Origin of the sequence: Mesorhizobium sp. M0243 (assembly GCF_040321775.1) — a bacterium.
Lineage (GTDB): Bacteria > Pseudomonadota > Alphaproteobacteria > Rhizobiales > Rhizobiaceae > Mesorhizobium.
Genome location: NZ_JAMYSF010000005.1, coordinates 53,827 through 167,898, shown reverse-complemented (window position 1 = coordinate 167,898; position 114,072 = coordinate 53,827). Strand labels below are relative to the sequence as shown.

The window sequence follows — 114,072 nt, the reverse complement described above, 5'->3', positions numbered from 1 at the left end:
CAATCTGACGCTGAGGACCTTTCCCTCGGTGCTGTGGGCGACCTTCTGGTTCCGCGGCAACGAGCCCTTTGCCAATTTCACCGTCGCCGAAGACAAGATGCAGCCGCCGAAGGTCGATTTCGGCACGAAGCAGGGCGGGTGAAGGACGCATGGTGAGCTTGGTCATTGTCGACCTTGTGTTCCTTCACACCCCCCTCTGTCCTGCCGGACATCTCCCCCGCAAGGGGGGAGATCGGCTGCTTTGGCGGATTGGCCAATTTTCAACATCACAGGAAAAGAGCCGTCAGTGAAGACAGCCAATCTCCCCCCTTGCGGGGGAGATGTCCGGCAGGACAGAGGGGGGTGCCAAGAAACGCCAGCCTGACATTCTTGGCTGTCATTCTCAGCTTCCTCTTCCTGCCACTCGCCATCGCCGCCGATCTCCCCGTCCTGACCGGCCGTGTCGTCGACAATGCCGGCATCCTCGATGCCGCGACCAAGGCGGCGCTGACGCGGAAGCTCGCCGACTTCGAGACAAAAGGCTCCGACCAGATCGTCGTCGCGACGATCCCGAGCCTCGACGGCGAGGAGATCGAGCCTTACGCCAACCGGCTGTTCCGCTTCTGGAAGCTCGGCCAGGCGAAGGAAAACAACGGCGTGCTGCTGCTGGTGGCCCCGAACGACCGCAAGATGCGCATCGAAGTCGGTTATGGGCTGGAAGGTACGCTGACCGACCTGCATACCAAGCTGATCATCGAAAACGACATGGTGCCGGCCTTCCGCGCCGGCGATTTCTCCGGCGGTATCAGCAAGGCCGTCGATGATATGGTTATGGTGCTGGAAGGCAATCCGGAGGAGTTGGAGGCGCGCGGCGAACGCAACCAGCAGGCGCCTTTCGAGTCCGACGACCTGTTCTTCGCCGTCTTCATCAGCATCTGGGCGATCATCTTCTTCGGCAGCATCGCGGTTTCCGTGCTGCCGCCGATCTTCGGCCAGAAGCTCGGTCCTGGCCGCTACCGCTGGCTCGGCATGACCTTCGAGCCAAGCCGGCGATCCTCCCGTGGTGGCTGGTCGTCGGGAAGTTCCAGCGGCGGCTGGTCTTCGGGGTCAAGCAGCGGTGGAGGCTTTTCCGGCGGCGGCGGTTCGTCCGGCGGCGGCGGCTCGTCGGGAAGCTGGTGATGGCATGACGATACCCAGCATCAGCCTGTCGAAACGCGACCGCCTCGCCTCGGCCGTCCTGATTGCCGCGGTCGTGCTGTTCTCCTGCGTCATGGCCTACGCGGCCGACCTGCCGGCGCTGACCGGCCGTGTCGTCGACAATGCCGGCATCATCGATGCCGCGACCAGGGCGGCGCTGACCCAAAAACTCGCCGACTTCGAGACAAAAGGTTCCGATCAGATCGTCGTCGCGACGATCCCCAACCTTGATGGCGAGGAGATCGAGCCCTACGCCAACCGCCTGTTCCGCTTCTGGAAACTTGGCCAGGCGGGCGAGAACAATGGCGTGCTGCTGCTGGTTGCCCCGAACGACCGCAAGATGCGCATCGAGGTCGGTTATGGGCTGGAAGGTACGCTGACCGACCTGCACACCAAGTTGATCATCGAAAACGACATGGCGCCGGCCTTCCGCGCCGGGGACTTCTCCGGCGGTATCAGCAAAGCCGTCGATGACATGGTCATGGTCCTGGAGGGCAATCCCGAAGAACTGGAAGCGCGAGGCAAGCGCAATCCCGCCGATGACGGCACGTCCATCGATCCGATCGTTGCCGTGTTCCTGATCCTGTGGGCGACGATGTTTTTCGGCGGGTTGGCGATGGCGTTCCTGCCGCCGATGTTCGGCACGAAGCTGTCGCCGGGCGTGTACAGATGGCTGGGCATGACGTTTCGTTACGGCCGTGGGCCGAGCGGGTACTCGGGCAGCAGCGGCTGGACAACGGGTTCGTCTTCGGGCGGCTGGTCGTCGGGGAGCTCCGGTGGTGGTTGGTCTTCGGGATCAAGCGGCGGTGGCGGGTTTTCCGGTGGCGGCGGCTCATCGGGTGGTGGCGGTTCTTCAGGAAGCTGGTGAGACATATCATGGCAACACGACCAATCAGCCCGCAGGATCATGAGCGCATCGCAACCGCGATCCGCGGCGCCGAGGAGAAAACCGACGGCGAGATCTACTGCGTCGTGGCCCATGCCAGCGACGGCTATTTCTTCCCGGCCGCCTTCATGGCGACCGTGTGCATGCTGATCGTCAGCCTGGCGGTCGGCTACGGTCTGGAGGCCTGGTGGCTGTCGATCCGGCTGCCGCATTTCGTACTCGCCCAGCTCCTGGCGCTTGCCTGCGTGCTGGCCTTGTTGTGGGCGCTGCCCGGCCTGCGCATCCATCTGGTGCCGAGGCGGCTGCGCTACCAGGCGGCGCACGCGAACGCGGTCAAGCAGTTCCTTGCCCGCAACGTCCACCGCACCACGGCGCGCACCGGCGTGCTGGTCTTCGTCTCGATCGCCGAGCGCTATGCCGAAGTGGTTGCCGATTCGGGCATCGACGCCAAGGTCGGCCAGCATGTCTGGGATGGTGTCGTGCGCGACCTTACCGCGCATGCCGGCGACGACCGGCTTGCCGACGGCTTCATCAAGGCGATCGAGCAGGTGGGCGCGGTACTGGCCGAGCATTTCCCGGTCACAGTGGGCGACAGCAACGAACTCGACGACCATTTGGTCGAAATCTGAGTCCTTCCAGTGAAGCTTCGAGGGCCCTGTCTTAGGTGGTGACCGCCTGTGAGAAAGCAGCCGGCGGGCCGCCCGGACTCTTGCAATCGGGCGATGCGGGTTTATGGTTAACAAATCATGAATACGCTGACCATCGACATCCGGAAAGCCGACCCGCGCGATGCCAGTGCCATCGCCGAGGTGCATCTGGAGGCCTGGCGCGGCGCCTATTCCGGCATCATTCCGCACCGTACCCTGACATCGATGATCAACCGCCGCGGCACCGACTGGTGGGCGAATGCGATTCGCCGCGCCGCCACCGTCCTGGTGGTCGAGATCGGCGGCAAGATCGCCGGCTATGCGACGATCGGCAAGAACCGCGCTCGCGAACTGCGCCAGCAAGGCGAAATCTACGAATTGTACCTGCGTCCGGAATATCAGGGCATCGGGCTCGGCAGCCGGCTATTCGCGGCGGCCAGGGCGCGTCTGGCCGATCACGGGCTGAAAGGCATGGTCGTGTGGGCGCTGGAAGACAACCAGAACGCGCTTGCCTTCTATGCCGGCGCCGGCGGCCGCGATGTAGCCGAAGGCGTCGAGATCTTCGAGCAGAAGGCGCTCAAGAAGGTCGCTTTCGTCTGGGAATGACAGCCCGGCCTTTCGGCCATTGCGTCTCCCGATTTCAGCCAGAACCATTCGCCGCATTGCACCATGACGCGCCGCCCGCTATCGATCGTCCATCGAGAGAGGGATTTAAGCCATGCGCATCGAAGCCATAGCCAGCGGAAAGAACCCGCCTGAGGACGTCAACGTCATCATCGAGGTGCCGATCGGCGGCGAGCCGATCAAGTATGAGATGGACAAGGAAGCCGGCACGCTGTTCGTCGACCGCTTCCTGCACACCTCGATGCGCTACCCCGGCAATTACGGCTTCGTGCCGCACACGCTGTCGGGCGACGGCGATCCGATCGACGTGCTGGTCTGCAACACGCGCGCCCTGGTGCCGGGCTGCGTCATCAACGTCAGGCCTATCGGCGTGCTGATCATGGAAGACAATGCCGGCCAGGATGAGAAGATCATCGCCGTGCCGTCGCCGAAACTGACGCTGCGCTACGAGAACGTTACCGAATACACCCAGCTGCCCGACATCACGCGCCAGCAGGTGCAGCACTTCTTCGAGCACTACAAGGATCTCGAGCCCGGCAAATGGGTCAAGATCGAAGGCTGGCACGATTCCAAATATGCCAAGAAGATGATCGTCGACGCGATCGAGCGGGCCAAGGCGAGCAAGTAGCTGGGCTCAGGCTCTGCGGAGCATCAACCTCGCAGGGCCTAGGCCTCGCGAGGCCCCTCGACTTCGTCATACCAGGGCGGAGCAGCCGCGAAGCGGCGTCGCGGAGACCCTGGTATCCATGCCGTGGCGCTCGGTGACGTGAGCGGCGGGACAAAATTCTGCGCCGCTGCGGCGGTGTTGATGTCGCGGCATGGATCCTCGGGTCTGCGCTGCGTCGCTACGCTCCTTGCTGCGCCCGTGGATGACGAAGTCAAAGGCGTTTCGGTCAATCCCAACGTGTGCGACCTGCATGTGGCAGGAGTTCCGTGCTAAGCAACTGATCTAGTTATCCACCCGGCCGAAAGCCGGCACATTGCCGATGACGGTGCGCCTGTCCTTGCCGCAGGCGAAGGTCCGTGCCTTGCCGTCGGCAAGCTTGCGCGCCTGATCGTTGGCGGCGGGATTGCCGGTGGCCAGCACCAGGCCGACGGTGCAGCCGTCGCGGGCGTCCATCTGCCCGACCTTGGCGACGAGTAGCACCTCGGTCGGCTTTTTCTCGTCCTCGGGATTGCTGATCGAGCGGCGATGGATGGCTGCATAGGGCACTGCCGTGTCGCCCTTGGTCTCGATGCGCCATTCGATCTTGGCTCCGGACGAATTGAAGCCGGAAAAGCTTTCCCAGACCGTCGTCATGTCGCCGCCGGGGGGAAAGCCGTAGAACAGCGATTCACGGGCATCGTCATAGGCTATCAGCACGGGAAAGCCGCGATAGCCCGAACAGGCGAGATCGGCCCAGTCGCCGTCGCCTTCCTCGGCCTGCGCGTAGGTCACGCAATCCTTTTTCGAATCCAGATCGGTGTAGGCGCTGGAAATGCCGTCGGCTTGCGCAGCCTGACCGAGACCGACCAGAACAAGCGGGATCAGAATGGCACGCATGGCGGTCAATCTCCGTTGCAAGCTGCCGCAGCGTAGCGCCAAACGTTATTTCTTCAAGCTCGCTTCAATCAGCAGGTCGGCGTTGCGGGCGACCGCTTGCGCCGGGCCGCCAAGCCCGAACAGCTGGCCACTGATATAGGCGCCTTCGATCAGCAGCAGCAGGCCGTCGCCGAGCGTGTCAGGGTCTTGCGCGCCCATCGCAACCGCCATGGCGCGCAGGCGGCGGCGCAATTCCTGCTTGTTGGCCTCGCTGACCACGCGGGCCGGATGGCTGTGGTCGGGATATTCGACCGCCGCGTTGGTCATGCCGCAGCCGCGATAGTCCGCCACTTGCGTGCGCTTGCCGATGCGGGTCAGAAAAGCCTTGATCTGTGCGCGCGGGTCACCGGGATGAGCGGCTACCGCCTCGTCGAAACGCTCCCAATATTCAAGATCGTACTGCCTGAGATAGGAGGCGGCCAGTTCATCCTTGGACGGAAAGCTGCGATAGAGGCTGGGCTTGGTGACGCCGGCACGTTTGACGATCTCGTCGACGCCGATCGCCCTGATACCGCGCCGGTAGAACAGGTCATACGCCACATCGAGGATCTTCTTGGCTGCTTTCGGCGGCGCCGATTCATGACCGTCGCTGATGGTCAGATCAATATTTTTGTCCGTTGGCATCGTGTGGCTCGATTGACAATGTTACCGATCGGTACGTATACATGCTCCACCTGCAACGTACCGGTCAGTAACATGATAGCTCAATCCCGCCCCTTTGGCCAGCGCTACGCTTTCGTCGTGGTCGGCGTGATCTTCCTTAGCCTGCTGGTCGCGGCTGGCCTGCGGTCCGCACCCTCTGTCATGATGCTGCCGCTGGAGAACAGTTTCGGCTGGCGGCGCGACATCATCTCGCTGGCCGCCGGTGTCGGCATCCTGCTTTACGGCCTGACGGGGCCATTTGCCGCAGCCCTGATGGAGCGCATCGGGCTGCGCCGCACGCTGCTGGCCTCGCTGGTGGTGATGTCGGGCTCGACCGCGCTCAGCCTGCTGATGACCAAGCCGTGGCATCTGTTCATCACCTGGGGCGTGTTCTCGGGCATTGGTTCCGGCGCTGTCGCCAGCGTGCTCGGCGCGACCATCGTCAACCGGTGGTTCAAGACCAATCGCGGCCTTGTCATGGGATTGATGTCGGCCTCCAGCGCCTCGGGCATGCTGGTGTTCCTGCCGCTGATCGCCGCGCTGGCGCAGTCGGGCGGCTGGCAGCCGGTTGTCATTGCGGTCGCGATCGCGACCGCTGCCCTGATACCGCTGGTCTGGCTGCTGGTGCCGGAGCGACCGGCATCGATCGGCATGGTGCGCTACGGCGCCGAGGCTGACGACGTGCCGCCCACTCCGCCTGCGTCACAGGGCAATTTTCTTGCGCATACGTTCTCGACGCTGCGCCGTGCCGCCGGCACGCGGGTGTTCTGGTATCTGTTCGCCACCTTCTTCGTCTGCGGCTTCACCACCAACGGGCTGGTCGGCACGCATCTTATCGCGTTCTGCGGCGACATGGGCATCGGCGAAGTGCAGGCCGCCGGTCTGCTGTCGATGATGGGCATTTTCGACCTGATCGGCACGACGTTGTCGGGCTGGCTCACCGACCGCTTCGATCCGCGTAAGCTGCTCGGCGTCTATTATGGCATTCGTGGCCTGTCGCTGATCTATCTGCCCTATTCCGGCTTCTCGGCGACCAGCTTGATCATCTTCGCTGTGCTCTATGGTCTCGACTGGATCGCCACCGTGCCGCCGACGCTGCGGCTCGCCAACGAGGCGTTCGGCGACCGCAGCGGGCCGATCGTGTTCGGCTGGATCGTCGCCGGGCACCAGATCGGTGCGGCCGCTGCCGCCGCCTTTGGCGGCACCATGCGCGAGTTGCAGGGCAATTACGAACTGGCGTTCCTGATCGCCGGCATGACGGCAATCGCCGCCGCCTGTATCTCGCTGCTGATCAACACCAGCAAGCCGGCCTTCGAGCCGGAGCCGCAGGCGGCGTAGGGAGAGGCGCTACCGGCCAAGCTGCAATCTCCCCCCTCGTGGGGGAGATCGGCAGCTTTGCCGGTAGCGCAAACGCCCACCCGCCTGTTGATCGTCAGAAAAACTTCATCATTTCGAGATGTCCCTGAAACATTGACGCTGGATTTTGGTGGCACCGTTCAAGCCATCCAGGAGACAGCCATGAACAAGCTTTCGATGACCCGCCGCGCTTTCGTCACTTCCGCCGGCGCCGTTGGCCTGGCCGGCGTTTCGGGTCTGGCGCTGCCCTACTATTCGCGCGCCAATCAGCGGCCGGCGTTCACCCATGGCGTCCAGTCCGGCGATGTCGACGCAACCAGCGGCATGGTGTGGACACGCACCGATCGCCCGTCGCGCGTCATGTTCGAGGTGTCGTCGACGGAAAGTTTCGCCAATGCGACCCGCCTGGCGCCGCTCGATACGTCGCCGGCCAGCGATTACACGGTCAAGCGGCTGCTCACCGACCTCGCTTCCGACCAGGATATCTTCTATCGAATGACGGCAGCCGATCTCGCCGACATCAACGCCGTTTCCGAGCCGATCACCGGGCGCTTCGGGACGGCGCCGGCCTCGAAGCGCGACATTCGCTTTGCCTGGTCGGGCGATACCGCCGGCCAGGGCTGGGGCATCGACGAGACCGGGATGAAGACCTACGCCACGATCGGCAAGCACACGCCCGACTTCTTCCTGCATTCGGGCGACACCATCTATGCCGACGGCGCCATGAAGGACGAGGTCGACCTGCCCGGCGGCGGCAAGTGGAAGAACGTCGTGCTGATCGACGGCAAGCGCAAGGTCGCCGAGACGCTGGACGAATACCGGGACCAGTGGAAATACAACATGATGGACAGGAATGTGCTCGGCCTGAGCGCCATCTGCCCGACCTTCTATCAGTGGGACGACCATGAAGTGCTGAACAACTGGTCGGATTCCAAGGATCTCAGCGCCGACAACCGCTACATGGAAAAATCCATCCACGTGCTGGCGGCCCGCGCGGCGCGGGCTTTCCACGAGATGACGACGATCCGCTACGAACCTTCCGAGCCCGGCCGCGTCTATCGCAAGATCGCTTACGGGCCGTTGCTCGACGTGTTCTTCCTCGATATGCGTTCCTATCGCGGCCCCAATGGTCCGGACATGCAGGATGAGATGACGCCGCAATCGCGCATGCTCGGCGAACAGCAGACGAAATGGCTGAAGCGCGAACTGGCGAATTCGAAGGCCACCTGGAAAATCATCGCCGCCGACATGCCGCTCGGCCTCGTCGTCTGGGACGACGGCACCAAGAAGGTTGGCGCCGAAGCGGTCAGCAATGGCGACAATGGCTTGCCAAAAGGGCGCGAGCTCGAGATCGCCGACCTGCTGCGCTTCATAAAGAATGCCGGCATCAGCAACACCGTCTGGCTGACCGCCGACGTGCATTACACGGCCGCGCACTACTACAACCCGGACAAGGCGCAGTTCCAGGAGTTCAATCCGTTCTGGGAATTCGTCTCGGGTCCGATCCATGCCGGCACGTTCGGGCCGAACGATTTCGACATGACGTTCGGTCCGGAGCTGAAGTTCATCAAGGCGCCGACCGCCGAACAGGGACAGAATCTGCCGCCCTCGGCCGGGCTGCAATTCTTCGGGCTGGTCGATATTTCAGGCGCCAGCGAGCAGATGACGGTGCGGCTGATGGATCGCGACGACAATGAACTCTACAAGGTGACGCTCGACCCGGTGCGGTCGGCATAAGCGCGCGCTGATGGAAAGGTGTCGCGCACGTCTAGAGCGCGCGGTGTCTCAGTCCGGGTAGCAGACCATGGGGATATTCGGCCAGACGGCGCTGTCGCAGTTGGCGGCGTCCTGCCGCTGCTTGAAGGCGGCGCTGACCGGGCCGGTCACCATCGGGTCGACGCCGTCTGGTGCGTCGGCGAAAATCTGCTCGGCCGACTGGGCCTCTGACGGCAAGGCAGGCCGTGATTCCTTCATCGTGGCGGCCGACTGCGCGGCGTTGGCCGCCAGCAGGACGGCGAAGGCAACGGAGGCGATGAGCGGCCAAAATCGGTTGAGTTTATCGGTCATGACGTTCGAACTGTCTGGGCCCCGAAGGGTTCCCGCCTTGGTTAACAAAATCATCTCACACGCAGATGCTTAAGATTTGATGAGTATTTGGTGACGCGCCTCCTCTTTCGCAACTGCGAAAAACCCTGTATGAGCCGCGCAACCGAAAGAGGCAGCGCCTTTTGGCCTGCTGCCTGCAACGCTTCCGAGACCAGAACATGAAAATTCGTAATATCGCGATCATCGCGCACGTCGACCATGGAAAGACCACCCTGGTCGACCAGCTTTTGAAGCAGTCCGGCTCCTTCCGAGACAATCAGCGCGTCGCCGAGCGCGCCATGGATTCCAACGACCTCGAAAAGGAACGCGGCATCACCATCCTGGCCAAGGCGACCTCGGTCGACTGGAAGGATACCCGCATCAACATCGTCGACACGCCCGGCCACGCCGATTTTGGCGGCGAGGTCGAACGCATCCTGTCGATGGTGGACTCAGCCATCGTGCTGGTCGATGCCGCCGAAGGGCCGATGCCGCAGACCAAGTTCGTCGTCGGCAAGGCGCTCAAGGTCGGCCTGAAGCCGATCGTCGTCATCAACAAGATCGACCGTCCGGACGCCCGTCATGTCGAGGTGGTCAACGAGGTGTTCGACCTTTTCGCCGCGCTCGACGCCACCGACGAGCAGCTCGACTTCCCGATTCTGTACGGTTCAGGCCGCGATGGCTGGGTTTCGGAAAATCCGGAAGGACCCAAGGACCAGCAACTGGCGCCGCTGTTCGACCTCGTCATCAAGCATGTGCCGGAGCCGACCGTTCATCCCGGCCCGTTCCGCATGATCGGCACCATCCTGGAAGCCAATCCGTTCCTCGGCCGCATCATCACCGGCCGCATCGAGAGCGGCACGCTGAAGGCCAACCAGCCGGTCAAGGTGCTGCACCATGACGGTACCCAGATCGAAACCGGCCGTATTTCGAAGATCCTGGCCTTCCGCGGCCTCGAGCGCCAGCCGATCGAAGAAGCGCAGGCGGGCGACATCGTCGCCATTGCCGGCCTGTCGAAGGGCACCGTCGCCGACACGTTCTGCGACCTGAGCGTGAGCGAACCGCTGCATGCGCAGCCGATCGATCCGCCGACCGTGACCATGTCGTTTCTGGTCAACGACAGCCCGCTGGCCGGCACCGAAGGCGACAAGGTGACCAGCCGCGTCATCCGCGACCGCCTGCTGCGCGAAGCCGAAGGCAATGTCGCGCTGAAGATCGAGGAATCGCCCGACAAGGATTCGTTCTTCGTCTCCGGCCGCGGCGAATTGCAGCTGGCCGTGCTGATCGAGACGATGCGCCGCGAAGGCTTTGAAATCGCCGTGTCGCGTCCGCGCGTCGTCATGCAGAAGGGCGAGAACGGCGAATTGCTGGAGCCGGTCGAAGAAGTCGTCATCGACGTCGATGAGGAGCATGCCGGCGTCGTCGTGCAGAAGATGTCCGAGCGCAAGGCCGAGATGGTCGAACTGCGCCCATCCGGCGGTAACCGCCAGCGCATCGTCTTCCACGCGCCGACCCGTGGCCTGATCGGCTACCAGTCGGAGCTTTTGACCGACACGCGCGGCACCGCCGTGATGAACCGGCTTTTCCATGCCTATGAGCCCTACAAGGGCGAGTTGCCGGGCCGCACCAATGGCGTGCTGATTTCCAACGAACAGGGCGAATCGGTCGCCTACGCGATGTGGAACCTGGAAGATCGCGGCCCGATGGTCATCGATCCGGGCGTCAAGGTGTATCAGGGCATGATCATCGGCATCCATAGCCGCGACAATGACCTTGAAGTGAACGTGCTCAAGGGCAAGAAGCTGACCAACATCCGTGCCGCCGGCAAGGACGAAGCGGTCAAGCTGACCCCGCCGATCCGCATGACGCTGGAGAAGGCTCTGGCCTGGATCCAGGACGACGAGCTGGTCGAGGTGACGCCGAAGACGATCCGTCTGCGCAAGCTCTATCTCGATCCGAACGAGCGCAAGCGCTTCGAGAAGTCGGCCAAGGCGGTCGGCGCGGCGTAAGCTCTCTACATTTTCCAACAATCGAGAGGGGCGGAGCAACCAGTGTTCCGCCCCTTCTTCGTTCACTCACCGGCAGCCGCGATGATGGCCTGCCGATCGGTCTCGCCGGCCAGATCGATGCGGATCGCGATTCCCGCGCGGGCCGGCTTGCGCAGGGCCTTTGCTCCATCCGGGTCAACGATGAGCAGCCGCTTCTCCTCCAGTGCCTGAAGCCGTGATCGCGAGATGCCAAGTTCGCCGGCGAGCAGCCGGTCGAGTCGCAGCGATGTCGGCATTTCGAGCCCAAGCTGGATTTCCAACACGGTCGCGGCTTCCCTGGTGTCGCCGAGCCTGCGCTTGTGAACGCTGACATCGGAGAACTCCTCGACGCGCCCGATCCGGTTGCGCAACGCGATTACATCGAAGGCATGACGATGAGCGAGTGCAGGATCGTTGCTTTCGAGTGCCGCCAGCAGCGCCGGGTCGATGTCGCGGCGGTTGCAGCGCTCGAAAATGCCGAAATTCCAGGAGTTGTCGCAGTCGATGCAGCGATAGATCAGCCACACGTCGATGCGTTTGCCATTGGCGTTGACGCGGAATTTCCCGCTGCTGCAATAGGCCTTCACAGTGCCGCAGCGATTGCAGTTGATGAGCGGCCGAGGTGGGGTTTTGGGTGCGATCGTCCAATGGATACGCAGTGGTCCAGACATGCCGATAAGCCCTTCCCGTCGGGAAGTTCATCAGGCCGGCGATGTCGAGATGCCCATGCGGGCACGGCGTGGCGAGAAGCTGCGGTTTTTGGAAATCGGGTGTCACGGGCAAAAGCCGCGCGACGCGGTTCAGCAGTGCCAAACCGGTCTCGAACCGCCGCCCAGAAGAACACATGGAAAACGAAAACAGACACCGCGAACGCGGTGTCATGCTTGTGTCGGGGGAGTTGGCGAGACCGGCGGTTACGTAGGCAAAGTGAAGCTCGAAATTGTTTCGCGGCGGCCTTTCTAGCCGCGAGATGCTGGACCGACAAGGGTCTTTTGTCGGTGCTACCGCAGCCGAGCCACTTGCGCTAATATCCGAAATCGAAGGTTTTCAACCAGAGACCCGGTTATGCACCTCACCTCGCTGCTCATCTTCGCCGCCGCTCTGTTCGTTGCCGCGGGCTCGCCCGGGCCATCGATCGCGGCGCTTGTCGCCCGCGTCATCTCGAAAGGATTTCGCGACGTGTTCCCGTTCCTGCTCGCCATGTGGATCGGCGAGGGCATCTGGCTGTCGCTGGCGGTGTTCGGCCTGGCTGTCGTGGCGCAGACCTTCCATTTCGCCTTCGTCGTGGTGAAATGGGTCGGCGTTGCCTATCTCGCTTATCTCGCCTGGAAGATGTGGACCGCCCCTGTCGACGCGAAAGAGGGCGAGATGCCGCGCGAGGATTCTCCGGCAAAGCTGTTCTTTGCCGGCATGGCGGTGACGCTCGGCAATCCCAAGATCATGATGTTCTACCTGGCGCTGCTGCCGACCATCATCGACCTCGCTTCGGTCAGCATTGTCGGCTGGGTCGAGCTGACGGCGACCATGGCCGTGGTGCTGGTCGCCATCGATCTCGCCTGGGTGCTCGCTGCATCACAGGCGCGCAAGCTTTTGAAAAGCAAGCGCGCCATGAAGATCGCCAACCGTGTCAGCGCGACGACGATGGCCGGCGCGGCGGTCGCGATCGCGGCGCGGTCCTAACCCGTCACATCATTTCAATGATCGGCGCGATTTCGACGCTGAAACCCGGATCCATCAGGATCGGGCAATCCTTGGCCTTGGCGACGGCTTCGTCGATGTCTTTCGCTTCGACGATCGTGTAGCCCGCGGTCGGATTGCTGCCGCCATTGTTCTCGACCTTGCCGCCGGGCAGCACCATCTTCGACATGCCGACCGGATTGCCGCCGTCGACCACGGCCGAGCCGAGCTTGCCGTACCAGCCGTTCCAGGCGTCCATTGCGGCTTTCCGCTCGGCCTCGTCGGTCGGCATCTTGCCCGAGCCATGATAGACGTAGAGATACTTCGCCATGTTCTCCTCCCTTGGTGAGCGGCATCGAACCGGCATGCGGTCATGCCGCCTGCCGATCATCGGACCAAACCGGCAAACAAGCAACGAGAATGCGAAACTGCTAATATAACGCTCGACCTGGCCCAGCTGCCGCGCCTCACCGTGCCATGGCGTGGTATTCGTCGTTCGGCCGCATATCGATTGCCGCAGCCACCCGGTTCGACATGTTGAAGAAGGCTGATGTCGAGGCGATGTCCCAGATGTCACGGTCGGTGAAGCCGGCCTTGCGAAGGGTGGCCCGATCGGCCTCGACGATCTTAGCCGGTTCTTCCGTCAGCTTGACGGCGAATTCGAGCATTGCGGTCTGCTTGGGCGAAAGATCGGCGGCGCGGGAATTCATCACCATCATTTCGCCGAGCGCCGGGTCGCCGGACAGCTGACGTACCGCCGCGCCATGCGCGGTCAGGCAATAGTAGCAATGATTGATCGAGGAGACGACGACCGCGATCATCTCGCGCTCCAGCTTCGAGAGGCCGGAATCACCCAGCATCAAATCGTTGTACATGTCGGTGAAAGCGCGCAGCTTCTTGTCGTCGAAGGCGTAGGCCTTGAGCACGTTGGGGACGAGGCCGAGCTTCTCCTCGCATTTGGCGAAATAGGCTTTTGTCGCGTCGCTCAGCTCTGCCTGGCCAAGGTCAAGCGCGGTGATTTTGCCGGTCATGGGTCATTTCTCCTCGTTGCGCGGCATCTTGTCGCCAAATTCCGATAATTCTTGGCAAGCCGTCAAACCTTTGTCGCCAAACAGCGGTCATCTGCTACCATAGTCGTAAAAGCATTGACGGGAGGGAATTGCGTCATGGCCAGCGTGAAATCCGCGAGCAAGCCGAAGAAAAAAGCCACGGCAGCGATTAGAGCGGAGGAAATGCCAGCCAGGCTTGCGGACTATCTGCTCGCCCGCGCGCCGGCTGAAGACATTGCTCCCTACGATGTGGCCGACCTGGAACGTGCCGCCGATCTCGCCGGCCAGGCAGTCGCCACTCACAGGAAAGGCGAGTGCGTCGTCGCCGTCGATGCCGATTCGGGCGTTGTGCGAGACGGCCGCCCGATGACGGTTGTCACAGTCGTCAACGACAACATGCCGTTCCTGTTCGATTCCATCCTCGGCGAGATCACCGAGACATCGGGCGAACCGACCCTGGTCACTCATCCGGTTATCGTGGTGCGCCACGGCAAGGGCGGCGTGGAAGAAATCCTCGGCGACGGCAATTTCGCCAAGGACGATGGCAGCCACGACCGGCTGAGCGTCATCCATGTCCACATCCCGCGGCTGACATCCGAGCAGGCGAGCGGATTGAGCGAGCGGCTTCGCAAGATCCTTGGCCAGGTTCATGCCGCCGTTCACGACTGGAGGCCGATGCTGGCCCGCCTCGATCAGGCGATCTCGGAATTCCGCTATACGGCCGTGCCGCTCGACAAGAAGAGCGTTGCCGAGGCCCTCGCCTTCCTGGAGTGGCTGCGCGACGACAATTTCACCTTCCTTGGCATGCGCGAGTTCAAATACACCGGCGGCGAGGAAAGCGGCACGCTGGAGCGCGCTGAAAAGCCTGGCCTCGGCATCCTGTCCGACCCCGACGTGCTGGTGCTCAGGCGCGGCACCGAAGCGGTGACGACGACGCCGGAGATCCGCGCCTTCCTGCATGGGCCGGAGCCCTTGATCGTCACCAAGGCCAATGCCAAGTCTTCCGTGCACCGCCGCATCTATCTCGACTATATCGGCGTCAAGACCTACACCGCCAAGGGCACACTCGCGGGCGAATTGCGCATCGTCGGCCTGTTCACCTCGACCGCCTACACGCGCTCGGTGATGAAGATCCCGTATCTCAGGTCCAAGGCCGAAACCATCATCGCCAAGTCCGGCTTCGACCGGCACGATCACTCCGGCAAGGCGCTGATCAATGTTCTGGAAAGCTATCCGCGCGACGAATTGTTCCAGGTGCCGGTGCCGGTGCTGAGGAAGCACGCCGCAGCCATTCTTGGCCTGGTCGAGCGGCCGCGCGTGCGGGCGCTGGTACGCGCCGACCAGTTCGACCGTTTCGTCTCGATCCTCGTCTTCGTGCCGCGCGACCGTTACGACAGCGTCGTGCGCGAGAAGATCGGCTCGTATCTGAAAACCGTATTCGAAGGCCGGCTGTCGGCCTATTACCCGGCCTTCCCCGAGGGCGGGCTGGCGCGCGTGCACTTCATCATCGGCCGCTCCGGCGGCAAGACGCCGAAGGTCGAACAAGCGACGATTGAGGCGGCGATCCGCGACATCGTGCGTACCTGGGAGGACGCCCTTTCCGATGCGGCCGAGGCCAGTGGCGGCGACCAGGCTTTGAAGGCGATCGCCGCGCGGCTGCCGGAAAGCTACCGCGATTCGTTTAGCGCGGCGGTGGCGCTGGCCGATGCTCGGCGCATTGCCAAAATCAGCGCCGATAATCCGATCGCCATCGACTATTATCGCCACGCCGAGCAGAAGCCGCACCAGGCGGCGCTGAAGATCTATCACCACGGCAGTCCCGTGGCGCTGTCGCGCCGGGTGCCGGTGCTGGAAAACATCGGCTTCCGCGTCATCAGCGAACGCACCTTCGAGGTCGGCGATGACCAGTCCAGCTTGGTCTTCATTCATGACATGGAACTGGAGAACAGCTACGGCAAGCCGATCGACCTGACCGATGGCGGCGCGCTGTTCGAGGACGCATTCCTCTCCGTCTGGCGCGGCGACGTCGACAATGACGGCTATAACGGCCTCGCCCAGACCGCCGGCCTGTGGTCTGGCGAGATCACCATCCTGCGCGCCTATGGCCGCTATCTGCAACAGGTGGGCATTCCGCAAAGCCAGGATTTCATCGCCGCTGCGCTCAACCGCTATCCCGACATCGCGCGCGGCCTGCATGCGCTGTTCATCGCCCGGCTTGGCCCAACGGCCGAGACAGAAGGCGTGGTGGCGGCAAAGCACCTCAAGGCCAAGATCAAGGATGCGCTGGAAGACGTTCCCAACATCGACGACGACACCATCATTCGGCGCTATCTCAATCTGATCGAAGCCTCGCTGCGCACCAATCATTTCGTTGCCGATACGAAAGAAAAGGGCCAGTCGCTGGCGATCAAGCTCGATTCGCACGCGGTCGAGGGCTTGCCGGCGCCGCGACCGTGGCGGGAGATCTTCGTCTACGGTTCCGAGGTCGAAGGTCTGCATCTGCGCTTCGGTCCGGTGGCGCGCGGCGGTCTGCGCTGGTCGGACCGCGCCCAGGACTATCGCACCGAGGTGCTTGGCCTGGTCAAGGCACAGCAGGTCAAGAATGCCGTCATCGTGCCGGTCGGCGCCAAGGGCGGCTTCTATCCCAAGAAGCTGCCGATGAGCGCCGGCCGCGACGCCATCTTTGCGGCCGGCACCTCGGCCTACAAGAACTTCGTCTCCAGCCTGCTGTCGATCACCGACAATATCGGCCTCGACGGTGTCATCCCGCCGGCCGGCGTCATCAGACGCGACCCGGACGATCCGTATTTCGTCGTTGCCGCCGACAAGGGCACGGCGACCTTCTCCGACACCGCCAACGCGATCTCGGAGAAGCACGGCTTCTGGCTCGACGACGCCTTCGCCAGCGGCGGCTCGGCCGGCTACGACCACAAGAAGATGGGCATCACCGCCAAGGGCGCCTGGGAAGCGGTCAAGCGGCATTTCCGCGAGATCAACCGCGATATCCAGACCTCGTCCTTCACCGTCGTCGGGGTCGGCGACATGTCGGGCGACGTGTTCGGCAACGGCATGCTTTTGTCGCCGAAAACCCGGCTGATCGCCGCCTTCGACCATCGCGACATCTTCATCGACCCCGATCCCGATATGGCAGCCTCGATGGCCGAGCGCGAGCGCATGTTCGCGCTGCCGCGTTCGAGCTGGCAGGACTATGACAAGACGAAACTGTCGGAAGGCGGCATCATCGTCTCGCGCAACCAGAAATCGATCACCTTGCCGGCGGCGGCGGCGGCGGCGATCGGCCTGACCAAGACCATTGCCACGCCGGTCGAGATCATGACCGCCATCCTCAAGGCCCCTGTCGATCTCCTGTGGTTCGGCGGCATCGGCACGTATTTGCGGGCATCGACCGAAACCAATGCCGAAGTCGGCGATCGCGCCAACGATGCCATTCGCATCACCGCGCTCGACGTGCGCGCCAAAGTGATCGGCGAGGGCGCCAATCTCGGCGTCACGCAGCGGGCGCGCATCGAGTTCGGCCTAAATGGCGGCCGCTGCAATTCCGACGCCATCGACAATTCGGGCGGCGTCAACTGTTCCGACGTCGAGGTCAACATCAAGATCGCGCTGGCGTCCGCCATGCGCAAGGGGTCGTTGACGCGCCCGGCACGCAACAAGCTGCTGGCCGAGATGACCGACGAGGTCGGCTCGCTGGTGCTGTCCAACAACTACCAGCAGACGCTGGCGCTTTCGATCGCCCGCAAGCGCGGCCTCGCCGACATCGCGCATCAGAGCCGTTTCATGACGGCGCTGGAGGCGCGTGGCCTGCTCGACCGCGCTGTGGAGACGCTGCCGTCGCCGTCAGCGCTCGCCGAGCGCGAAGCACGTGGCGAACCGCTGACCAGGGCCGAACTTGGCGTGCTGCTCGCCTATGCCAAGATCGTGCTGTTTTCCGACATCGTCGCCAGCGACGTGCCTGATGACGCGCATTTCGATCGCGACCTGATGGGCTACTTCCCGGACCGGATGGCGAAGAAATACGCCACTGAGATCCATGGCCACCGGCTGCGCCGCGAGATCATCACGCGCGTCGTCGCCAACGATCTGGTCAATCGCGGCGGCCCATCCTTCGTCAACCGGCTGCAGGAAGCCACGGGGCGCACCGCCGCCGATGTCGTGCGCACTTTCGCCGTGGTGCGCGACGGTTTTGCGCTGCCGGGGCTCTATCGCGAGATCGACGCGCTCGACAACCAGATCGACGGCCAGGTGCAGCTCGATCTCTATCAGATGGTTAGCCGGCTGATCTACGTGACCAGCGGCTGGTATCTGAAGAACGATGCCGGCACGGCACCGCTTGGCCAGCGCATCGCCGCGCTGCAGGACGCACGCAAGGCGCTGGAACCCAAGCTTGTTTCACTGCTGCCGGCTTTCTCGCGCGAGCGCATCGAGGAGAAGCGGCACGGGCTGTTCAAGAGCGGCGCGCCGGAAGGGCTGGCCGGGCAACTGGCGCTCAGCGAGGTGGCGGAACTTATCCCCGACATCGCGCTGACGGCGCGCACCGCCGGCGCCGATATCGTCGCCGCGGCCAAGGCGTTCTTCGCCGTCAGCGATGCCTTCCGCATCCCGCGTGTCGAGGACGCCGCACGCTCGATCACGCCTTCGGACTACTATGATCAACTGGCGCTGTCGCGCGCCACCGACACGATCGGCGCGGCACGGCGCGGCATCGCGGTGGCGGCACTCACCGGCCACGCCAAGACGGCCGATCCGGTGGTTGCCTGGCTGGACGCCGGCGGCGAGCGGGTGGCGCGCATCCGCGAGCGGCTGCAGGCACTGACCGAGGGCGGCGACATCACCGTGTCGCGGCTGTCGGTGGCGTCGGGGCTGATGAGCGATCTGACGGGGATGTGAACCGCCGACGATCACCACACGCATCACCGGATGCGTGTGGCTCTTTTCGAATGCCATCCGCTTCGAAACCTGCGTTCAAAAAGCTCACCAGGAATGTTTGAGCGTGCCGACGATTTTCAGCCGGTCGCCGTAAAATTCGGTTCCGTAATAGCTGGTTGTCAAATACTTCCGGTCGAACAGGTTCGTTGCGTTCAGGGCCAACGTCACGTCCTTGGTCATCTTGTAGCTGATCGCCGCATCCACCAGTGCGTAGCCGCCAATCGAAGTCGTGTTCGCGTCATCCCCGTAGGTTTGCCCGATATAGCGCACGCCACCGCCGATGGTCAGGTCGCCACGCCGTCCTTCCTCGGGAAGCGTATAATCAACCCAGGCCGACGCCAGGTGGCGAGGAACACGCTGCGGCCGATTGCCGGCATTACCGCCAATGCCGTCTTCCAGGATCTCGGCATCCCAGTAGGAATAGGCAAGCGTCAGGTTCAGGTTTTCCGCGATGGTAGCCTTGCCCTCGAGTTCGATGCCGCGGACGCCGACCTTGCCGATCTGCTGCTGGACAACAGGCGTGACATAGGTTGGAACATTGGTTTGGGTAAGGTCGAAGACCGCGGCCGTGAACAGGCCGTCGAAGCCGTCGGGCTTGTACTTGATGCCTGCCTCATACTGCTTGCCCTCTTGAGGCTTCAGCGAACCCGAGACCGCATATCCGTTGGCGCTTGGCGCCACGAGCGGCTGGAAGCTTTCCGAATAGTTGGCGTAGACCGCGAGATTCGGGGTGAATTTGTAGGTCAGGCCGGCGCGCTTGGTGAAGGCGGATGCCGTGTCGTCGTCCTGCGTTCCCGAGTCGAGATAGTCCGCCGTCGTATGCACGCGGTCCCAGCGCCCGCCCAGGGTGACGATCCAGCGGTCGTCAAACGTCAATTGCTCCTGGGCATAGACACCGACCGCCTGTTGCTTGACCCGCCAGTTCACGTAGGGGCCGAGATTGATGCAGGACAGACCGCAATAGGTCGGATTGTTGATGTCGATGGGACCGGCGGTACCGAAGAGGATGTTTTCGCGGGTGTTGTCATTGGCGTAGTCGACGCCGACAAGCGTCTTGCTGTCGATCCCGTGCCAGCCCGTATCGTATTGCAACTGATTGTCGAAGGCATAGCGGTTGGACACGCCATCGACGGAAAATGCCGTGCGATCCGCCGTGGGGTCAAGCGACGCGCCGTAGACCTCGGCGTAGTCGAGGCTCAAATGCGTGTAGCGGGCATTGGAGCGGAAGGTGAGGTTCTCGTTGAACTCGTGCTCGAACTGGTAGCCGATATCGACCTGCTCCGTGTTGAAGCGGTTGAAATCCGGCTCGCCCAGGAATGTGCCGACGTCGATATTGCCGCCAGCCGGGGTGCCGCGTGCTCCTGTCCCGTCTCGCTTGTAATAGTCAGTCAGGATGGTGAGCGACGTTCCTTCCTCGGGCTTGATAGTCAACGCGGGCGCGATGTAAAGCCGATCGTCGTTGGAATAGTCCCATCCTTGATCGCCATCCTTGGCCAGCCCGGTGAGCCGATAGGTCCACACGCCATCGGGGTCGATCGGTCCGCCAAAATCAACGCCAACCTCCTTGGTACCGTCGCCATAGGACGTGTAAATCTCCCCCTGCTTCTGGTCCAGCGGCCGCTTGGTGATGGCATTGACCAGTCCGCCAGGGCCGTTGAGACCAAAAAGCGTCGATGTCGATCCCTTCAGGACCTCCACGCGCTGAAGTCCGTAAGGCTCGAGACGGCTGGCCGTGAACCAAGCGGGGATGCGCGCCGTGAGGCCATCGCGATAAGTACCGAGCGATGTCTGGTCGAAACCGCGGATACGAATATAGTCGTATCGGTCATCGTTGCCGAACTCGTCGGTGAGGACGCTGGATGTGTAGGCCACGGCCTGCTGGAGGCTTTCGACATGGCGTGCCTCCAGTTCCTTCTGGGTTACAACTGAAACCGAGGCGGGAACGTCGACGATGGGCGTATCGGTCTTGGTGCCGGTCGCCGTATCCTCGGCGACGATCGTTTGATCGGGCCCGACAACGCGGTCCGACTTGCCGGTAACGACGATCGTTTCCAGTTGAGTTGCATCGTCCGGCGAAACCTCCTGGGCCCGGCCGGCTCCCATCGCTCCAAAAGATGCCGCTATCAAGGCACTGCTCGCAATCAATCGCCTTGCCTGAGTGCGCAACAACGCCTGTCGACCAATCGTCATCTCTTATTCCCTGTCAGACCAATATCGAGCCGTTCGACCGGTGACTTTCCGGCCCTGCGCGAGCGCAATTAGTCAAACTGGACAAAAAGAGTCAACTTAATAATCAAGAAATTCGCGCCGGCGGCAATCGCTGCGAAGCAGGGGGTGGAGGACGGTGCCGGACCTTCGGGCCGACTTCCCCCACGAGAAAAAATAAGGGCTTGGCCCGCGCCGCGGACGAAAGCCAATTGCTGGGTTTTCGAACAATGAACCCCCGGCAGGGGCAAGGGACGGCGCCAAGCTTCGTTCATTGCATGAGCGCATGAAACATGCAGACATGGCGCCCGACACGGAACCGGTGCCGGGGGGATCATCATGACGGTAGAGACAGTGCAGCGTGCGTCCGGGCGCGGCATCTGGGGATGGATGTTGTTCGACTGGGCGGCGCAGCCGTTCTTCACCGTCGTCACCACCTTCATCTTCGGGCCTTATTTCGTGTCGCGGATGGCGAGCGATCCGGAAACCGGGCAAGCGGCCTGGGGCTACGGCATTGCCGCGGCCGGCCTTGTCATTGCAGTGCTGTCGCCCATCCTCGGCTCGATCGCCGACCAGACCGGACCGCGCAAGCCTTGGATCGCATTCTTTGCCGCGGTCAAGGTCACCTGCCTTTGCATGCTTTGGTTCGCGGCCCCCGGTTCGAACCTTTTCCTGGTCGTGCTGTTCTTTTCGCTGGCGTCGGTGGCGGCGGAGTTTTCGACCGTGTTCAACGATTCGATGATGCCGCGCCTGGTGCCGAAGAGCGAGATCGGCAGGATCTCCAACATGGCCTGGGGCCTTGGCTATCTCGGCGGCATGATCGCGCTGATCTTCGTCGTCGCCTGCCTGGCCGGTTCGCCGGAGACCGGCAAGACGATCATCGGCATCGACCCGCTGTTCGGGCTCGACCCGAAGCTCGGCGAGGACGCGCGCGCAACCGGGCCTTTGTCAGCCGGCTGGTACTTCCTGTTCATCCTGCCGATGTTCTTTTTCACCCCCGACGCCATCAAGGGCCTGCCGATCGGTCCGGCTGTCCGAGAGGGGTTGGCGGAGCTGAAAGTGACATTGGGCGAGGTGCGCAAGCGCAGCGGTATCTTCCGCTTCCTGGTCGCCCGCATGATCTATCAGGACGGCGTCAACGCGTTGCTGGCGTTGGGTGGCACTTTCGCCGCTGCGATGTTCCACTGGTCGATCACGGAGATCGGTATTTTCGGCATCATTCTCAACGTCGTCGCCATCTTCGGCTGCCTGGTCGCAGCCCGTCTCGACACGGCGCTTGGCTCAAAAACCATCGTCATGATCTCGCTGGTCCTGCTCAGCATCGCCACGATCGGCATCGTCTCGACTGGGCCGGGCTATACGTTGTTCGGCCTCTGGATGATGCCTGGACCGGACAGCGGCGGCCTGTTCGGCACGGCAGCGGAAAAAGCCTACATCTTCTTCGGCCTGTTGATCGGCGTGGCTTTCGGGCCGGTGCAGGCGTCGTCGCGGTCCTACATGGCGCGCAGCGTCACCGCGGCAGAATCCGGCCGCTATTTCGGCATTTACGCGCTGGCCGGGCGGGCGACCAGTTTCCTGGCGCCGTTCATGGTCGCGTCGGTCACCCTGGCCAGCGGCTCGGCGCGGCTCGGCATGGCGGTGATCGTGCTGTTCCTGGGCATCGGCATGGCGATCCTGGTCAAGACGCCCTATCCGGCGGACCGGCCGGTGGAATGAGTGGTTCGAAATATGGAGGTTGAAAGCCAACGGTTTATGGCCCTCGAAGGGACGCGTACGTGGGCGTCGGGTACGGTACACTTCGCTGCGGAATGCGACCGATTTCTAGTCGATCTATCGGTCTCTTCAAAAGATTTTAGGACCTGGCGACGAGCGTTTGAGGTAAGTCGTCACTGTTTTCTGATTGCCGCATTTAAGCTCTTGGAACATGCCGAATGGGCGGTCCAAGTCGATGCGTTTGACGCAGTTCTTACGGTGGAACTCAACGCCCACGCGAAGAATATTAAGCGCCTTCGTGACCTCAACGAACATAAATTGGAATATTTTATGGGAGGTGGTCGGCGGCGAGCCCTTTGGAATCACGAAGAAGATGGGGGCACTGCGGACGCGAGTTCGACGGTTGATACCCGCATTGGAAATCTCCTAGATTGGCGGGAGGTTTCGCGGATTGCCGCAAAGCTGAATGAGGCTCTTCCCTAAATTGCTGTGGAGTTGCGAGCCCTGACGGCACGCCCAAATCAGTGCCGGAAATGCCTAACCCCCGTAAACACCATGGCGATGCCGTGTTCGTCGGCAGCGGCGATGACCTCCTTGTCGTTCATCGAGCCGCCCGGCTGGATGACGGCGGTGGCGCCGGCGGCGATCGCGGCCAGCAACCCGTCGGCGAAGGGGAAGAAGGCGTCGGAGGCAACGACCGAGCCCTTGGTCAGCGGTTCGGCAAGGCCCGCGGCCTCGGCTGCGTCGAGCGCCTTGCTGGCGGCGATGCGTGAGGAATCGACCCGGCTCATCTGGCCGGCGCCAATGCCGACGGTGGCGCCATCCCTAACGTAGACGATGGCGTTCGACTTGACGTGCTTGGCGATGCGGAAGGCGAATTTGAGGTCGGCCATTTCGGCCGGGGTCGGCGTGCGCTTCGTCACCACTTTCAGCTCGAGGTCATCGACGACGGCGTTGTCCCGGCCCTGGATGAGCAGGCCGCCGGCGACGGATTTGACCGTCGTGCCAGGCGTGCGCGGGTCCGGCAGGCCGCCGGTGACCAGCAGGCGCAAATTCTTCTTCCCCGCGACGATTGCCGCTGCCTCATCGGTCGCGCCGGGCGCGATAATCACCTCGGTGAAGGTTTTTACGATCTCTTCCGCCGCCTCGGCGTCGAGGGTGCGGTTGACGGCGATGATGCCGCCGAAGGCCGAGACCGGGTCGCAGGCCAGCGCCTTGGCGTAGGCGGCTTTCAGCGAGGCGCCTTCGGCAACGCCGCACGGATTGGCGTGCTTGATGATGGCGACGGCGGCGGAAAGGTCGGGGTCGAACTCGCCGACCAATTCGAAGGCGGCGTCGGTGTCGTTAATGTTGTTGTAGGATAGCTGCTTGCCCTGCAGCTGGCGCGCCGTGGCGACGCCCGGGCGCTTGTCGCCGTTGACGTAGAAGCCGGCGCTCTGATGCGGGTTCTCGCCATAGCGCATCACCTCGACCAGCCTGCCGCCAAAGGCGCGCCATGTCGGATGTTCGATCTCGAGCGCCTCGGCGAACCAGCCGGAGATCGCCGCGTCATAGCTGGCGGTGCGGGCAAAGGCCTTGGCCGCCAGCTTCTTGCGGAAATCCAGCGACAGCGAGCCGATGTTCATCTCCAGCGCATTCAGCACCGAAGCGTAATCGCCGGGATCGGTGACGATCGCGACATAGGCGTGGTTCTTGGCCGAGGCGCGGATCATCGCCGGGCCGCCAATGTCGATGTTTTCGACGATCGACGCGTAGTCGGCGCCGGAGCGGCGAACCTCCTCGAACGGATAGAGATTGGAGACGACGAGATCGATCGGCTCGATGCCGTATTTGCGCATTGCCGCGGAATGCTCCGGATCGTCGCGCACGCCAAGCAGCGCGCCATGCACGCCGGGATGCAAGGTCTTGACGCGGCCGTCCATGATCTCGGGGAAACCGGTGAGCTCAGAGACGTCGCGCACCGCCAGGCCCGCCTCGGTGATCGCCTTTGCCGTGCCGCCGGTCGAGACCAGTTCGACACCGGCCGCTGCCAGCGCTTTGGCGAAATCGATGAGGCCCGTCTTGTCGAAAACGGAGAGCAGGGCGCGACGCACGGGAACAAGGTCTGGTGCGGGAATGTTCTTGGCGGCGACGGCCATGGGCTGGCGGCCTTTCACGACTGGTGTGGTGGATGCCCGCGCCCGTAGCACATGCCGCCCGGAAATCAAACCGGCGGTCAGGTGGGGGCAAGGCAACGAATCCGGGGTTAACGGGTTTCTTCGGAGACTTCGCAGGCGCGTTGGCTGACGGAGCACCAACGAAAAAACCCGCCTATGCGGCGGGCCACTGGCGCAAATCGCCACCATAGGCAAAAATGTACCATAGCTGAGGGCACGGAGTCAAGAAAAAATTCCTATCGTGGGAAAGCTGCCGGCACAAAAGCTGCCGATGCCCCCGAACTGGTTGTCGTCAGGCCTTTTGTTAACCTGAGTTCGAAGCCCTGTCAGGAGGGTCAGTTGTTTTCCGGGTAGCCGGCGATGCTGGTGCGGGTCAGCTGCCAGTGGATTTCGGCGATTTCCGAAGCCTTGAAGGCAAGCACGATCTGGCGGCTGCGGCGCGGGCCGCCAAGGCCGGCGAAATAGATCGATTCCTCGACCTCCGGCACCACTTCGGCTGCTGTGAACACCCAGGAGTCGGCCTGATCGGCGGCCAGCACCAGGCGGTCATGCTCGTCCTGCAAAAGGTTGACGTCGGGATGAACGTGGAAGCGGACGGTGACGAAGTCGCGCCCATTGTTGCGGATCGCCGTATTGCCGGGGCGCTGGAAGCGGTCCCGGCCAGCCAGCACATTGCCGTTCGACGACAGTTTCAGCTCGCGCTCATGCAGGAAGCCGAAGCGCGGGACATAGCCGTCATGGCGGGCGATGAAGCCCTGAACGCCCTTCTGGTCGGTGCGCTTGCACTGCACATGCTGCGGGCCGCCGATCAGCGGCGAACCGAGCAGGTCGTTGACGCGCAACGAATGGCTGAAGCGCGCCGACGAGGTGTCGTTGATGGTGGCGGTCGAGTGCGCGGCGGTGGCGCGCGCCAGCGGCCGGAATTCAGCCGCGCCATAGGTGTCAATGCCGGCATTGACGATGTAGTGCTGGCGGCCGGACGACAGTTCGAAGGCGAGGCAGCTGGCGTGTGCGGCGTTGGACACATCGACCGGCGGCGGCGGGCCGGTGTCGGCGATGACCGTGATGCCGCCCATCGACAGGCGCTCATAGCCGGAATGCGGCGCATGCAGCAGCGGCGCGCCAGCGGTGTCGTCGTGGCGCAGAATGGTGGCGATGCGGTCGTGGATGGTGGCGCCCATGCCGTTGAAGCGGGCGAGGCTGCCATCCTGATGGCGAAAGAAGCGCAGCGCCGGCAGCATGCGGTCGATGGCGCCGATCAGCGCCTGCGGCGGCGTTTCCGCCTGGTTGGCATAAGTCTGGCGCAGCGGCAGAAGGTCGGCGAGGATTTCCAGGACGACCATCGGATTGCGCGAAATGTGCCCGCCATCGGCGAGGATCTGGCGGTCGAGTTCCTCGGCAAGATTGCGGGTCGCGCCCCGCAGGGCCGATGCCGGTGCCGGCAGGGACAAGGCAGCGAAGGCGAGCGCGATGCGGGCCCGCAGCCTGTCCTTGCCGTCGGGCATTTCGCGCGCCATCGACCTGAGGTAGCGGATCTGGATGGCAACCGATTTCAGGAAGGCGCGGTAGAAAGGGAACTCGGCGCCCTGCAATACGACCGAGGAGTGCTGCAACCAGGCGATGATGCGCTTGGCCGTCGTGCCCGGCTCCCAGGCGATGCCGGAGATATGGCTGCCATGCATGGTGATCCAGTCGGAGACCAGGGCGCGGGCATTGGCGGCGGCAAGCTCGGTGCCGGCGGCGCGCATATGGCGCAGCCAGCGAAAGCCGTGCAGCGTCTTCTGCCAGCCGTGATTGGGCACGTGGATCTGGAAAGGCGACTTGCCGCCGGTCTCGACCACGTGCCCCGACAGGGGATAGCGGCCGTAATAGATCTCGAGTGCGATCTGCGGGTCGGCGAGGCGCAGGTCCGGCGGTGCGATCAGCACACGTTCCGGCGTGCGGCCGGAATATCGCCAGCGATAGACAGGCCCGGCGCGCAGGCGCCGGCGCGTTTTGCGCCAGAACTCCTTCGCGACAAGCGTCCACAGACGCGTCGTGCTGCTGGCAGCAAGTGCCAAAACCCCTCCTGATCGTCCTCTACCCCGGCGCCGAGTCTACATGATTGCACGATTCGTGCGAAGGCGAATTCCACGAGCCCACGCCGGTTCACCTGGTTTTGCCCCCGATCCTACCCAAAAAAGTCAGTAAATCCGGGCAGTTCAATTCCTAGCCGGCTCGCCGCATGCGAGCGGCGAAGAAACCATCGAGGCCGGAGCGTTCCGGCGCGCCGAGCTCCAGGTCGGCGGGCGTGGTGCGCAGCGTGCCTTGCTGCGTCGTCAGGAACGGATCGATGCCGGCGATCTCGCCTTGCCGCAGCGGATCGTTGGCGACTTCAGGCGTGCCGGCCAGAAAGGCGCGATAGAGATCCTCGCCCTCGAGCGGGTCGAGCGAACAGTTGGAAAAGACGATCGTGCCGCCGGGCTTCACCAGGGTGACGGCGCGGGCGAGCAGCCTGCGTTGCAGGTCGGCCAGTTTTTCGACATCGGCCGAAGTCTTGGTCCATGGCACGTCGGGATGCCGCCGCACCGTGCCGGTCGACGAGCAGGGCGCGTCGAGGAGGATCGCGTCGAAGAGTTCTTCCGGCTCATATTTGAGCAGGTCGGCCTGGACGATTTCGGCCGACAGGCCGAGACGGTCGAGATTCTGCGTCAGCCGCACGAGCCGGTTTTTTGACGTGTCGACGGCGGTGACCTTCGCGCCGGCAACGATCAGCTGCGCGGTCTTGCCGCCGGGCGCGGCGCAGAGATCGGCAACCCGCAATCCCGTGACATCGCCGAACAGCCGGGCGGGCAGGCTGGCCGCGGCGTCCTGGACCCACCAGGCGCCCTCGGCAAAGCCAGGCAATTCAGTGACAGGACCGACAAGATTCTCGACACGCACCGTGCCTGTCTGCAGGACGATGCCGCCGAGTTTTTCGGCCCAGAGTCCGGGATCGGCCTTGACCGAGAAGTCGACCGGCGCCTCAACGCGATGCGCTTCGAGGATCTGTCTGGCCTTCTCGTTGCCGTAGGTGGTCTTCAGCCTGTCGGAAAACCATTTGGGCGCCTCGTCGGTGGCGGCAAGGGCGGCAGGCAGTTCCGTTTCCTTGGCCCGTGCCAGTGTGCGCAGCACGCCATTGACGAGGCCGGAGAAGCGCACCGTGCGCGGATCGGACTTGGCATGGGTCACCGCAATGTCGACGGCGGCGCTGTCGGGAATATCGAGGAACAGGATCTGTGCTGCGGCCACATGCAATATGTGCGACAAAGCGGTGGCATTGGGCGGCAGCGGTTTTTCCAGGCGCCTCGCCAGCAGCCCTGATATGGTCATGCGATAGCGCAGCGCGGTGACCAGGATGGCGCGGACCAGGCCGCGATCGCGCAAGTCGAGCGCCTTGTATTGCGGGTGGCCATTCTCGTGATCGGTCAGCCCGTCAAGCGGCGTCCTGGCGTCGATGACGGCGGCAAGCAGGCGCGCCGCCGCCTTGCGGGCGGCGAGGCCGGCAACGAAGTCGCCGCCGTCCCTGTGTTCCTGATCGCCTGAAACCGTGCGTCGAGGCCCTCTGTCCGCCACGCTCACGACCACCGGCCCTTGGGCCCGGTCGGATTGCGACCCCATGGGTTGGATTTGGGCTTGGCGGGCTCTGCCGGCTGCTCGGGCCGCGCTGCCTGATCCCATGGGCCGGATGGCCGCGGTTCGTCCGCCTGGCGTGACGTTGGGGCCTGGCGCGGTGCAGCCCGGGTTTCGCTGCCGGCCATGTCGCGCGCCATCGCCTGCAAGGCTGCGATGCGGTTCTCAGTGGCGGGGTGGGTGGAGAACAGGCTGTCCATGCGCTCGCCGTGAAGAGGATTGATGATGAAGAGATGCGCGGTCGCGGGATTGCGCTCGGCATCGGGGTTGCGGATGCGTTCGGCGCCGCGGGCGATCTTGTCAAGCGCCGATGCCAGCCAGAGCGGGTCTCCACAGATTTCGGCGCCACGCCGGTCGGCCTCGTATTCGCGGGTCCGGCTGACCGCCATCTGCACGACCATCGCTGCAAACGGAGCCACGATCATCGCAACCAGCACGCCGACAAAGCCGAACGGGTTGTTGTCGCGGTTGCCGCTGAAAAAGAAGGCAAAATTGCCGAGCATTGAAATGGCGCCGGCAAAGGTGGCGACGATCGTCATGGTGAGCGTGTCGCGATGCTGCACATGGGCGAGCTCGTGCGCCATGACCGCTGCGACCTCTTCAGGCGTCAGCGCCTGCAACAGGCCGGTGGAGGCAGCCACCGCCGCATTCTGCGGATTGCGGCCGGTGGCAAAGGCGTTCGGCTGCGGGTTGTCGATCAGATAGGTCTTCGGCATCGGCAGGCCGGCCTGTTTGGCCATTGCCTGGACGATGGCGTAATATTCGGGCGCGTTCCTTTCGTCGACCTCGACGGCACGGTTCATCGACAGCACCATCTTGTCGGCATTCCAGTAGCTGAACAGGTTGGTGCCGGCGGCGATCAGCAGCGCGATCATCATGCCGCCGGTTCCGCCGATCAAAAAGCCGACGCCCATGAACAGCGCGGTCATCGCGGCAAGAAGCATGGCGGTGCGGATGGTGTTCATCGTCTGCTCCTGTCCGGGGGATAGCGAAAAGGGGTCGATCGTCGTGGGTTCATGGCTATATGATGGGAAACGCCAGTTCCTGTTTCAATTGACTGGACTCAATCTGCTGACTGGACTCAATCTACCGAGATTATCGCATGACCGACGAAATCAGTAAAACAGGCGCCGCTCCTGCCGAAGCGGCATCGCAAAGAGAGCTAGCGCCGGCCGCACGCCGTGCGTTGGCCGAGGCCGCAGCGCGGCGGGAAGACTACCGCGAAAAGGAGGCCGCGCTGCCGAAGGAGATCGGCGGCCGCGGCGGCAAGGAGCCAGGGCGCTACGGCGACTGGGAAGTAAAGGGCCTGACCAGCGACTTCTAGATGCCTCCCTACGCAGCGTTGCGCTGCGGCTCGAGCGCGATCCAGCCACGCTCGTCGACCGTGATGCCGACCATGTCATAGCCTGCGATCGCGGCATGTTGCGTTGGCAGGGGATGCTTGTGCGTGGCGCTGATGACCATGACCGCCGCGCCCGCCGCTTCGGCTGCCGCGATGCCAGCTGGAGCATCCTCGAAGACGAGGCAATCGCGCGCGTCGACGCCGAGTCGTTCCGCGCCAAGCCGGAAGCAATCGGGCGCCGGCTTGCCGCGGGAGACATCTTCCGCCGCGACGATGACGCCCGGCACGGGGATGCCGGCGGCCTTCATGCGCAACAGCGCCAGCTCACGTGGGGCGGAGGTTACGATCGCCCAGCGTTCGGGCGGCAGCGAATCGAGAAATGCCACGGCGCCGGCGATCTGGAGAATGCCATCGAGATCGGCCGCCTCGGCCTTCAGCAGCAGATCAGCCTCGTGTGCCGGATCGACGCCCGGCAGCGCCAGGCCGGTGATGGTCTCGATCGCGCGCACGCCATGGATCGTCGGCAGGAAGGCGGCGACGTCGAGGCCCTGGCGGCGTGCCCAATCGCTCCACACCCGTTCCGCCGAGGCGATGGAATTGATGAGCGTGCCGTCCATGTCGAAGAGGAAGGCCGCGAAGTTTCTGCCTGAATACATGATTTTCCTTGAGTTCGGGGAGCGCTGGTGGGGTTGCCGAACCTAACCCCTCGACCGCGGCAGGGGAAGACACGGGGTGGGCTTTTCGATCGGCCCAGGGAACCGCGGTATCCTCCGGGCGTTTGGGAAGGACTGCTTCTCACAACAACGATCGAAGGGGGACCAACGATGCTGATCCGGCTCGGCTACGAAATCGCCATCGAATGCGTAGCCGCCACGCCGGTGATTTCAGTGCTCGAGATCCATCGGGACAGGCAGGCCGACATCAAGCGGCAGACGCGGGTGCTGACCTCGCCCGCGGTGCCGACAAGGCTGTACCATGACCTGCATGGCAATGCCTGCCGGCGCTTCACAGCACCCGCCGGTGGTTTTCGCATCCTGTATGATGCGGTCGTCGAGGACAGCGGCGAGACGGACGAGGTCAACACGCTGGCCAGGGAAGTGCCGGTGGCGGACCTGCCCGACGAAGTTCTCGGTTATCTCCTGGGCAGCCGCTATTGCGAGACGGATCATCTGAGCAGCCTGGCCTGGGAGCTCTTCGGCGACATCCCGTCCGGCTGGGCGCGCGTGCAGGCGATCGTCGATTATGTCCACAACCGGCTGTCGTTCGGCTATGGCTATGCGCGCTCGACCCGCACCGCGGCGCAGGCGCATGAGGAGCGCGTCGGGGTCTGCCGTGACTTCGCCCATCTGGCGATCACGCTTTGCCGCTGCATGAACATTCCGGCACGCTACGTGAACGGCTATCTCGGCGATATCGGCGTGCCAGCCGATCCGGCGCCGATGGACTTCTCGGCGTGGCTGGAAGTGTTCCTCGACGGCAAATGGTACACGTTCGATCCTCGCCACAACACGCCGAGAACCGGCCGTATCGTCATCGCCCGCGGCCGCGACGCCACCGACGTGCCGCTGCTGCACAGTTTCGGCCCCCACCGGCTCAGCCTGTTCAAGGTGTGGACCTACGAACAGGAAGGCAATCTGTTCAACCCGCCCTACCACGGCATCGACAGGACCGTCAGCGCACAGATGCTGGCGTAGTCGCGAGGCCTACCGTTGCAACTGCTCCAGGGTGGTCAGGAGGTTTTCTCCGGGCCGCAACTTTCGGGACACATGGTCCGCTTCGGCACAGTGAGCTTGTGCCGCAACAGGACGCCGTCGACGGCGTCGCGGTGCCTCGGGCCAGATCATGGTAAGCGGCTGGTAAACGCCAGCGCCATGGTGCGTTCCCGTTTACCAGCCGTTCACCTTTGTTGGTTCCAAAGTTTAACAAAAACAGCGACTTGCTACTGGAAAGCCAGCTCTCCGCCCAGCTAGGGCGTCATCCGGCGGGAATCCTGCATTGCCCTTTCCGCGGCGACGAGGCCGAGGCGAGTGGAGGCTGTAGGATGCGAAATTACGGGGGTCTTGTTCACGCGGTTGGCGGGTTCGCCAGGGATCGCGGTGGAAATTTCGCAGTCCTGTTCGGCCTTAGCGCCTCGGTCTTGGCGCTGGCCGTGGGCTTTTCAGTCAACGTATCGCAGCTCTACAATGCGAAAACGAGCCTTCAGGGCGTGGTCGACGCCGCGGTCACGTCGACGGCACGCGACCTGACGACCGGTGTCATCAAGGAAGCCGATGCCAACAAATCGGTGCAGGCCTTTCTCGACGCCAACAGCCAGGCAGGCATTCTGCAGGCCGACCAGATCGTACTCGACAAGCTGATCGTCAACAGGACTGCCAAGACGGTCCAGGCCGACGCCCATGTCGATGTCGGGCTGTATTTCCCGATTTTTGGCACGGGCGACATGAAACGCGTCGCCGCCTCCACGACGGCGCTCTATTCGGACAAGACCATCGAAGTGGCGATGATGCTCGATGTGACCGGGTCGATGAGGAAGCGCGGCAAGGTCGACAAAATCGGCGATCTGAAAGCTGCTGCAAAATGCCGTCCGGACGATGCTGCAGAACCAGGATCCGAAGAACCCCCGCATCCGCGTCGCGATTGTGCCTTACGCATCAGGTGTGAACGCCGGCAAGCTGGCGGAAAACGTCTATGCCGAGAAGCAAGGGAGCTCTGAACTGCCACCCGTCGCCGGCAGTCCGCTTCTCGTCGCCAAGACGGGCAAAAATCTGCTGCCCTCCTTCAGCGAGTACATCTCCATCGTCGGCGCGGCGATGCCACATCCCGACAACTGCGCCACGGAGCGCAAGGACAAGAACGGCAACGCGGATATGAGCGCCGACGGCCCAGACACGGTTCGCACCGACAAGGAAGGCAAGAAATATTATGCCCTGGTCAATCGGGACGATCATCTCGGCGGGGACATGAACAGGTGCCCTGATGCGGAAGTGATCCCGCTGACCGCCGATTCCGATGCATTGCTTGAATCGATCGAGGACTTCCAGGCCGATGGCTACACGGCCGGCGCGATCGCCATTCAGTGGACCTACTATATGCTGTCGCCGCAATGGCGCACTGCGATCAGAAATGCCGGTCTCGGCAAAGGCGCCTCGGACGCCGATCCGAAGAAGATCGCCAAGGTCGCGATCCTGATGACCGATGGCCAATTCAATACCGCCTTCGCCGGTGCTGGGGACAGCTACAACAGCCAGGGCAACCTTGCGCGCGGCAACGCCGGAACGCTGTGCGGCAACATGAAAAATGACGGCATCGAGATTTTCACCATCGGCTTCGATCTGAACAACAAGGACATGTCGGCAACCGAGCGGGACCAGGCAAAGGCGGTGCTGAAGGACTGTTCATCGAAGGACGCCTCCGCCGCCAAGAGGCATTTCTTCGACGTGTCCACCGGAGCCGAATTGGACGACGCCTTTCAGGAAATCATCCGCAACACCGAAAAGGTCGCATTGACCCAGTAGTCTAGTCCGCAAACGGAAAAGGCCGCCGCTTCTTTCGAAGCCGGCGGCCTTCCGTGTTTCCGTCCGTGGCGCGGCCCTATGGCGATGACCTATGAGGTCACCCGCCGCGCATTTCGCGCCTTAACGGGAAGACTGCTTCCCGAAAGTGCAATCCGCTGAGGCCACGTTCTGGAAAACGAAATCACTCGACATCGGATCACCTCCTTTCGATTTGTTGAACACATACTCATGATGGGGTGCGTTGCAGCAAAAGACAAGGCGCAGGTTTGAAAAAGTGGGAAGGTGCTTTTGGCACGACACTGGGTTGCGGGCTGTCGGCCGGGCAGGCAAGATCATGGCATAGAGCCGAGCCGGCAATCCGGGTCGGCCCCTGTGGGAGGGATGCATGGAGGCAGCCGAGAGAGCGGCGCGGATCGTGCGGACGGTTGTCGAGACGCTGAAACCGGGCTTTGCCGTCAGGCTGTGGACCGGGGAGCGGATCGGCCCCGCCACGGGTCCAGTGCTCACCATCAACGACCAGGACATCGTCTGGCAGGTGGTGAAGCGACCATCCCTGTCGACGCTGATCGAAATGTGGATTTCCAAGACGATCGATATCGAAGACGGGACGTTTTTCGACTTCTACGCCCTGCCGTCGCAAGGCAAGCTCAGAACCAAGCTCAAATCGCTGCCGAAAATGGCGATCCTGCGCGACCTGCCTTCCGTGCTTTTGGCACGCAGGCAGATGACGGCGCGGACCGATCTGTCGGGGCGCAACCCCTATGTCAGCGGTTCGAGCCAGGAGGCGATCCAGCATCACTATGACATTTCGAACGCCTTCTACCGGCTCTTCCTTGACGAGCGCATGGTCTACAGTTGCGGCTACTTCAAGGATTTCGCCAACAGCATCGATCAAGCGCAGATCGACAAGCTCGACCATATCTGCCGCAAGCTCCGGCTGAAGCCTGGCGAACGACTGCTCGACATCGGCTGTGGCTGGGGAGCGATGCTCATCCATGCCGCGAAGAACTATGGCGTCATCGGCCACGGTGTCTCGCTGTCGCAGGCCCAGACCAATCTTGCCCGTGAACGCATCCGCGCCGAGGGTCTGGAGGACCGCATCACCATCGAGATCAAATCCTATGCCGAACTCACCGGCTCGTTCGACAAGATCTCGTCGATCGGCATGTTCGAGCATCTCGGGCTCGCCAACCACGCGACCTATTTCTCAACTGTCCACCGCCTGCTGAAGCCCGGCGGCATCTATCTGCATCACGCCATCACCAGGCGCAGCAAGGGCGACATGAAGAAGACCCTGCGCAAGGGGCCGGAGTTCAAGGCGCTGATCAAATACATTTTCCCCGGCGGCGAACTCGACACGATCGGCATGACAACAGGCAATCTCGAGGCGCACGGCTTCCTGGTCTACGACGTCGAGAATCTGCGCGAGCATTACGCCCGCACCTGTCGCCTGTGGGCCGAGCGCCTGCACGCGCGTTTCGACGAGGCTACCGCCGAGGTGGGCGAGGCCAGGGCGCGGCTATGGCTGCTCTACCTGACCGGCTGTTCGATCACCTTCGAACGTGCCTCGGCACAGATTTTCCAGACCGTCGTCACCAAGCGCGCGCGCGGCCCAAGCGGCCTGCCGCCGACGCGGGCAGATCTGTATCGATAGCTTACACGAAGCGCATCGCGTCGCCGACTTCGACGCGCGCCGGCCGGTCGATCGTGCAGTAGACGCCGAGATTGTGGGCGTTGTGGCGGACCAGGTTGCGCAGGATCGCCGGATCATGGTCGAAGCCATCCTGGGCGACGATGGTGAAACCGCAGCGGCGGCAGGGTTCGGAGACAGTCAGCAGGAGATCGCCGATGGCAAGCTTGCGGCCGATCCATTCCGTTTCCGGAAACGACCCTTCGATTGCCGTCATGTCGACGACGATGTTGGGGCGGAAGCGGCGTGGGTCGGCGACCCCTTCCGGATGCAACGCTTTGAGCCGTGCCAGCGAGGCGGTGGTCAACAGATGGATGGGCGCCTTGCGGTAGCGCTCCGCGGTCAGCGGGCCGGAATAGCTGGGTGCGGCATTCTCGCGGCGAAACGGCCGGATCGAGGCCTCGAAGCCGAGATAGGCCGACACCGCGCGGTCGCTCTCGATACTTGGCGCAGCCAGCCAGTTGTCCCCGGGAACGGCAATCTCGAGTTCCAGGGTCGGCGACAGCCGGGTGCGGATGCGCGGCACCTTGTGCCATTTCGGGTCGCGGTCCGGTCGCGCGATCTCATTGTCGGACGCGTCGACGAGGCCGAACATGCGGTCGCCCTCGATGCTCTCGATATCGACCGAGATTGTTTCCCGACGCTCGCCGGCAAGCGAACTCGCCGGATAGCGCCAGAGTTCACTGACAGTGCCGAGCGCGGCCTGCATTATCAGCTCTTCTTGTTTTGCCGGTTGGCGACCAAATCATCGACGACGGCCGGATCCGCGAGCGTCGAGGTATCGCCGAGCGCTGAAAAATCGTCCTCGGCAATCTTGCGCAGGATGCGGCGCATGATCTTGCCGGAGCGCGTCTTCGGCAGGCCGGGCGCGAACTGGAGCTTGTCGGGCGAAGCGATGGCCCCGATCTCCTTGCGGACATGGGCGATCAGCTCCTTGCGCAGATCCTCGCTCGGCTGCTCGCCGGCCATCAGCGTGACGTAGCAGTAGATGCCCTGGCCCTTGATGTCGTGCGGATAGCCGACGACGGCGGCTTCCGAAACCTTGTCGTGGCTGACCAGTGCGGATTCGACCTCGGCCGTGCCCATACGATGGCCGGAGACGTTGATGACGTCGTCGACGCGGCCGGTGATCCAGTAATAGCCATCGGCGTCGCGGCGGCAGCCGTCGCCGGTGAAGTACTTGCCCTTGTAGGTCGAGAAATAGGTCTGGATGAAACGATCATGATCGCCATAGACGGTGCGCATCTGGCCGGGCCAGGAATCGGTGATGCACAGATTGCCGTCGGCGGCACCTTCCAGCACCTTGCCCTCGCCGTCGACCAGCTGCGGCTTGACGCCGAAGAAGGGCCGTGTCGCCGAACCCGCCTTGAGGTCGGTGGCGCCGGGCAGCGGCGTGATCAGGATGCCGCCGGTCTCGGTCTGCCACCATGTGTCGACGATCGGAACCTTGCCGTTGCCGACGATGTTGAAATACCACTCCCAGGCTTCCGGATTGATAGGCTCGCCGACCGAACCCAGCACGCGCAGCGACTTGCGCGACGTCTTGGTGACATGCGCATCGCCGGCGCCCATCAGCGCGCGCAGGGCCGTCGGCGCGGTGTAGAAGATGTTGACCTTGTGCTTGTCGATGACTTCCCAGAAGCGCGACTGCGACGGATAGTTCGGCACGCCTTCGAACATCAGCGTGGTGGCGCCGTTGGCGAGCGGGCCATAGACGATGTAGCTGTGGCCGGTGACCCAGCCAACATCGGCGGTGCACCAGTAGATGTCGCCGTCATGGTAGTCGAAGACATATTGGTGCGTCATCGAGACGTAGACGAGATAGCCGGCGGTGGTGTGCAGCACGCCCTTCGGCTTGCCGGTCGAGCCCGATGTGTAAAGGATGAACAGCGGGTCCTCGGCCTTCATCTTCTCGGGCTTGCATTCGGCTTTCACCGTCGCGATCTCGTCGTGGTACCAGACGTCGCGGCCGGGAACCCAGCCGGTCTTGCCGCCGGTGCGGCGCACGACCACCACCTTTTCGACTTTCGTTCCGGCTTTCGCGGCGATCTCGATCGCCTTGTCGGTGTTTTCCTTCAAAGGGATCGGCTTGCCGCCGCGCAGGCCTTCATCTGATGTGATGACGAAGGTCGACTTGCAGTCGTCGATGCGGCCGGCCAGCGCATCCGGCGAGAAACCGCCGAAGACGATCGAATGGACGGCGCCGATGCGCGTGCAGGCCAGCATCGCATAGGCCGCTTCCGGAATCATCGGCATGTAGATGGTGACGCGGTCGCCTTTCTTGACGCCGTGCTTCTTCATCACATTGGCGAGCCGGCAGACATGCTCGTAGAGCTCGTTGTAGGTGACCTTCTTGTCGTCGTAGGGATTGTCGCCTTCCCAGATGATGGCGGTCTGGTCGCCGCGCTTCTTCAGGTGCCGGTCGATGCAGTTGTAGGAGACATTGGTCAGTCCGTCCTCGAACCATTTGATCGAGACCTTGCCGTCGAAGGAGGTGTTCTTGACCTTGCTGTAGGGCTTGAACCAGTCGATGCGCTTGCCGTGCTTGCCCCAGAATTTGTCCGGGTTCTTGACGCTGTCGGCATACCATTTCAGGTAGGTGTCATTGTCGATCAGCGCGTTTTTCTTCCACGCCGGCTGGACGCGATGGACATGAACCTCGGACATTCCTGACTTTCCTCCCGAACCAATCGCCGGCTTGAAATGTCGGCGGGATCGCAGCGGCACGGCCGCGAATTCGGCGGCATTATTACCAGTTCCGCCGTTACGGCAACATTAGACGTTGGATTCGCGCGGCGGGATGCCGCAGGTGTTTTTCCCGCCGCTGTCAGCACTCGATCAGCGTCGCTGCTAACTGCATGTTTTCGCGCGGAAAACCCGTTTTCGATCAGGAAAAATCAATAGACAGTTAAGCAACGGCGCGCACACTCTGACATTGGGAGGAAAGGAGACTCAACCAGGACCGCCCAAGGGGGACTGCCATGCGCGACCATTCCGAAATGGACCTGATGCTCAAAGGCTATGGCCTGACCACGGCCAAGATTCTCTATCACTTTCCCGATCATCCGCATCTGTTGCAGAGCTTCATCTGGCAGGACTACGATCTGGCGCCACAATTTCCGGTACTGATCAAGTTCATCGAGTTCTGGAAGGCCAAGCTGGACGGGCCGCTGCATTCGATCAGCTACACCCACCAGAAGCTGATCGCGCCGAATGAATGGCGCAAGGTGGATGGTGAGTTCGTGCTGCACTGAACGCGGTACAACCGATCTCCCCCGCAAGGGGGGAGATTGGCAGCTTCAACGCCAGTGCTCACACCACCGGCGAATTGAGCCGGGCAAAGCCTTCCTGCCGCCGATACGGGAAGTACGGGTAGGGCGCGGTGACTTCGCTTGCCGCGTCGAGTTTCCTGATCTGCTCCGGCGTCAAATTCCAGCCGACGGCGCCGAGGTTCTGGCGCAGCTGTTCTTCGTTGCGGGCGCCGATGATGACGGAGGAAACAGTCGGACGCTGCAGCAGCCAGTTGATGGCGATCTGCGGCACGGTCTTGCCGGTTTCCAGCGCCACCGCATCGAGCGCATCCATCACCCGATAGAGATGCTCGTCCTCGACCGGCGGTCCGAAGCTTGCCGTGTCGTGCAGCCGGCTCTTTTCCGGCAAGGACTGGCCACGGCGGATCTTGCCGGTCAGGCGGCCCCAGCCAAGCGGGCTCCACACCAGCGCGCCGACGCCCTGGTCGAGGCCGAGCGGCATCAGCTCCCATTCATAGTCGCGCCCGACCAGCGAATAGTAGACCTGATGCGCGACATAGCGTGGATAGCCTTGGCTGTCGGCTTGCGCCAACGACTTCATCACCTGCCAGCCGGAGAAATTGGAGACGCCGACATAGCGCAGCTTGCCGGCGCGCACGAGTTCGTCCAGCGTCGACAAGACCTCCTCGATCGGCGTCCCGGCGTCGAAAGCGTGCAGTTGCAACAGGTCGATGTAATCGGTGCCGAGGCGCCTCAGCGCATCATCCACGGATCTGATCAGCCGCGACCGAGACGAGCCATAGTCGGCCGGCCCATCGCCCATCGGCAGCGCGGTCTTGGTCGAGATCAGCACGGCATCGCGGCGGCCTTTTATCGCTTCGCCAAGCACCTCTTCCGAGGCGCCGTTCGAATAGACGTCGGCAGTATCGAACAGATTGACGCCGGCCTCCAGGCAGATGTCGATCAGCCGCCGCGCTTCCCTGGCGTCGCTGTTGCCCCAGGCGCCGAACAGCGGGCCGGAACCGCCAAAGGTTCCCGCGCCAAATGAGAGTGCGGGCACTTTCAGGCCCGATGCACCGAGACGTCGGTAGTCCATCTTTTTGCTCCTGTGGAATGAAGGGTGTGGAAAGCGGGTTTGCAGAGGACGGTCACGACCGGATGGAGGCAGGCTCGCCGAGCGTGGCGGTGCGATCGAGACGCAGCGCCAGCCCCGCCACACCGAGTGCCGCGAGCGGCAGCAGGGCGGCGACCCAGGTGAGTGAGCCCAGGCCAAGGCCATGGGCAATCACCGCACCACCAAGCCAGGCACCTGCCGCATTGCCGAGATTGAAGGCGGCGATGTTGAAGGACGAGGCGAGGCTCTGGCCGGCACCTTGTGCCTTTTCCAGCACCCACATTTGCAGCGGCGCCACGGTGGCGAAGGCGGCGGCCCCGAGCAGACCGACATAGATGACGGCCATCACCTGGCTGTGGATGGCGAAGGTCATGGTGGCGAGCACCAGGGCCAGCACCACGAGACTGCCCAGCACGGCCGGCACCAGCCAGCGGTCGGCGACCTTGCCGCCAAGCAAGTTGCCGGCAATGAGGCCGCCACCGAAGACGAGCAGGATCGGCGACACGGCCGCTTCCTTGAAGCCGCTGATCTCGGTCAGCAGCGGCGCGATATAGGTGAAGACGGCGAAGACACCGGCATAGCCGAGCACGGTGGTGGCAAGACCGAGCAGGACAGGCGTGCGGCGCAAAACGGCGAGATCGGCGCGCAGATCGCTCTTTTCGGGCGCTGTTCGGCTGCGCGGCACCAGAGCCAGGATGACGGCGAAGGCCGCCAGACCGACCAGTGTCACCGCCCAGAAGGTCGCCCGCCAGCCGAAGGCCTGGCCGAGCCAGGTGCCGAAGGGTACGCCGAGGATGTTGGCGATGGTGAGCCCAGTGAACATCAGCGCGATCGCCGAGGCTTGTCTGTTGGGCGCGACCAGCCCGGTGGCGACGACAGAGCCGACGCCGAAGAAGGTGCCATGGGCGAAGGCGGTGATGATGCGGGCGCCCATCAGCGTCCAGTAGTCGGGCGCCAGTGCACAGGCGAGATTGCCAAGCGTGAAGATCGCCATCAGCGCCAGAAGCACGGTCTTGCGTGGCCAGTTGCCGGTGGCGATGGTCAGCAGGGGCGCGCCGATGACGACGCCGAGCGCATAGCCCGAAATGAGCTGGCCGGCGGCCGTGATCGAAACGCCGAGATCCTTGCTGACATCGAGCAGCAGACCCATGATGACAAATTCGGTGACGCCGATGCCGAAGGCACCGGCGGCAAGGGCGTAAAGAGCAAGAGGCATGGCGATTTCCACTTCGATGAGGAAGAGCGCCGTCCCGCGCCCCGACCCGTGAGATCGTGCTGCGACGCATTGTGAACCAGACTTGCCTTGGGCACATTTTCTGTGAAATAGATTCACAAATGGCCAGACCCGACATCAATCGCTCCGGTGAGATCGAAGTGTTCGTGCGCGTTGTCGAGGAAGGCAGTTTTTCCTCTGCCGCACGCGCCTTGCGCATGACGCCATCGGCGGTGAGCAAGCTGATCGCGCGGCTGGAGGCCCGGCTTGGCGCGCGGCTGGTCAGCCGTTCGACGCGAAAGCTGCAACTGACGCCGGAAGGCACAGCCTTCTACGACAGCGGCCTGCGCATCCTCGCCGACATGGCGGCGGCCGAGCAGGAGGCAGCGGCGGGTGCTTCACCGCGCGGACGTTTGCGCGTCAACAGCTACGTGCCCTTCGGAGTGCACCGGCTGATCCCGCTTCTGCCTCGGTTCCTCGAACGCTACCCCGAAATCTCAGTCGATCTGGTGCTGACCGACAGCGTCATCGACCTGATGGCGGAACGGGCCGATGTCGCCATCCGTGCCGGGCCGCTGAGTGAGTCACGGCTGGTGGCGCGCAAGCTCGGGCAAAGCCCGGTGGTCGTCGTTGCAGCACCTTCCTATCTGGAGGCGCACGGCACGCCGCTGACGCCAGCGGATCTCGACAGGCACAACCGCATGGGCTTCGGGTTCGTCAGGCATATCGATGGCTGGCCGTTCCTCGACGCGGACGGCCGCGCCATCATGGTTCCCATCACCGGCAACACGCTGGTCAGCGATGGCGAGGCGATGCGGCTGATGGCGCTGGCGGGCGCGGGCGTCGCCCGGCTGGCCCACTGGCATGTGGCGGCCGATATCGCCGCCGGTCGGCTGGTGTCGCTGCTGGAGGCATTCAATCCCGGTGACGAGGAGCCCACCCACGCCGTCTATGTCGGCCAGGGCCGGCATCTGCCGGCGCGGGTGCGTGCCTTTCTCGATTTTCTGGGTGAGAGCGTCCGGCTGACCTGACATCCCGGGAGCCACGGCTCCCGGGATGTCAGCGTGGGCTGTATTTATGCTTTCGGCGTGAACGGCGCCGGGCGGCGGCCCGCTGCCTGGCGCTCCAGCATCCAGCCGGGATATTCGGACGGCAGGGCGCTGACCTCGTCGAGACGAAACAGATCGTCGCTGTCGAGCTTCACTTCCGTCGCGGCAAGGTTCTGCTCCAGCTGCTCCATGCGGCTGGCGCCGATGATGACGCTCATCACGAAGGGCTTGGCCAGGACATAGCCGAGCGCCACCGTGGCGACGCTGACATCATGCTTTTTGGCGATTTCGCGCATGACGGTAACGGTCGCCCAGGCACGGTCCTCATTGACCGGCGGGAAGTTGAAGGACGCGCGGCGGCCTTCGCCATTGCCGGGCGCGCCGGGGCCGTACTTGCCGGAGAGCAGGCCACCGGCCATCGGCGACCACACCATCAGGCCGAGCTTCTCCTCGTTGAGCAGCGGCACGATCTCGCGCTCGAGGTCGCGGCCGGCGATCGAATAGTAGGACTGCACGGTCTCGAAACGGGCAAAGCCCTTGCGCTCGGCGATGCCGAGCGCCTTGGCGATGCGCCATGCCGCCCAGTTGGAGACGCCGACATAGCGAACCTTGCCGCTGGCAACGAGATCGTCGAGCGCCCGCAGCGTTTCGTCGATCGGCGTCACGGTGTCGGTGCCGTGCAGCTGGTAAAGATCGATATGGTCGAGTTGCAGCCGCTTCAGGCTGGCATCGACCGAATCCATGATGTGGCCGCGTGAAGAGCCGCGCTGGTTCGGACCGTCGCCCATGGCGCCGTGGGCTTTGGTGGCGATGACCACATTCTGCCTGTTCACGCCGAGATCCCTGAGCGACTGGCCGAGCAGCCGTTCGGATTCGCCAAAGGAGTAGACGTCGGCCGTATCGAAGAAATTGACGCCGGCGGCGAGCGAATGGGCAACGATCTCGTTGACGCCCCTCTGGTCGAGACTGGCGATCAGGCCCCATTGGGCATTTTCACCGGCAGCACCGAAGGTCATGGTGCCGAGGCAGATTTCGGAGACGAACATCCCCGTATTTCCAAGCTGATTGTAACGCATGGTGGCGGCTCCAGAGAGTTTGTGATGACGCAAAGCAAATAGGAACGGTACGTTTCGTTTCCAATTGCTGGCTCAACGAGCCCGCCGAGTTGGCCTATAACCCCTCACCGCATCTAATGCCGCCATCAGAAAGCGCCCGCTGCATTCACCGAACGAGGTTCGCATGAGTATGCGGATTATAAGTCTATAACTCGGATCTTCGTCTTCGGGCGGCGATTGACCTCCTCGACGAAGTCGTCATCCCACACGGGACCTGAGAGAAGATATTCCGCAAGCGAAGGTGTTGCGCCGACCAGTCGGTCGTAGTTCTCGGGGGAGAGTACGACAGCAGTTGGCTTTCCGCGCACCGTGATGGTTTGTGGCCCTTGTTCCCGCGCCTGCCGTACGAATTTCGACAGATTGTTCTTCGCGTCCTTAAGATGCCAGTTCAAGGGCACTACTCGCTAGATGGCTTCGCTAGTCATATACCAGATGCCGTTGAAGCATGGCAGGGTTTCCGCTCGAACAGATGTGTTGCTAGTCCCTCGACATGGGTTGGAAGCTATTGGCAGCGAGAATCTATAAGCCTCTTTCGGCGGCAGATCGCAAACCTCGGGATAAACATCTCTCTCGTCGTCATCCACGGGCGGAGCAAGGAGCGCAGCGACGCAGCGCAGACCCGAGGATCCATCCCGCGACATCTGCCGAAGAATGCAGCGGAACAGAATTCTGCACCGCTGCATTTTCCTTGTCGTCACGGCATGGATCCTAGGGTCTGCGCTCCGCTTCGCGTCGCTCCGCCCTAGGATGACGAAGGTGTGGTGGCCTGCAGCCAATCGAATATGTTGGAATTTAGCGACTAGAGACCGGTCTGTGCATCGGAACTATCGGCTGCCGAAGATCGCCGAACCGACGCGGACGCTGGTGGCGCCGAAGGCGATCGCCGTCTCGTAGTCGCCAGACATGCCCATCGAGAGTTTGGCGACGCCGGCTTCCTTGCCGAGCTTTTCCAACAGCGCGAAGTGCGGGCCGGGGTTCTCATCGGCCGGCGGGATGCACATCAGGCCCTCGATGGCGAGGCCATGCACGTCGCGGCAGCGGGCGACAAAGGCCACGGCGTCGCGGGGCTCGATGCCTGCCTTCTGCGGCTCGGAGCCGGTGTTGACCTGGACGTAGAGCTTCGGTGCGCGGCCCTGCCTGGCGATCTCCTTGGCCAGTTCGGCGGCGATCTTCTCGCGATCGATCGTCTCGATGACGTCGAACAGCGCCACAGCCTCCTTGGCCTTGTTGGATTGCAGCGGGCCGATCAGATGCAGTTCGATGTCGGGAAATGCGTCCTTCAGATCAGGCCATTTGCCTTGCGCCTCCTGCACGCGGTTCTCGCCGAAGACGCGCTGGCCGGCCTCGATGACCGGGCCGATGTCGGCAGCGTCGAAGGTCTTTGAGACCGCGACCAGCGTCACGACGCCGGCTTCGCGGCCGGCCTCGCGCTCGGCGGCGGCGATCTTCGCCTTGACCGCGAAAAATTGCTGAACGGCGTCACCCATATGCAAATCCTGCTGTTTTGACCGGCGTTTTTGTCAGACGCGATACCCATATGGTTGACGGGTTTGCCAAACCATGGTGAACACCCGGACCACATTCCCTGAACTGCCGAGCCATCGCCCGCAGTTCGCGCCTGCTTTTAAGTGAAAAACGTCCCATGGCAACCGAACGATACAATCCGCGCGCGTCAGAGCCCAAATGGCAGAAGGCCTGGGACGCCAAGAAGCTGTTCGAAGCGCACAATGACGATCCGCGCCCGAAATACTATGTGCTGGAGATGTTCCCCTATCCGTCGGGGCGCATCCATATCGGTCATACCCGCAATTACACGATGGGCGATGTGGTGGCGCGCTACAAACGGGCCAAGGGCTTCAACGTGCTGCATCCGATGGGCTGGGACGCCTTCGGCATGCCGGCCGAAAACGCGGCGATGCAGAACAAGGTCCATCCCAAGGAGTGGACCTACCAGAACATCGCCACCATGCGCGAGCAGCTCAAGGTCATGGGCCTGTCGCTGGACTGGGCGCGCGAATTCGCCACCTGTGACGTTGACTATTACCACCGCCAGCAGATGCTGTTCCTCGATTTTGTCGAGAAGGGGCTGGTGACGCGCAAATCCTCCAAGGTCAACTGGGATCCGGAGGACATGACGGTGCTTGCCAACGAGCAGGTCATCGATGGACGCGGCTGGCGCTCGGGCGCGCTGGTCGAACAGCGCGAACTGACGCAGTGGTTCTTCAAGATCACCGACTTCGCCCAGGATCTGCTGGATTCGCTCGACGGCCTCGACGAATGGCCGGAAAAAGTGAAGCTGATGCAGCAGAACTGGATCGGCCGCTCGGAAGGCCTGCTGATCCGCTGGCCTCTGGCCGACGCCTCTGATGGCGAGCATGAGCTGGAAGTCTATACGACAAGGCCCGACACCATCTTCGGCGCTTCCTTCATGGCTGTCGCCGCCGATCATCCGTTGGCCAAGAAGGCCGCTGCGGACAATCCGGCGCTGGCGAAGTTCATCGAGGATATCGGCCATATGGGCACCTCGGTGGCGGCGCTGGAGACAGCTGAGAAGAAGGGTTTCGACACCGGCATCCGCGTCGTCCATCCGTTTGACGACAACTGGACGCTGCCTGTCTATGTCGCCAATTTCGTGCTGATGGAATACGGCACCGGCGCCATTTTCGGCTGTCCGTCCGGCGACCAGCGCGACCTCGACTTCGCCAACAAATACGGCCTGCCGGTGATTCCGGTGGTGATGCCGGAAGGCGAGAATCCGGCGACGTTCCAGATCATCGATGAAGCCTATGTCGATGACGGCGTGATGATCAATTCGCGCTTTCTCGACGGCATGAAGCCGGATCAGGCTTTCGACGAGGTCGCCAAACTGCTGGAGCAGAAGACGATCGGCAACCGGCCGATGGCCGAGCGCAAGGTGAATTTCCGCCTGCGTGACTGGGGCATTTCGCGCCAGCGCTACTGGGGATGCCCGATCCCGATGATTCATTGCGAGGGTTGCGGCGTGGTGCCGGTGCCGAAGGCGGACCTGCCGGTGAAGCTGCCCGACGATGTCGATTTCGATCGCCCGGGCAATCCGCTCGACCGGCATCCGACATGGCGCCATGTGAAATGTCCGCAATGCGGCAGGGATGCGCGGCGCGAAACCGACACGATGGACACGTTCGTCGATTCGTCGTGGTACTTCGCCCGCTTCACCGCGCCGTGGGCGCATGAACCGACCGATCCCAAGGCGGCCAACGAATGGCTGCCGGTCGACCAGTATATTGGCGGGATCGAGCACGCGATCCTGCATCTGCTCTATTCGCGCTTCTTCACCCGCGCCATGCGCGAGGCCGGCCATGTCGATCTGGCCGAGCCGTTCAAGGGCCTGTTCACGCAAGGCATGGTGGTGCACGAAACCTATCGCGTCGGCTCGGCATCGAATGGCCGCTGGCTGGCGCCCACCGAAGTTCGGCTGGAGGATGTCGACGGCAAGCGCAGCGCCATCGACATCGCCACCGGCGAGGCCGTCACCATCGGTCCGCTGGAAAAGATGTCGAAATCGAAGAAGAACACGGTGAGCCCGGAAGACATCACCGATGGCTACGGCGCCGATACGGCGCGCTGGTTCATGCTGTCGGATTCTCCTCCCGAGCGCGATGTCGAGTGGACCGACGATGGCGCTGCCGGTGCGCATCGCTTCATCCAGCGCATCTGGCGCCTGGTGTCGACCGCGGCCGAAACACTGGCCGGCATCAAGCCCGTGGCGGCCAGCAGCGGTGAGGCCGCGGTGGTTTCCAAGGCCGCGCACAAGATCCTGAAGGCGGTCGGAGAGGATATCGAGAAGCTCGCCTTCAACCGCGCCATCGCCCGCATCTACGAACTGGCCAACGCGCTGACCACGCCGCTCAACGAGGTGGCCGAAGGCAAGGCCGATGCAGCGCTGAAAGGCGCCTGCCGGCAGGCGGTGGAGATTCTCGTGCATCTGATCGCGCCGGTCATGCCGCATCTGGCCGAGGAGTGCTGGGCAGCGCTTGGCGGCACCGATCTCGTTGCCGAACGGCCTTGGCCGGTCTTCGATCCGGCGCTGGTCATCGACAACGAAGTCACCTATCCGGTACAGGTCAACGGCAAGAAGCGGGGGGATTTGACAATTGCCCGCGACGCGGACCAAGGTGCGGTCGAAAAAGCGGTATTGGCTCTCGACTTCGTGCAGAAAGCACTCGAAGGGAAGGCTCCGCGCAAGGTGATCATCGTGCCGCAGAGGATCGTCAATGTCGTTGCCTGATCGGGAAAAGACAGAGTTGAGCCATTTGCTGCGCCGCATAGCGCTTGCCGGCCTGATAGGTTCGCTCGCGCTTGTCTCGGCCTGCACGGTGCGGCCGCTCTATTCGAGCGCGCCACTGTCGGGTTCGCAGGCCAGTGCCAGTGCCGAACTGGCGTTGATCGGCATCAAGCCGGTCAATACGCGTTACGGCCAACAGGTGCGCAACAATCTGATTTTCGGGTTTGGACGAGGCGCCGGCGAGCCGGCCTCGCCGGCATATTCGCTCAATCTCGGCGTGACCGAAGCGGTCGAGTCCGCGGCACTCGTGCAGGTCGGAACGGATGAAGACGAACCGACCGCCGGTTCCGTGACGCTGACTGGCAGCTATACGCTGGCCGATGCGAAGGCCGGCGTGGTGATCGCATCCGGCAAACGTTCGATCACCTCGTCCTTCGACAGGCCGCGTCAGGAATTCGCCGCATACCGGGCGCAGATCGACGCCGAGAATCGCGCTGCGCGAGAGTTGGCGGAAGCGCTGCAGCTGTCCATTGCCCAGGACCTTGTCCGGCACGGCAAGACCGGCTAGCGCACCTCATCGCTTCACGGAAACGGTCTGGCTCCAGGCACGATGGGGTGATCGTGGGATCATGACCAGATTCTCGAACAGAGATTGTCCGAAGACCCATCGAGCTGCTGCGGCACGGCGAGTAGATCGCGCCACCAGCGTGGATGCGGCGAGACGACGATCGTGCCGTGTCGCTCGCAGACCACCACGAAGATTTTGGTGCCCAGGATGGTCGGCGATCCATCCGGGAAGCAACTGTTAACCAATCGCTCCCTATTGCTCGGCAGACATTTCAAAGTGAGTCTTGAGAATGGAAGCCAAGCGTTTTTCCCGGGTCAATTTATCGACGGCTGCATTGCCTGATGGCCCCGAGGGGAAGCGCTTGGAGAGCATCGGCGACAGGGGTGGTCAGCGAAGTTCTTCCGCGGCAGGCGACCTTGATCGTCCGGCTCGCAAGGAGCCGGACGGCCGGCAGCCCACCACACGCCGGGCCGGCTATTCCGCACCGGTGGTCGATCTCGGCGGCAACAAGCGGCCCTATATGGAGCCGCGGGGTGGCTCGGACGATACGCCTTCGAAAATCGGCGATATCGAGAGCCCTGCCTGGCAGGAATATTTCTTCCTTGCACCCAACGTGCGTTTTACACGCACGCCGGACTATGAGGCCAGGAAGCATCGTCCGCCGCACGAGCGTGTTGTCGAACACGCCGCGACGCGCCCAGCAGAGCAAGCCGTTGCTCAATCCATGATCAACGGGGCGTCTTCCGCGCCTTCGCTACTGGCATTGCCGGCTTCGGTGAAAAGCCCTGCTTCCCAGCCGCTGGCCGGCCACGCCTCGCAAGGGTCATCACCGCCGGCTGCTGCTTTTGTTGCCCCGGGGCGCGCCAGGGAGAAGGTGCCAGCCGTTGCGCCGGTGCCGCCGAGGTCGGTCGCTACGGCACGGGCATCCGCGCGTGCGTCCGTTGCTCCGGGCGCCAAAACGACCACTTCCGAAAGGCTGCGCTGGCCATATCTTTCGGATCATGCCTTCTTCGAGGCCATGGCACCCTATCTGGTCGACGTTTCGTCGCCGGCCCGGCAGACCGGTCCAGCGTCGCCTGCACCGGTCGCCGTGGCGCCAGTGACCACTATGCCGATCGACATTCGCCCGACGACAGGGACCGATGCCACCGCATTGTTTCGTGTCATCGACTGCCTTCCGGGCCAGGTCTTGAAGCCGTTGCCGGATGTTTGGCCGGCCAATTCGAACCGGACCGTCGCCCAACCTGGCGTGCCGGCGAGCAATGCGCCGTCGCCGGTCCAGGCTGTCGCAATCCCAGCCGCCAAAAGCGATGCCGTTTCCGTGTCGGCCGCGCCAAGTGTGAACGTCCCTGCCAGGGCCGTTGGCGCCCGCTCCGCGCGCTTGCCTGGGGCTGGAAAGGTCGTGCTGTCAACCGCAGGCGATCCCTATGAGCTTCCCTCGGAAGAGCTGTTGCAGCAGCCACCGGAGGGACAAGGCTTCTACATGTCGCAGGAGCGGCTCGAGCAGAACGCCGATCTGCTGGAAAGCGTGCTCGAGGACTTCGGCGTGCGTGGCGAGATCATTCATGTTCGCCCAGGCCCGGTCGTCACGCTCTATGAGTTCGAGCCGGCGCCGGGCGTCAAATCTTCTCGCGTCATCGGGCTTGCAGACGATATCGCCCGCTCCATGTCGGCGATTTCGGCGCGCGTCGCCGTCGTGCCTGGCCGCAACGTCATCGGCATCGAGCTCCCGAACGAAACGCGCGAAACCGTCTATTTCCGGGAGTTGATCGAATCGGAAGGCTTTCGCAAGACCAGCTGCAAGCTGGCGCTTTGTCTCGGCAAGACGATCGGCGGCGAGCCGGTCATCGCCGAGCTGGCGAAGATGCCGCATTTGCTGGTGGCCGGAACCACCGGCTCCGGCAAGTCGGTTGCCATCAACACCATGATCCTGTCATTGCTCTACCGGCTGAAGCCGGAAGAATGCCGGCTGATCATGGTCGATCCCAAGATGCTTGAACTCTCCGTCTATGACGGCATCCCGCATCTGCTGACGCCCGTCGTCACGGATCCCAAGAAAGCCGTGACGGCGCTCAAATGGGCGGTGCGCGAGATGGAGGACCGGTATCGCAAGATGGCGCGGCTCGGTGTGCGCAACATCGACGGCTACAACGAGCGTGCCGCCGCTGCCCGCGACAAGGGCGAGACGGTCGTCATGACCGTGCAGACCGGCTTCGAAAAGGGCACCGGCGAACCGCTTTTCGAACAGCAGGAAATCGACCTTGCGCCGATGCCCTACATTGTCGTCATCGTCGACGAGATGGCCGACCTGATGATGGTCGCCGGCAAGGAGATCGAAGGCGCGATCCAGCGACTGGCGCAGATGGCGCGCGCTGCCGGCATTCACCTGATCATGGCAACGCAGCGCCCCTCGGTCGATGTCATCACGGGCACGATCAAGGCCAACTTTCCAACCCGGATTTCCTTCCAGGTGACATCGAAGATCGACAGCCGCACAATCCTGGGCGAGCAAGGCGCCGAACAATTGCTTGGCCAGGGCGACATGCTGCACATGATGGGCGGCGGGCGCATTTCCCGCGTGCATGGGCCGTTTGTTTCCGACGCGGAGGTCGAGCATGTCGTCGCGCATCTCAAGGCGCAAGGGCGCCCTGAATATCTGGAAACCGTGACGGCCGATGAGGACGAGGAAGAAATCGAAGACGATCAGGGCACGGTCTTCGACAAGGGATCCGTTGCAGCCGAAGACAGCGACGCGATCTACGACGAGGCGGTGAAGGTGGTGGTGCGCGACAAGAAATGCTCGACGTCCTACATCCAGCGGCGCCTCGGCATCGGCTACAACCGCGCTGCGTCCCTGGTCGAGCGTATGGAAAAGGAAGGCCTGGTCGGCACACCCAACCATGTCGGCAAGCGCGAAATCATCATGGGCCGGCGCCAGCCGGCGAGCGCGCCCGAGGGTGACGGCGCGGATTGAGCGGCAGTCTGCTTGGAGCGCACATGAAAAAGGCCGGTTGCCCGGCCTTTTCATCACAAGCGAATTGGCTTTAGCCGATCGCCATTCTCAGCCGATCTTCTGGCCGGTTTTTGCCCAGTCGGCAAGGAACTGTTCCAGGCCCTTGTCGGTCAGCGGGTGCTTGACCAGTGCCTTCAGGGTCGCCGGCGGCGCGGTCACGACATCGGCGCCGATGAGTGCCGCCTGCTTGACATGGTTCACGGTGCGCACCGAAGCGACCAGGATCTCGGTCTGGAAATCGTAATTGTCGTAGATCTGCCTGATCTCCTGGATCAGCTCCATGCCGTCGATGCCGATGTCGTCGACGCGGCCGACGAAGGGCGAGATGAACGAGGCACCGGCCTTGGCCGCCAGCAGCGCCTGGTTGGCCGAAAAGCACAGCGTGACGTTGACCAGGCGGTTCATCTCGGTGCGGATCGTCTTGCAGGCCTTGAGCCCGTCCAGCGTCAGCGGCACCTTGATGCAGACATTGTCGGCGATCTTGGCCAGAACCTTGGCCTGCTGCATCATCTCGGAATATTCGGTGGCGGTGACTTCAGCCGAGACCGGACCCTTGACGATGTCGCAAATCTCTTTGGTGACCTCGGCGATCTTGCCGCCGGATTTGAGGATCAGCGACGGATTGGTGGTGACGCCGTCGAGCAGCCCCAGATCGTTCAGCTCACGAATATCCTTGACGTCGGCGGTGTCGACAAAAAATTTCATGGCGGGTCTCCTGAAGATTTTCATGTGCATGTCATGCACATTCGGGGTCGGCCTTTGATCTAGACCAAAGTCAGGGCAAGGTCACGCCTCATGATCGAAGATTCGCCCTTTGTCGCAGCCGCACCGGTGCTGGTGCCGATGCCCGCCGAACGCCCCTACACCTATGCCGTGCCGGCCGGCATGCGCGTGGTGCCGGGCTCGATCGTGCGCGTGCCGCTCGGTCCGCGCCAGGTCGCCGGCATCGTCTGGGATGGCGCGGTCGAGAAGGTCGACGCGAAAAAGCTGCGCCCCATCGAACAGGTTTTCGACTGCCCGCCGATCGACCGCGCGATGCGCCGCTTCGTCGACTGGGTGGCGCAGTACACGCTGTCGCCGCCGGGCATGGTGGCGCGCATGCTGCTCAGGGCGCCGGAGGCTTTCGACCCCGAACCGTGGATCGAGGGATTGCAGCGCACGCTTCTCGCACCCGACCGGATGACGAGCGCCAGGCAGCGCGTGCTGGAGACGGCCGAAGGCGGCCTTGCCTGGACGCGCTCCGGCCTCGCTCACGCCGCCGGCGTGTCGTCGACGGTGATCGACGGCCTGAGGGCGCAAGGCGTGTTCGAGACCGTGATGATCCCGCCGCGCCCGGTGGTGGCCGCGCCCGATCCCGCCTACGCCACACCGGAACTGATGCCGGACCAGAGCGCCGCGGCGCAGATGCTGCGCGCCAATGTCGCAGCCGGCGTGTTCAACGTCGCGCTGCTCGACGGCGTCACCGGATCAGGTAAGACGGAGGTTTATTTCGAAGCGGTGGCGGCTGCGCTCGACCAGGGCAGGCAGGTGCTGATCCTGCTGCCGGAAATCGCGCTGACGCATGCCTTTCTCGAGCGCTTCCAGCAGCGCTTCGGCGCCAAGCCGGGTGAATGGCATTCCGACCTGCCGCCGCGGATGCGCGAGCGGGTTTGGCGGCAAGTGGCGGAAGGCGGCGTGCGGGTCGTCGCCGGTGCGCGTTCGGCGCTGTTCCTGCCGTTCAAGGAGCTTGGCCTGATCGTCGTCGACGAGGAGCACGACCCTGCCTACAAGCAGGAGGACCGCGTCTTCTACAATGCGCGCGATATGGCGGTGGTGCGCGGCCATATCGGCAGCTTTCCGGTCGTGCTGGCGTCGGCGACGCCATCGGTTGAAAGCCGGGTCAATGCCAGCCAAGGTAAATACAACAGAGCGGTGCTTTCCGCTCGCTTCGCCGAGGCGGCGCTTCCGCATCTGAAGGCGGTCGACATGCGGCGCGCGCCGCCGGCGCGTGGCGGTTTCCTGTCGCCGGTGCTGCTCGACCAGATGCGCCAGACGCTGGAGAGGCAGGAGCAGTCGCTGCTGTTCCTCAACCGGCGCGGCTATGCGCCGCTGACGCTGTGCCGGGTCTGCGGCCACCGCTTCGGCTGCCCGGTCTGCTCGGCCTGGCTGGTCGAGCATCGTTTTCGCGGCCAGCTGGTCTGCCATCATTGCGGGCACAATGAGCGCCGCCCCGAAGCCTGCCCGGAATGCGGCACGCTCGATCATCTGGTCGCCTGCGGGCCAGGTGTCGAGCGGATCGCCGAAGAGGTCGTTACGCATTTTCCCGACGCGCGCACCATCGTCTTGTCGTCGGACCTGATGGGCGGCGTAAGGCGGCTGCGGCTGGAACTGGAGGCGATCGCCGATGGCGAGGCCGACATCGTCATCGGCACGCAGCTCGTCGCCAAGGGCCACAACTTTCCCAACATGACCCTGGTCGGCGTCGTCGATGCCGATCTTGGCCTTGCCAATGGCGATCCGCGCGCCGCCGAGCGCACATTTCAGCTGCTCAGCCAGGTCACCGGCCGCGCCGGCCGCACCGGCAAGAAGAGCCTTGGCCTGCTGCAGACTTTTCAGCCCGACCACCCGGTGATGCGGGCGATCGTCTCGGGCGACGCCGAGGCGTTTTACGAACGTGAGATCGCCGAGCGCGAACGGGCCGCACTGCCGCCCTTCGGCCGGCTCGCAGGCGTCATCGTTAGTGCGGTGACGCGGGCTGAAGCCGAAGGCCATGCACGTGGCCTGCGCCGCGCCGCGCCCGAGGCGACGGATTTGTTCGTGCTCGGCCCGGCGGAGGCGCCGCTGTCACTGCTCGGCGGCCGCCATCGCTTCCGCCTGCTGATCCAGGGCGAGCGGCGCGCCGATATGCAAGGTTTTCTCAGGGCCATGCTGGCCAACGGGCCGAAGCAACGCGGTTCGGTCAGGGTGCAGGTCGATATTGATCCGCAGAGCTTTTTGTGACGGCTTATTTACCGCCCTTGGCCTTTTTCACGTACCGGTCCTGAAATTCGGTAATATCCACAAACGCTGCAAAACTATTCGATCGCTTCGCAATGGTCGCCAAGTGACCCTCCATTTTTTCCGTCGAGTCAGCGATCCTCCGTTCAGCTGCCTTGGCCAGAACCCCCCGCAGCCCCGCAAATTGTTTTATATCAATAGTGCGTTCTCGAGCTATCTCCTTGCCGAGAACATCCAAGTAGCGCAGTTTCACTTTGAAGGCTTTCAAGGGACCAATATCAGCCCCGCCGATCTGTCCATATAGCTCAAAGCTAATACCGAAGAGGGCATATATCTTTTCGTCCTGCGGTATGACCGTCATCGGCATGCGTTCTTTGTCATTTACGAGCATTACATCGTGACTTTTGAAGTCTTGCTCATCGTACAAAAGCTCGAATCTAACGTCGAAGGCAGGTCCTCTTCCGACATTGGCCAATACGAAATTTATAGCGCCGTTGCCATCCGAGTGTGGTGATAGGTAGGCTACTATTTCGGGAGCGATCCCAGCCTTCCGAAGGCTTCGATTCTCGAACCATAAGAAGGCAGTCAATAAGGCAATAACACCGGTTGCGACAGCGGAGACAGCTGTTGCTATTGCTGAAACCGTTGAACTCGCATTTGCATCGAATACGCCTAGAAACTCGCCCATTGCCCTCATTCCGTGTATGCCCAACCGCTATAGACACCCAGAATCGAGAGAGGACCAGCCTATTGTGAAAACCCTTGGCCTTCTGGGCGGCATGAGCTGGGAATCGACGGCCATCTACTACCGCCTGCTCAACGAGATCGTGCGCGAGCGGCTGGGCGGGCTGCATTCGGCCAGATTGCTGCTCTGGTCGTTCGACTTCGCCGAGATCGCCGAGCGGCAGCATCATGGCGACTGGGACGGCGCCGGCGTGCTTCTTGTCGAAGCAGCGCGCAAGCTCGAGGCCGGCGGCGCGGAAGGTCTGCTTTTGTGCACCAACACCATGCACAAACTGGCCGACCAGGTGCAGGCGTCGGTGTCGATCCCGCTGATCCACATCGCCGACGCCACCGCGGTGGCGGTCAAGCGCGCCGGCATGCAGCGCCCGGCGCTGCTGGCGACGCGCTTCACCATGGAACAGGACTTCTACAAAGGCTGGCTCGCCGACAGATACGGCCTGCGGCCCGTGGTGCCCGATGCTGCCGGGCGCGACATGGTCCATCGCGTCATCTACGAGGAATTGTGCCAGGGCATCGTCACCGAAATCTCGAAGGCGGCTTACATCGCCGAGACCGAACGCCTGCGCCGCGAAGAGGCAGCCGACAGCGTCATCATGGGCTGCACCGAGATCACCATGCTTATCGGCCAGCAGGATTTCGACATCCCGGTCTTCGACACGACGCGTATCCATGCCGAGGCGGCTGTGGCATTCGCGCTTGGCTGATGCGCGCCGCCTAAAGTGCGTGGACCATCTGGCGCGGGGGTTTTCCTCCGTTAGAATGCCCGGAATTTCAAAACAGGCACTTCGAGGGGACAAGATGGATTTTGCGCTTCCATGGCCAACGAGCCAGGGCGAATGGCTGGCCTGGTCGAGCGCCGTCGTCACCGTGCTGCTCGGTCTTTTGTTCTTTCTGGCGCCTGGCCTCGCCTTCCGTGCCCTGCGCTTGCAGGTCAAGCCAGAGAAGGCTGCGGCGATCGCCGAGGGGCGCGGCAGGATGTCGGGCTTCTATCTCGGCGTCGGCCTGTGCTGCATCCTGCTGGCGCAGCCGCTGATCTACATGGCGCTCGGCTTTTCCTGGTTGTTCACCGCCTTCGGCCGGTTGCTGTCGATGATGTCGGATGGCGCCAACACGCCTTTCAATTGGGTTTCCATTGTGCTGGAATTGGTGCTGGCGGCGTTACCGCTCGCCTTTGCCTTCGGCTTTTTGCCTTGAATCGTTGGGTATTCCGCGATGGAAGACGGGTGACTTTCGCCGGATGCGACAATAGTGCCTGAAAACCATGCGGAACGACGCATTGCGGTCTTAAAATGCCTGTGCTAGACGGCAATCGACTTTCGGCCGGGGATAGCGGAAGCCGCGCCTCCGTGCTCGAAAAAATGCAGTAAGGTCAAAGATTTAGCCAGAGTTTTTGCTCGCGCCAACAATCTACGGCCTGTCAGACAAGAGAAAAGACGGTCCGTGGCTCAATCGTCATCGCCAATCTCAGGTGTCGCAGAACGCTATGCGGGTTCGCTGTTCGAACTCGCCCTGCAGGCAAATTCCGTGGCCAAGGTCGAAGCCGACCTCAACAGCTTCGAAGTCATGCTCGCGGGCAGCGCCGACCTTACCCGGCTGATCAACAGCCCGGTGTTCTCCAGCGAGGACCAGGCGAAGGCCATCGCGGCAATCGCCGACAAGGCCGGGATTGCCGGCCTCACTGGCAATTTCCTGCGCGTCGTCGCCCGCAACCGCCGGCTGTTCGCCATTCCCGGCATGATCAGGGCGTTCCGTCAGATATCAGCCGAACATCGTGGCGAGACCGCTGCTGAAGTGACGTCGGCTCACGAACTGACGGCTGCCCAGCAGACCGAACTCAAGGCGGCGCTGAAGAGCGTTGCCGGCAAGGACGTGGCTATCTCCGTCACCGTCGATCCGTCGCTGCTCGGCGGGCTGGTGGTCAAGATGGGCTCGCGCCAGATTGATACGTCGCTCAAAACCAAACTCAATTCGCTCAAGCTTGCACTGAAAGAGGTCGGCTGATGGACATCCGCGCCGCGGAAATTTCCGCAATTCTGAAAGACCAGATCAAGAATTTCGGCAAGGAGGCCGAGGTCTCCGAAGTCGGACAGGTGTTGTCCGTCGGTGACGGTATCGCCCGCGTCTACGGCCTCGACAATGTCCAGGCCGGCGAAATGGTCGAGTTTCCCGGCGGCATCCGCGGCATGGCGCTCAACCTCGAAGCCGACAATGTCGGCGTCGTCATCTTCGGCGCCGACCGCGACATCAAGGAAGGCGACATCGTCAAGCGCACCGGCGCCATCGTCGACGTTCCCGTCGGCCCCGGCCTGCTCGGCCGCGTCGTCGACGCGCTCGGCAATCCGATCGACGGCAAGGGTCCGATCAAGGCAGTCGAACGCAAGCGCGTCGACGTCAAGGCGCCCGGCATCATCCCGCGCAAGTCGGTGAACGAGCCGATGTCGACCGGCCTCAAGGCCATCGATGCGCTGATCCCGGTTGGCCGCGGCCAGCGCGAGCTGGTCATCGGCGATCGCCAGACCGGCAAGACCGCCATCATCCTCGACACGATGCTCAACCAGAAATCGGTGCACGACAACGGCCCCGAGAAGGAAAAGCTCTACTGCGTCTACGTCGCCGTCGGCCAGAAGCGCTCGACCGTCGCGCAGTTCGTCAAGGTGCTGGAAGAGCGCGGCGCGCTCGAATACTCGATCATCGTCGCCGCCACCGCTTCCGATCCGGCACCGATGCAGTTCCTGGCGCCGTTCGCCGGCGCCACCATGGGCGAATACTTCCGCGACAATGGCATGCACGCGCTGATCAGCTATGACGATCTGTCGAAGCAGGCCGTCGCCTATCGCCAGATGTCGCTGCTGCTGCGCCGCCCGCCGGGCCGCGAAGCCTATCCGGGCGACGTCTTCTACCTGCACTCGCGCCTGCTCGAGCGCGCCGCCAAGCTCAACGACGATCTGGGCGGTGGTTCGCTGACCGCGCTGCCGATCATCGAAACGCAGGCCAACGACGTGTCGGCCTACATCCCGACCAACGTGATCTCGATCACCGACGGCCAGATCTTCCTCGAAACCAACCTGTTCTTCCAGGGTATTCGTCCTGCGGTGAACGTCGGCCTGTCGGTCAGCCGCGTCGGTTCGGCCGCGCAAATCAAGGCGATGAAGCAGGTTGCCGGCTCGATCAAGGGCGAGCTCGCGCAGTACCGCGAAATGGCGGCGTTCGCGCAGTTCGGCTCGGATCTCGACGCCGCCACGCAACGCCTGCTCAACCGCGGATCGCGCCTGACCGAACTCCTGAAGCAGCCGCAGTTCTCGCCGCTGAAGACGGAAGAGCAGGTCGCGGTGATCTTCGCCGGCGTCAACGGCTATCTCGACAAGCTGCCGGTCAACCAGGTCGGCAAGTTCGAGCATGGCCTGCTCAGCCACATGCGTTCGGCAGGCAAGGACGTCCTCGATGCCATCCGCAAGGAAAAGGCGCTGTCGGATGATCTGCGCGCCAAGCTGAAGGCCGAGATCGACACTTTCGCCAAGACCTTCGCCTGAGCGAATTGCAAGACGGGATCAGGTTTGAAGCATGCCTTCATTAAAAGACCTTCGTAACCGTATCGCCTCGGTCAAGGCGACGCAGAAGATCACCAAGGCGATGCAGATGGTCGCCGCGGCGAAGCTGCGCCGTGCGCAAGAGGCTGCGGAAGCGGCGCGCCCCTATTCGGAGCGCATGGGTTCCGTGCTGGCCAACATCACCCAGGCCATCGGCGGCGGCGGCGATGCCCCGGCGCTGATGACCGGCACCGGCAAGGACGACGTGCATCTGCTCGTCGTCTGCACCGCCGAGCGCGGCCTGTGCGGCGGCTTCAATTCGCAGATCGCCCGCCTTGCCCGCGACCATATCCGCAAGCTTTTGGCGGACGGCAAGCAGGTCAAGATCATCTGCGTCGGCAAGAAGGGTTTCGACATCCTGCGCCGCGACTATGCGTCGATGATCATCGACCGCGTCGATCTGCGCGAGGTCAAGACACTCGGCTTCGTCAATGCCGATGCGATCGCCAAGAAGGTCATCCACCTCTTCAACGAGGGCGGCTTCGACATCTGCACGCTGTTCTATTCGCAGTTCAAGTCGGTGATCAGCCAGATCCCGACCGCGCAGCAGATCATTCCGGCCGGCGTTGCTTCGGCTCCGGCCGAGGCGATCGATGGCGGCAACGCCGTCTACGAATATGAGCCGGAGCCGGGCGAAATCCTCTCCGACCTCATTCCGCGCAACATCTCCGTGCAGGTTTTCCGGGCGCTGCTCGAAAATGTGGCCGGCGAAATGGGCGCCAAGATGAGCGCCATGGACAATGCGACGCGCAACGCCGGCGACATGATCAACAAGCTGTCGATCACCTATAACCGCCAGCGGCAGGCGCAGATCACCAAGGAACTGATCGAAATCATTTCGGGCGCCGAGGCGCTCTAGGCGTGGTTCGCGGGTCATCGACCCGCGATCGGACCGCGTGAGAAACAAAGGACGAAAAAGGGTAAAGACGATGGCGAAAGCAGCGACCCCCCAGAAGGCGACATCCAAGACGGCAGCCCCCAAGGCCGCAGCCGCGAAAACCGCAGCCCCCGCGAAGGCGGCAAAGGCTCCAGCAGCAGCCGCGAAGGCTGCCCCGGCCAAGGCGGCAGCACCGGCGAAGGCCGCCGCTGCCAAGACATCGGCAGTGGCCAGCAAGGCAACCGGCGTTGTCGGCAAGGTCCGCCAGGTCATCGGCGCCGTTGTCGACGTGCAGTTCGGCGATCACCTGCCGGCGATCCTGAACGCGCTCGAGACCACCAATGTCGGCAACCGACTGGTGCTCGAAGTCGCCCAGCACCTGGGTGAAAACACTGTGCGCTGCATCGCCATGGACTCGACCGAAGGTCTGGTTCGCGGCCAGGAAGTGCGTGACACCGGCGCGCCGATCACCGTGCCGGTCGGCCCGGGCATGCTCGGCCGCATCATCAACGTCATCGGCGAGCCGGTCGACGAAGAAGGCCCGGTCGACGCAACCGAAATGCGCTCCATCCACCAGCCGGCTCCGACCTATGTCGAGCAGTCGACGGAAGCCCAGATCCTGATCACCGGCATCAAGGTGCTCGACCTGCTGGCTCCCTACGCCAAGGGCGGCAAGATCGGCCTGTTCGGCGGCGCCGGCGTCGGCAAGACCGTGCTGATCCAGGAACTGATCAACAACATCGCCAAGGCGCATGGCGGCTACTCGGTGTTCGCCGGCGTCGGCGAGCGCACCCGCGAAGGCAACGATCTCTATCACGAGTTCATCGAATCCGGCGTCAACAAGAAGGGCGGCGGCGAGGGCTCCAAGGCCGCACTCGTCTATGGCCAGATGAACGAGCCGCCGGGCGCGCGCGCCCGCGTCGGCCTGACCGGCCTGACGGTTGCCGAATATTTCCGCGACCAGGGCCAGGACGTGCTGTTCTTCGTCGACAACATCTTCCGCTTCACGCAAGCGGGTTCGGAAGTGTCGGCTCTGCTCGGCCGCATCCCGTCGGCCGTCGGGTATCAGCCGACGCTCGCCACCGACATGGGCGCGCTGCAGGAACGCATCACCACAACCACCAAGGGCTCGATCACGTCCGTGCAGGCCATCTATGTGCCCGCCGACGACTTGACCGATCCGGCGCCGGCGACCTCGTTCGCCCACCTTGACGCGACGACGACGCTCAACCGCGCCATCGCCGAAAAGGGCATCTATCCGGCCGTCGATCCGCTGGATTCGACCTCGCGCATGCTCGACCCGCTGGTCGTCGGCGACGAGCATTATGGCGTCGCGCGCCAGGTGCAGTCGATCCTCCAGCGCTACAAGTCGCTGCAGGACATCATCGCCATCCTGGGCATGGACGAGCTGTCGGAAGAGGACAAGCAGACCGTGGCCCGCGCCCGCAAGATCGAGCGCTTCCTGTCGCAGCCCTTCTTCGTCGCCGAAGTGTTCACCGGCGCGCCGGGCAAGCTGGTCGATCTCGCCGACACCATCAAGGGCTTCAAGGGCCTCTGCAACGGCGACTACGATCACCTTCCCGAAGCCGCCTTCTACATGGTCGGCGGCATCGAGGAAGCGGTCGAGAAGGCACAGCGCCTGGCGGCTGAAGCGGCTTAATTTAGGGAATAGGGAGTAGTCAGTAGTGAGCAGGGAATAGCAGCTGCGTGATGTGGGCCGGTTAGGACCACTTACTACTGCCTAGTTCCTATTCCCTACTCACTAAATTGATCATGGCTGAAGCTTTCAAATTCGAACTGGTCTCGCCGGAGCGCCTGCTTGTTTCCGAGCAGGTCGAATCCGTCGTCATTCCGGGCGCCGAGGGCGAGATGACCGTGATGGCGCATCACGCGCCGGTCATGACCACGATCAAGCCGGGCGTCGTCACCGTGAAGACCGCGGCGGGCGGCGAAGAGCGCTATGTGGTGTTTGGCGGTTTCGCCGACATCGTTCCGGCCGGCTGCACGCTGCTGGCGGAATCGGCTGTCGCGGTGAAGGATGTCGACCGCGCCGATCTCGCGCGCCGCATCCAGGAAGCCAGGGAAGACGCCACTGATGCCAAGGACGACGAGGCTCGCAGCAAGGCGGAACAGTTCCTTAGCCAGCTCACCACGCTGGAAGGCGCCATCCTGCCGGCGTAGGCCTGAGCGCAGACTCTGGAATTCATGCCATTGGTAGCGCGCAGGACGGGCGTTCTGTCGCGATCCTTCGCGCCCCCCTCTGTCCTGCCGGACATCTCCCCCACGAGGGGGGAGATTGGCAGCTCGGATGTCGGTGCTCTTCCTGTAACGTTAGAGATTTGCGAAAGAGGGGGGCGCTGTCCCGCCGACATCATAACCGCGAGGCCGTAGCTCAGGTCTGCTCGCTCTGTATGCCCAAGGCGGCGAAGGCCAGAACCGGACCATCGCGCCGCAGGTGGACGAGATGGACAGCCACAAGTTCGATCAACGTCTGCCGCTCGGCATGGTCCCTGGCGAAGCCGGCCAGGTCGAACACCGCGGTCACGGTTTCGTTGGCCGGCAGCTGCTCGCTCAAAAGTGCCGTCAGCGCCGCGTCGAGCGGATCGGTGAAATGTCCCGCCGGCAAGGTTTTTCCTCGCGCGGCGCAAGCGGCGATCCAGGCAGCCACCACCAGGGTTAGATGGACCAATTCAGTACCGGCTTCGAGGCATTCGATGGCGGAGGCGACGATGCGCTGCGGCAGTTTCTGGCTGCCGTCATTGGCGATCTGCGCCGTGCGATGGGCAAGTGCAGTGTTGGAAAAACGCTCCGCGAGCTCCGCAGTATAGGCGCTCGTGTCCAATCCGGCATCCTCGGGCAGGGTCGGGATGGCTTCGGCCCACAATGCATCAACGAATTGCCGGATCGCCGGGTCGGCGAAGGCGCGGTCGACGGTGGCATGACCGCTGAGCAGGCCAAGATAGGCGATGGCCGAATGCGAGCCGTTGAGCAGCCTGAGCTTCATGTCCTCGAACGGGCCGACATCGCGAACCATGGTGACGCCGAATTGTTCCCACGCGGGCCGGCCAGTCGGGAACTTATCTTCGACCACCCACTGACAAAACGGCTCGGTCATCACGGGCCAGGCATCCTCGACGCCGAGTTCTTCAGCGATCCGCACCCGATCGGCGTCAGTGGTTGCGGGCACGATGCGATCGACCATGCTGGAGGGAAACGCGACTTGTTGTGCGATGTGGTCGGCAATTCCGACATCGCTCGATTGCGCGAGCCCGGCATCTCGCAACTGGGCGAATTCGACCAACAGCCGGTGCAGCGTGGCGCCGTTGGCCGGCAAATTGTCGCAACACAGGACAGTGAAGGGCGGCGTGCCGGCGGCGCGTCGCCGGGCAAGCGCCTCGGTCAGAAAACCATGCGCTGTCTTCGGCATCCGGGGATTGGCCAGATCATGGGCGATATCGGGATGTGCGGCGTCCAATCCGCCGCCTGCCGCCCTCAGATAGGCCTTTTCAGTGATCGTCAGCGTGACGATGCGGGTGCGCGGATCGGTCAGCGCGACCAGCACCGCCCTGGGGTCCTCCGGCGCCACCAGCATCACACCGATCGAACCGATGACCTGAAGCCTTTCGGTTCCACTGCTTCTGATCGCCAGCGTGTAGAGCCCGTCCTGCGGCGTGAGAGCGTCGCGCGTGTCGGTGCTGCGCAGCGAAACGCCTGTTATGCCCCAATCCGCGTCGCCTGCCGCCAGGCAATCGTCGACATAGGCTGCCTGATGGGCGCGGTGGAAGGCGCCGACACCAAGGTGCACGATGCCCGGGACGACGCAGCTGCGATCATACGCAGGTGTCGCGATCGAAGCCGGCAGTGCGCGCACCGTCTTCGTGGAAAGGCGTTCGGTCGTCGTGGTGCGACTGGTCTGGTCGGATGACATGAGTGGCCTCGGCAGGGATCGGCAAAGCGGCGTAACATTCGATTTCCTGCCACACAATGGGTCGAAAAGTCATCATACAACAATCGGATTTTTGTATGTTGACATTATTTCTTGCCGCCCCTACCGATAGTGGCCTTGGGAGGATGACCGTGACACTGACCCATGCGGATCTGCTGTTTCCCGCCGAGGCGCATTCGCGCGCGATTGCCCGTGATCTCTATGCCGGGATCAAGGACCTGCCCCTTGTCAGCCCGCATGGCCACACCGATCCGCGCTGGTATGCGCTGAACGAGCCATTCCCGGATCCGGCGCAACTGCTCATCGTCCCGGATCACTACATCTTCCGCATGCTGTTCAGCCAGGGCGTCCGCCTCGAGGATCTCGGCGTCGCGACGCTGGACGGCGCGCCTGTCGAAACCGACGGCCGGACGATCTGGCGGCGCTTTGCCGAGCACTATTATCTGTTTCGGGGCACACCGACCCGGCTGTGGTTCGACCACGTACTTGCCGATCTGTTCGGCATCGACGAACCGCTGACCGCCGCGACGGCCGACCGCCACTACGACACGATTGCAACGCTGCTGCAGTGGGAGAATTTTCGCCCGCGCGCGCTGTTCGAGCGTTTCAACATCGAGGTCATCGCGACCACGGAAGGCGCGCTCGACGATCTCAAATGGCACCAGATGATCCGCGACAGCGGCTGGCAGGGCCGTGTGGTCACCGCCTACCGGCCGGATGCCGTCGTCGATCCTGATTTCGAGGGGTTTTCACCCAATCTCGATCGGCTCGGCGAGATCACCGGCTGCGACACCGGCAGCTGGGCCGGATATCTCGACGCGCATCGCCAGCGGCGCGCCTTCTTCAAAAGCTTCGGCGCGACTTCGTCAGATCATGGCCATCCGACGGCCGAGACCGCCAATCTTTCGGATGCGGCGGCGCAAGAGCTGTTCAATCGGGTTCGCCGTGGTTCCGACGATGAGCGCGAGCGAAAACTGTTCCGCGCCCAGATGCTGACCGAGATGGCCAAGATGAGCCTCGACGATGGGCTGGTCCTGCAGATCCATCCCGGCTCCTGGCGCAACCATTCGCCCGCAATCTTCCAAAAATTCGGCCGCGACAAGGGCTTCGATATCCCGACCCGGACCGACTATGTGACGGCGCTGAAGCCGCTGCTCGACTGCGTCGGGCTGGAGCGCGACCTCACCGTCATTCTCTTTACGCTCGACGAAACCAGCTATGCGCGCGAGCTGGCTCCGCTGGCCGGCGTCTACCCGGCGCTGAAGCTCGGGCCGGCCTGGTGGTTCCACGACAGCCCGGAAGGCATGCAGCGGTTCCGCGAGATGACCACCGAGACGGCCGGCTTCTACAACACCGTCGGCTTCAATGACGATACCCGCGCCTTTCCATCGATCCCGGCACGTCACGATGTGGCGCGGCGGGTCGACTGCGCGTTCCTGGCGCGTCTCGTCGCCGAGCACAGGCTGCGCGAGGACGAGGCGCATGAGCTGGCGCGGGAACTGACCTATACGCTGGCGAAAAAGGCGTATCGGCTCTGAAGGGGCAACTCGCCCGCAATGCAAAGGGAGGAAACCATGTTGCATTTTTCAAGACTGACGGGAGCTGCGCTGCTCGCCGCCGCACTGATGGCCGGAATGGCAAGCGCCCAGACGGTTCTGCGCTCGTCCGACACCCACCCGGACGGCTATCCGACGGTCGAGGCAGTCAAATATTTCGGCGAGCTTGTAAAGGAGCGTACGGCCGGCCGCTATGCGGTCGAGCTCTATCATTCCGCGCAGCTAGGCGAAGAAAAGGACACGATCGAGCAGGTTCGCACCGGCGTGATCGACCTCAACCGCATCTCGATGGCGCCGTTCAACGGGCTCATTCCCGAAACCACTGTGCCCTCGCTGCCCTATATCTTCCGCTCGGAAGACCATATGCACAAGGTCATGGACGGGGCGGTCGGCGATCAGATCGCGGCGGCGTTCGAACAGGTCGGGCTGGTGCTGCTCGCCTTCTATGACAGTGGCGCGCGCTCCTTCTACAATTCGAAGAAACCGATCAACTCATTAGCCGATCTGTCCGGCATGAAGTTCCGCGTCATCCAGTCCGACATCTTCGTCGACATGGTGGCGGCACTCGGCGCCAACGCGACTCCGATGCCGTATGGCGAGGTGTATTCGGCGATCGAGACCGGGGTCATTGACGGCGCGGAAAACAATTTTCCGAGCTACGACACCGCCAAGCATGCGGAAGTCGCCAAGTTCTATTCGCTCGACGAGCACACTATGGTGCCGGAAGCCTTCGTCATGGCGAAGTCGAGCTGGGACAAGCTGACGCCGGAGGATCAGGCGATCTTCAAGGCGGCCGCCAAGGAGAGCGTCGCCAGGCAGCGCGAGCTGTGGACCGCCAAGGTCAAGGAATCGCGCGCCAAAGTCGAAGCGGCCGGTTCGCAGATCACGACGCCGGACAAGCAGCCCTTCATCGACGCCATGGGTCCGGTCTACGAGAAGCACGTCAAGGACGATAAGCTGAAGGCCATGGTCGAAGCCATCAAGGCCGTGCAGTGATCAAGCGGCGGCGCGGGCATTCCGCGCCGCCATCCCCCTTGCGGAGAGAACCGGTGACCTCCAGCCCAGCACACAGACCGCCCCTGTCCGGCGTCGCCCGCATGATGTCGCGCGTCAGCACAGCGGCGCTATGGGTCGCAGGCATCGGGCTGGTGCTGATGACCGCCTTCGTCGCCTGGCAGGTGTTCGGTCGTTATGTCCTGAACCGCTCGCCAAGCTGGACCGAGCAGGGCTCGGTGATGCTGATGAGCTGGTTCATTTTCCTCGGCGCTGCCGTCGGGGTGCGCGAGAACTATCACCTCGGCTTCGACGTCCTGCTCTACGTGCTGCCCAAAGGCGGCAAGCGTTGGCTGCGGATGATCTCGGACCTCGTCGCGCTCGCCTTCGGCATCGGTATGATCTGGTATGGCAGCCAACTGGTCGCATTGACCTGGGGCGCTACCTTGCCGTCGCTCGGCATATCGGGGGGCTGGGACTACGTCCCGCTGGTCGCGGGAGGCGTGCTCGTCGCGCTCTTCACGCTGGAGCGCATCGTGCTTCGTCTCTCCGGTGCGCCGATCGACGATGTGCTCGATGAACTGCCGCCGGCGGAAGTCGCAACCGAACTCGACACGGCGAACGTGAAGGTCTGACGGCATGGAACTCTGGATCCTCTTCGGCGTCTTCACCCTTCTGATGCTTATCGGCACGCCGATCGCTTTCTGCCTCGGCGTCGCAAGCTTTGCCACCGTCCTCTACATGGGCCTGCCGCCGCTCATCGTGTTCCAGCGCCTGAATTCCGGCATGAGCGTCTTTTCGCTGCTGGCCATTCCCTTCTTCATCTATGCCGGCGACTTGATGGTGCGCGGCGGCATCGCCAGCAAGATCGTTGCCTTCGCCGGCTCGCTCGTTGGCCATTTGCGCGGCGGCCTCGGGCAGGTCAACATTGCGACCGCTACACTGTTCGGCGGCATTTCGGGCTCCGCCGTGGCCGAGGCAGCGGCGGTCGGCGGCTTGATGATCCCGCAGATGAAGGCGCGTGGATATGGAGCGGATTACGCCGTCAACGTCACGTCGATGGCGGCGCTGATCGCGCTGCTCCTGCCGCCGTCGCACAACATGATCATCTACTCGATCTCGGCAGGTGGAAAGATCTCCATCGCCGACCTGTTCACGGCCGGCATCATTCCGGGCCTGCTGTTGGCCCTGTCGCTGATGATCACCGCCTATTTCGTGGCGCGCTCCCGCGGCTATCCGACCGAGCCGTTTCCGGGCTTCACCGCCGTCGCGCATCTCTTCGCTGTCGCGGTGCCCGGCTTGCTGCTGATCGCGATCATCTTCGGTGGCGTACGATCGGGCGTTTTCACGGCGACCGAAAGTTCCTGCGTCGCGGTCATCTATGCGTTGCTCGTTACTGTCTTCGTTTACCGGCAGATGACTTGGGAAGGTTTCGTTCATGCCACCCATGGTGCCGTGCGCACCACGGCCATGGTGCTGCTCATCATCGGCATGGCGGCGGCGTTCTCGTGGTTGATGGCCTTCCTGAAAGTGCCGGCAGCGCTCATAGCCTCCATGAACGCGATCTCGGACGATCCGCTGATCGTGCTTCTCCTGCTCAACGTCTTGATGCTGTTCCTCGGCACCTTCATGGACATGGGCCCGACGATTATCATCTGCACGCCGATCTTCCTGCCCGTGGCGCAAGCCTACGGCGTCGACCCGGTGCATTTTGGCGTTATCATGATCCTCAACTTCGGCATCGGGCTGAATACGCCGCCGGTGGGCGCTGTGCAGTTCGTGGCGTGCGCAGTGGGCAAGATATCCGTCTGGGAAGCGATGCGCTCGATCTGGCCGTTCTATGGGGCCGGGCTCGTGGTACTGGGGCTCGTCACTTACATTCCGGCCATTTCGCTCTGGCTACCGAGCGTCTTCAAATAGGGGCGACATGGCATCGGACACCGCAACCGACCTCAGGGTCGAGAGAAAACCCAAACTGTCGGAGACCGTGGTCGCGACGATCCGCAAGCAGTTGCAGGCGGGTGAGATCCTGCCCGGCCATAAATTACCGACCGAAGGCCAACTGACCGAAACCTTCGGCGTCAGCCGCACCGTCATCCGCGAGGCGCTGGCCAAGCTTGCCGCCGACGGGCTGGTCGAACCGCGCCAGGGCGCCGGCGTCTTCGTCACAGAGCACATCTCGACAATGTTCGGCGCGCTGGCCGCCGACATGGGCAGCAAGGATTCGATCGCACTCAACGTGCTCGAAGTGCGGCTGGCGATCGAGATCGAATCGGCCGGGCTCGCCGCCATCCGTCGCAACGCCGCGCAGGAGGCGGCGATCCAGGAAGCCTTCTTCGAATTCGAGCGGCTGCTGCTTGCCAGCGAGCCGACCGGTCCGGCCGACCTCGCCTTCCATCGCGCCATCGCCAGCGCCACCAGCAACCCCTTCTATGTCGAGATGCTCGACGTGCTCGGCCGGCGCGCCATCCCGTGCGACGTGACTTCGCCCTGGTCGACCGAACTGGCGCAATCCGACAGCTACCAGCGCGGGCTGCAACGCGAGCACCTGGTGATCCTCAACGCCATTACCTCTGGCGATGCCGAGGCCGCGCGCGAGGCGATGCGCGCACACCTCACCGCCAGCCAGCAGCGTTACCGCGAACGCCTGCATGCGCGTCAGGCCTTTTATGCCAGTTCGGTCAAGGCCGCCGCCGGCGAATGACCCATCTCAAGTCAGGACGAAAATGAGCCAGAGCCATATCGACTGTACATCACGCTTTGCCATCGACCCGGTCGCCGCCGCGGCGATGGGAACCGATGAGCTGCGTCACAATTTCCACATTGACGGCCTGTTCCAGCGCGGCCGCATCAGCCTGACCTACACCCATTACGACCGCATGATCGTTGGTGGCGCCGTGCCGACTGGCGCACCGCTGCCGCTGGAAGCGATCAAGCCGACCGGCACGAAGAACTTTCTCGACCGTCGCGAGCTGATCGCCGTCAACATCGGCGGCACGGGCGTCATCACGGCCGGCGGCCAGTCCTTCGAATTGCAGGCGCGCGACATGCTCTATCTCGGCATGGGCACCACCGACGTGTCCTTCGCCTCGGTGGACAAGACCGCGCCGGCTAAATTCTATCTGCTCAGCGCGCCTGCGCATCAGGCCTGGCCCAGCCGGCTGATCCGCATCGGCGACGCCAAGCGCCTCGATCTCGGCAGCAAGGACACCTGCAACGAGCGTTCGATCTTCCAGTTCATCCATGCCGAGGGCGTGAAGACCTGCCAGCTGGTGGTCGGCATGACTCAGTTGGCTCCAGGATCGGTGTGGAACACCATGCCATGCCATGTGCATGACCGGCGCATGGAGGCCTATCTCTATTTCGACCTGGCCGAGACGGCGCGCGTCTTCCATTTCATGGGCGAGCCTGACGAGACGCGCCATATCGTCATGAGCAATGAGGAGGCGGTGCTGTCGCCGGGATGGTCGATCCACTCCGGTGCCGGCACTTCCAATTATGCTTTCATCTGGGCGATGGCCGGCGACAATGTCGACTATACCGATGTCGACCCGGTGGCGTTGGGCGATCTGCGGTGAGCGACCCCTTCAGCCTTGCCGGAAAACGTATCCTGGTCACCGGCGCCAACACCGGCATCGGCCAAGGCATCGCCGTGTGCGTCGCACGCGCCGGGGGCGCGGTGGTCGGCGTCGGCCGCTCGTCGATGGACGATACGGCAGACAAGATTGCGGCGGTGGGCGGGCAATTCGAAGCGGTGAGCGCCGACCTCGCCGACACGTCGGCCGCCGGCCCGTTGCTCGACCGGATCTGGGACGAAAGCGGTCCGCTCGACGGGCTGGTCAACAATGCCGGCATCATCCGCCGCGCCGATGCCGTCGATCTCAGCGAGGCCGATTGGGACGACGTCATGGACGTCAACCTGAAGACGGTTTTCTTGCTCTGCCAGAGCTTCGCCAGACGGGCGCTTGCCGGCGGACGCCAGGGCAAGATCGTCAACATTGCCTCCGTGTTGAGCTTCCAGGGCGGCATCCGCGTTGCGTCCTATACTGCCTCGAAGCACGGTGTGCTCGGCATCACGCGTCTGCTCGCCTGCGAATGGGCGCAAAAAGGCATCAACGTCAACGCCATCGCGCCGGGCTATATCGAGACCAACAACACGCAGGCGCTGCGCGCCGATCCCGACCGCAGCGCCGCCATCCTGGCGCGGATCCCGGCCGGTCGCTGGGGGGAAGCGGGCGACATTGGCGATGCCGCCGTGTTCCTGCTGGCGCCGGCGTCGAACTACATGCATGGAGCGGTGGTGCCTGTGGATGGCGGCTGGCTTGCGCGATGAGGAGACGACGATGACCACAAAGATTTTCGCGCATGCCGGCGAGGGCGCCTGGACGCCGACCCCGGACGGCAACAGGCGACGCGTTCTCCTGCATACCGACGAGTTGATGCTGGTCGAATTCGGCTTCGACAAGGGTGGCGTCGGCGCCCTGCATTCGCACCCACACGTCCAGGCTAGCTATGTCGCCGAGGGCCGCTTCGAGGTGACCATCGACGGTAGGACCGAAACCATCGAGACCGGCGGCAGCTTCATTGTGCCGTCCGGTCTGGTGCACGGCGTCAAGGCGCTGGAAGCAGGGCGGCTGGTCGACAGCTTCACGCCGCACCGGGCCGATTTCCTCGGCTAGCCAGGGAAGACCCGCACCTCAAAAGAGGCGCGGGTTGTTGCCTGGGCGCTTGTGGCGCCGCGGTACTCAAGACATGACCGCAGGATGCGAACCTGCCGCATGATGGTGAACATAGGCTTAACGCGCCGGGTGTTCGTGATGGCGGTGACTGCGTCGGTCAGGTGATATGCCGGAGCAGGCTGAAGAGCCGCTCGAACGTCTTGCCGTAGGGCGGGCGCAACAAGGCTCCCGCGCTCAGCCGGGACTGCAGGAAAACCGGCTTCTCCTTGCTGAAGGTGCGAAAGCCCCATTCGCCGTGATAGGCGCCCACGCCGCTGGCGCCGACGCCGCCGAAAGGCTGGTTCTCCTGCACCAGATGCAGCATGCAGTCGTTGATGGTGACGCCGCCGGCGACGGTCTCATGCAGGATGCGTTGACGGTTGCCGCTGTCGCGCCCGAACCAGTAGAGCGCCAGCGGCCGGTCCGCCCCGTTCACATGGGCTATCGCCTCGTCGATCCCGGCATATTCGACGATGGGCAGTACCGGCCCAAAAATCTCCTCGCGCATCAGCCGCAGGTTTGCGCCGGCGTTGCGGACCAGGGTCGGCGGCAATTTCCGGTTTGTCGCGCCGAATGCCTCGCCGGCCGGGTTGATTTCGGTGACATCGGCGCCGGCATTACGCGCCTCGGTGATCATGTCGCGCAGGCGCTGGTGGTGCCGCTCGCTGATGATGGCGGTATAATCGGGGTTGTCGCGCAGGGTTGGGTAGAGCTTCGTGATCGCCGTTGCGAGCTTGGCAGCGACCGTGCCTGCCTGTCCCTTCGGCACCAGCAGATAATCCGGCGCGATGCAGGTCTGCCCGGCATTCAACAGCTTGCCATAGGCAATGCTGGATACCGCCGCGTCGAGATCGCATGACGGATCGAAGATTGCCGGCGACTTGCCGCCGAGTTCGAGCGTGACCGGGGTCAGGTTGGCGGCCGCGGCGATCGCGACCTGGCGTCCGACCGCGGTCGAGCCGGTGAACAGCAAATGATCGAAAGGCATCGACACGAAGGCCTTTCCCATCTCCGCGTCGCCGCTGATGACGCTGAGCTCATCGGGTGCGAAATGCTCGGCAACGAGTTTGGCCAGCAGCGCTGAAAATGCCGGCGTCAATTCGGAAGGTTTTATAAGCACGCGATTGCCGGCCGCGAGTGCCGCCGTGACCGGCGCGACGGCGAGCTGGAAAGGATAATTCCAGGGCGACACGATGCCGACGACGCCGAGCGGCTGCGGGACGAGGCGATTTCGGCCGGGCAGGAACGGCATGGTGGTGACAACGCGGCGTTCGCGCATCCAGCCCCTGAGGTGCGACAGCGCGTGGCGGACACCGGCGCGCACGACGAACAGTTCCGCAAGCCGCGTCTCATGCGCGGAACGGCCGCCAAAGTCGGTGTCGATGGCGGTGCAGATGTCGGCTTCATGCCGCTCGGTCAACGCCAACAGGCGTTTCAGGCGATCCTTACGGATGCCAAAGTTGGGGAAAGGCTGAGCCTCGAAGGCGGCGCGCTGCAGGTGGAACCGCTCGCCGAGAGCATCCTGAATGGCCTGCAGCATCGCGCCCTCCCTGACTTGTCGGGCCGAGCTTACATCGTGGTGCGTGGCGGAATCCAGCGGGGGTGCAGGTCTCGCAAGGGAAGGTGCTGCGGCGAGCCTTGGATCAATCGGTCAGCTTCCGCGTTCGCGCCGCAGGCTTTCCTTGTGCCGGCTTGTTCTGGTTGTGGTCCGGTGTCAGCTGCGCTAAGGCAAGGTGCCCATGCGGAGAGTCGTTTTGACCGGTTTCCACATCCTCTCCAATCCACGAAATTGCAGCCCGGTGTCTGCCTGATGCAGGCATCGGCGATGAGCATCTTGGCCGTGGCCCGCAGGCGGCGCGTTTCGTCCCGGGTGGCCCTGATGCAAGATCGGGTTGCCGCATTGCGCCAGCGGAATTGCGGATGAAGGGCGCGCGCAGGCTTGAGGCTGCGTTTGGAGCGGCCGCGCGAAGGGTTATGCGGGAGTTTCTGCGATTCGTGCCGCTGTCTCTGAAACAGCGCATGCAAAGACGCACATACGCACGCGCGACGCCCGCCAACAGAATTTTCATTTCGGGCTGCGCGCGCAGCGGGACGACGCTGACACAGCGGCTGATGAGGTGTTTCGGGGATATTTTCGTCCATCCGCCCGAAGCGCGATACACAATGCTGGACATGCTGGATCGGCCGGAATCGAACCTCGTCGTCAAGCGCGATGCGCGCGGTTTTGCGCATCTGGCGAAGCTACCTCCCTCCATCGGCTTGATCTATTGTGTGCGCCATCCATTCGACACGCTGACAAGTTCGCATCCGCAAACACGCCACGAGCGTCGGTTCCACGTCACGCCGCATCGCTGGCTGGCCGAATACGACGCGCTGACCCGGCTGAAGAAGGCACAACCGCACCGGCAGATACTCTTTGTCCGCTACGAAGACATGATCGGCGCGCCCGATGCGCAGCAGGACAGAATCGCGCAGTCGTTCGGACTGACACCGCACATTCGTTTCAGCGAGGATCCGGACAATCCGATCCGGGTGGCTTCGTTGAGAAAATGGGAACGGAATGAAGAATTCAGGACCTATCTCGGCGGTCTGCCCCCGGCATTTCTCGTCGGCGTCCGGCGTTTCTGCGCCGAGTTCGGCTATGACATGCCAATAAGCACGCCGACCGTGGACGCGCGGTGATGCAGGCACCGGCGGCCGTCGCGACAGAAGAGCGAGATCCCAAGCGGCGCGTCCTGAAGGACGTGTTCGGCTTTGATGATTTTCGCCCCGGCCAGGCCGATGTCATGGATGCGCTGCTGGCCGGGCGGCATGTGCTGGCCGTCATGCCGACAGGTGCGGGCAAATCGCTCTGCTACCAAGTGCCGGCACTGGTCCTGGGTGGGCTCATCATTGTCGTTTCGCCGCTGGTGGCGCTGATGCAGGATCAGGTCGCCGCCTTGCGGCTTGCCGGCGTGGCGGCCGACACGATCAATTCCTCGATCGACCGCGATGCCAATATCGCCGCATGGCGTCGCGTCGCCTCGGGCCAGACGCGCCTGCTCTATCTCGCGCCGGAGCGGCTGATGACCGAGCGCATGCTCGACGCGCTGGCCAGGCTCGATGTCAGCCTGATCGCCGTCGACGAGGCGCATTGCATCTCGCAATGGGGGCCGGCGTTCCGGCGCGAATACGAGGACCTGTCGCGTCTGCGCGGCATCTTTCCCAACGTGCCGATCATCGCGCTGACGGCAACGGCGGACGAAGGCACGCGCACCGACATCGAATCCCGGCTGTTTGCCGAGCGCGTCGAGACCCTGGTGCTGGGCTTCGACCGGCCGAACATCAAGCTTGCCATCGAGGCCAAGCAGGACAGCAAGCGGCAGCTGCTGCGCTTCGTCGAGCGTCATCCCGGCCGCAGCGGCATCGTCTATTGCCTGTCGCGCAAGAAGACGGAGGAGATGGCGGCCTTCCTCGAGAAGAACGGCGTCACCGCGCTCGCCTATCATGCCGGCATGAGCAAGGAGGCGCGTGACGCCAACCAGAACAGCTTCATGACCCTGTCCGGCGTCGTCATGGTGGCGACCATCGCTTTCGGCATGGGCATTGACAAGCCTGATGTCGCCTATGTCTTCCACACCGACATGCCGGGCAGCCTGGAGGCCTACTACCAGGAGATCGGCCGCGCCGGCCGCGATGGGCGGGACGCCGAGGCGCATATGCTGTTCGGCCTTGGCGATATCCGCATGCGCCGGATGTTCATCGACGACGAGGATGCGCCGCCCGAGCACAAGAGGCGCTCGCATGGCCGGCTCGACACGCTGATCGGCTATTGCGAGACGGCGCAGTGCCGCCGCCAGGTGCTGCTCGGCTATTTCGGCGAAGAAGCGCAGCCTTGCGGCAATTGCGACACCTGCCTCGACCAGGCGCCGCGCGCCGATGGCGGAGCGGAGGCGCGGATCATCCTGGCGGCGATCGCGCAGAGTGGCGAACGCTTCGGTGCCGGCCATGTCATCGACATCCTGCTCGGCCATGAAACCGAGAAGGTGCTGGCCAGGAACCACCAGAGGCTTGCCGCCTTCGGCAGCGGGCTGGCGCACAAGAAGGATTTTTGGCTGTCGCTGATCCGGCAGCTCGTCGCGGGCGGGTTCCTGATGCCGGATCCGGCCGGCCATGGCGGCCTCGCCATCGCCGAAAAAGGCCATGCGCTTGGCCGTGGCGAGGTGCCGTTCCATTATCGCGTCGAGGTGCGCAGCCGCGCCTTGCGCGGCAAGACGCGCTCCGGGCAGGATTTCGGGCAATCGGATGTGGACACCGGGCTGCTGGCCGCGCTGAAGACCTTGCGACTGCGGCTCGCCAAGGAGCGCCAGGTGCCGGCCTATGTGGTGTTTTCCGATCGCACCCTGATCGACATGGCAGAGCGCCGCCCAAACGACCTCGACGCCTTCGCTGAAGTGAATGGGGTTGGGGCGGCAAAGCTGAAGGAGTTCGGCCAGGTTTTTCTGAGTGCGATTGCCGAGCACCAATCCGATGGTTCGGCCTGAGGTCAGATCAGCGACTGGTCACGCGCCCTGAAGCATAGGGATCTTCGGAGAAGGCATCCGTTCCGAAACCTCCTGTTCCGTCGCCGCCCATTTCTCCACCGCCCATGCCCCCGCCGAGACCGATCAGTTCAATGTTCTCTGGCCGGCCAGTCGACAGATCAGGCCCCGACTGAGGCGTTCATCGACTTCATGGCTGAGCATCTGCAACCGCAATAGGTGCCGCTGTCCGCTTATCCACCGCAGCGTCGACCCGCCGGGCGTCAGTCGCGCGATATGGACAGTCCCGTGAAAAGCGGAGCGTAGGCGGCGAGCCTGCGGGATACGAACTCCGTGAAGAGCCGCACGCGCTTCGTCTTGCGTGTCTCCCCCTGTGTGAGAAGCCAGAGCGTTCCGTACATGTGCAGGTCGGTGCCCGGCACCCTCACCAGCAGGGGGTCGGCATCTCCGACGAAGCACGGCAGTGTCGTGATCCCGAGACCTTGCCGTACGGCAACGATCTGCGCCTCGGCGTCCGTGGTCCTGAATGGAACGCCAGTGGTGCGAACCTCACCCGCGCCGGCCCACTCTGGAATTCCATGAACGCTTATGACGATCCACCGGATGGGATCAGGCGCGCCCGCACGCCACGCGGCCAGGCGATCGCGGGACATGTAGACGCCGCCGAACACCTCCGGTCCCTTCAGGCCGTGAAGATTGAGCGGCAGGGTTTTGCGGTCGTAGACGACGCGGATCGCGACGTCGGCCTCTCGGTTGGTCAGATTTGCCAGCTCGCCGGACGACAGGATTTCCATCTCGATGTCCGGGTGCAGACGCGCGAAATCGGCGAAGTCCGGCATGAGCAGGTGTGTCGCGAGGGGCGGTGCCAGCGTCACCCGCAGAAGCCCGCGCACACCCTGGTCGCGCCCGAAGACGCGCGTCTCCAGCTGGTGCGACGACGCTTCCATCTGGTTCGCGAGATCGAGGACCTCCTCGCCCGCAGCCGTTAGGCGGTAGCCCGAAGGCAGCTTTTCGAACATGTGCGCTCCGAGGCGTTCCTCGAGCTGGGCGACGCGTCGCAGCACGGTCGAGTGATTCACCCCGAGCTGCGCGCCGGCAGCCCGCACCGAGCCTCCGCGCGCGACGGCAAGAAAGTAGCGAATGTCATCCCAGTCGATCATGGTGCAATCCGGCACCGCGCGGTGCGCCTTCCCAAGCCCGTATCTAACGCATGCTACAGCAGTACGGGCGGGACATCATAGCTTATGTCGACAGGGGCGGCGCAATTCCGAATGGCGGACACGGATCGTCACGGCTGGCGTCAGTTCCTGAAAGCGGATCGATTTTGCACCACCGATGTGCGCGCTTCCGCACTCACCGCGTGACTCTGACGGGCCCATCTAGAGGTTCTCGGGGCGTACCCGAACGACCAAAGACAGAGCCTGGAAGGATTGAGTTATGGGAAAACTAGACGGTAAGGTTGCGGTTATTACGGGTGGCGCCACCGGCATCGGCCTCGCCGCTGCAAAGCGCTTCATCGAGGAGGGCGCTTTCGTCTTCATTTTCGGCCGTCGGCAGGATGTGCTCGACGCTGCTGTGGCCAACCTCGGGGCCAATGCCCGCGCGGTGAAAGGCTCGGTTTCCGACGAGGCCGACCTCGACCGGCTCTACGCGGCGGTGAAGGCCGAGCGCGGAACCCTCGACATCGTCTTCGCCAATGCCGGGGCGGGAGGCCTGCTTCCGCTCGGCGAGATCACCGCCGAGCACATTGACGAAACCTTCGACACCAATGTGAAGGGTACGATATTCACGGTCCAGAAGGCGCTGCCGCTGATGGGCGAGGGCGGTTCGATCATCCTGACCGGATCGAGCGCCGGCACCACGGGCGCCCCCGCATTCAGCGTCTACAGCGCGAGTAAGGCGGCCGTGCGCAATCTTGCGCGGAGCTGGGCGGAGGACCTGAAGGGCACCGGCATCCGGGTAAACGTGCTGTCGCCCGGGCCGACAGCGACCGAACTCGCGAAGGCAGCGATAGGGGAGGAGGGCTTGAAGGCCTTCGCCTCGATGAACCCGCTCCAGCGCATGGCCGATCCGGCGGAGATTGGAGCGGCGGCTGCGTTTCTCGCGTCGCCCGACAGCAGCTTCATGACCGCCAGCGAGGTCGCCGTCGACGGGGGCCTAGCGCAAATCTGACGCTACGCCCCGCCGTTCATTCCATTCGATATTCCGGGCCCGCAGGGCGTGGTAAACTGAAGGAGAATATACATGAGCTATGCAATTATTGGCTTCGGCAAGATCGGCCACGCTCTTGCCAAGGCGTTTGCCCGCAACGGCATCGAAGTGTCCGTGGCAACCACGCGCGACCCGGAAAGCTTTGCAGCCGATGCGGCCGCGATCGGACCCACGATTATCCCGAAAACGCTGGCGGAAGCGATCAAGGCGGACATCGTCTTTCTGGCGGTTCGTTTCGAGTCGCACCCAGATGTCGCGAAGGCGCTGTCAAGCTGGGAAGGCAAGACGATCATCGACGCGACGAACGTGTTTCCAGCCCCTGAAGAGCTGGACGGTCTGCCGTCCTCCGCCTTCGTCGCAAAGGCGTTCACCGGTGCCAAGCTCGTCAAAGGGTTCAATCACCTGATTGCAGCCACTTTGGCTGCCGATCCGATCGTCGAGGGCGGGCACCGGGTCGTCTTTCTGTCGAGCGACGACGAGGACGCGATCGCTCCCGTGGCGGCCTTAGCCAAACAACTCGGGTTCGCACCGGTCAAGCTGGGGAAGCTCAACGAGGGTGGCGCACTGGTGCACGCACGCGGCCGCACTTGGGGCCAGCTGATCTTCCAGGACCTGTTCAAGAAGGAGCAGTAACGGATTTATCGTGCACCGACAGAGTGGCCGGTGTTCGACGCCGGCCACATCGTCAGCAACGAGCCGAGCGCGCAAAGTGACGTGCTTGAAAGCGGCTTACATGTGCCTGGGATCCTTCGGCCGACATGTGCCGGCCACCCATGAATCGTAATTGCAATAGCTGACGTCCCAGCCGGCATCGCGTCTTTTGGAAGTTACCTCACGACCGCCCGGGCGGATGGGTCCGAAGCCACCCCAACTGCCATCCGAGCCTTTGCAATTTCCCATGACGCGATAATTGCAGTTGTTTACGACGAAGTTGCCGTCCATCGACACGCATGCCGATGCGACAGTGGAAAGACTGAAGAAGGCCGTGCCGACGACTGTGACGGCGAGAGACGCTTTGCGCATAGTGGTCTCCTAACTGGCTGGGCGAACCAACCATTACGAGATCTTGGGCCGGCCACTTCCCCCATTTGGGCCAAACCGGCTGGCAAATTCACAGCGACATGGCTGCGCTTGCGGACAGAAAACCATGTGCGGAGAGCCGAATGGGCCTGCCCATCGCCGAAGCTTTACGCCTCCGCAAAGGCCAGAGTGTCCCGGCTCGGGCGGCTTTGTCCTGTTGGCTGCGCGATATGCGGCAGGCGGCTAGCAGCCCAGGAGATGTCAGGTTCTTGGGCTAAATGGCGGAGAGGGAGGGATTCGAACCCCCGATGGGCTTGCACCCATGCCGCATTTCGAGTGCGGTGCATTCGACCACTCTGCCACCTCTCCGCGGTCATGGTCGGCCGTTGCCGGCGCGGCGCACTAGATAACGGCTGAACGGGCAGGTTACAAGGCCAATCCGTCAGTTATTTGGCTTGCTTGGCAAGCGGCGGATTCACGGGCTGGTGGGGTACAGCGAGACCCGAGGCGGATTGCCGACCAGTCACCCATCCTCAGCCCAGGCGGGGGCAACGCCGTGGGCATGTCGGCACAGCCGGTCCGTGCCCGCCAATGACGGTCTCGGAAACGGCGCGGCTGGTTTGCCTTGACTCGCCCCCAACCTTCGGTTAGGGACAGCGCGCAATCGGCGTGGAGGGTTCTTCCACGCCGCTTGTTTTTTGAACCCGCAGACTGACAAAAAGACGGCTGAACTGCCTCAGGCGGTTCATCAAGGCCGACCGAACAGCGAAAGGCAAAAAATGTTCGCAGTCATTAAAACGGGTGGCAAGCAGTATCGCGTTGCCGCCAACGATCTCCTGAAGATCGAAAAACTCGAAGCCAATGTCGGCGATATGGTCGAGATCGGCCACGTGCTGGCGCATGGCGAGGGCGAGAATGTCACGTTCGGCGCGCCGTTCGTCGACGGCGCGGTGGTCACCGCCGAAGTCGTCGAGCAGGGCAAGAACCGCACCGTCATCGCCTTCAAGAAGCGCCGCCGGCAGAATTCGCGCCGCAAGATCGGCCATCGCCAGCTTTTGACCACCGTGCGGATCTCCGAGATCCTGCTGGGTGGCGCCAAGCCGACGAAGACGGCATCGGTCAAGGCGCCAAAGAAGGTGAAGGCCGAGGCCGCCACCGAGGTGCAGGCGGAAGCCGCGCCGAAGAAGGAGCCCAAGGCCAAGGCAGCCGAGACAAAGGCAGCCGAGACCGCGGCAGCGCCGCTGTTCAAGGCGCCGAAGGGTGAGCCGGACGATCTGACCGTGATCAAGGGCATCGGCCCGGTCGCAGCCAAGGATCTGAACGAGCAGGGCATCATCACCTTCGCGCAGCTCGCCAAGCTGACCGACAAGGATGTCGCCAAGATCGACGAGCACATGTCCTTCAGCGCCGACCAGATCAAGGACTGGCGCGAGCAGGCCAAGGAATTGGCTGCGAAGTAATTTTCTGGCGACCAGGTCGCCGGATCGGACTTGAAACGGAACGCGAACGCGTTCATAAGGCCTTTTAGGCGCCTTGCGGCGCAACGGAGTTAGTTAGATGGCACACAAGAAAGCTGGCGGCTCGTCGCGCAACGGTCGCGACTCGCATTCCAAGCGTCTGGGCGTGAAGAAGTTCGGCGGCGAAGCCGTCATCCCGGGCAACATCATCATTCGTCAACGCGGCACCACGTGGCATCCCGGCGTCAATGTCGGCATGGGCACGGACCATACGCTTTTTGCGCTCGAGACCGGCGCCGTGACGTTCAACAAAAAAGCCAACGGCCGAACCTACGTATCGGTCAACCCGATTGCCAAAGCCGCGGAGTAGCCGGTTCCGCACTAGAACACCGGCGCCCATCTCGGGAACCGGTGTCTGGCAAAGCCAGGAAAAGGATCAGGGGAGATGGGTTTCCATCTCCCCTTTTTCTTGTGCCTGGAGGACTTTCAAATGGTTGCCGAAGCGGAAGACTCAGAAGACGAAAGTTACGCGATAGACTGCCCGGTGCTGGTCACCGAGCGGCTGGTGATGCGGGCGCCACACGAGGGCGATGTCGCGCAACTGGTCGAGCTTGCCGACAACCGCCATGTCGCCGAAATGCTGGCCCGCATGCCGCACCCCTATGGCGAGGCCGAGGCGCGCTCTTTCCTGGCCATGACCAAGTCGCGCCGGGCCGGCATCGCTTATGCCCTGACGCTGGCCGGCACGGACGCGTTTGTCGGCTGCGCCGGCCTCAACACCACCGATCGCGGGCTGGAGCTCGGTTACTGGATCGGCGAGCCGCACTGGAAGAAGGGCTATGCGACTGAAGCAGCGCATGCGCTGGTCGATCTCGCCTTCCAGAGGACGTCGATCCAGGTTCTGCATGCCTCGACGCGGGTCATCAATCCGGCCTCGCGCCGCGTCATCCACAAATGCGGGTTCCAATATGCCGGCCAGGGCATGCTGAATTCGATTGTCGCCGGCCAGGTTCCCGTCGAGCGCTACCGGCTCGATCGCAAGACTTGGACGAGCCTGCGGAACTGGGTGCATTTTTGATGATCGCTCTGCGGCGAGCCTGAATGAAGACCCCCCTCACCCGGATTGCCAACCGAATTGCGCAGGCAATTCGGGGCAATCCGACCTCTCCCCGAGGGGAGAGGAGGTCGCCAGCGTTGACGCCAGCCTCTTCTCCCCATCGGGGAGAAGGTGGCCGCGCAGCGGCCGGATGAGGGGGCCTTTCTCATACGCAATTGGGTTGGCGGCTTAAGGTCAGCCGAGTTCGACCCACACCGGCAGGTGGTCCGAACCGTCAGCTTTCCGGTCGACCCACAGGCGCTTCAGGGATTTGGCAAGCGAAGCGCTTGTGAAGATATAGTCGATGCGCTTGTGGCGGCTGGGGTCGGTGGGTTGTTTCGGGTCGACCCAGCTGATGAGATCGTCGCCGGTGGCGTTCAGGCGCAAGGCGGCATCGACGGCGAAGTCGGCGGTCAGCGGCATGCCGAATTCATGGTCCGGCCGGCCGGCGAGTTCGACATATTCGGGTGAACCGGCCAGCATGTTGAAATCGCCCATGCCGACAAAGGCTTCGGGATGCGGCAATTCCGGCAGGCCGATCTCGGCGACACCGGACAGCGCGCCGCCTTCGAGCGCGTAGTTCAGCATGCGTTGGCGCAAGAACTGGATCTGGCTGGCGCGTTCGACGGGGCTGCGGTGATCGAGATGGATGGAATAGAAGCGGATGAAACCAAGCGGCGTCTCGATCAGCGCTTCCAGCGCGCCACGCTGGAAGTTCATCATCTCGAAGCTGCGGCTGCGCGGCAAAAGCAAGTTGCGCGACAGATGAATAGGCGTTTTCGACAGCACCATGTTGCCGAGCTGCAAGGTTTTCGTGATGGCGCGGCCATTGTCGATGTGCGAACCGATATTGGCCTCGAAATTGCTGCCATAGACGGCGAAGTAGTCGGGCAGCGCCTCGCCGATCTCGGCGACCATGTCGCGGCCGCTATTCCTGGGATTGTTGCGGGTCACCTCCTGCAACGCGATCACGTCGGCGCCGCGCACGGCATCAGCGATGCGCCCGACATCGTATTGCCCGTCGAGGCCGATGCCGTACTGGATGTTGTAAGTTACAAGCTTCATTCCGGCATCTCTCCGGCCGATCCCACGCGGCCATTGTCACAAAACGGCCTCGCCCTTCGCCGCGCCTTGGTTTAGAGCAAGGGCCAAGGTTTAGAGCAATGCCGCAAGGCCACTAGTAGAAACTGTACAATCCCATGAAATTTCTCGATCAAGCCAAGGTCTACATCCGCTCCGGTGACGGTGGCGCCGGTTCGGTGTCGTTCCGGCGCGAAAAGTTCATCGAGTTCGGCGGGCCGGATGGCGGTGATGGCGGCCGTGGCGGCGATGTCTGGCTGGAGGCGGTCGACGGGTTGAATACGCTGATAGACTACCGCTACCAGCAGCATTTCAAGGCCAAGACCGGCGTCCACGGCATGGGCCGCAACATGACCGGTGCCAAGGGCGCCGATGTCACACTGAAGGTGCCGGCGGGAACGCAGGTGTTCGAAGAGGACAACGAGACGCTGATCTGCGATCTGACCGTGGCCGGCCAGCGCTTTCTGCTGGCCAAGGGCGGAAATGGCGGGTTCGGCAACCAACATTTCAAGACCTCGACCAACCAGGCGCCGCGCCGCGCCAATCCCGGCCTGCCGGGGCAGGAGCTCAACATCTGGCTGCGGCTGAAGCTGATCGCCGATGCCGGGCTGGTCGGGCTGCCCAATGCCGGCAAGTCGACATTCCTGGCGGCGGTCACCGCGGCCAAGCCGAAGATCGCCGACTATCCGTTCACGACGCTGCATCCCGGCCTCGGCGTCGCCCGGATCGACGCGCGCGAGTTCGTCATCGCCGACATTCCGGGTCTCATCGAAGGCGCGCATGAGGGCGTCGGCATCGGGGACCGCTTCCTTGGCCATGTCGAGCGCACGCGTGTGCTGCTGCATCTTGTTTCGGCGCAGGAGGAAAATCCGGGCAAGGCCTACAAGACCGTGCGCGCGGAGCTCGAGGCCTATGGCAACGGCCTGACCGACAAAGTCGAGATCGTGGCACTTTCCCAGGTCGACACGCTCGACGCCGATGCGCGCAAGAAGAAAGTCGCCTCGCTGAAGCGCGCCGCCGGCCGAGCACCGATGCTGTTGTCGGCGGTCACCGGCGAAGGCGTCGAGGCGGTGCTGCGGGCGCTGATGTCGGTGGTGGGCGAGGCGCGTGCGCGGACGGCTACCCCGGTCGAGACGCGCTGGGACAAGTAGGCCATGCAGTCGCTGAAAAAATATCGGCGCATCACCGTCAAGATCGGCTCGGCGCTGCTCGTCGACCGAACGTCAGGCCTGAAGCGCGACTGGCTGGCCTCGCTTGCCGACGATATTGCGGTGCTTGCGCAGGGCGGCGCTGAAATCCTCGTCGTCTCCTCCGGCGCCATCGCGCTTGGCCGCACCATCCTTGGCCTCGGCAAGCGAGCCCTGAAACTGGAGGAGAGCCAGGCGGCGGCAGCCGTGGGACAGATCGCATTGGCCGGCGCCTGGTCGGACGCGCTCGGCAAGGGCAGCCTGAAATCGGGCCAGATCCTGCTGACGCTCGGCGACACCGAGGAGCGCCGCCGTTATCTCAATGCGCGGGCGACGATCTCGACACTCTTGAAGATGAAGGCAGTGCCGGTCATCAACGAGAACGACACGGTGGCGACTTCCGAAATCCGCTATGGCGACAATGACCGGCTGGCGGCTCGCGTCGCCACCATGATGGGCGCCGACCTCCTGGTGCTGCTCTCAGACATCGACGGGCTCTATACGGCGCCGCCGGCGCGTGACCCCCATGCCAAATTCATTCCGGTGGTCGACCGGATCACGCCCGATATCGAGGCGATGGCGGGTGCGGCCGCTTCCGAACTGTCGCGCGGCGGCATGCGCACGAAGCTCGATGCCGGCAAGATCGCCACCGCCGCCGGCACCGCGATGATCATCACGTCGGGCACGCGGCTGTCGCCGCTGATGGCGATCGAACGCGGCGAACGCGCCACCTTCTTCCGGCCGAGTTCCAATCCGGTCAAGGGTTACAAGACCTGGATCGCCGGCCAACTCGAACCGGCCGGCCGGCTGACAGTCGATGCCGGCGCCATCGGCGCGCTGCTGTCGGGCAAGTCGCTGCTGCCGGCGGGCGTCAAGCTGGTCAGCGGCAATTTCTCGCGCGGCGACACGGTGGCGATCCTGTCGCCCGAGGGCCGCGAGATCGCGCGCGGGCTGGTTGCCTACGATGCCGCCGATGCCGTAAGGATCGCTGGCCTGAAGACGGCCGAGATCGAAACCGTGCTCGGCTACGAGGCGCGTTCGGCGATGATCCACCGCGACGACCTTGTGGTGAGTCATTCTGGTGCCCAAGTAGGGGCTAGCGACCAAGTACTGGCCGGTGGCGCCATAAGCGGAGGATGAGCATGCTGAAGCAGCATGAAAAATCCGGAGAAGACACAGTGGCGCTGATGGCCGATATCGGCCGCCGCGCCCGCGCTGCCGCCCGACCGTTGGCCATTGCCACCACCGCCGCCAAGAATGCTGCACTTGCCGCCATGGCCGAGGCGATCGTCGCCAGGCAGCAAGACATTCTCGACGCCAACGCCATCGATGTCTCGAACGGCCAGGAATCCGGGCTTTCCGCCTCCTTCATGGACCGGCTGAAGCTCGATCCGGCGCGCATTCGCGCCATGGCCGACGGCATCAGGGAGATCGCCGAATTGCGCGACCCGGTTGGCGACGTGATCGCACAATGGGATCGGCCGAACGGTCTGCATATCGAGCGCGTGCGCACGCCGCTCGGCGTCGTCGGCGTCATCTATGAGAGCCGCCCGAACGTCACCGCCGATGCCGGCGCGCTGTGCCTCAAGGCCGGCAATCCGGTAATCCTGCGCGGCGGCTCGGATTCGCTCAATTCCTCGGCCGCCATCCACGCCTGCCTGGTCGAAGGGCTGAAGGAAGCCGGCCTGCCGGAGGACGCCATCCAACTGGTGCCGATCACCGACCGCGCCGCCGTCGGCGAGATGCTGAAAGGCTTGGGCGGTATGCTGGACGTCATCATTCCGCGCGGTGGCAAAAGCCTCGTCGGGCGGGTGCAGGCCGAGGCACGGGTGCCGGTCTTCGCGCATCTCGAAGGCATCTGCCATCTCTACATCGACCGTTCGGCCGAGCTCCAAATGGCGGTGCGGATCGCCGTCAACGCCAAGATGCGGCGCACCGGCGTCTGCGGTGCCGCAGAGACGCTGCTGGTCGACCGCGCGGTCGCCTCCACGCATCTGGTGCCGATCCTCAACGCACTGCGCGCGGCCGGCTGCGAGATCCATGCCGATGCCGAGGTGCTGAAAGTGTTTTTCGACGCCAGGCCGGCGACCGATGCCGACTGGGTGACTGAATATCTCGATGCCATCATCGCGGTGAAGCTGGTCGACGGTATCAAGGGTGCGATCGATCACATCGAGACGTTTTCCTCGCATCACACCGAGGCGATCGTCGCCGAGGATGCGCAAGCGGTCGAAAAATTCTTCAACGAGATCGATTCGGCGATCCTGCTGCACAACGCATCGACGCAGTTCGCCGACGGCGGCGAGTTCGGCATGGGCGCCGAGATCGGCATCGCCACCGGCAAGATGCATGCGCGCGGACCGGTGGGCGTCGAGCAACTGACGTCGTTCAAATACCGCGTGCGCGGGTCTGGACAGGTGAGGCCTTGACGTATTTCGCCCAAAGGGCCTGAAGCTTGCGCCCAGCCACCCCCCTCTGTCCTGCCGGACATCTCCCCCGCAAGGGGGGAGATTGGCTGATATTTCTGATTTCGCCAATCCTCAACGCTGCAAGATTTACGCCTTCGGCGAAATTGCTGATCTCCCCCCTTGCGGGGGAGATGCCCGGCAAGGCAGAGGGGGGTGCCTAGCGGAATGCTATCTCCTTCCCCACCCGTCGCCCCATCCCACTATCTCAAAATGCCGCATGCCGAGAAAGGGCTGGCCGTCGGCCTGTTCGGCGGCTCGTTCAATCCGCCGCATGCCGGCCACGCGCTGGTCGCTGAGATTGCACTGCGGCGCCTGGCGCTCGACCAGCTGTGGTGGATGGTGACGCCGGGCAATCCGCTGAAGAACACCAGGGAGTTGGCGCCGCTGGGCGAGCGGCTGCAGCTGTCCGAGCAGATCGCCAAGAACCCGAAGATCAAGGTCACCGCCTTCGAGGCGGCGCATCACGTCCGCTACACCGCCGACACGCTGGCGCTGGTCAAGGCGCGCAATCCCGGTGTCGACTTCGTCTGGATCATGGGTGCGGATAGTTTGCGCGATTTTCACCGCTGGCAGCGCTGGCGCGAGATCGTCATGACCTTCCCGATCGCCGTCATCGACCGCCCGGGCGCGACGCTGTCGTTCCTGTCCTCGGTCGTCGCCAAGACCTTCGACTATGCCCGCATCGACGAGGGCGATGCGCCGCGGCTTGCCCGCATGAAGGCACCGGCCTGGACCTTCATCCACGGCCCGCGCTCGTCGCTGTCATCGAGCGCGATCCGCAAGCTGGCGAAGGGGTGAGCCCGACCGCCCGGCCATGTCGCTTTTATCGCTCCCTTTGCCCGTTTCATGGGCAATCCTGAGCAGGCATGTCGATTCCCAGGAAAACCCGCAGCGAAGCCGAGCAGGGCGCCGAGCCCACGCCGCTGATCGCGATTGCCAGCGTCATTGTGTCGATGGCACTGATTGCCGTCGGCAACGGGCTGATGTTTGCCTATATCCCGGTTCGGCTCGGCGCCGAGGGTTTCGATCCGACCTGGGCCGGGCTGATCATCACCGGACTTTCGGCCGGCGGGCTGGCGGGCTGCATCCTGACCGGACCGCTGGTGCGAAGGGTCGGCCATGCCCGTGCCTTCATGGTGTTGTCGGCGCTGATCGCACTGGCCAACGCCGCTGTCGGAGCCGGGGTCCATCCGCTGCTGTGGATAGCCGCCCGCGCGCTCTACGGCTTTGCCATCTGCGGCCTGTTCATCGTCGCGCAGAGTTGGCTGAACGACGCCGTTGCCAACGCCATCCGCGGCCGGGTGATGGCTTTCTTCTACGTTGCCTATGTCGCCGGGCTCGGCGTCGGCTACGCGACGCTGGCGCTGGTCGATATCAGGACAGCGGATGCGCCGCTGATCGGCATCGTCTTCACGGCGCTATCGATCCTTCCCGTCGGGATGACCAGACTTGCCCAGCCGCCGGCACCGCAGGCGGCCTCGGTGGCGCTGCGCCGTGCCTGGCGGGTTTCACCGGTCGGCGTCGCCGGCATGCTTGCGGTTGGCGGCCTGTCGATGTCGATTGCGGGCTTCGCGCCGATCCACGCCACGGCCAAGGGCTACAGCCAGGCCGATGTGGCGCTGCTGCTTTCGGCGATGCCTCTCGGCACGCTGATCCTGCAGATCCCGCTTGGCTGGATTTCCGACCGAACAGACCGCCGCTATGTGCTGATCGCCGCATCCGCGCTCGCCATGGTTGCCGGCCTGTTTGCGCTCGGGTTCGATGGCGGCGCGTTGGCCGCGTTGGTTGTGATCTATATCGTGTGGGACGGCGCCTCGGAATCGATCTATTCGCTGGCCAGCGCACATGCCGCCGACCGCGCCGGCAAGGACGACATGGTGGCGCTGTCCAGTTCGCTTTTGTTTGCCTGGTCGCTGTCGGGTTTCGTCGTGCCCGGCATCGTGACGGCGCTTTCAGCCGTCTTCGGAACGCAGGCTTTCATCTATGTGGCTGTTCTCATCGCCGCAGCCTTCTGCCTGTTCGTGCTTTTGCGCGTGTTCACGACGCGTGCGGTCCCGGTCGGTGAAACCGGCAGCTTCGCACCGATGACGGCGCAGGCGCCGTTGCCGGTCGAACTTGCCTTCGCACCGGACGATGAGGGCCGGCACTGAGCCAACCGACTATTGTCGACGGGCTTCCGGTTGGGGCGCTTCCGGCGGCGGCAGCGGGATCGATATGCCTTCGCTATCGAACTCCTGTTTGGCGCGCTTGGTGAGATCGGTCTGGGTGGCGAAGAAGTCCGCCGACGATGTCCAATAGCGCAGGGCAATCGAAACAGTGCTGTCGCCCAATGTCGAGACGAAAGCGATCGGTGCCGGCTCACGTTTCACTCGCCGTTCGGCCGCGGCAATGGCAAGCAAGGCTTTCTGCGCCCTGTCGATGTCGTTCCAGGAGCCGATGCTGAGTATGATGTCGCTGCGGCGTACGCCGTTGCGCGAAAAGTTGCGCACCGGCTGGTTCCACAGCGTCGAGTTCGGCGCCAATATGTAGACCCCGTCGGCCGTCCTGAGCTTGGTCGCGAACAGGCCGATCTCCTCGATCGTACCGGCGATCGAACCGACCTCGACGGATTCGCCGATGCGGAACGGCCGCAGCGCCAGAAGCATGATGCCGGCGGCGATGTTCTGCAGCGTGCCCTGCAACGCCAGGCCGATGGCGAGGCCAATGGCACCGATCGCGGCAATGATCGAGGCCGTCTGCACGCCGAACTGGCCGAGCACCATGATGGTGACGAGGATCAGGATGGCGTAGCGGACGATCTTCGAGAAGAAATGCCGCAACGTCGCGTCGAAACCATGGATATGGCCGAGACCAGCGAAGATCGAACGTTCGGCAAGACCGGCGACGATATAGCCGACAATCAAGAGGATGACGGCACCGATGGCCGAGAAGGAGTACGAAACAATCAGCGTGCTCAGTTGGGCGAGGCCAGCCTGGACGCTGAGAAAGGCGTTTTGCGGGTCGATCGGCATGGGGAAATCCCGTTGGTCGGTGAGCCGATAACCCATGCCGACGGCGAGGGTTCCGATCTTTTCCGGCGTGCGGCGGAACCACAGCAGCGACAATACGTTCGTGCGAGGCAGGGTCCCGTCTTGAAACTGTCGGGGAACTCTGCCTATCTAAGTGGTGTCACCTGCTTCAAGGGGTGATTTGGTTGTTCTTGCTGCGAAAGGAAATACACTGAGAACAGCACTGCGGAAGAAGGCCGATATCATGCCTTCGCCGGCCAGGATCAGCGTAGACGACGCCGTGTCCCGCGCCATCAAGACAGTCCTTGCCAGTCTGGAAGACTCCAAGGCCGAAAACATTGTCTCCATCGACATCCAGGGGAAATCGAGCCTCGGCGACTACATGGTCGTCGCTTCGGGCCGATCGCACCGTCATGTCGCGGCTGTCGCCGATCATCTTCTCAAAGCGATCAAGGATGCCGGTCTCGGCACCGCGCGCGTCGAGGGGCTATCCGGCGCCGACTGGGTCCTGATCGATTCTGGCGACATCATCGTCCATGTCTTCCGCCCCGAAGTCCGCGAATTCTACAATCTCGAAAAGATGTGGCAGGCGCCGGACCTCGAGGAAGAAACGCTCCACTAAGTCGTTCGCGCGGCTTACAAGGCGAGGATGAAGATATCAGTTCATGCCGTGGGCCGGATGAAAGCCGGCCCCGAAAAGCTGCTGGCCGACCGCTATTTCGAGCGTTTCGCCAAGAGCGGCCCGGTAGTGGGGCTTGAATTTGGCGGCATTGCCGAGATTGCCGAGGGGCGCGGCCAGACCGCCAACGAGCGGCGGCGTGAGGAAGGCCAGAAACTGCAGACGCAGTTGCAGCCCGGAACCGCTTTGATCCTCCTTGACGAACGCGGCAAAAGCTTTTCCTCGGAAGATTTCGCCGGGCGCCTCGGCCTGTTGCGTGACGGTGGCCGCAAGGCGTTGGTCATCGCCATCGGCGGCGCCGACGGCCACGATCAGTCGCTGCGCGACCAGGCCGAACTGGTGATGTCGTTCGGATTGCTGACATGGCCGCATCAACTGGTGCGCGTGATGCTGGGAGAGCAGCTTTATCGTATGGCCACCATCCTTTCGGGACATCCCTACCATCGCTCGTAAACCGGTGAATTGGTGCGACACACCCGGATTTCCGCCCCAATGCCGAGGCAAGATTGCATCGAGTGGGCGGTTTCGAACATGGTTGATTGTTCGTTAACGAAGCCACGCATAGAGTCGGGCTTCAATGTCTGAAGACAGAAAATCAAGAACGGGCTCCTGGCGCGCACGCTGCGGCATCGCGGCGGCGGCGCTTGTGCTGTCGCTGCATGCTGGGCGGGCCGAAAACACGCTCGACATGGCTCCCGATCCGGATCAGAGCCGGGCCGAATACGAACGGGTCTCGAAGGAGATCACGCTGTCGTCCGAACGATTGGCCAAGCTCTCCGCCGACATCGCGACGATCAAGAAGGATCACGCCTCGATCACCGCCGCATTGATCCAGTCGGCGATGACCGAACAGAAGCTCGGCCAGGACATCGAGGACATCGGCGCCAGGCTGGAAGGGCTGAAGGGCCAGGAGCAGAAGATCCGCGCCTCGCTGATGGCGCGGCGCGACGTTCTGGCCGAAGTGCTGGGCGCGCTGCAGCGCATGGGCCTCAACCCGCCGCCGGCGATCCTGGTCAAGCCCGAGGACGCGCTGTCGTCGGTGCGCAGCGCCATCCTGCTCGGCGCGGTGGTGCCCGAACTGCGCCAGCAGACCGATAGCCTGCTTGCCGATCTCAAGGAACAAACCAGGATTACGGCGTCGATCGAGGCCGAACGGGCGCGGTTGACGGCGGCGGTCGGCGACCAGACGGCGGAAAAGAAGCGGCTCGGCATGCTGCTGGAGGCCAAGCAGAAGCTCGAAGCCGACACGCAAACGCAAATGGCCGCCGAAAAGCAGCGATCCGAAGCGCTGGCGGCCAAGGCCGGCAGCCTGAAGGAGTTGATCGCGTCGCTCGAAGCGCAGGCCGACAAGAGCCGCAAGGCTGCCGATGCTGCCAAGGCCACCGAGCAGAAGGCGGCAGGCGGCGACAACACATCGGCACCGGCGGAACTGGCGTCGCTGCCCGTTCCGGAAAGCAACCAACTTGCTGCCGCGGTGCCCTTTTCGGCCCTTCAGGGACAGATCGCGCTGCCGGTGACCGGCCGTATCAAGCGGCAATTCGGCGCCGATGACGGTAACGGCGCGGTGATGCTTGGCGACATGGTTGCGACACAATCGGGAGCCATCGTTACCGCGCCGGCGGATGGAAATGTGCTTTATGCGGGGCCGTTTCGCTCTTATGGTCAACTCTTGATCCTGAACGCAGGCGACGGCTATCATGTCGTTTTGGCGGGGATGAGCAGAATCAGCGTCGCGACCGGTCAATCAGTGCTTGCAGGAGAGCCGATCGGTGCGATGGGAGAGGCCCGGGTGGCGAGCACCTCGGTTTCGAAGAATGGAAATGCCACGCCGGAACTCTATGTCGAGTTCCGCAAGGATGGAAAACCCGTCGATCCGGCCCCATGGTGGGCGGACCGTTTTTCTGGAAGGACGTGAATAATGCGGAAACTGTCGCTTCTGTTTGCCGGTGCGCTGATGGGCGCGTCCGCCATGAGCCTGGTCTATGGCGCGCCCGGCTCGGCGGCGAACGCTGCAGGGTCGGAGACCTACAAGCAACTGGCGATCTTCGGCGATATCTTCGAGCGGGTGCGGGCACAGTATGTGACACCGCCCGACGACAAGTCGCTGGTCGAGAATGCCATCAACGGCATGCTGGCCTCGCTTGACCCGCACTCCTCCTACATGAATGCCGAGCAGGCGCAGGATATGCGCGTCCAGACCAAGGGCGAGTTCGGCGGCCTCGGCATCGAGGTCACCATGGAGAACGATCTGGTCAAGGTGATCACGCCGATCGACGACACGCCGGCCGCCAAGGCAGGCGTGCTGGCCGGCGACTACATCGCCAAGATCGATGGCGAAGAGGTTCGCGGCCTGACCCTCAACGATGCGGTCGACAAGATGCGCGGCCTGGTCAACACGCCGATCAAGCTGACCATCCTGCGCCAGGGCGCCGACAAGCCGATCGAACTGACGGTCGTGCGCGACATCATCAAGGTCAAGGCGGTCAAGTTCCGGGTCGAGAACGACATCGGCTACATGAAGATCACCTCCTTCACCGAAAAGACCTATGACGACCTCGAGAACGCCATCGACACCATCAAGAGGCAGATTCCCGACGACAAGCTGAAGGGCTACGTTCTGGATCTCCGCCTCAATCCGGGTGGCCTGCTCGATCAGGCGGTGAGCGTGTCCGATGCCTTCCTCAACCGCGGCGAGATCGTTTCGACGCGTGGCCGCGACCCCAAGGACGTCACCCGCTTCGACGCCAAGCCCAAGCAGGTCGACGACATCAACGGCAAGCCGATGATCGTCCTGGTCAATGGCGGTTCGGCCAGTGCATCGGAAATCGTCGCCGGCGCGCTGCAGGACCTGCGCCGCGTCACGGTGGTCGGCACGCAGTCCTTCGGCAAGGGTTCGGTGCAGACCATCATTCCGCTCGGCGAGAATGGTGCGCTGCGGCTGACGACGGCGCTCTATTACACGCCGTCCGGCAAGTCGATCCAGGGCAAGGGCATCACGCCCGACATCAAGGTCGACCAGCCGCTGCCGCCGGAACTGCAGGGCAGGGACCTGACTCGCGGCGAATCCGACCTCAAGGGCCATATCAAGGGCGCCGATGAGAGCACGACCGGTTCGGGCTCGGCAGCTTATGTGCCGCCGGATCCGAAAGACGATCTGCAGCTCATCTATGCCGAGCAGCTGCTGCGCGGCCAGAAGACCGATCCGGCCTTCCCGCCCAATCCGCAAAAGGCGGTTCTCAACCAGTAAGGATCTGGAGCGGCCACGCGCCGCTCCATCTTTCTGTTTGAGCCTGATGGAAGCAATGCGATGCTGCCGGGACCGAAAGGTTCCGGCAGTTTGATTCGGGGGGCGAGGCAAAGCTCCCAAGACATGGCGCGGGGTGCGCCGGGATTGATGAATTCGCGCATGTCTTTTCGAAGCGGCTTCGTCTTCGGAGCCATGCGCCCGGGGATTAGGCTTGGCTGATATCGGCAAGGACATCGAACGCCCGCTCGGACAGGCAGTCCGGTCGCCGCGCGCCGCCGGCAAGATCAGCGGCGGTGCGATCATGGCGACAGTGGCCGTGCTGGCGGTGGCCGGCGTCTCCGGCGCGATCGCGCTCAGGGAAAAGCCGTTTAGAAAGCCGCAAGAGGTTGCCGTTTCAACGCCGAAAGTGACCGCGGCGGCCGAGCCTGCCCCTGCGCCGCCCGCATCGGCCCCGAAGCCGGAGGCGCCGGTCAAATCAGGCGGGCCGCAGATCATCCATGTGCAGACGGAGGAGGGCGATGGACCGCCCAAGGCAGCGATCGTCATTCGCGATCCGTCGACCATCGGCCAGAACCTGAAGATCGCGCATATTCCCGACAAGGCGCTGATCGAGACCAGCGAGACCGGACCGTTGCCGGTGCGCGCCGCCGATGGCCGGCGGCCGTTCGACGTCTATGCGCGGCCCTGGTCGGGCGGGCGCGGCGCACGGGTGGCGATCGTCATCGGTGGGCTTTCGGTTTCGCAGACCGGCACCCAGGCGGCCATCGCCAAGCTGCCGGCAGAAGTGACGCTGGCCTTCGCGCCGCAAGGCAACAGCATCGGCCGGTGGATGCAGGCAGCCAGGCAGAGCGGCCACGAGATCGTCATGCAGGTGCCGCTCGAACCGTTCGATTATCCGAAGGTAAATCCGGGCCGCAACACGCTGACGGTGGCGGCGAGCGCGGATGAGAACCTGAAAAGCCTGCACTGGGCACTGTCGCGGACGACCAACTATACCGGCGTCATGAACTATATGGGCGCCCGTTTTTCCGCCGACGCGGCGGCGATGGAGCCGTTCATCGCCGAGCTCGGCAAACGCGGCCTTGCCTATATCGATGACGGCTCGTCGGCTCGCAGCCTGGCGCCGGACCTGGCGCTGAAGGACGGCGTGCCCTTCGTCGCCGGCGACATGGCGATCGATGCCGTGCAGGATCGCGGCGAAATCCTGAAGAAGCTCGACAGTCTGGAGGCGACCGCGCGGGCCAAAGGCACCGCCGTCGGCATCGGTTCGGCCTTCGACCTGACGGTCGATACGGTGTCGTCCTGGGTGGTCGAGGCCAAGAAGCGCGGCATCGAGATCGTGCCGATTTCAGCGGTGGCCATTGACCCGCAAAAAGGCTAACAGCCGTCTTGATAATTCTACTCCGGCGGGCATCTGTCGACGTTTTCTGCGCTTCCGGTGCTCACGTACTTTAAGTACGCTCCGCTCCGGTTCTCGAAAACGCTCGCCACCTGCCTCACCGGAGCGAATTCTCAAAACGGCTGGACCCCATCACGCATGGCTAAAAAGATTGATCGCGAAACGCTGCCTTATCGTCCCTGTGTCGGGCTGATGATCCTCAATGCCGAGGGCCTTGTCTGGGTCGGGCACCGGATTGCCGAACCGGACAGCGAATTTGCCGGCACGACGCAGCTCTGGCAGATGCCGCAAGGCGGTATCGACAAGGGCGAGGAGCCGCTGCAGGCGGCCGAGCGCGAACTCTATGAGGAGACCGGCATGCGAGGCGTCTCGCTGCTGGCCGAGGCGCCGGACTGGATCAACTATGATTTGCCGGACCATCTCGTCGGCATCGCCTTCAAGGGCCGGTATCGCGGCCAGACGCAGAAATGGTTCGCCTTTCGCTTCCACGGCGACACCAACGAGATCCAAATCAACCCGCCGCCGGGCGGCCACACCGCAGAGTTCGACGAATGGGCATGGCGGCCTATGCAGGATTTGCCCGACCTGATCGTGCCGTTCAAGCGCCATGTCTATGAGGATGTGGTGGCGGCGTTCCGGCATCTGGTGCAATAGCCGCTATACAACAACCGCGGTTGCCGCGCCGGCCCGGCGGTCCTATTGATGTATCCACTACCACGCGAAGGGTCGCCATGAACGACGCCCCCCAAAAGCCGCCGCCAGAAGAGGTCACCGCCACAAGCGAAGTGGCGGCTGGGGCCATCCTCACCATCGATCTCGGTGCAATCCGTGAAAACTACCGGCGGCTGAAAGCGCGGTTGGGCGATGTTGCCTGCGCTGGTGTGCTCAAGGCGGACGGCTACGGCGTTGGCGCCGGCCAGGTCGCGGCGGCGCTGCTGCGCGAAGGCTGCGATGTCTTCTTCGTTGCGCTCCTGGGCGAAGGCGTCGCCCTGCGCCGCTCGCTTGGTCCGGGCCCTGCCATTTTCGTGTTGAACGGCATTCCGCCCGGTGCCGAGCGGGACGCTGTGGCGGCAGACATTTGCGCCGTCATCAACAGCCCGGAACAATTGGTGGCCTGGCGTGTGGCGGCTCGCCGCGCCGGCCGAAAACTGCCGGCCGCGATCCAGGTCGACAGCGGCATGTCGCGGCTCGGCATGGCGCCCCGGGATGTGGAGCGCGTTGCCGCCGATCCGCAGGCCTTCGACGGCATCGACATCCGGTTCGTGATGAGTCATCTGGCCTGCGCCGACGAGCCGGAGCACCCGGCCAATGAGCGGCAGCGGCTGGCATTCGAGCAGCTGCGCAAGATGCTGCCGGCGGCACCGGCCTCGCTGACCAATTCCTCCGGCATCTTTCTTGGGGAACGCTTTCGCTACGATCTCGCCCGCCCCGGTGCCGCGCTCTATGGCATCAATCCGACGCCGGCAAAGCCCAATCCGATGCTGCCGGTGGTGCGGCTGCAGGCAAAGGTGGCACAGACGCGCAGCGTCGAAAAGGGCGCGGGCGTCGGCTATGGCCATACCTATCAAGCGCAAGGCCCGCTCAGGCTGGCGACGATTTCGTTCGGCTACGCGGATGGCTGGCAGCGCCGCGCCGCGTCCGCCGCCTGGTTCGAGGGCGTGCGCCTGCCTTTCCTCGGGCGAGTGTCGATGGACTCGATCATTCTCGACATTTCCGCCCTGCCGGCCGGCAGGCTGCGCGAGGGTGATCTCGTCGAACTGCTCGGTCCCTCGCAAAGTGTCGACGACGCTGCCGGCCATGCCGGCACCATCGGCTACGAGATTCTGACCAGCCTCGGCTCGCGCTTCCATCGGCGCTATGTCGGCGGTTGAGCGGTTTGGCCACGCTTGACAAGCGGACGCCTGTCGGCAAGGCTCCTTGCATGAGCAACCCAGCTTATATCAGAACCTTGTTCAGGGTCTGCCCGATCGCGGGATCGTAGCCCCGGCGCGGCCGCCTTTTGGCGTCCGTCCGAACCGGGGCATTTCTACCTGATCATCATTCCCGAGCCAGACAGCTTCGCGGCTGCCGGCTTTTCATCAAGCCACCGTTTGTGCGGCGGCAGGCGCGCGTCTGTTCGATGCGCCAAGTCATCGAGGTTTGCCATGCAACATGCAACAGGATTGCGTCCACCGAGCCGGCCTCTGGTCAGCGATGCCGACCACCACAGGCTGACCGGCCTGGCGCGGGCGTCGCTCGACCGCGTGCCCGAGACGGCCGAAGAACTGCTTTCAGAGATGGACCGTGCCTTCGTGACGGCAGCGGCTTCCATGCCGGCCAACGTGGTGCGGATGGGTTCGACAGTGACAATCCGCAACGATGGCGGCCACACTCAGCGCATCACGCTGGTCTATCCCGGCGAAGCAGACATCACTGAAAACAGGATCTCGGTGCTGACGCCGTTGGGGACGGCGCTCATCGGCGCCACCATCGGGCAGACAGTGCGCTGGAGCAGTCGTGGCGGCCGGGAACTGTCGGCGACCATCGAAGTGGTCGATGCGCCGGCCTGCGGGCGGGAAGGGTCCTGATCATGGAGACGGCGATGACAGGCGCGAATTTCCGGCTGACGACAAAGGACTTCGCCGTCCTCGAGATCATGTTGGAGCGTCGGCGGGCTTTCGCGGATCCGATTGTTCCAATGCTTGAAGACAAGCTTTCCAAAGCCGAGGTCGTCGCGATCGATTCGGTCGGATCCGATATCGTGACGCTGAACAGCAGGCTGGTGTTTCGTGTCGATGCCGGCCCTGCCCAGACCCGGACCCTGGTGCAGAACGAGGTGCGCGGTCCGGTCGGCTCCAGCCTGTCGATCATGACAAGGCGGGGGCTTTGCATGCTCGGCATGGCCGAGGGCCGGACTGCATGGATCGAACAGGCCGACGGCAGGCGGGAGTCGGTCCTGGTCGCAACCGTGCTCTACCAGCCGGAGGCCGCGCGGCGTGCCGTCAGGGAGAGATCCCAAGTCGAGGCGCGACGGCCGCATGGGCTCACCCTCGTCTACAGCGCCGCAGCCGATTGGCGGCCCCTTGGCGAAAGGGCCGGAATGCGGCAGACAGGGGATGACGACCCCGGTCCCACGGCGGCGTGAACAGGCAACACTGCACGATCCCGAAAGTCGGCATCGATTTTCGCCGGGGATCGTGCGCAAATCGGAAATGCGGCCGCGTCCAGGCGTCCCTAGGACGTGCGGCGCGGCAAGGAGTGAACGATGAAGATCATGGTGCTGGGCGGCGGCGTCATCGGAGTGACCACGGCGTACTTCCTTGCCGAGGCCGGCCACGAGGTGACGGTTCTCGACCGCCAGAAAGGCCCGGCGCTGGAAACCAGCTTCGCCAATGCCGGCGAGATTTCGCCCGGCTACGCCTCGCCCTGGGCCGGACCCGGCATTCCGCTGAAGGCGATCAAATGGCTGCTGATGAAGCATGGCCCGCTGGTGGTGCGGCCGGCCTTCGATCCGCATATGTGGACATGGCTGATCAAGATGCTGCGCAACTGCACCGCCGAGCGCTATGCGATCAACAAGGCGCGCATGGTTCCGCTCGCCGAATACAGCCGCGACACGCTGAAGGCGCTGCGCGAAGCGACCGGCATCGCCTATGACGAGCGTACCCAGGGCACGCTGCAGCTGTTCCGTACGCAAAAGCAGCTCGACGGCACCGGCGGCGATGTCGAGGTGCTGAAGAAGTACGGCGTGCCCTACGAGATCCTCGAGCAGGACGGTTGCATCGCGGCTGAGCCTGGCCTTGCCGGGGTGCGCGAAAAGTTCGTCGGCGGCCTCAGGCTGCCGCACGACGAGACCGGCGACTGCAAGATGTTCACCGACAGGCTGGCCGAACTCTGTGTGGCCCGCGGCGTCAAGTTCGAATACGACGTGACGATCTGGCGCGTCATCCGCAGCCGCAACCGCATCGCCAATCTCAGCACCAGCAAAGGCTGGAAGACCGCCGACGCCTATGTGATGGCGCTGGGCAGTTATTCGGCAGGTTTCATGCGCCGGGTGAAGCGGCCGATCCCGGTCTATCCGGTCAAGGGCTATTCGATCACCGTGCCGATCAAGGACGCCGCCGCGGCACCGGTGTCGACGGTGATGGACGAGACCTACAAGGTGGCGATCACCCGGCTCGGCGACCGCATCCGGGTTGGCGGTACGGCCGAGATTTCCGGCTTCGACCTCAGGCTGCACGAATCGCGGCGGCGCACGCTGGAACACTCGGTCGGCGATCTCTTTCCGGGCGCCGGCGCGATGCGGGACGCGACGTTCTGGTGCGGGCTGCGGCCGATGACGCCGGACGGTCCGCCGCTGATCGGCCGCACCGAGCTCTCCAATCTCTATCTCAACACCGGCCACGGCACGCTCGGCTGGACCATGGCTTGCGGCTCGGGCAAGGTTCTGGCCGACATCATCTCCAGCCGGGTGCCGGACATCGATGTCCGCGACCTCGCTCAGGAGCGTTATCTGCGATAAGAGGTCAGAACGCCTGTCGGACCCAGTCCTCGTCGAACAGCAGCCGGTAGGCCCACGGTATCGTCACATTGGTGGCGACCGGGTTCGAGTGGGCGACATAGTCGTCATAGATCGGCTTCATCCTGGTGTAGAAGGCCGGATCGAGCACCATCATGCCGTTCTCCGAGTCGTGAAAGAAGCTGCGGTTGTTGAGATTGACCGACGAGATGGCGACCAGCCTTTCGTCGATCATCATGATCTTGGAATGCAGCACCACGTCAGGCGACTTGAACTCGCGGATGTTGATGCGGTCGCCATATTTCTCGACGAACAGCTTGTTGAGCGCGGTGAGAAACTTGCCGCCGATATCGCCCTTGAGATCGATGCGGCCGACAATGTCGATCCTGACGCCGCGGGCGAGCGCCCGGTCAACAGCCTGGGCAAGCTTGGGCGTCAGGTTGAGGTAGGGGTTGACGATCTGGATATGGTGCCGGGCGGCGTCGACCAGCTCGACGAAATAGTCCTCCAGCGCATGACCATCCTCGTAAGGCACCGAAATGAAGTGTCGTGCCGTGCCTGACGGGCGGGCGCCGTCGGACCGGACCGGAATGGAGAAGGGGCGCGCCAGATTGGTGTCGGCGTCGCGCAGCCACATTGTCGAAAGATGCGCAGCCAGCGTTTCGACCGTGGCCGGATCGGCGAACTCGATGTCGAAGTCGCTCCAGTTCGAATAGTAGTTCAGCGAAAACCCGTCGGTCTTGTCGTATTGCTCAAGGTCTGGATAGCGCGACAGATCGATCGGCTGGTGGAACAGGAAGCCGTCATGGATGTTGCGGCCACCGATGATGGCGCGTGAGCGCCCGGGATCGTCGGCAAGCGTTGCCAGCATCTTGACGTGATGGACCTTGTGCAGTTGTGAGGTCTGCTCGTCGATCGGCGCGCCATGGTCCGCCCGCCAGCGATATTCTTGCAATTCGACATTGGGGAATTCGGCGGCCAGCCGGTGCAGCAGGGCGTCGTCCTTGTCGCGCTCCAGAACGTCGGTGACGATGATGCGGACCTTGGTGCCTAGTGCTGCATGATGGCGGATCAACCGCTCGATGATGCGACCGGAGAAGTCGGCCTTGAACTCCAGCGACGACAGATAGATCAGCTTCAGCCTTGGCGCCCTGGAGAAATCGAGCGGCAGTTCCGGATCGCCCTTGTCGATGGCGCTGTCGGACAGTGGTGCTCCCATCAGCGCCTCGACCTTGGCGTTGAAGCCGTCGCGCGATTTGCGCAGCAGGCGCGGCTTTCCGATCGGCAAGGCACAGGTCTGCGAGAGCCAGCGGCTGGCATAGAAGGCGCGGCTGAGCGGATCGAGGCCGGTTGGGTCTGGCGTCGGGCAACGCTCGTAGCGGCTGTCGAAGGCGGCGAGAGCCGGATCGGCGGTCTCTTCGCGCTGGATGGTGAGCGGCGCGCCGGCCGGGGCAAGGCTGGAGCGGATCCTTGCCGTGCAGCGGTTCAGGCCGTCACTCGGGAACAGGCTGACCGTGTCGTCCTCGCCGGACAGGCGAAAGCGGAATGCGGTGCCCGTGGCGATTGTGCGTGAACCGCCGCCGGCACGGATCGCCAGCGAGCCGTCGCAGGTGCCCTCGATGTCGGCCGGTTGCTTTCCAGCCTGGCGCAGCACGATCTCGACGCTGCGCGCCTGCAGACCGGAGAAATCGAAGATCCTGGGCGTCGAAGGCTGCGCTGCCGCATCGATGTAGAGCGTCTGCCGCGACACCCGCCAGCGTCCGTCGAAATGGCCGTCGCCGCTGCTGCCGCTGGCCGGCGGCAGATGCGTTTCGGCAACCGGCCCGGCCAGTTGCTGCAGTGTCCGGTAAGTCGCCTGGAAATCGCCATTGCGGATCTCATAGCGGTCGTGACCGAAAGGGCCGGTGCCGTTGGCGCGGTCCATCGCGCCGAGCTGGTGGTGGGCGAGCAGCGCCAGGAACCGCTTTTCGTAGTCGCTTGTGCTGGCGTCGCCGAAAAACTGCGCGGCGGCGATCTGCGGCCCGGGTGTCCTGGCCGATAGCGAGGGTCGAGCGCAGGCCGTCTGGCCTTGCAGGAGATCGCAGGCACTGCGACCAGCGCCGCCGGCACAGCCGCCAAGGGCGGCCAGCCCGAATAGAACGAGGGCGACAGGTGCGCGGCCCTTCACCCGGCCGCTCCGGCATTCAGGACGCTCAGTTGCGCCGGGTCACGCGGCGGCATGAAGCCCTGCGGGAAGACCTTGCAGACGGGGATGGCGAAGGTGGCGATCAGCAATTCGGCCTCGCCGCGCATTTTGCGCGGCGCTGTCTTGTCGTCGCGTATCGCTTTCGCGGAGGTGACGAGGGCGCCATCGCAGTCACAATGGTTGTGGCGGGCGATGTAACAGGCGTCATGCGTCCGGCAGGCCGTGTCGAGGCGGTTGACCGGCCGGAACGACAGATCGCCGGTGCGGGTGCCGGGGCCGCAATAATTGCCGAAGACGAAAGGCGAAGGCCGCGCCATGGCGTTGCGGATCGGTTTGGGCAGTTCGCCTCCGGGACCTTCGTCCACGGATTGGCGCAAGCGGAAACGAAAAGCAGCGGCAGGATGGCAAGAACGGCTCGCATGTCTATCCGCGCCAGCTTTCTGAAAGATGTCCCTACGCGGCGACCGCGCGCCTGATGCCACACTCGCCGGTTTTGTGGCAAGGAAAAGGCGCACGGCTAAAGCGCAGCGCGTTTGAAAGGATTCATGCGATGCGCTTTAGCGTCTTTGTTTATGCATGTCGTTCTCCCAAAACCGAGATCACTTTTGGGCGACATGCATCAGACAAACAGGTTTCGCTCCCGCTCCACTGCCTTGGTGATGAAGCTGGCAACGATCTGGACGCGGCGCAGCGGCCTGACCGATTCGTGATAGACCAGCCAGTAGGCACGGCGGATGGGCGCGACAGCATCGACGGACACAAGTTCCGGCATCGAGCGGGCGACGAATGTGTGCAGGATGCCGATGCCGGCGCCCGAGCGCACCGCTTCGGCCTGGCCGAGCGCCGAGGAGATGGCGAAGCTGGTGCGCCAGTCGGCGCTGAATTCGGCCGCGTAGTCGAGCGAGGGACTGACGATGAGGTCCGGCACATAGCCGATCAATGTGTGCTGGCCAAGCTCGGCGGCGGTTTGGGGCAAACCATGCACGTCAGCATAGGCGCGGGAGGCAAACAGGCCGAGCGAGTAGTCGACCAGCTTTCCCGCCACCAGCCGACCCTCCGTCGGCCGCTCGACGGTGATGGCGATGTCGGCCTCGCGCCGCGACAGAGAGAAGGAGCGCGGCACCGGCACCAACTGGATCGTCAGCTCGCGGTGCAGGGCGGTCAGCGCGCCAAGGCGCTTGGCCAGGAAGGCGACACCAAACCCGTCCGGCGCGCCGATGCGCACCGTGCCGGAGACATCGTCGCCTTCGCCGGCAACGGTCGAACGTGCGGCGATCATGTCGCCTTCCATGCGCTCGGCAATGTCGAGAAAGCGCTCGCCGGCAGGCGTCAGCTCGCTGCCGGTGGTCAACCGGCGAAACAGCTTTGTCCGCAGCGCATCCTCGAGTGCGGCGATGCGGCGCGAGACAGTGGCGTGGTTGAGCTCCAGCCGTTTGGCCGCGCCAAGGATCTGGCCGGCGCGCGCCACGGCGAGGAAGATGCGGACGTCATCCCAGTTCATGGGGATGGTCCAGATGACAATTATCGACGCTGTGTTCTTTGGCGCCCCCCTCTGTCCTGCCGGACATCTCCCCCTCTAGGGGGGAGATTGGCAGCTTCGCCGACAGCTCGTCGTTGACTGCCTCGATGATCGGCGAAAGCAGAGGTGACGGCGCAATCTCCCCCCTAGAGGGGGAGATGTCCGGCAGGACAGAGGGGGGCGCGAAGGAACTCAGCCTATCGATCCTTGGGTCGTCGCGTGACCCCGCCATTTGCGGGAATTGATGCTCGCTCGTCAATCGTTATCTATTCTCCGCACAACGGTTGCGTTCTCACTCGCGTTGCCATCCGCCGGCCAAAGGCGGACAATGCAGCATCACAAACAAGGGAGAGAAATCATGATCGACTATGGTCATTTCATCGGCGGCAAGCATGTCGCCGGGACCAGCGGCCGCAAGCAGGATGTCATGCAGCCGATGGACGGCTCCGTGCGCGGCACGGTGGCGCTGGCCTCGCAGGCGGAACTGCGCGCGGCGGTCGAGAATGCCAAGGCAGCGCAGCCGAAATGGGCCGCGACCAACCCGCAGCGCCGCGTGCGCGTGCTGATGAAGTTTCTCGAACTGGTCGCCCGCGACTATGACGAACTGGCCGACATCCTGGCGCGTGAGCATGGCAAGACGATCGCCGACGCCAAGGGCGACATCCAGCGCGGCCTCGAAGTGGTCGAAGTCTGCATCGGCGCGCCGCATATGATGAAGGGCGAATTCACCGACGGCGCCGGCCCCGGCATCGACGTCTATTCGATGCGCCAGCCGCTCGGCGTCGTCGCCGGCATCACGCCGTTCAACTTCCCGGCAATGATCCCGCTGTGGAAGATCGCGCCGGCCATCGCCTGCGGCAACGCCTTCATCCTGAAGCCTTCGGAGCGCGATCCCGGCGTGCCGATGCGCATTGCCGAACTGTTCCTCGAAGCCGGCCTGCCGGCAGGCATCCTCAACGTCGTCAACGGCGACAAGGACGTGGTCGACGCCATCCTCGACGATCCCGACATCAAGGCCATCGGCTTTGTCGGCTCGACGCCGATCGCCCATTACATCTATTCGCGCGGCACGGCCGCCGGCAAGCGCGTGCAGTGCTTCGGCGGCGCCAAGAACCACATGATCATCATGCCCGATGCCGACATGGACCAGACCGTCGATGCGTTGATCGGCGCCGGCTACGGCTCGGCCGGCGAGCGGTGCATGGCGATCTCGGTCGCCGTCCCGGTCGGCAACGATACCGCCAACCGGCTGATGGAAAAACTGATCCCGCGCGTTGAAAGCCTGAAGGTCGGTCCTTCGACGGACTCTTCCGCCGATTTCGGCCCGCTGGTGACGGCGCAGGCATTGGAACGCGTTAAGGGCTATGTTGACACCGGCGTCAAGGAAGGCGCCAAGCTGGTCGTCGACGGCCGCGGCTTCTCGATGCAGGGTTATGAAGACGGCTACTATATGGGTGGCTGCCTGTTCGACAACGTGACCGCCGATATGCGCATCTACAAGGAAGAGATCTTTGGGCCGGTGCTCTCTGTTGTGCGCGCGCCGACCTATGAGAGCGCGATCAAGCTCGCCAACGATCACGAGATGGGCAATGGCGTCGCCATCTTCACCCGTGACGGCGATGCTGCGCGCGACTTTGCAAGCCGTGTCCAGGTCGGCATGGTCGGCATCAACGTGCCGATCCCGGTGCCGATCGCCTACTACACCTTCGGCGGCTGGAAGGCATCTTCCTTCGGCGACCTCAACCAGCATGGCCCGGACGCGTTCCGCTTCTACACCAAGACCAAGACGGTGACCTCGCGCTGGCCGTCCGGCATCAAGGACGGTGCCGAATTCGTCATCCCGACGATGAACTGAGCCGGACAACAAATTGGTTTGGATTCAACGCTCGGGCGCTCGCGCCCGGGCGTTTTTTTGCAATCGGTGGCGACCCTATCCGTTGAACGCTAATGTGATGGAACCAAGTAGCATCTGCCGTCTTGGTTTGCAGTCCTGCCGCAAGGAGGTACGGCAGATCAAGCAATGGCGCTGGCGACAGCTTCGGGGACATCGTCTGGCGCAAGGAGGTGTCAGATGACCCGTCTTGTCGCAACGCTATTTTTCGCGGCGGTTTCCGCGTTTCCGGCCGCCCCGGCGATGGCAGAGCAATGCGCGGCCCGTGCGGATATGATTAAAGCGCTCGGGGAAAAATTCCACGAAAGCGAAGCGGCGCGGGGCCTGGTCAACCCGAGCCTGATTCTTGAGATATTCGTCTCCGACCAGGGCACCTGGACAATTCTTGCCACCGACACGCATGGTCAGAGCTGCGTCATCACGGCAGGCGAAGGCTGGGACGGTCCGTTGATGGCGGCGGCTGCCTTGCCCGGGACTTAACCCGAGCTTCGAGGAAGCGCCAACGACGAGAGCGCACCGGATATAAAAGGACGTTCAGCGCGTGGCGGCCGTCTCGGCGTGGCCGCGCAACAGCGCCATCAGGCGTTTGGCGTCCTTGGCCGCGGCCTCTTCGTCGCCCGCAAGGATCGAGCGGATCAGCGCTACATGGTGCTCGGCGGATTCGGCAAGACCGGTTTCGGCCTTGTAGCGGAACCAGAAGCGGCGGCTGTGGGTCTGCAAGGGGGCGGCCAAACGGGCGGCGAAGGGATTGTCGGCAGCCAGCGCCAGCGCTTCGTCGAGTGCCTTGTCGGCCTGGATGAAGGCAAGCACATTGCCCGAGATCACCGCTTTCTGCATGGCGAGCGCTGCTTCGTGAAACAAGTCGGCGGCTTCGCGGGTGACGAAGCGGGCGGCCGAGCGGGCGAGCACCACCTCGACGCCGCGACGTGCATCGAGGACGCGCAGCCAGTCGCCGGCATGGAGCGGGGCGATGGCGATCCCGGCGCGCGGCCTGATGTCAAGCAGCCCTTCCCAGGCCAACCGCTGGATCGCCTCGCGCACTGGTGTCCTGCCAAGCCCGAGCCTGTCGATCAGAGCGCCCTCGGTGACGAAGCTTGCCGGGGCCAGTTCGAGCGTGACGATCATGTGCTCGAGCACATGGTAGGCCCTGGTCGCGGCTGGCTCCGTCGCGGTGCTTGCTGCCGTGGATATCAAATGCGCTCTCCTGATATATCTTGAATATATCATAACGGAATCCGCATTGACAGCGGGTTTGTTAATAGATATACCACTGATATATCAGATGGAGAGATGATCATGTGGACCGGAGTTTTTCCTGCCGTCACGACCAAATTCACCGCGGATGATCGTCTCGATCATGCCGAGATGGAGCGCTGCTTCAGCCTGCAGATGGAGGCCGGCTGCGACGGCATCATCGTCTGCGGATCGCTCGGCGAGGGGCCGATGCTGTCGCCCGACGAGAAGATCGAGGTGCTGAAGACCGCACAGAAGGTCGCCGGCAAGAAGCCGGTGCTGCTGACCGTCAACGAGGCCGGCACACGCGAGGCGGCCAGCATCGCCAAGCGCGCGAGCCGGGAAGGCGCCAACGGCCTCATGGTCGTGCCGAGCCCGATCTACCACACCAATGCGGAAGAGACGGTTGCAGCGCTTCGTGCGGTCGCCGAGGCGGGCGACCTGCCGGTCATGATCTACTCGAACCGGCTCGCCTACCGTGTCGACGTCACCGTCGACCAGATGGAGGAGCTGGCGTCGGACAAGCGCTTTGTCGCGATCAAGGAATCCTCCGACGACATCCGTCGTTCGACCGAGATCATCAATCGCCTGGGCACCCGCTACGACCTGTTCACCGGCGTCGACAATCTGGCCTTCGAGGCGCTGTCGGTCGGCGCCATCGGCTGGGTCGCGGGACTGGTCACAGCCTTCCCGCGCGAGACCGTCGCCATATTCCAGCTGATGAAGCAGGGCCGCCGCGAGGAGGCGCTCGCCATCTACCGCTGGTTCCGGCCGCTGCTCGATCTCGATGTCTCGACTTACCTGGTCCAAAACATCAAGCTTGCCGAAGTGTTCGCGATCAACACAAATGACCGCGTTCGCATGCCGCGCCAGCCGCTGTCTGGAGAGCGCCGCAAGGCTGTCGAGAAGATCGTCAAGGATGCGCTCGCCGTGCGGCCGACACTGCCGCAGTTCTGAGCTGGTATGAAGCGAGCGGGGCGGAGACTGGGACATGCATGCAGGGGTGACGTACAAAGATGAATAGCGATGTTCCAATCGACATCGCCATCATCGGTGGCGGCATCATCGGCATCTGTGCCGCTGCGTCTCTCGCCGAGGCCGGACGCAGGGCCACCGTCTTCGACCGCACCGGCATTTGCGAGGAGACGAGCTCCGGCAATGCCGCCGCCTTCGCGTTCTCCGACGTGCTGCCGCTGGCCCACAAGGGCATGATCCGGCAGCTGCCGAAATGGCTGGCCGATCCGCTTGGCCCGCTCAGCATTCCGCCCGCCCATCTGCCGAGGCTTCTGCCCTGGCTAATCCGCTTCTGGCGCGCCGGGGCGCCCGGGAAATACGAGGCGAGCCTTGCCGCTCAGGCGGGCATGATGAAGCTCGCCGAGGCGGAGTGGATGGGCTTGCTCGATCGCTCCGGTACGCGGTCGATGCTGCGCGAGGACGGTTCACTGGAGCTCTATGAAAGCGAAGCCGAATTACAGGCCGGGCTGCCTGGCTGGGCGGCGCGTGAGCGTTTCGGCATCGGTTTCCGCCATGTCGAGGGCGAGGAACTGGCCGCCTTGCAGCCGGGGCTGTCGCCGCGCTTCATCAAAGGCACGTTCGTGCCGGGATGGAAGACGGTCGCCGACCCGAAACTGCTGGGCAAGGCGGTGTGGGCCTATGCGCAGGCCAAGGGCGCCCGCTTTGAGCTGGCCCGGATCAGCCAAGTCGCGGCGGATCAGGATGGTGCGACGCTGACGTTGGCAGACGGCACCAAGGCAGGCGCGACAACTTGTCGTCGCCGCCGGCGCATGGTCGCATCTGCTGGCGCGGCAGCTCGGCGATCGCATTCCGCTGGAGACCGAGCGCGGCTACAACACCACGTTGCCGACGAGTGCCTTCGACGTGAAGCGGATGCTGATCTTCTCCGGCCATGGTTTCGTCGTCACGCCGCTCGAAACGGGCATGCGTGTCGGTGGCGCCGTTGAACTCGGCGGCATCGAGCGGCCGCCCAATTATGCCAGGTCGAAAGCGCTGCTGCGGAAGGCACAGAAATTCTTGCCGGGGCTCGATCCCTCGGGTGGGCGCGAATGGATGGGGTTCCGCCCCTCGCTGCCGGATTCAGTGCCCGTCATCGGCGGCGCGCCGGGAAAGCGGTCGGTGGTCTATGCCTTCGGCCATGGCCATCTCGGCCTGACCCAGGCGGCGGCCACCGGACGGTTGATCAGGGATCTTGTCCTGGGGCAGACTCCACCGATCGATCTGGCCCCCTTCAGTCCGCAACGATTTTGATTTTTCGGGTTTTTGATTTTCGAGGAGCGTCATGGCCAAGAAATCCTTCTTCTGCATAGACGGCCACACCTGCGGCAATCCGGTGCGGCTGGTCGCTGGCGGCGGCCCGCTGCTGCAGGGCGCGACTATGATGGAGCGGCGTGCGCATTTTCTGGCCGAGTATGACTGGATCCGCACCGGACTGATGTTCGAGCCGCGCGGCCACGACGTGATGTCCGGCTCGATCCTCTATCCGCCGACGCGCGAGGATTGCGATATCGCCATCCTGTTCATCGAAACCTCCGGCTGCCTGCCGATGTGTGGGCATGGCACCATTGGTACGGTGACGATGGCCATCGAACACGGACTGATCAAGCCGAAGACGCCGGGCGTGCTTCGGCTCGACACGCCGGCCGGCCTTGTCATCGCCGAATACAAACAGGTCGGCGACTATGTCGAGGAGGTGCGCATCACCAATGTGCCGTCCTTCCTCCATGCCGAGGGGCTGACGGTCGAATGCCCTGGGCTCGGCGAAATCACCGTCGATGTCGCCTATGGCGGCAACTTCTACGCCATCGTCGAGCCGCAGGAGAACTATCGCGACATGGCCGATTATTCGGCGGGCGACTTCATCGCCTGGAGCCCGGTGGTGCGCCAGCGGCTCAACGAGAAATATTCCTTCGTCCATCCCGAGAACCCTGGCATCAACCGGCTGTCGCACATGCTGTGGACCGGTGCGCCGACGGTGGATGGCGCGGATGCCCGCAATGCCGTGTTCTACGGCGACAAGGCGATCGACCGCTCGCCCTGCGGCACCGGCACCTCGGCGCGCATGGCGCAGCTTCATGCCAAGGGCAAACTCAAGGCCGGCGACAGCTTCGTCCATGAATCGATCATCGGTTCGCTGTTCAAGGGCAAGGTCGAAAAGGATGTCAGCGTGGCCGGCAAGCCGGCCATCATTCCCTCGATCGGCGGCTGGGCGCGGATGACCGGACTGAACACCATCTTCATCGACGACCGCGACCCGTTCGCTCACGGATTTGTTGTCAAGTGATGGGGATCCTGACCTTGCGGAAAGCAACGGCTTGAAAAATGGATCGTGCCAAAAACGCAAGGATTCCTTTCATCACCTAATTTTGACGGCGATTTCTTCGAAACGGAGCGCATGATGCGGTCGAATCGTCAAAGACATTGCGTTATGCCAATGGTAGGGTCCGCGATAGTCCAGGGGCTGGATGATGGAAAACGGGCAATCGGACAGCGTGCTTCGAAAACACGCATGACGATTGAAAAATGACGTTGCAATCCGGGCTCGAAACTTTACGACTAGGGGAAATACGAAAAGGAATGCGTCTGCATGGGCGACATTCCAGGGGAGCCATGTACACATGCAGTATTTTGTCCAGCAGCTTATCAACGGGCTGACGCTGGGATCGATCTATGGGCTGATCGCGATCGGCTACACGATGGTCTACGGCATCATCGGCATGATCAATTTCGCCCATGGCGACATCTTCATGGTGGGTGCCTTCACGGCACTGATCGTCTTCCTCGCCCTTGGCGCGCTGTTCTATTCGGTGCCGGTTGTGCTGGCGCTGCTGATCATGATGATCGTGGCGATGCTGCTCACCAGCCTCTATAACTGGACGATCGAAAAGGTCGCCTACCGGCCGTTGCGCGGTTCGTTCCGACTGGCCCCGCTGATCACTGCCATCGGCATGTCGATCGCGCTGTCGAACTTCGTCCAGGTGACGCAGGGTCCACGCAACAAGCCGATCCCGCCGATGGTCAGCCAGGTTTACAACATCAACGGCATCAGCGTGTCGCTGAAGCAGATCATCATCGTCGTCGTCACGGCGCTGCTGCTGGCGCTGTTCTGGTATCTGGTCAACAAGACCTCGCTCGGGCGAGCGCAACGGGCCTGTGAGCAGGACCGCAAGATGGCGGCGCTGCTCGGCATCGATGTCGACCGTACCATCTCGATCACCTTCATCATGGGTGCGGCCCTCGCCGCAGTCGCCGGCACTTTGTTCCTGATGTATTACGGCGTCATTGCCTTCTCGGATGGCTTCACGCCGGGCGTGAAGGCCTTCACGGCGGCGGTGCTGGGCGGCATTGGTTCGCTGCCTGGGGCGGTGGTCGGCGGGCTGATGATCGGCTTCATCGAGAGCATGTGGTCGGCCTATTTCTCGATCGACTACAAGGACGTCGCGGCGTTCTCGATCCTGGCCATCGTGCTGATCTTCCTGCCTTCCGGCATATTGGGCCGGCCAGAAGTCGAAAAGGTCTGAGACTATGGCCGTCACCGTATCTCCGGAGCGCGACACCGTCGCCACCCCCATGCAGCGCGCGTTGCGCGAGGCACTTTATGCCGCTGCCATATCGTTCGGCCTGTTCGTGCTGTTCATCGGCCTGAAGACCGGCCAGAACATTTCCAATGAACTGGTCCTGACGACACGCTGGGGCCTGCTTGCCGCCGTGGTGATCGCCACGGCTGTCGGGCGCTTCCTCTATGTCGCTTATGGCCAGCCCTTCCTCGCCAACCAGAAGATCACCGACGTCGCCACCGGCCTGCTGCCGGCCAGCGTGGCGTCACGCTTCTTCCAGTTGCCGGCCTTCATCGTGGCCTTGGTCGCGGCGGTGGTGTTGTTTGCGGTCAACAGCTCTCTCGTCGGATGGGTGGGAGCCGAGCCGGCGGGCTATCTGCAGTTCCTGCGCGCCCTGGCAGTCATCTATGTGCTGGCCTGCGTGATCTATTATTTCCGGGGCTTCATCCATGCTAACTTCACCAAACTCGGCATTGCCGCGCTGATCCTCTATCCGATCCTGGTAGTGGCGATCCTGTCGCTGATGTCCTGGTCGTTCGTCGGCGGTCTGCAAGGTTCGCTGAAATGGGTCGACAATTTCGGCATCCAGATCCTGATCTATGTGATGCTGGCCTGGGGCCTGAACATTGTCGTCGGCCTCGCCGGCCTGCTCGACCTCGGTTATGTCGCTTTCTACGCGGTCGGCGCCTATGCCTATGCGCTGCTCGGCACGCAATACGGCCTGTCGTTCTGGATCCTTTTGCCGGCCGCCGGCGCCATGGCCGCCTTCTGGGGCGTGCTGCTCGGTTTTCCGGTGCTGCGCCTGCGTGGCGACTATCTGGCGATCGTCACCTTGGCTTTCGGTGAGATCATCCGCCTGGTCCTGATCAACTGGCGTGAGGTCACCAACGGTTCGGCCGGTATTTCCGGCATTCCGAAGGTCACCTTCTTCGGCCTGATGACCTTCAACGTGTCGGACCCCAATTACATCGCCAAGGTGCTGCATCTCGCGACATCGAGCGCCTACTACAAGATCTTCCTCTATTACCTGATCCTGGCGCTGGCGCTGCTGACAGCCTTCGTTACCATCCGGCTGCGGCGCATGCCGGTCGGCCGTGCCTGGGAAGCGTTGCGGGAGGACGAGATCGCCTGCCGTTCGCTCGGCATCAACACCACCACTACGAAGCTTACAGCCTTTGCCACGGGTGCGATGTTCGGCGGCTTCGCCGGCGCGTTCTTCGCCGCACGGCAGGGCTTCGTCAGCCCGGAATCCTTCGTCTTCCTGGAATCGGCCATCATCCTGGCCATCGTCGTTCTCGGTGGCATGGGCTCGCTGGTCGGCATCGCGGTCGCCGCAATGGTGATGATCGGCGGTACCGAGGCGTTGCGCGAACTCGACTTCCTCAAGCAGGTCTTCGGACCGGACTTCACACCGGAACTCTACCGCATGCTTCTGTTCGGCATGGCCATGGTCATCGTCATGCTGTGGAAGCCGCGCGGCTTCGTCGGCAGTCGTGAACCAACCGCCTTCCTCAAGGAGCGAAAGGCTGTCTCAAGCTCCTTCACCAAGGAGGGACACGGCTGATGAATGCGAACCCTGTTCAGAAAGCCACTTCGGGCACGAACGACGCTATCCTGCAGGTCGATCATCTGTCGATGAAGTTCGGTGGTCTGGTGGCCATCGGCGATCTGTCTTTCGCCGCCAAGCGCGGCGAGATCACCGCGCTGATCGGCCCCAATGGCGCCGGCAAGACCACGGTGTTCAACTGCATCACCGGCTTCTACAAGCCCTCGGAAGGCATGATCACGCTCAACCGGAACGATGGTTCGACCTTCCTGCTCGAGCGGCTGCCCAACCATGAAATCCCGGCGCGCGCCAAGGTGGCGCGCACCTTCCAGAACATCCGCCTGTTCTCCGGCATGACCCTGCTGGAGAACCTGCTGGTCGCCCAGCACAACAAACTGATGAAGGCATCGGGCTACACGGTGCTTGGCCTGTTCGGCTTCAGCGGCTATCGCAAGGCCTCGGCCGAATCGGTGGAGCTCGCCAAGCATTGGCTGGAAAAGGCCGATCTTGTCGACCGTGCCGACGACCCGGCCGGCGACCTGCCCTATGGCGCGCAGCGCCGTCTCGAAATCGCTCGCGCCATGTGCACGGGACCCGAGCTTCTGTGCCTCGATGAACCGGCGGCCGGCCTCAATCCGAAGGAATCGGCGGCGCTCAACGAGCTGCTGATCGACATCAAGAACACATCTGGCACCTCGATCCTGTTGATCGAGCACGACATGTCGGTGGTCATGCAAATCTCCGACCATGTCGTGGTGCTGGAGTATGGCCGCAAGATTTCCGACGGCAGCCCGCAGTCCGTGCGCACAGATCCGCGCGTCATCGCCGCCTATCTCGGCGTCGACGACGAAGAAGTCGAAGCCGTCCTTACCGAAGTCGGCGACGAAGATGTCATTGAACAGCTGGATACAGGGCCGGATGCCGCGCATGGTCCGGGAACATCGTCGTCCTATCTTGCCGGGCCGGTGACCGACACGGTCGGCCACAGTTCGGGCGAGCGGGTTACGGTGGCCAAGGGAGCGTCAAAGGCCGGTCAGGTCGACGCCAGGTCGCTCGCCGCGGCAAACAAGGCAGCCTCGCTGGCAGCCGTACCGGCGGCGAAGGCAAAGCCTGCTCCGAAAGCGGCTTCAAAGGCGGCAACCGGCACGGCGGCGAAGTCGACCGCGTCGGCCAAGCCGGCAGTCAAGGCCACGGCGAAGGCTGGAGAGATCTCCAATCGGCTGGCGGCGCCTCGCGGCGGCAAGGCCGATAATTTGACCCGCATCAAGGTCATCGGTACGGTCAACGAGAAGAAGCTCAACGATCACGGCATCTTCCACTTCGACCAGATCGGCGCCTGGAAAAAGGCCGACGTCGAGGCCGCCGAAGCCTATCTCGCCTTTGACGGACGTATCGCGCGCGAGGAATGGGTCAAACAGGCCAGGTTGCTCGGCCAAGGCAAGGACACGGAATTCTCGCGCCGCGTCGATGCGGGCAAGGTGGCGACAAGCCATGCTTCCGCAAAGACTGCAAAGGCAGCCTCCGGAAAGACCGCGAGCAAGACCGCTGCCAAGCCCGTGGCGGGCAAGCGCGGAGGGGGCAAGTGATGGCCGCGACAACGCTGCTCGATATCAAGGGCGTGCAGACTTACTACGGCAACATCCGAGCCTTGAACGGCGTCGATGTCACTGTGAAGGAAGGTGAGATCGTGGCGCTGATCGGTGCCAATGGCGCCGGCAAGTCGACGCTGATGATGACCATTTTCGGCGCGCCGCGGGCTCGCGCCGGCACCATCACCTTTGCCGGCACCGACATAACCCAGATGCCGACGCACGAGATCGCGCGCATGCGCATTGCCCAGTCGCCCGAGGGCCGGCGGATCTTTCCGCGCATGACGGTGATGGAAAACCTGCAGATGGGCGCCAGCCTCGACAACCTCAAGCATTATGACGAGGACGTCGAGAAGGTGTTCACGCTGTTCCCGCGTTTGAAAGAGCGCATCACCCAGCGCGGCGGCACGCTGTCGGGCGGTGAGCAGCAGATGCTGTCGATCGGACGCGCGCTGATGGCACGACCGAAGCTGCTTTTGCTCGACGAGCCGTCGCTGGGTCTCGCGCCGCTGATCGTCAAGCAGATCTTCGACGCCATCCGCGAACTGAACCGCACCCAGGGGCTGACCGTGTTCCTGGTCGAGCAGAACGCCTTCGGCGCGCTCAAGCTCGCCACGCGCGGCTACGTCATGGTCAACGGCAATGTGACGATGAGCGGCACCGGCAAGGAGCTGCTCGCCAATCCGGAAGTGCGCGCCGCCTATCTCGAAGGCGGACACCACTGAGTTCGGAGCGGAATGCGTGCATTCGCCATTCCGCTCCAGATTGTTTGTTTGTCGCATGATCTTGTCCGGAAAGTCCGCAACTTTTCGGGATCATGCTAAGGAGACTTCACCATGCAGGGCATTCTTTACGAGGAACCCTCGATCTGGCAGTTCTTCTTCGTCACCTGTCTGCTCGGCGGCTGGGCGGCGTGGATGACCGGCAAGGCCAGTGCTCAGACGTGGCGCAGCTTCATCCAGCTGTTCGCCTATATGCTGGGCCTCGGCATCGCGATCCGCTTCATCCATCACGCGCTGTTCGGCGGCACCATGTTCTCGCTGCACTATTATGTCGTCGACACCATCGTGCTGATGATCCTCGGCTTCGTCGGCTATCAATACACGCGCACCAACCAGATGGTGACACAGTATAATTGGCTCTACGAAAGAGCTTCACTCTTGAGCTGGAAACCGAAAGGCTGACGTTCATCATTAACGCCGTCTCGAAATTGAATCGGCGTGACAAGTGCCTGAAAATCGGCAAACTATGCTTTCTGCGATAAGGGTGGGCATCGCATGAAAGCTTCATCCACGCCCACTCCGTAAATGGGAGCGTTTAAATGAAAAAGTCACTTTTGTCCGCCGTCGCCCTGACCGCGCTGGTCGCGTTCGGCGGCAACGCGTGGGCTGACGTCATGTTCGGCGTCGCCGGTCCGATCACCGGTCCGAACGCCGCCTTCGGCGCACAGCTTCAGAAGGGTGCGGAAGCGGCCGTCGCCGACATCAATGCCAAGGGCGGCATCAACGGCGAGCAGATCAAGCTCGAAGTCGGCGACGACGTCTCCGATCCGAAGCAGGGCATCTCGGTTGCGAACAAGTTCGTCGGCGACGGCGTCAAGTTCGTGGTCGGCCACTTCAACTCGGGCGTTTCGATTCCGGCTTCGGAAGTCTATGCGGAAAACGGCATTGTCGAAGTGACGCCGGCCGCGACCAACCCGCAGTTCACCGAGCGC

The 114,072-nt window shown here is 63.4% G+C and carries 98 protein-coding genes, 1 tRNA gene and 2 pseudogenes (2 of these 101 cut by a window edge); 70 read left to right on the top strand and 31 right to left on the bottom strand.

Going from position 1 to position 114,072, the window contains the following annotated elements:
• The 6 genes from NKJ11_RS08790 to ppa form a co-directional block, all read left to right on the top strand.
• Window positions 1-142, top strand: partial view of a LemA family protein gene (locus tag NKJ11_RS08790; RefSeq protein WP_023811716.1) — the 3' end only. 497 nt of this gene lie to the left of the window's left edge; 142 of the gene's 639 nt are visible here — the last part of the coding sequence; the start codon falls outside the window, past its left edge; its stop codon occupies window positions 140-142.
• Between the two features lie 200 nt (window positions 143-342).
• Complete coding sequence (locus NKJ11_RS08785) at window positions 343-1,158, top strand: TPM domain-containing protein (protein ID WP_031213429.1); 816 nt, start codon at window positions 343-345, stop codon at window positions 1,156-1,158.
• Window positions 1,159-1,162: 4 nt separating this feature from the next.
• Window positions 1,163-2,044 (top strand): TPM domain-containing protein, encoded by an 882-nt coding sequence (locus tag NKJ11_RS08780; protein WP_352793084.1) that lies wholly within the window; start codon window positions 1,163-1,165, stop codon window positions 2,042-2,044.
• Between the two features lie 8 nt (window positions 2,045-2,052).
• On the top strand, window positions 2,053-2,691 hold the full coding sequence (locus NKJ11_RS08775; RefSeq protein ID WP_352793083.1) for a TPM domain-containing protein: 639 nt from the start codon (window positions 2,053-2,055) through the stop codon (window positions 2,689-2,691).
• 117 nt (window positions 2,692-2,808) lie between these two features.
• Window positions 2,809-3,315 (top strand): GNAT family N-acetyltransferase, encoded by a 507-nt coding sequence (locus tag NKJ11_RS08770; RefSeq protein ID WP_023811720.1) that lies wholly within the window; start codon window positions 2,809-2,811, stop codon window positions 3,313-3,315.
• A gap of 112 nt (window positions 3,316-3,427) precedes the next feature.
• The gene (gene ppa, locus NKJ11_RS08765; protein ID WP_013528997.1) at window positions 3,428-3,961 is read left to right on the top strand and encodes an inorganic diphosphatase; all 534 of its coding nucleotides are present in this window, start codon (window positions 3,428-3,430) and stop codon (window positions 3,959-3,961) included.
• Window positions 3,962-4,282: 321 nt separating this feature from the next.
• Here the strand turns inward: ppa and NKJ11_RS08760 are convergent, their stop codons facing one another.
• Complete coding sequence (locus tag NKJ11_RS08760) at window positions 4,283-4,876, bottom strand: hypothetical protein (protein ID WP_352793082.1); 594 nt, start codon at window positions 4,874-4,876, stop codon at window positions 4,283-4,285.
• A 45-nt stretch (window positions 4,877-4,921) separates the two neighbouring features.
• Window positions 4,922-5,539 carry a TetR/AcrR family transcriptional regulator gene (locus NKJ11_RS08755; RefSeq protein ID WP_352793080.1) on the bottom strand — a complete coding sequence of 206 codons (618 nt, stop codon included), beginning with the start codon at window positions 5,537-5,539 and terminating at the stop codon, window positions 4,922-4,924.
• Between the two features lie 72 nt (window positions 5,540-5,611).
• On the opposite strand from NKJ11_RS08755, the gene NKJ11_RS08750 reads away from it, so the two are divergent.
• Together NKJ11_RS08750 and NKJ11_RS08745 are read left to right on the top strand one after the other, a co-directional pair.
• Window positions 5,612-6,895: an MFS transporter gene (locus tag NKJ11_RS08750; RefSeq protein ID WP_352793079.1), complete on the top strand. Its 1,284-nt coding sequence runs from the start codon at window positions 5,612-5,614 to the stop codon at window positions 6,893-6,895.
• A gap of 180 nt (window positions 6,896-7,075) precedes the next feature.
• A complete protein-coding gene (locus NKJ11_RS08745) occupies window positions 7,076-8,650 on the top strand; it encodes an alkaline phosphatase D family protein (protein ID WP_352793078.1) in 1,575 nt (524 codons plus the stop codon).
• Between the two features lie 48 nt (window positions 8,651-8,698).
• On the opposite strand, the gene NKJ11_RS08740 is transcribed toward NKJ11_RS08745, so the two are convergent.
• Window positions 8,699-8,980: a hypothetical protein gene (locus NKJ11_RS08740; protein ID WP_245466367.1), complete on the bottom strand. Its 282-nt coding sequence runs from the start codon at window positions 8,978-8,980 to the stop codon at window positions 8,699-8,701.
• Between the two features lie 197 nt (window positions 8,981-9,177).
• On the opposite strand from NKJ11_RS08740, the gene typA reads away from it, so the two are divergent.
• Window positions 9,178-11,007, top strand: a complete 1,830-nt coding sequence (gene typA / locus NKJ11_RS08735) for a translational GTPase TypA (protein WP_352613027.1) — start codon at window positions 9,178-9,180, stop codon at window positions 11,005-11,007.
• Window positions 11,008-11,069: 62 nt separating this feature from the next.
• On the opposite strand, the gene NKJ11_RS08730 is transcribed toward typA, so the two are convergent.
• Window positions 11,070-11,696, bottom strand: a complete 627-nt coding sequence (locus tag NKJ11_RS08730; protein ID WP_128304080.1) for a DUF1062 domain-containing protein — start codon at window positions 11,694-11,696, stop codon at window positions 11,070-11,072.
• A 394-nt stretch (window positions 11,697-12,090) separates the two neighbouring features.
• On the opposite strand from NKJ11_RS08730, the gene NKJ11_RS08725 reads away from it, so the two are divergent.
• On the top strand, window positions 12,091-12,705 hold the full coding sequence (locus NKJ11_RS08725; protein ID WP_352793076.1) for a LysE family translocator: 615 nt from the start codon (window positions 12,091-12,093) through the stop codon (window positions 12,703-12,705).
• Window positions 12,706-12,709: 4 nt separating this feature from the next.
• On the opposite strand, the gene NKJ11_RS08720 is transcribed toward NKJ11_RS08725, so the two are convergent.
• Entirely contained in the window at window positions 12,710-13,033 is a 324-nt protein-coding gene (locus tag NKJ11_RS08720) for a YciI family protein (protein ID WP_023811729.1), read from the bottom strand.
• 136 nt (window positions 13,034-13,169) lie between these two features.
• The gene (locus NKJ11_RS08715; protein WP_352441035.1) at window positions 13,170-13,733 is read right to left on the bottom strand and encodes a peroxidase-related enzyme; all 564 of its coding nucleotides are present in this window, start codon (window positions 13,731-13,733) and stop codon (window positions 13,170-13,172) included.
• Between the two features lie 135 nt (window positions 13,734-13,868).
• Here NKJ11_RS08715 and NKJ11_RS08710 point away from each other — a divergent pair, with 135 nt between their 5' ends.
• On the top strand, window positions 13,869-18,659 hold the full coding sequence (locus NKJ11_RS08710; protein WP_352613025.1) for an NAD-glutamate dehydrogenase: 4,791 nt from the start codon (window positions 13,869-13,871) through the stop codon (window positions 18,657-18,659).
• An 84-nt stretch (window positions 18,660-18,743) separates the two neighbouring features.
• Here the strand turns inward: NKJ11_RS08710 and NKJ11_RS08705 are convergent, their stop codons facing one another.
• Window positions 18,744-20,888: a TonB-dependent siderophore receptor gene (locus NKJ11_RS08705; RefSeq protein ID WP_352793075.1), complete on the bottom strand. Its 2,145-nt coding sequence runs from the start codon at window positions 20,886-20,888 to the stop codon at window positions 18,744-18,746.
• Between the two features lie 354 nt (window positions 20,889-21,242).
• Here NKJ11_RS08705 and NKJ11_RS08700 point away from each other — a divergent pair, with 354 nt between their 5' ends.
• On the top strand, window positions 21,243-22,619 hold the full coding sequence (locus NKJ11_RS08700) for an MFS transporter (protein WP_352793074.1): 1,377 nt from the start codon (window positions 21,243-21,245) through the stop codon (window positions 22,617-22,619).
• A 518-nt stretch (window positions 22,620-23,137) separates the two neighbouring features.
• On the opposite strand, the gene purH is transcribed toward NKJ11_RS08700, so the two are convergent.
• The 4 genes from purH to htpX form a co-directional block, all read right to left on the bottom strand.
• Window positions 23,138-24,754 carry a bifunctional phosphoribosylaminoimidazolecarboxamide formyltransferase/IMP cyclohydrolase gene (gene purH / locus NKJ11_RS08695; protein ID WP_352793073.1) on the bottom strand — a complete coding sequence of 539 codons (1,617 nt, stop codon included), beginning with the start codon at window positions 24,752-24,754 and terminating at the stop codon, window positions 23,138-23,140.
• A 353-nt stretch (window positions 24,755-25,107) separates the two neighbouring features.
• Window positions 25,108-26,832, bottom strand: coding sequence for a heparinase II/III family protein (locus NKJ11_RS08690; protein ID WP_352793072.1), 1,725 nt, complete (start codon window positions 26,830-26,832; stop codon window positions 25,108-25,110).
• 148 nt (window positions 26,833-26,980) lie between these two features.
• The gene (locus NKJ11_RS08685) at window positions 26,981-28,411 is read right to left on the bottom strand and encodes an RsmB/NOP family class I SAM-dependent RNA methyltransferase (RefSeq protein WP_352555473.1); all 1,431 of its coding nucleotides are present in this window, start codon (window positions 28,409-28,411) and stop codon (window positions 26,981-26,983) included.
• Window positions 28,369-29,388, bottom strand: coding sequence for a zinc metalloprotease HtpX (htpX, locus tag NKJ11_RS08680; protein ID WP_352793071.1), 1,020 nt, complete (start codon window positions 29,386-29,388; stop codon window positions 28,369-28,371). The genes NKJ11_RS08685 and htpX overlap by 43 nt, the downstream gene beginning before the upstream one ends.
• Before the next feature lie 137 nt (window positions 29,389-29,525).
• On the opposite strand from htpX, the gene NKJ11_RS08675 reads away from it, so the two are divergent.
• On the top strand, window positions 29,526-29,747 hold the full coding sequence (locus tag NKJ11_RS08675; RefSeq protein ID WP_352793070.1) for a DUF1674 domain-containing protein: 222 nt from the start codon (window positions 29,526-29,528) through the stop codon (window positions 29,745-29,747).
• Window positions 29,748-29,755: 8 nt separating this feature from the next.
• On the opposite strand, the gene NKJ11_RS08670 is transcribed toward NKJ11_RS08675, so the two are convergent.
• Window positions 29,756-30,421 carry an HAD-IA family hydrolase gene (locus NKJ11_RS08670; RefSeq protein ID WP_023811737.1) on the bottom strand — a complete coding sequence of 222 codons (666 nt, stop codon included), beginning with the start codon at window positions 30,419-30,421 and terminating at the stop codon, window positions 29,756-29,758.
• A 168-nt stretch (window positions 30,422-30,589) separates the two neighbouring features.
• On the opposite strand from NKJ11_RS08670, the gene NKJ11_RS08665 reads away from it, so the two are divergent.
• The 3 genes and pseudogenes from NKJ11_RS08665 to NKJ11_RS08655 all read left to right on the top strand — a co-directional run bounded on the left by NKJ11_RS08665 (window position 30,590) and on the right by NKJ11_RS08655 (window position 34,934).
• Window positions 30,590-31,459 (top strand): transglutaminase-like domain-containing protein, encoded by an 870-nt coding sequence (locus NKJ11_RS08665; RefSeq protein ID WP_023811738.1) that lies wholly within the window; start codon window positions 30,590-30,592, stop codon window positions 31,457-31,459.
• A 347-nt stretch (window positions 31,460-31,806) separates the two neighbouring features.
• Window positions 31,807-33,280 (top strand): annotated as a pseudogene (locus NKJ11_RS08660) (TadE/TadG family type IV pilus assembly protein).
• 385 nt (window positions 33,281-33,665) lie between these two features.
• Window positions 33,666-34,934: a class I SAM-dependent methyltransferase gene (locus NKJ11_RS08655; RefSeq protein WP_352793069.1), complete on the top strand. Its 1,269-nt coding sequence runs from the start codon at window positions 33,666-33,668 to the stop codon at window positions 34,932-34,934.
• Between the two features lies 1 nt (window position 34,935).
• Here NKJ11_RS08655 and NKJ11_RS08650 read toward each other — a convergent pair whose 3' ends face one another.
• Complete coding sequence (locus NKJ11_RS08650; protein ID WP_352793068.1) at window positions 34,936-35,679, bottom strand: MOSC domain-containing protein; 744 nt, start codon at window positions 35,677-35,679, stop codon at window positions 34,936-34,938.
• Between the two features lie 2 nt (window positions 35,680-35,681).
• Complete coding sequence (gene acs, locus NKJ11_RS08645) at window positions 35,682-37,637, bottom strand: acetate--CoA ligase (RefSeq protein ID WP_352793067.1); 1,956 nt, start codon at window positions 37,635-37,637, stop codon at window positions 35,682-35,684.
• A gap of 314 nt (window positions 37,638-37,951) precedes the next feature.
• Between acs and NKJ11_RS08640 the strand changes: the two genes are divergently transcribed.
• Window positions 37,952-38,224 (top strand): usg protein, encoded by a 273-nt coding sequence (locus NKJ11_RS08640; RefSeq protein WP_109664371.1) that lies wholly within the window; start codon window positions 37,952-37,954, stop codon window positions 38,222-38,224.
• Between the two features lie 58 nt (window positions 38,225-38,282).
• Here the strand turns inward: NKJ11_RS08640 and NKJ11_RS08635 are convergent, their stop codons facing one another.
• Both NKJ11_RS08635 and NKJ11_RS08630 read right to left on the bottom strand, forming a co-directional pair.
• The gene (locus tag NKJ11_RS08635; protein WP_352793066.1) at window positions 38,283-39,317 is read right to left on the bottom strand and encodes an aldo/keto reductase; all 1,035 of its coding nucleotides are present in this window, start codon (window positions 39,315-39,317) and stop codon (window positions 38,283-38,285) included.
• Between the two features lie 52 nt (window positions 39,318-39,369).
• Window positions 39,370-40,551 carry an MFS transporter gene (locus NKJ11_RS08630; RefSeq protein ID WP_128304068.1) on the bottom strand — a complete coding sequence of 394 codons (1,182 nt, stop codon included), beginning with the start codon at window positions 40,549-40,551 and terminating at the stop codon, window positions 39,370-39,372.
• Window positions 40,552-40,670: 119 nt separating this feature from the next.
• Here NKJ11_RS08630 and NKJ11_RS08625 point away from each other — a divergent pair, with 119 nt between their 5' ends.
• Window positions 40,671-41,579 carry a LysR family transcriptional regulator gene (locus NKJ11_RS08625; RefSeq protein WP_023811745.1) on the top strand — a complete coding sequence of 303 codons (909 nt, stop codon included), beginning with the start codon at window positions 40,671-40,673 and terminating at the stop codon, window positions 41,577-41,579.
• 44 nt (window positions 41,580-41,623) lie between these two features.
• Here NKJ11_RS08625 and NKJ11_RS08620 read toward each other — a convergent pair whose 3' ends face one another.
• From NKJ11_RS08620 to NKJ11_RS08610, 3 genes are all read right to left on the bottom strand, one after another.
• A complete protein-coding gene (locus NKJ11_RS08620) occupies window positions 41,624-42,673 on the bottom strand; it encodes an aldo/keto reductase (protein WP_352554305.1) in 1,050 nt (349 codons plus the stop codon).
• 176 nt (window positions 42,674-42,849) lie between these two features.
• Entirely contained in the window at window positions 42,850-43,104 is a 255-nt protein-coding gene (locus NKJ11_RS08615; RefSeq protein WP_023811747.1) for a type II toxin-antitoxin system Phd/YefM family antitoxin, read from the bottom strand.
• A gap of 432 nt (window positions 43,105-43,536) precedes the next feature.
• Window positions 43,537-44,199 carry a YggS family pyridoxal phosphate-dependent enzyme gene (locus NKJ11_RS08610; RefSeq protein ID WP_128304066.1) on the bottom strand — a complete coding sequence of 221 codons (663 nt, stop codon included), beginning with the start codon at window positions 44,197-44,199 and terminating at the stop codon, window positions 43,537-43,539.
• A gap of 155 nt (window positions 44,200-44,354) precedes the next feature.
• Between NKJ11_RS08610 and leuS the strand changes: the two genes are divergently transcribed.
• The 3 genes from leuS to NKJ11_RS08595 all read left to right on the top strand — a co-directional run bounded on the left by leuS (window position 44,355) and on the right by NKJ11_RS08595 (window position 50,518).
• Window positions 44,355-46,979: a leucine--tRNA ligase gene (gene leuS, locus NKJ11_RS08605; protein ID WP_352793065.1), complete on the top strand. Its 2,625-nt coding sequence runs from the start codon at window positions 44,355-44,357 to the stop codon at window positions 46,977-46,979.
• A complete protein-coding gene (gene lptE, locus NKJ11_RS08600) occupies window positions 46,966-47,544 on the top strand; it encodes an LPS assembly lipoprotein LptE (protein WP_352793064.1) in 579 nt (192 codons plus the stop codon). The genes leuS and lptE overlap by 14 nt, the downstream gene beginning before the upstream one ends.
• A gap of 289 nt (window positions 47,545-47,833) precedes the next feature.
• Complete coding sequence (locus NKJ11_RS08595; RefSeq protein WP_023811750.1) at window positions 47,834-50,518, top strand: DNA translocase FtsK; 2,685 nt, start codon at window positions 47,834-47,836, stop codon at window positions 50,516-50,518.
• 87 nt (window positions 50,519-50,605) lie between these two features.
• Here NKJ11_RS08595 and fsa read toward each other — a convergent pair whose 3' ends face one another.
• Complete coding sequence (fsa, locus tag NKJ11_RS08590; RefSeq protein ID WP_023811751.1) at window positions 50,606-51,262, bottom strand: fructose-6-phosphate aldolase; 657 nt, start codon at window positions 51,260-51,262, stop codon at window positions 50,606-50,608.
• Window positions 51,263-51,352: 90 nt separating this feature from the next.
• On the opposite strand from fsa, the gene NKJ11_RS08585 reads away from it, so the two are divergent.
• A complete protein-coding gene (locus NKJ11_RS08585) occupies window positions 51,353-53,536 on the top strand; it encodes a primosomal protein N' (RefSeq protein WP_352793062.1) in 2,184 nt (727 codons plus the stop codon).
• Window positions 53,537-53,540: 4 nt separating this feature from the next.
• Here the strand turns inward: NKJ11_RS08585 and NKJ11_RS08580 are convergent, their stop codons facing one another.
• Window positions 53,541-54,221 carry a DUF8453 domain-containing protein gene (locus NKJ11_RS08580; protein WP_352611354.1) on the bottom strand — a complete coding sequence of 227 codons (681 nt, stop codon included), beginning with the start codon at window positions 54,219-54,221 and terminating at the stop codon, window positions 53,541-53,543.
• Window positions 54,222-54,285: 64 nt separating this feature from the next.
• On the opposite strand from NKJ11_RS08580, the gene NKJ11_RS08575 reads away from it, so the two are divergent.
• From NKJ11_RS08575 to NKJ11_RS08545, 7 genes are all read left to right on the top strand, one after another.
• Window positions 54,286-54,981, top strand: coding sequence for an aspartate/glutamate racemase family protein (locus NKJ11_RS08575; protein WP_352611355.1), 696 nt, complete (start codon window positions 54,286-54,288; stop codon window positions 54,979-54,981).
• A gap of 94 nt (window positions 54,982-55,075) precedes the next feature.
• Window positions 55,076-55,471, top strand: coding sequence for an AGROH133_08824 family phage infection protein (locus tag NKJ11_RS08570; protein WP_027037276.1), 396 nt, complete (start codon window positions 55,076-55,078; stop codon window positions 55,469-55,471).
• 246 nt (window positions 55,472-55,717) lie between these two features.
• Window positions 55,718-56,278 carry a F0F1 ATP synthase subunit delta gene (locus NKJ11_RS08565; RefSeq protein WP_292567210.1) on the top strand — a complete coding sequence of 187 codons (561 nt, stop codon included), beginning with the start codon at window positions 55,718-55,720 and terminating at the stop codon, window positions 56,276-56,278.
• A complete protein-coding gene (gene atpA / locus NKJ11_RS08560; RefSeq protein WP_352611356.1) occupies window positions 56,278-57,807 on the top strand; it encodes a F0F1 ATP synthase subunit alpha in 1,530 nt (509 codons plus the stop codon). Before NKJ11_RS08565 ends, atpA begins: the two co-directional genes overlap by 1 nt.
• Before the next feature lie 31 nt (window positions 57,808-57,838).
• Window positions 57,839-58,723 (top strand): F0F1 ATP synthase subunit gamma, encoded by an 885-nt coding sequence (locus NKJ11_RS08555; RefSeq protein WP_127261419.1) that lies wholly within the window; start codon window positions 57,839-57,841, stop codon window positions 58,721-58,723.
• A 70-nt stretch (window positions 58,724-58,793) separates the two neighbouring features.
• Entirely contained in the window at window positions 58,794-60,401 is a 1,608-nt protein-coding gene (gene atpD / locus NKJ11_RS08550; RefSeq protein WP_352554300.1) for a F0F1 ATP synthase subunit beta, read from the top strand.
• Window positions 60,402-60,514: 113 nt separating this feature from the next.
• Complete coding sequence (locus tag NKJ11_RS08545) at window positions 60,515-60,922, top strand: F0F1 ATP synthase subunit epsilon (RefSeq protein ID WP_127413902.1); 408 nt, start codon at window positions 60,515-60,517, stop codon at window positions 60,920-60,922.
• Window positions 60,923-61,133: 211 nt separating this feature from the next.
• On the opposite strand, the gene NKJ11_RS08540 is transcribed toward NKJ11_RS08545, so the two are convergent.
• Window positions 61,134-62,669, bottom strand: a complete 1,536-nt coding sequence (locus NKJ11_RS08540) for a mannitol dehydrogenase family protein (protein ID WP_352611357.1) — start codon at window positions 62,667-62,669, stop codon at window positions 61,134-61,136.
• 143 nt (window positions 62,670-62,812) lie between these two features.
• Here NKJ11_RS08540 and uxaC point away from each other — a divergent pair, with 143 nt between their 5' ends.
• The 8 genes from uxaC (at window position 62,813) to NKJ11_RS08500 (ending at window position 69,915) form a co-directional block, all read left to right on the top strand.
• Window positions 62,813-64,225, top strand: a complete 1,413-nt coding sequence (gene uxaC / locus NKJ11_RS08535) for a glucuronate isomerase (RefSeq protein ID WP_031213440.1) — start codon at window positions 62,813-62,815, stop codon at window positions 64,223-64,225.
• A gap of 36 nt (window positions 64,226-64,261) precedes the next feature.
• Window positions 64,262-65,239 carry a TRAP transporter substrate-binding protein gene (locus tag NKJ11_RS08530; RefSeq protein WP_128304059.1) on the top strand — a complete coding sequence of 326 codons (978 nt, stop codon included), beginning with the start codon at window positions 64,262-64,264 and terminating at the stop codon, window positions 65,237-65,239.
• 101 nt (window positions 65,240-65,340) lie between these two features.
• Complete coding sequence (locus NKJ11_RS08525; RefSeq protein WP_031213442.1) at window positions 65,341-65,871, top strand: TRAP transporter small permease; 531 nt, start codon at window positions 65,341-65,343, stop codon at window positions 65,869-65,871.
• A gap of 4 nt (window positions 65,872-65,875) precedes the next feature.
• Window positions 65,876-67,156 carry a TRAP transporter large permease gene (locus tag NKJ11_RS08520; RefSeq protein WP_352611358.1) on the top strand — a complete coding sequence of 427 codons (1,281 nt, stop codon included), beginning with the start codon at window positions 65,876-65,878 and terminating at the stop codon, window positions 67,154-67,156.
• A gap of 7 nt (window positions 67,157-67,163) precedes the next feature.
• Window positions 67,164-67,940, top strand: a complete 777-nt coding sequence (locus NKJ11_RS08515; RefSeq protein WP_352793061.1) for a FadR/GntR family transcriptional regulator — start codon at window positions 67,164-67,166, stop codon at window positions 67,938-67,940.
• Window positions 67,941-67,962: 22 nt separating this feature from the next.
• Window positions 67,963-68,814: a 5-dehydro-4-deoxy-D-glucuronate isomerase gene (gene kduI, locus NKJ11_RS08510; protein WP_352793060.1), complete on the top strand. Its 852-nt coding sequence runs from the start codon at window positions 67,963-67,965 to the stop codon at window positions 68,812-68,814.
• Window positions 68,811-69,569, top strand: a complete 759-nt coding sequence (gene kduD, locus NKJ11_RS08505; protein WP_352793059.1) for a 2-dehydro-3-deoxy-D-gluconate 5-dehydrogenase KduD — start codon at window positions 68,811-68,813, stop codon at window positions 69,567-69,569. The genes kduI and kduD overlap by 4 nt, the downstream gene beginning before the upstream one ends.
• Before the next feature lie 10 nt (window positions 69,570-69,579).
• The gene (locus NKJ11_RS08500; protein ID WP_023811768.1) at window positions 69,580-69,915 is read left to right on the top strand and encodes a cupin domain-containing protein; all 336 of its coding nucleotides are present in this window, start codon (window positions 69,580-69,582) and stop codon (window positions 69,913-69,915) included.
• 157 nt (window positions 69,916-70,072) lie between these two features.
• Here NKJ11_RS08500 and NKJ11_RS08495 read toward each other — a convergent pair whose 3' ends face one another.
• Window positions 70,073-71,494: a coniferyl aldehyde dehydrogenase gene (locus tag NKJ11_RS08495; RefSeq protein ID WP_352793058.1), complete on the bottom strand. Its 1,422-nt coding sequence runs from the start codon at window positions 71,492-71,494 to the stop codon at window positions 70,073-70,075.
• Between the two features lie 380 nt (window positions 71,495-71,874).
• On the opposite strand from NKJ11_RS08495, the gene NKJ11_RS08490 reads away from it, so the two are divergent.
• Both NKJ11_RS08490 and recQ read left to right on the top strand, forming a co-directional pair.
• A complete protein-coding gene (locus NKJ11_RS08490) occupies window positions 71,875-72,636 on the top strand; it encodes a sulfotransferase family protein (protein WP_352760434.1) in 762 nt (253 codons plus the stop codon).
• Window positions 72,636-74,477, top strand: a complete 1,842-nt coding sequence (recQ, locus tag NKJ11_RS08485) for a DNA helicase RecQ (RefSeq protein ID WP_352793057.1) — start codon at window positions 72,636-72,638, stop codon at window positions 74,475-74,477. Before NKJ11_RS08490 ends, recQ begins: the two co-directional genes overlap by 1 nt.
• A gap of 260 nt (window positions 74,478-74,737) precedes the next feature.
• Here recQ and NKJ11_RS08480 read toward each other — a convergent pair whose 3' ends face one another.
• A complete protein-coding gene (locus NKJ11_RS08480; protein WP_352677026.1) occupies window positions 74,738-75,634 on the bottom strand; it encodes a LysR family transcriptional regulator in 897 nt (298 codons plus the stop codon).
• A 277-nt stretch (window positions 75,635-75,911) separates the two neighbouring features.
• On the opposite strand from NKJ11_RS08480, the gene NKJ11_RS08475 reads away from it, so the two are divergent.
• Both NKJ11_RS08475 and NKJ11_RS08470 read left to right on the top strand, forming a co-directional pair.
• Window positions 75,912-76,646: an SDR family NAD(P)-dependent oxidoreductase gene (locus tag NKJ11_RS08475; protein WP_352611363.1), complete on the top strand. Its 735-nt coding sequence runs from the start codon at window positions 75,912-75,914 to the stop codon at window positions 76,644-76,646.
• Between the two features lie 72 nt (window positions 76,647-76,718).
• Entirely contained in the window at window positions 76,719-77,318 is a 600-nt protein-coding gene (locus NKJ11_RS08470; RefSeq protein ID WP_352441002.1) for an NADPH-dependent F420 reductase, read from the top strand.
• 666 nt (window positions 77,319-77,984) lie between these two features.
• Here the strand turns inward: NKJ11_RS08470 and NKJ11_RS08465 are convergent.
• Window positions 77,985-78,074 (bottom strand) — tRNA-Ser (locus NKJ11_RS08465).
• A gap of 410 nt (window positions 78,075-78,484) precedes the next feature.
• Here NKJ11_RS08465 and NKJ11_RS08460 point away from each other — a divergent pair.
• The 3 genes from NKJ11_RS08460 (at window position 78,485) to NKJ11_RS08450 (ending at window position 80,240) form a co-directional block, all read left to right on the top strand.
• Window positions 78,485-79,165, top strand: coding sequence for a 50S ribosomal protein L21 (locus tag NKJ11_RS08460; RefSeq protein ID WP_256747303.1), 681 nt, complete (start codon window positions 78,485-78,487; stop codon window positions 79,163-79,165).
• A 97-nt stretch (window positions 79,166-79,262) separates the two neighbouring features.
• Entirely contained in the window at window positions 79,263-79,532 is a 270-nt protein-coding gene (gene rpmA / locus NKJ11_RS08455) for a 50S ribosomal protein L27 (protein WP_013529063.1), read from the top strand.
• Window positions 79,533-79,652: 120 nt separating this feature from the next.
• A complete protein-coding gene (locus NKJ11_RS08450; RefSeq protein ID WP_352793056.1) occupies window positions 79,653-80,240 on the top strand; it encodes a GNAT family N-acetyltransferase in 588 nt (195 codons plus the stop codon).
• Between the two features lie 213 nt (window positions 80,241-80,453).
• Here NKJ11_RS08450 and NKJ11_RS08445 read toward each other — a convergent pair whose 3' ends face one another.
• Window positions 80,454-81,323 carry an endonuclease/exonuclease/phosphatase family protein gene (locus tag NKJ11_RS08445; RefSeq protein WP_352793055.1) on the bottom strand — a complete coding sequence of 290 codons (870 nt, stop codon included), beginning with the start codon at window positions 81,321-81,323 and terminating at the stop codon, window positions 80,454-80,456.
• A 134-nt stretch (window positions 81,324-81,457) separates the two neighbouring features.
• Between NKJ11_RS08445 and obgE the strand changes: the two genes are divergently transcribed.
• The 5 genes from obgE (at window position 81,458) to NKJ11_RS08420 (ending at window position 87,143) form a co-directional block, all read left to right on the top strand.
• Window positions 81,458-82,489: a GTPase ObgE gene (gene obgE, locus NKJ11_RS08440; RefSeq protein WP_352793054.1), complete on the top strand. Its 1,032-nt coding sequence runs from the start codon at window positions 81,458-81,460 to the stop codon at window positions 82,487-82,489.
• A 3-nt stretch (window positions 82,490-82,492) separates the two neighbouring features.
• Window positions 82,493-83,665, top strand: a complete 1,173-nt coding sequence (gene proB, locus NKJ11_RS08435) for a glutamate 5-kinase (RefSeq protein WP_023811780.1) — start codon at window positions 82,493-82,495, stop codon at window positions 83,663-83,665.
• Between the two features lie 2 nt (window positions 83,666-83,667).
• Window positions 83,668-84,954, top strand: coding sequence for a glutamate-5-semialdehyde dehydrogenase (locus NKJ11_RS08430; protein ID WP_352440998.1), 1,287 nt, complete (start codon window positions 83,668-83,670; stop codon window positions 84,952-84,954).
• A gap of 249 nt (window positions 84,955-85,203) precedes the next feature.
• Window positions 85,204-85,791: a nicotinate-nucleotide adenylyltransferase gene (locus NKJ11_RS08425; RefSeq protein ID WP_013529070.1), complete on the top strand. Its 588-nt coding sequence runs from the start codon at window positions 85,204-85,206 to the stop codon at window positions 85,789-85,791.
• Window positions 85,792-85,859: 68 nt separating this feature from the next.
• A complete protein-coding gene (locus NKJ11_RS08420) occupies window positions 85,860-87,143 on the top strand; it encodes an MFS transporter (protein ID WP_128304964.1) in 1,284 nt (427 codons plus the stop codon).
• Window positions 87,144-87,152: 9 nt separating this feature from the next.
• On the opposite strand, the gene NKJ11_RS08415 is transcribed toward NKJ11_RS08420, so the two are convergent.
• Window positions 87,153-88,004 (bottom strand): mechanosensitive ion channel family protein, encoded by an 852-nt coding sequence (locus tag NKJ11_RS08415; RefSeq protein WP_352440995.1) that lies wholly within the window; start codon window positions 88,002-88,004, stop codon window positions 87,153-87,155.
• Window positions 88,005-88,245: 241 nt separating this feature from the next.
• On the opposite strand from NKJ11_RS08415, the gene rsfS reads away from it, so the two are divergent.
• The 10 genes from rsfS to NKJ11_RS08365 all read left to right on the top strand — a co-directional run bounded on the left by rsfS (window position 88,246) and on the right by NKJ11_RS08365 (window position 97,827).
• A complete protein-coding gene (rsfS, locus tag NKJ11_RS08410; RefSeq protein WP_013529073.1) occupies window positions 88,246-88,623 on the top strand; it encodes a ribosome silencing factor in 378 nt (125 codons plus the stop codon).
• A gap of 27 nt (window positions 88,624-88,650) precedes the next feature.
• Complete coding sequence (gene rlmH / locus NKJ11_RS08405; RefSeq protein WP_352793053.1) at window positions 88,651-89,133, top strand: 23S rRNA (pseudouridine(1915)-N(3))-methyltransferase RlmH; 483 nt, start codon at window positions 88,651-88,653, stop codon at window positions 89,131-89,133.
• A 124-nt stretch (window positions 89,134-89,257) separates the two neighbouring features.
• Window positions 89,258-90,595 carry a murein hydrolase activator EnvC family protein gene (locus NKJ11_RS08400; RefSeq protein WP_352793051.1) on the top strand — a complete coding sequence of 446 codons (1,338 nt, stop codon included), beginning with the start codon at window positions 89,258-89,260 and terminating at the stop codon, window positions 90,593-90,595.
• The gene (locus NKJ11_RS08395; protein WP_352793149.1) at window positions 90,596-91,927 is read left to right on the top strand and encodes a S41 family peptidase; all 1,332 of its coding nucleotides are present in this window, start codon (window positions 90,596-90,598) and stop codon (window positions 91,925-91,927) included. It begins immediately after the preceding gene.
• Between the two features lie 211 nt (window positions 91,928-92,138).
• Window positions 92,139-93,308 (top strand): divergent polysaccharide deacetylase family protein, encoded by a 1,170-nt coding sequence (locus NKJ11_RS08390; protein ID WP_352793050.1) that lies wholly within the window; start codon window positions 92,139-92,141, stop codon window positions 93,306-93,308.
• A 156-nt stretch (window positions 93,309-93,464) separates the two neighbouring features.
• Window positions 93,465-93,980, top strand: a complete 516-nt coding sequence (locus NKJ11_RS08385) for an RNA pyrophosphohydrolase (RefSeq protein ID WP_352793049.1) — start codon at window positions 93,465-93,467, stop codon at window positions 93,978-93,980.
• A 77-nt stretch (window positions 93,981-94,057) separates the two neighbouring features.
• On the top strand, window positions 94,058-95,197 hold the full coding sequence (gene alr / locus NKJ11_RS08380; RefSeq protein WP_352772993.1) for an alanine racemase: 1,140 nt from the start codon (window positions 94,058-94,060) through the stop codon (window positions 95,195-95,197).
• A 273-nt stretch (window positions 95,198-95,470) separates the two neighbouring features.
• Window positions 95,471-95,893 (top strand): nucleoside diphosphate kinase regulator, encoded by a 423-nt coding sequence (rnk, locus tag NKJ11_RS08375; RefSeq protein WP_352793048.1) that lies wholly within the window; start codon window positions 95,471-95,473, stop codon window positions 95,891-95,893.
• Between the two features lie 14 nt (window positions 95,894-95,907).
• The gene (locus NKJ11_RS08370) at window positions 95,908-96,450 is read left to right on the top strand and encodes a GreA/GreB family elongation factor (RefSeq protein WP_352677044.1); all 543 of its coding nucleotides are present in this window, start codon (window positions 95,908-95,910) and stop codon (window positions 96,448-96,450) included.
• 120 nt (window positions 96,451-96,570) lie between these two features.
• Window positions 96,571-97,827 (top strand): D-amino acid dehydrogenase, encoded by a 1,257-nt coding sequence (locus NKJ11_RS08365; RefSeq protein WP_128304957.1) that lies wholly within the window; start codon window positions 96,571-96,573, stop codon window positions 97,825-97,827.
• Window positions 97,828-97,831: 4 nt separating this feature from the next.
• Here NKJ11_RS08365 and NKJ11_RS08360 read toward each other — a convergent pair whose 3' ends face one another.
• The 3 genes from NKJ11_RS08360 to NKJ11_RS08350 all read right to left on the bottom strand — a co-directional run bounded on the left by NKJ11_RS08360 (window position 97,832) and on the right by NKJ11_RS08350 (window position 101,510).
• Window positions 97,832-99,991, bottom strand: a complete 2,160-nt coding sequence (locus tag NKJ11_RS08360) for a phospholipase D-like domain-containing protein (protein ID WP_352793047.1) — start codon at window positions 99,989-99,991, stop codon at window positions 97,832-97,834.
• Window positions 99,988-100,374: a phospholipase A2 family protein gene (locus NKJ11_RS08355; protein ID WP_352793046.1), complete on the bottom strand. Its 387-nt coding sequence runs from the start codon at window positions 100,372-100,374 to the stop codon at window positions 99,988-99,990. The genes NKJ11_RS08360 and NKJ11_RS08355 overlap by 4 nt, the downstream gene beginning before the upstream one ends.
• Before the next feature lie 254 nt (window positions 100,375-100,628).
• Entirely contained in the window at window positions 100,629-101,510 is an 882-nt protein-coding gene (locus NKJ11_RS08350) for a LysR family transcriptional regulator (RefSeq protein WP_023811795.1), read from the bottom strand.
• A gap of 376 nt (window positions 101,511-101,886) precedes the next feature.
• Here NKJ11_RS08350 and NKJ11_RS08345 point away from each other — a divergent pair, with 376 nt between their 5' ends.
• Both NKJ11_RS08345 and NKJ11_RS08340 read left to right on the top strand, forming a co-directional pair.
• Window positions 101,887-103,383, top strand: coding sequence for a CoA-acylating methylmalonate-semialdehyde dehydrogenase (locus NKJ11_RS08345; RefSeq protein WP_023811796.1), 1,497 nt, complete (start codon window positions 101,887-101,889; stop codon window positions 103,381-103,383).
• A gap of 216 nt (window positions 103,384-103,599) precedes the next feature.
• The gene (locus NKJ11_RS08340) at window positions 103,600-103,899 is read left to right on the top strand and encodes a hypothetical protein (RefSeq protein WP_023811797.1); all 300 of its coding nucleotides are present in this window, start codon (window positions 103,600-103,602) and stop codon (window positions 103,897-103,899) included.
• 54 nt (window positions 103,900-103,953) lie between these two features.
• Here the strand turns inward: NKJ11_RS08340 and NKJ11_RS08335 are convergent, their stop codons facing one another.
• A complete protein-coding gene (locus NKJ11_RS08335) occupies window positions 103,954-104,646 on the bottom strand; it encodes a GntR family transcriptional regulator (RefSeq protein ID WP_352722972.1) in 693 nt (230 codons plus the stop codon).
• A gap of 69 nt (window positions 104,647-104,715) precedes the next feature.
• Here NKJ11_RS08335 and NKJ11_RS08330 point away from each other — a divergent pair, with 69 nt between their 5' ends.
• From NKJ11_RS08330 to NKJ11_RS08290, 9 genes and pseudogenes are all read left to right on the top strand, one after another.
• Window positions 104,716-105,609 (top strand): dihydrodipicolinate synthase family protein, encoded by an 894-nt coding sequence (locus NKJ11_RS08330; RefSeq protein ID WP_023811799.1) that lies wholly within the window; start codon window positions 104,716-104,718, stop codon window positions 105,607-105,609.
• Window positions 105,610-105,668: 59 nt separating this feature from the next.
• A pseudogene (locus tag NKJ11_RS08325) lies at window positions 105,669-106,917 on the top strand (NAD(P)/FAD-dependent oxidoreductase).
• Between the two features lie 31 nt (window positions 106,918-106,948).
• A complete protein-coding gene (locus NKJ11_RS08320; protein ID WP_023811801.1) occupies window positions 106,949-107,950 on the top strand; it encodes a 4-hydroxyproline epimerase in 1,002 nt (333 codons plus the stop codon).
• A gap of 334 nt (window positions 107,951-108,284) precedes the next feature.
• A complete protein-coding gene (locus tag NKJ11_RS08315; RefSeq protein ID WP_013529092.1) occupies window positions 108,285-109,187 on the top strand; it encodes a branched-chain amino acid ABC transporter permease in 903 nt (300 codons plus the stop codon).
• Window positions 109,188-109,191: 4 nt separating this feature from the next.
• Complete coding sequence (gene livM / locus NKJ11_RS08310) at window positions 109,192-110,787, top strand: high-affinity branched-chain amino acid ABC transporter permease LivM (RefSeq protein ID WP_023811802.1); 1,596 nt, start codon at window positions 109,192-109,194, stop codon at window positions 110,785-110,787.
• On the top strand, window positions 110,787-112,355 hold the full coding sequence (locus tag NKJ11_RS08305) for an ATP-binding cassette domain-containing protein (RefSeq protein ID WP_352793044.1): 1,569 nt from the start codon (window positions 110,787-110,789) through the stop codon (window positions 112,353-112,355). The genes livM and NKJ11_RS08305 overlap by 1 nt, the downstream gene beginning before the upstream one ends.
• The gene (locus tag NKJ11_RS08300; protein ID WP_127296224.1) at window positions 112,355-113,083 is read left to right on the top strand and encodes an ABC transporter ATP-binding protein; all 729 of its coding nucleotides are present in this window, start codon (window positions 112,355-112,357) and stop codon (window positions 113,081-113,083) included. Before NKJ11_RS08305 ends, NKJ11_RS08300 begins: the two co-directional genes overlap by 1 nt.
• Window positions 113,084-113,194: 111 nt before the next feature.
• On the top strand, window positions 113,195-113,542 hold the full coding sequence (locus tag NKJ11_RS08295; RefSeq protein ID WP_023811804.1) for a DUF6867 family protein: 348 nt from the start codon (window positions 113,195-113,197) through the stop codon (window positions 113,540-113,542).
• Between the two features lie 137 nt (window positions 113,543-113,679).
• Window positions 113,680-114,072: the start of a branched-chain amino acid ABC transporter substrate-binding protein gene (locus NKJ11_RS08290; protein ID WP_023811805.1), read on the top strand. The gene runs 726 nt beyond the window's last position; only the first 393 of its 1,119 coding nucleotides appear in the window; the start codon lies at window positions 113,680-113,682; its stop codon lies off the right edge, out of view.

Bases quoted from the DNA above. Each gene is read 5' to 3' on its own strand.
- fsa (WP_023811751.1), bottom strand. From the start codon at position 51,262: ATGAAATTTTTTGTCGACACCGCCGACGTCAAGGATATTCGTGAGCTG.
- NKJ11_RS08525 (WP_031213442.1), top strand. From the start codon at position 65,341: ATGATGTCGCGCGTCAGCACAGCGGCGCTATGGGTCGCAGGCATCGGG.
- rsfS (WP_013529073.1), top strand. From the start codon at position 88,246: ATGCCTTCGCCGGCCAGGATCAGCGTAGACGACGCCGTGTCCCGCGCC.
- atpA (WP_352611356.1), top strand. From the start codon at position 56,278: ATGGACATCCGCGCCGCGGAAATTTCCGCAATTCTGAAAGACCAGATC.
- NKJ11_RS08425 (WP_013529070.1), top strand. From the start codon at position 85,204: ATGCCGCATGCCGAGAAAGGGCTGGCCGTCGGCCTGTTCGGCGGCTCG.
- atpD (WP_352554300.1), top strand. From the start codon at position 58,794: ATGGCGAAAGCAGCGACCCCCCAGAAGGCGACATCCAAGACGGCAGCC.
- NKJ11_RS08335 (WP_352722972.1), bottom strand. From the start codon at position 104,646: ATGATATATTCAAGATATATCAGGAGAGCGCATTTGATATCCACGGCA.
- NKJ11_RS08295 (WP_023811804.1), top strand. From the start codon at position 113,195: ATGCAGGGCATTCTTTACGAGGAACCCTCGATCTGGCAGTTCTTCTTC.
- NKJ11_RS08315 (WP_013529092.1), top strand. From the start codon at position 108,285: ATGCAGTATTTTGTCCAGCAGCTTATCAACGGGCTGACGCTGGGATCG.
- rnk (WP_352793048.1), top strand. From the start codon at position 95,471: ATGCAACATGCAACAGGATTGCGTCCACCGAGCCGGCCTCTGGTCAGC.
- NKJ11_RS08705 (WP_352793075.1), bottom strand. From the start codon at position 20,888: ATGACGATTGGTCGACAGGCGTTGTTGCGCACTCAGGCAAGGCGATTG.
- purH (WP_352793073.1), bottom strand. From the start codon at position 24,754: ATGGCCGTCGCCGCCAAGAACATTCCCGCACCAGACCTTGTTCCCGTG.
- kduI (WP_352793060.1), top strand. From the start codon at position 67,963: ATGAGCCAGAGCCATATCGACTGTACATCACGCTTTGCCATCGACCCG.
- NKJ11_RS08720 (WP_023811729.1), bottom strand. From the start codon at position 13,033: ATGGCGAAGTATCTCTACGTCTATCATGGCTCGGGCAAGATGCCGACC.
- NKJ11_RS08340 (WP_023811797.1), top strand. From the start codon at position 103,600: ATGACCCGTCTTGTCGCAACGCTATTTTTCGCGGCGGTTTCCGCGTTT.
- NKJ11_RS08670 (WP_023811737.1), bottom strand. From the start codon at position 30,421: ATGTATTCAGGCAGAAACTTCGCGGCCTTCCTCTTCGACATGGACGGC.
- NKJ11_RS08700 (WP_352793074.1), top strand. From the start codon at position 21,243: ATGACGGTAGAGACAGTGCAGCGTGCGTCCGGGCGCGGCATCTGGGGA.
- rpmA (WP_013529063.1), top strand. From the start codon at position 79,263: ATGGCACACAAGAAAGCTGGCGGCTCGTCGCGCAACGGTCGCGACTCG.
- NKJ11_RS08305 (WP_352793044.1), top strand. From the start codon at position 110,787: ATGAATGCGAACCCTGTTCAGAAAGCCACTTCGGGCACGAACGACGCT.
- NKJ11_RS08610 (WP_128304066.1), bottom strand. From the start codon at position 44,199: ATGGGTGACGCCGTTCAGCAATTTTTCGCGGTCAAGGCGAAGATCGCC.
- NKJ11_RS08415 (WP_352440995.1), bottom strand. From the start codon at position 88,004: ATGCCGATCGACCCGCAAAACGCCTTTCTCAGCGTCCAGGCTGGCCTC.
- NKJ11_RS08715 (WP_352441035.1), bottom strand. From the start codon at position 13,733: ATGACCGGCAAAATCACCGCGCTTGACCTTGGCCAGGCAGAGCTGAGC.
- NKJ11_RS08445 (WP_352793055.1), bottom strand. From the start codon at position 81,323: ATGAAGCTTGTAACTTACAACATCCAGTACGGCATCGGCCTCGACGGG.
- NKJ11_RS08650 (WP_352793068.1), bottom strand. From the start codon at position 35,679: ATGCAGGCCGCGCTCGGCACTGTCAGTGAACTCTGGCGCTATCCGGCG.
- NKJ11_RS08300 (WP_127296224.1), top strand. From the start codon at position 112,355: ATGGCCGCGACAACGCTGCTCGATATCAAGGGCGTGCAGACTTACTAC.
- NKJ11_RS08585 (WP_352793062.1), top strand. From the start codon at position 51,353: ATGATCGAAGATTCGCCCTTTGTCGCAGCCGCACCGGTGCTGGTGCCG.
- NKJ11_RS08625 (WP_023811745.1), top strand. From the start codon at position 40,671: ATGGCCAGACCCGACATCAATCGCTCCGGTGAGATCGAAGTGTTCGTG.
- NKJ11_RS08620 (WP_352554305.1), bottom strand. From the start codon at position 42,673: ATGCGTTACAATCAGCTTGGAAATACGGGGATGTTCGTCTCCGAAATC.
- alr (WP_352772993.1), top strand. From the start codon at position 94,058: ATGAACGACGCCCCCCAAAAGCCGCCGCCAGAAGAGGTCACCGCCACA.
- NKJ11_RS08755 (WP_352793080.1), bottom strand. From the start codon at position 5,539: ATGCCAACGGACAAAAATATTGATCTGACCATCAGCGACGGTCATGAA.
- NKJ11_RS08640 (WP_109664371.1), top strand. From the start codon at position 37,952: ATGCGCGACCATTCCGAAATGGACCTGATGCTCAAAGGCTATGGCCTG.
- NKJ11_RS08460 (WP_256747303.1), top strand. From the start codon at position 78,485: ATGTTCGCAGTCATTAAAACGGGTGGCAAGCAGTATCGCGTTGCCGCC.
- NKJ11_RS08400 (WP_352793051.1), top strand. From the start codon at position 89,258: ATGTCTGAAGACAGAAAATCAAGAACGGGCTCCTGGCGCGCACGCTGC.
- NKJ11_RS08750 (WP_352793079.1), top strand. From the start codon at position 5,612: ATGATAGCTCAATCCCGCCCCTTTGGCCAGCGCTACGCTTTCGTCGTG.
- leuS (WP_352793065.1), top strand. From the start codon at position 44,355: ATGGCAACCGAACGATACAATCCGCGCGCGTCAGAGCCCAAATGGCAG.
- NKJ11_RS08635 (WP_352793066.1), bottom strand. From the start codon at position 39,317: ATGGACTACCGACGTCTCGGTGCATCGGGCCTGAAAGTGCCCGCACTC.
- NKJ11_RS08725 (WP_352793076.1), top strand. From the start codon at position 12,091: ATGCACCTCACCTCGCTGCTCATCTTCGCCGCCGCTCTGTTCGTTGCC.
- lptE (WP_352793064.1), top strand. From the start codon at position 46,966: ATGTCGTTGCCTGATCGGGAAAAGACAGAGTTGAGCCATTTGCTGCGC.
- NKJ11_RS08345 (WP_023811796.1), top strand. From the start codon at position 101,887: ATGATCGACTATGGTCATTTCATCGGCGGCAAGCATGTCGCCGGGACC.
- NKJ11_RS08745 (WP_352793078.1), top strand. From the start codon at position 7,076: ATGAACAAGCTTTCGATGACCCGCCGCGCTTTCGTCACTTCCGCCGGC.
- typA (WP_352613027.1), top strand. From the start codon at position 9,178: ATGAAAATTCGTAATATCGCGATCATCGCGCACGTCGACCATGGAAAG.
- uxaC (WP_031213440.1), top strand. From the start codon at position 62,813: ATGACCGTGACACTGACCCATGCGGATCTGCTGTTTCCCGCCGAGGCG.
- NKJ11_RS08570 (WP_027037276.1), top strand. From the start codon at position 55,076: ATGGATTTTGCGCTTCCATGGCCAACGAGCCAGGGCGAATGGCTGGCC.
- NKJ11_RS08710 (WP_352613025.1), top strand. From the start codon at position 13,869: ATGGCCAGCGTGAAATCCGCGAGCAAGCCGAAGAAAAAAGCCACGGCA.
- NKJ11_RS08470 (WP_352441002.1), top strand. From the start codon at position 76,719: ATGAGCTATGCAATTATTGGCTTCGGCAAGATCGGCCACGCTCTTGCC.
- NKJ11_RS08740 (WP_245466367.1), bottom strand. From the start codon at position 8,980: ATGACCGATAAACTCAACCGATTTTGGCCGCTCATCGCCTCCGTTGCC.
- NKJ11_RS08685 (WP_352555473.1), bottom strand. From the start codon at position 28,411: ATGGGGTCGCAATCCGACCGGGCCCAAGGGCCGGTGGTCGTGAGCGTG.
- NKJ11_RS08490 (WP_352760434.1), top strand. From the start codon at position 71,875: ATGAAGGGCGCGCGCAGGCTTGAGGCTGCGTTTGGAGCGGCCGCGCGA.
- NKJ11_RS08430 (WP_352440998.1), top strand. From the start codon at position 83,668: ATGCTGAAGCAGCATGAAAAATCCGGAGAAGACACAGTGGCGCTGATG.
- NKJ11_RS08555 (WP_127261419.1), top strand. From the start codon at position 57,839: ATGCCTTCATTAAAAGACCTTCGTAACCGTATCGCCTCGGTCAAGGCG.
- NKJ11_RS08675 (WP_352793070.1), top strand. From the start codon at position 29,526: ATGACCGACGAAATCAGTAAAACAGGCGCCGCTCCTGCCGAAGCGGCA.
- NKJ11_RS08520 (WP_352611358.1), top strand. From the start codon at position 65,876: ATGGAACTCTGGATCCTCTTCGGCGTCTTCACCCTTCTGATGCTTATC.
- NKJ11_RS08385 (WP_352793049.1), top strand. From the start codon at position 93,465: ATGGCTAAAAAGATTGATCGCGAAACGCTGCCTTATCGTCCCTGTGTC.
- NKJ11_RS08320 (WP_023811801.1), top strand. From the start codon at position 106,949: ATGGCCAAGAAATCCTTCTTCTGCATAGACGGCCACACCTGCGGCAAT.
- rlmH (WP_352793053.1), top strand. From the start codon at position 88,651: ATGAAGATATCAGTTCATGCCGTGGGCCGGATGAAAGCCGGCCCCGAA.
- NKJ11_RS08475 (WP_352611363.1), top strand. From the start codon at position 75,912: ATGGGAAAACTAGACGGTAAGGTTGCGGTTATTACGGGTGGCGCCACC.
- NKJ11_RS08760 (WP_352793082.1), bottom strand. From the start codon at position 4,876: ATGCGTGCCATTCTGATCCCGCTTGTTCTGGTCGGTCTCGGTCAGGCT.
- acs (WP_352793067.1), bottom strand. From the start codon at position 37,637: ATGTCCGAGGTTCATGTCCATCGCGTCCAGCCGGCGTGGAAGAAAAAC.
- htpX (WP_352793071.1), bottom strand. From the start codon at position 29,388: ATGAACACCATCCGCACCGCCATGCTTCTTGCCGCGATGACCGCGCTG.
- NKJ11_RS08330 (WP_023811799.1), top strand. From the start codon at position 104,716: ATGTGGACCGGAGTTTTTCCTGCCGTCACGACCAAATTCACCGCGGAT.
- NKJ11_RS08730 (WP_128304080.1), bottom strand. From the start codon at position 11,696: ATGTCTGGACCACTGCGTATCCATTGGACGATCGCACCCAAAACCCCA.
- proB (WP_023811780.1), top strand. From the start codon at position 82,493: ATGCAGTCGCTGAAAAAATATCGGCGCATCACCGTCAAGATCGGCTCG.
- recQ (WP_352793057.1), top strand. From the start codon at position 72,636: ATGCAGGCACCGGCGGCCGTCGCGACAGAAGAGCGAGATCCCAAGCGG.
- NKJ11_RS08500 (WP_023811768.1), top strand. From the start codon at position 69,580: ATGACCACAAAGATTTTCGCGCATGCCGGCGAGGGCGCCTGGACGCCG.
- NKJ11_RS08365 (WP_128304957.1), top strand. From the start codon at position 96,571: ATGAAGATCATGGTGCTGGGCGGCGGCGTCATCGGAGTGACCACGGCG.
- livM (WP_023811802.1), top strand. From the start codon at position 109,192: ATGGCCGTCACCGTATCTCCGGAGCGCGACACCGTCGCCACCCCCATG.
- NKJ11_RS08370 (WP_352677044.1), top strand. From the start codon at position 95,908: ATGACAGGCGCGAATTTCCGGCTGACGACAAAGGACTTCGCCGTCCTC.
- NKJ11_RS08630 (WP_128304068.1), bottom strand. From the start codon at position 40,551: ATGCCTCTTGCTCTTTACGCCCTTGCCGCCGGTGCCTTCGGCATCGGC.
- NKJ11_RS08530 (WP_128304059.1), top strand. From the start codon at position 64,262: ATGTTGCATTTTTCAAGACTGACGGGAGCTGCGCTGCTCGCCGCCGCA.
- ppa (WP_013528997.1), top strand. From the start codon at position 3,428: ATGCGCATCGAAGCCATAGCCAGCGGAAAGAACCCGCCTGAGGACGTC.
- NKJ11_RS08450 (WP_352793056.1), top strand. From the start codon at position 79,653: ATGGTTGCCGAAGCGGAAGACTCAGAAGACGAAAGTTACGCGATAGAC.
- NKJ11_RS08515 (WP_352793061.1), top strand. From the start codon at position 67,164: ATGGCATCGGACACCGCAACCGACCTCAGGGTCGAGAGAAAACCCAAA.
- NKJ11_RS08580 (WP_352611354.1), bottom strand. From the start codon at position 54,221: ATGGGCGAGTTTCTAGGCGTATTCGATGCAAATGCGAGTTCAACGGTT.
- NKJ11_RS08780 (WP_352793084.1), top strand. From the start codon at position 1,163: ATGACGATACCCAGCATCAGCCTGTCGAAACGCGACCGCCTCGCCTCG.
- obgE (WP_352793054.1), top strand. From the start codon at position 81,458: ATGAAATTTCTCGATCAAGCCAAGGTCTACATCCGCTCCGGTGACGGT.
- NKJ11_RS08595 (WP_023811750.1), top strand. From the start codon at position 47,834: ATGGAAGCCAAGCGTTTTTCCCGGGTCAATTTATCGACGGCTGCATTG.
- NKJ11_RS08770 (WP_023811720.1), top strand. From the start codon at position 2,809: ATGAATACGCTGACCATCGACATCCGGAAAGCCGACCCGCGCGATGCC.
- NKJ11_RS08540 (WP_352611357.1), bottom strand. From the start codon at position 62,669: ATGTCATCCGACCAGACCAGTCGCACCACGACGACCGAACGCCTTTCC.
- NKJ11_RS08350 (WP_023811795.1), bottom strand. From the start codon at position 101,510: ATGAACTGGGATGACGTCCGCATCTTCCTCGCCGTGGCGCGCGCCGGC.
- NKJ11_RS08495 (WP_352793058.1), bottom strand. From the start codon at position 71,494: ATGCTGCAGGCCATTCAGGATGCTCTCGGCGAGCGGTTCCACCTGCAG.
- NKJ11_RS08420 (WP_128304964.1), top strand. From the start codon at position 85,860: ATGTCGATTCCCAGGAAAACCCGCAGCGAAGCCGAGCAGGGCGCCGAG.
- NKJ11_RS08545 (WP_127413902.1), top strand. From the start codon at position 60,515: ATGGCTGAAGCTTTCAAATTCGAACTGGTCTCGCCGGAGCGCCTGCTT.
- NKJ11_RS08775 (WP_352793083.1), top strand. From the start codon at position 2,053: ATGGCAACACGACCAATCAGCCCGCAGGATCATGAGCGCATCGCAACC.
- NKJ11_RS08480 (WP_352677026.1), bottom strand. From the start codon at position 75,634: ATGATCGACTGGGATGACATTCGCTACTTTCTTGCCGTCGCGCGCGGA.
- NKJ11_RS08655 (WP_352793069.1), top strand. From the start codon at position 33,666: ATGGAGGCAGCCGAGAGAGCGGCGCGGATCGTGCGGACGGTTGTCGAG.
- NKJ11_RS08665 (WP_023811738.1), top strand. From the start codon at position 30,590: ATGCTGATCCGGCTCGGCTACGAAATCGCCATCGAATGCGTAGCCGCC.